General features: G+C 74.4%; 74 protein-coding genes, 1 tRNA gene and 1 pseudogene. 41 read left to right on the top strand and 35 right to left on the bottom strand.

Features of this window, described 5'->3' with window-relative positions:
• Window positions 1–57: 57 nt before the first annotated feature.
• Window positions 58–1920: a serine/threonine-protein kinase gene (locus tag ACI8AB_RS17995; RefSeq protein WP_456951237.1), complete on the bottom strand. Its 1863-nt coding sequence runs from the start codon at window positions 1918–1920 to the stop codon at window positions 58–60.
• 280 nt (window positions 1921–2200) lie between these two features.
• Here ACI8AB_RS17995 and ACI8AB_RS17990 point away from each other — a divergent pair, with 280 nt between their 5' ends.
• The 3 genes from ACI8AB_RS17990 to ACI8AB_RS17980 all read left to right on the top strand — a co-directional run bounded on the left by ACI8AB_RS17990 (window position 2201) and on the right by ACI8AB_RS17980 (window position 4525).
• Window positions 2201–3049, top strand: a complete 849-nt coding sequence (locus ACI8AB_RS17990; protein ID WP_456951236.1) for a hypothetical protein — start codon at window positions 2201–2203, stop codon at window positions 3047–3049.
• Window positions 3050–3133: 84 nt separating this feature from the next.
• Window positions 3134–3451 (top strand): antibiotic biosynthesis monooxygenase family protein, encoded by a 318-nt coding sequence (locus tag ACI8AB_RS17985; protein WP_387985245.1) that lies wholly within the window; start codon window positions 3134–3136, stop codon window positions 3449–3451.
• A 39-nt stretch (window positions 3452–3490) separates the two neighbouring features.
• Window positions 3491–4525 (top strand): hypothetical protein, encoded by a 1035-nt coding sequence (locus ACI8AB_RS17980; RefSeq protein WP_456951235.1) that lies wholly within the window; start codon window positions 3491–3493, stop codon window positions 4523–4525.
• A gap of 10 nt (window positions 4526–4535) precedes the next feature.
• Here ACI8AB_RS17980 and ACI8AB_RS17975 read toward each other — a convergent pair whose 3' ends face one another.
• Window positions 4536–5894 carry an Nramp family divalent metal transporter gene (locus ACI8AB_RS17975; RefSeq protein ID WP_456951234.1) on the bottom strand — a complete coding sequence of 453 codons (1359 nt, stop codon included), beginning with the start codon at window positions 5892–5894 and terminating at the stop codon, window positions 4536–4538.
• A gap of 320 nt (window positions 5895–6214) precedes the next feature.
• On the opposite strand from ACI8AB_RS17975, the gene ACI8AB_RS17970 reads away from it, so the two are divergent.
• Complete coding sequence (locus ACI8AB_RS17970; protein WP_456951233.1) at window positions 6215–7618, top strand: glycine--tRNA ligase; 1404 nt, start codon at window positions 6215–6217, stop codon at window positions 7616–7618.
• Here ACI8AB_RS17970 and ACI8AB_RS17965 read toward each other — a convergent pair.
• Complete coding sequence (locus ACI8AB_RS17965) at window positions 7588–8193, bottom strand: glycosyltransferase family 9 protein (RefSeq protein WP_456951232.1); 606 nt, start codon at window positions 8191–8193, stop codon at window positions 7588–7590. The two genes, ACI8AB_RS17970 and ACI8AB_RS17965, sit on opposite strands and share 31 nt — an antisense overlap.
• A 118-nt stretch (window positions 8194–8311) precedes the next feature.
• Here ACI8AB_RS17965 and dusB point away from each other — a divergent pair, with 118 nt between their 5' ends.
• From dusB to ACI8AB_RS17925, 8 genes are all read left to right on the top strand, one after another.
• Window positions 8312–9466: a tRNA dihydrouridine synthase DusB gene (gene dusB / locus ACI8AB_RS17960; RefSeq protein ID WP_387985233.1), complete on the top strand. Its 1155-nt coding sequence runs from the start codon at window positions 8312–8314 to the stop codon at window positions 9464–9466.
• Entirely contained in the window at window positions 9463–9903 is a 441-nt protein-coding gene (locus ACI8AB_RS17955) for a hypothetical protein (RefSeq protein WP_456951231.1), read from the top strand. The genes dusB and ACI8AB_RS17955 overlap by 4 nt, the downstream gene beginning before the upstream one ends.
• Before the next feature lie 104 nt (window positions 9904–10007).
• Window positions 10008–10367 (top strand): hypothetical protein, encoded by a 360-nt coding sequence (locus tag ACI8AB_RS17950; RefSeq protein ID WP_387985228.1) that lies wholly within the window; start codon window positions 10008–10010, stop codon window positions 10365–10367.
• Window positions 10368–10630: 263 nt separating this feature from the next.
• Window positions 10631–13342 (top strand): pyruvate, phosphate dikinase, encoded by a 2712-nt coding sequence (gene ppdK / locus ACI8AB_RS17945; RefSeq protein ID WP_456951230.1) that lies wholly within the window; start codon window positions 10631–10633, stop codon window positions 13340–13342.
• Window positions 13343–13406: 64 nt separating this feature from the next.
• Window positions 13407–14033, top strand: a complete 627-nt coding sequence (locus ACI8AB_RS17940; protein ID WP_387985222.1) for a YdcF family protein — start codon at window positions 13407–13409, stop codon at window positions 14031–14033.
• Between the two features lie 9 nt (window positions 14034–14042).
• Window positions 14043–14561, top strand: coding sequence for a hypothetical protein (locus ACI8AB_RS17935; RefSeq protein ID WP_456951229.1), 519 nt, complete (start codon window positions 14043–14045; stop codon window positions 14559–14561).
• 102 nt (window positions 14562–14663) lie between these two features.
• Window positions 14664–16544 (top strand): DNA primase, encoded by a 1881-nt coding sequence (dnaG, locus tag ACI8AB_RS17930; RefSeq protein ID WP_456951228.1) that lies wholly within the window; start codon window positions 14664–14666, stop codon window positions 16542–16544.
• On the top strand, window positions 16541–17122 hold the full coding sequence (locus ACI8AB_RS17925) for a hypothetical protein (RefSeq protein WP_456951227.1): 582 nt from the start codon (window positions 16541–16543) through the stop codon (window positions 17120–17122). The genes dnaG and ACI8AB_RS17925 overlap by 4 nt, the downstream gene beginning before the upstream one ends.
• 23 nt (window positions 17123–17145) lie before the next feature.
• Here the strand turns inward: ACI8AB_RS17925 and ACI8AB_RS17920 are convergent, their stop codons facing one another.
• Complete coding sequence (locus ACI8AB_RS17920) at window positions 17146–17460, bottom strand: hypothetical protein (protein WP_456951226.1); 315 nt, start codon at window positions 17458–17460, stop codon at window positions 17146–17148.
• Between the two features lie 140 nt (window positions 17461–17600).
• Here ACI8AB_RS17920 and ACI8AB_RS17915 point away from each other — a divergent pair.
• Window positions 17601–17673: transfer RNA gene (locus ACI8AB_RS17915), tRNA-Asn, on the top strand.
• 2970 nt (window positions 17674–20643) lie between these two features.
• Here ACI8AB_RS17915 and ACI8AB_RS17910 read toward each other — a convergent pair.
• Together ACI8AB_RS17910 and ACI8AB_RS17905 are read right to left on the bottom strand one after the other, a co-directional pair.
• On the bottom strand, window positions 20644–21573 hold the full coding sequence (locus ACI8AB_RS17910) for a cyanobactin maturation protease PatG family protein (RefSeq protein ID WP_456951225.1): 930 nt from the start codon (window positions 21571–21573) through the stop codon (window positions 20644–20646).
• A gap of 277 nt (window positions 21574–21850) precedes the next feature.
• Complete coding sequence (locus ACI8AB_RS17905) at window positions 21851–22672, bottom strand: S8 family peptidase (RefSeq protein ID WP_456951224.1); 822 nt, start codon at window positions 22670–22672, stop codon at window positions 21851–21853.
• Window positions 22673–25068: 2396 nt separating this feature from the next.
• Here ACI8AB_RS17905 and ACI8AB_RS17900 point away from each other — a divergent pair.
• A pseudogene (locus ACI8AB_RS17900) lies at window positions 25069–25273 on the top strand (transposase); the annotation flags it as partial.
• A gap of 1491 nt (window positions 25274–26764) precedes the next feature.
• Window positions 26765–27538 carry an enoyl-CoA hydratase/isomerase family protein gene (locus ACI8AB_RS17895; RefSeq protein ID WP_456951223.1) on the top strand — a complete coding sequence of 258 codons (774 nt, stop codon included), beginning with the start codon at window positions 26765–26767 and terminating at the stop codon, window positions 27536–27538.
• Window positions 27539–28792: 1254 nt separating this feature from the next.
• Here the strand turns inward: ACI8AB_RS17895 and ACI8AB_RS17890 are convergent.
• A complete protein-coding gene (locus ACI8AB_RS17890) occupies window positions 28793–29206 on the bottom strand; it encodes a hypothetical protein (RefSeq protein WP_456951222.1) in 414 nt (137 codons plus the stop codon).
• Between the two features lie 839 nt (window positions 29207–30045).
• Between ACI8AB_RS17890 and ACI8AB_RS17885 the strand changes: the two genes are divergently transcribed.
• Both ACI8AB_RS17885 and ACI8AB_RS17880 read left to right on the top strand, forming a co-directional pair.
• The gene (locus ACI8AB_RS17885; protein ID WP_456951221.1) at window positions 30046–31308 is read left to right on the top strand and encodes a DUF4032 domain-containing protein; all 1263 of its coding nucleotides are present in this window, start codon (window positions 30046–30048) and stop codon (window positions 31306–31308) included.
• A 345-nt stretch (window positions 31309–31653) separates the two neighbouring features.
• Window positions 31654–32091: an ATP-binding protein gene (locus ACI8AB_RS17880; protein WP_456951220.1), complete on the top strand. Its 438-nt coding sequence runs from the start codon at window positions 31654–31656 to the stop codon at window positions 32089–32091.
• Between the two features lie 140 nt (window positions 32092–32231).
• Here ACI8AB_RS17880 and ACI8AB_RS17875 read toward each other — a convergent pair whose 3' ends face one another.
• The 7 genes from ACI8AB_RS17875 to ACI8AB_RS17845 form a co-directional block, all read right to left on the bottom strand.
• The gene (locus tag ACI8AB_RS17875) at window positions 32232–33068 is read right to left on the bottom strand and encodes a substrate-binding periplasmic protein (protein ID WP_387985188.1); all 837 of its coding nucleotides are present in this window, start codon (window positions 33066–33068) and stop codon (window positions 32232–32234) included.
• A gap of 80 nt (window positions 33069–33148) precedes the next feature.
• Window positions 33149–33805 (bottom strand): amino acid ABC transporter permease, encoded by a 657-nt coding sequence (locus tag ACI8AB_RS17870; RefSeq protein ID WP_456951219.1) that lies wholly within the window; start codon window positions 33803–33805, stop codon window positions 33149–33151.
• On the bottom strand, window positions 33802–34440 hold the full coding sequence (locus ACI8AB_RS17865; RefSeq protein ID WP_456951218.1) for an amino acid ABC transporter permease: 639 nt from the start codon (window positions 34438–34440) through the stop codon (window positions 33802–33804). The genes ACI8AB_RS17870 and ACI8AB_RS17865 overlap by 4 nt, the downstream gene beginning before the upstream one ends.
• Complete coding sequence (locus ACI8AB_RS17860) at window positions 34440–35204, bottom strand: amino acid ABC transporter ATP-binding protein (protein WP_456951217.1); 765 nt, start codon at window positions 35202–35204, stop codon at window positions 34440–34442. Before ACI8AB_RS17860 ends, ACI8AB_RS17865 begins: the two co-directional genes overlap by 1 nt.
• Window positions 35201–36361, bottom strand: coding sequence for an aminotransferase class III-fold pyridoxal phosphate-dependent enzyme (locus tag ACI8AB_RS17855; RefSeq protein WP_456951216.1), 1161 nt, complete (start codon window positions 36359–36361; stop codon window positions 35201–35203). The genes ACI8AB_RS17860 and ACI8AB_RS17855 overlap by 4 nt, the downstream gene beginning before the upstream one ends.
• Before the next feature lie 31 nt (window positions 36362–36392).
• Window positions 36393–37928: an aldehyde dehydrogenase family protein gene (locus ACI8AB_RS17850; RefSeq protein ID WP_456951215.1), complete on the bottom strand. Its 1536-nt coding sequence runs from the start codon at window positions 37926–37928 to the stop codon at window positions 36393–36395.
• Between the two features lie 38 nt (window positions 37929–37966).
• On the bottom strand, window positions 37967–39145 hold the full coding sequence (locus ACI8AB_RS17845; RefSeq protein WP_456951214.1) for an NAD(P)/FAD-dependent oxidoreductase: 1179 nt from the start codon (window positions 39143–39145) through the stop codon (window positions 37967–37969).
• 285 nt (window positions 39146–39430) lie between these two features.
• Here ACI8AB_RS17845 and ACI8AB_RS17840 point away from each other — a divergent pair, with 285 nt between their 5' ends.
• From ACI8AB_RS17840 to ACI8AB_RS17830, 3 genes are all read left to right on the top strand, one after another.
• A complete protein-coding gene (locus ACI8AB_RS17840; protein WP_456951213.1) occupies window positions 39431–40291 on the top strand; it encodes an MBL fold metallo-hydrolase in 861 nt (286 codons plus the stop codon).
• Between the two features lie 90 nt (window positions 40292–40381).
• A complete protein-coding gene (locus ACI8AB_RS17835; protein WP_387985168.1) occupies window positions 40382–41131 on the top strand; it encodes a FadR/GntR family transcriptional regulator in 750 nt (249 codons plus the stop codon).
• On the top strand, window positions 41119–41847 hold the full coding sequence (locus ACI8AB_RS17830) for a cache domain-containing protein (RefSeq protein WP_456951212.1): 729 nt from the start codon (window positions 41119–41121) through the stop codon (window positions 41845–41847). The genes ACI8AB_RS17835 and ACI8AB_RS17830 overlap by 13 nt, the downstream gene beginning before the upstream one ends.
• Window positions 41848–41918: 71 nt before the next feature.
• Here ACI8AB_RS17830 and ACI8AB_RS17825 read toward each other — a convergent pair whose 3' ends face one another.
• The 3 genes from ACI8AB_RS17825 to ACI8AB_RS17815 all read right to left on the bottom strand — a co-directional run bounded on the left by ACI8AB_RS17825 (window position 41919) and on the right by ACI8AB_RS17815 (window position 43565).
• The gene (locus ACI8AB_RS17825; protein ID WP_456951211.1) at window positions 41919–42932 is read right to left on the bottom strand and encodes an SGNH/GDSL hydrolase family protein; all 1014 of its coding nucleotides are present in this window, start codon (window positions 42930–42932) and stop codon (window positions 41919–41921) included.
• 61 nt (window positions 42933–42993) lie between these two features.
• Entirely contained in the window at window positions 42994–43356 is a 363-nt protein-coding gene (locus tag ACI8AB_RS17820; protein ID WP_456951210.1) for a hypothetical protein, read from the bottom strand.
• Window positions 43353–43565 carry a hypothetical protein gene (locus ACI8AB_RS17815; RefSeq protein WP_456951209.1) on the bottom strand — a complete coding sequence of 71 codons (213 nt, stop codon included), beginning with the start codon at window positions 43563–43565 and terminating at the stop codon, window positions 43353–43355. Before ACI8AB_RS17815 ends, ACI8AB_RS17820 begins: the two co-directional genes overlap by 4 nt.
• 54 nt (window positions 43566–43619) lie before the next feature.
• On the opposite strand from ACI8AB_RS17815, the gene ACI8AB_RS17810 reads away from it, so the two are divergent.
• Window positions 43620–44813 (top strand): NAD(P)/FAD-dependent oxidoreductase, encoded by a 1194-nt coding sequence (locus tag ACI8AB_RS17810; RefSeq protein WP_456951208.1) that lies wholly within the window; start codon window positions 43620–43622, stop codon window positions 44811–44813.
• Here ACI8AB_RS17810 and ACI8AB_RS17805 read toward each other — a convergent pair.
• Complete coding sequence (locus tag ACI8AB_RS17805; RefSeq protein WP_456951207.1) at window positions 44792–45520, bottom strand: B3/B4 domain-containing protein; 729 nt, start codon at window positions 45518–45520, stop codon at window positions 44792–44794. The genes ACI8AB_RS17810 and ACI8AB_RS17805 overlap by 22 nt on opposite strands.
• Window positions 45517–46107 carry a helix-turn-helix domain-containing protein gene (locus ACI8AB_RS17800; protein ID WP_456951206.1) on the bottom strand — a complete coding sequence of 197 codons (591 nt, stop codon included), beginning with the start codon at window positions 46105–46107 and terminating at the stop codon, window positions 45517–45519. The genes ACI8AB_RS17805 and ACI8AB_RS17800 overlap by 4 nt, the downstream gene beginning before the upstream one ends.
• A gap of 65 nt (window positions 46108–46172) precedes the next feature.
• On the opposite strand from ACI8AB_RS17800, the gene ACI8AB_RS17795 reads away from it, so the two are divergent.
• The 3 genes from ACI8AB_RS17795 to ACI8AB_RS17785 all read left to right on the top strand — a co-directional run bounded on the left by ACI8AB_RS17795 (window position 46173) and on the right by ACI8AB_RS17785 (window position 49254).
• On the top strand, window positions 46173–47282 hold the full coding sequence (locus ACI8AB_RS17795) for a trans-sulfuration enzyme family protein (protein ID WP_456951205.1): 1110 nt from the start codon (window positions 46173–46175) through the stop codon (window positions 47280–47282).
• 116 nt (window positions 47283–47398) lie between these two features.
• Window positions 47399–48748, top strand: a complete 1350-nt coding sequence (gene gdhA, locus ACI8AB_RS17790) for an NADP-specific glutamate dehydrogenase (protein ID WP_387985139.1) — start codon at window positions 47399–47401, stop codon at window positions 48746–48748.
• Window positions 48749–48858: 110 nt separating this feature from the next.
• Window positions 48859–49254 (top strand): VOC family protein, encoded by a 396-nt coding sequence (locus ACI8AB_RS17785; protein ID WP_387985136.1) that lies wholly within the window; start codon window positions 48859–48861, stop codon window positions 49252–49254.
• Between the two features lie 6 nt (window positions 49255–49260).
• Here the strand turns inward: ACI8AB_RS17785 and ACI8AB_RS17780 are convergent, their stop codons facing one another.
• The 3 genes from ACI8AB_RS17780 to ACI8AB_RS17770 all read right to left on the bottom strand — a co-directional run bounded on the left by ACI8AB_RS17780 (window position 49261) and on the right by ACI8AB_RS17770 (window position 52976).
• Window positions 49261–50106 carry a PhzF family phenazine biosynthesis protein gene (locus ACI8AB_RS17780; protein WP_456951204.1) on the bottom strand — a complete coding sequence of 282 codons (846 nt, stop codon included), beginning with the start codon at window positions 50104–50106 and terminating at the stop codon, window positions 49261–49263.
• Window positions 50107–50186: 80 nt separating this feature from the next.
• Window positions 50187–52370, bottom strand: coding sequence for an MMPL family transporter (locus ACI8AB_RS17775; protein ID WP_456951203.1), 2184 nt, complete (start codon window positions 52368–52370; stop codon window positions 50187–50189).
• Window positions 52371–52376: 6 nt separating this feature from the next.
• Complete coding sequence (locus tag ACI8AB_RS17770; protein WP_456951202.1) at window positions 52377–52976, bottom strand: TetR/AcrR family transcriptional regulator; 600 nt, start codon at window positions 52974–52976, stop codon at window positions 52377–52379.
• Window positions 52977–53109: 133 nt separating this feature from the next.
• On the opposite strand from ACI8AB_RS17770, the gene ACI8AB_RS17765 reads away from it, so the two are divergent.
• From ACI8AB_RS17765 to amaB, 3 genes are all read left to right on the top strand, one after another.
• Window positions 53110–53946, top strand: a complete 837-nt coding sequence (locus ACI8AB_RS17765; RefSeq protein ID WP_387985127.1) for an HpcH/HpaI aldolase/citrate lyase family protein — start codon at window positions 53110–53112, stop codon at window positions 53944–53946.
• A gap of 85 nt (window positions 53947–54031) precedes the next feature.
• Window positions 54032–55189, top strand: a complete 1158-nt coding sequence (locus ACI8AB_RS17760) for an NAD(P)/FAD-dependent oxidoreductase (protein WP_456951201.1) — start codon at window positions 54032–54034, stop codon at window positions 55187–55189.
• Window positions 55190–55323: 134 nt separating this feature from the next.
• Window positions 55324–56853 carry an L-piperidine-6-carboxylate dehydrogenase gene (amaB, locus tag ACI8AB_RS17755; protein WP_456951200.1) on the top strand — a complete coding sequence of 510 codons (1530 nt, stop codon included), beginning with the start codon at window positions 55324–55326 and terminating at the stop codon, window positions 56851–56853.
• A gap of 33 nt (window positions 56854–56886) precedes the next feature.
• On the opposite strand, the gene ACI8AB_RS17750 is transcribed toward amaB, so the two are convergent.
• The 4 genes from ACI8AB_RS17750 to ACI8AB_RS17735 all read right to left on the bottom strand — a co-directional run bounded on the left by ACI8AB_RS17750 (window position 56887) and on the right by ACI8AB_RS17735 (window position 60391).
• Entirely contained in the window at window positions 56887–57579 is a 693-nt protein-coding gene (locus ACI8AB_RS17750) for a hypothetical protein (RefSeq protein WP_456951199.1), read from the bottom strand.
• Between the two features lie 66 nt (window positions 57580–57645).
• Complete coding sequence (locus tag ACI8AB_RS17745) at window positions 57646–58527, bottom strand: polysaccharide deacetylase family protein (protein ID WP_456951198.1); 882 nt, start codon at window positions 58525–58527, stop codon at window positions 57646–57648.
• A 68-nt stretch (window positions 58528–58595) separates the two neighbouring features.
• A complete protein-coding gene (locus ACI8AB_RS17740) occupies window positions 58596–59582 on the bottom strand; it encodes an asparaginase (protein WP_456951197.1) in 987 nt (328 codons plus the stop codon).
• Between the two features lie 101 nt (window positions 59583–59683).
• A complete protein-coding gene (locus ACI8AB_RS17735; protein WP_387985114.1) occupies window positions 59684–60391 on the bottom strand; it encodes a class I SAM-dependent methyltransferase in 708 nt (235 codons plus the stop codon).
• Window positions 60392–60553: 162 nt separating this feature from the next.
• Here ACI8AB_RS17735 and ACI8AB_RS17730 point away from each other — a divergent pair, with 162 nt between their 5' ends.
• Both ACI8AB_RS17730 and ACI8AB_RS17725 read left to right on the top strand, forming a co-directional pair.
• Complete coding sequence (locus ACI8AB_RS17730) at window positions 60554–62218, top strand: PHP domain-containing protein (RefSeq protein WP_456951196.1); 1665 nt, start codon at window positions 60554–60556, stop codon at window positions 62216–62218.
• Entirely contained in the window at window positions 62211–62810 is a 600-nt protein-coding gene (locus ACI8AB_RS17725; protein WP_456951195.1) for a hypothetical protein, read from the top strand. Before ACI8AB_RS17730 ends, ACI8AB_RS17725 begins: the two co-directional genes overlap by 8 nt.
• A gap of 7 nt (window positions 62811–62817) precedes the next feature.
• On the opposite strand, the gene ACI8AB_RS17720 is transcribed toward ACI8AB_RS17725, so the two are convergent.
• Both ACI8AB_RS17720 and ACI8AB_RS17715 read right to left on the bottom strand, forming a co-directional pair.
• The gene (locus ACI8AB_RS17720; protein ID WP_456951194.1) at window positions 62818–64320 is read right to left on the bottom strand and encodes a diguanylate cyclase domain-containing protein; all 1503 of its coding nucleotides are present in this window, start codon (window positions 64318–64320) and stop codon (window positions 62818–62820) included.
• An 86-nt stretch (window positions 64321–64406) separates the two neighbouring features.
• Window positions 64407–65345: an alpha/beta hydrolase gene (locus tag ACI8AB_RS17715; protein WP_456951193.1), complete on the bottom strand. Its 939-nt coding sequence runs from the start codon at window positions 65343–65345 to the stop codon at window positions 64407–64409.
• A gap of 65 nt (window positions 65346–65410) precedes the next feature.
• Between ACI8AB_RS17715 and ACI8AB_RS17710 the strand changes: the two genes are divergently transcribed.
• Window positions 65411–66208 carry an alpha/beta fold hydrolase gene (locus tag ACI8AB_RS17710; protein ID WP_456951192.1) on the top strand — a complete coding sequence of 266 codons (798 nt, stop codon included), beginning with the start codon at window positions 65411–65413 and terminating at the stop codon, window positions 66206–66208.
• 15 nt (window positions 66209–66223) lie between these two features.
• Here the strand turns inward: ACI8AB_RS17710 and ACI8AB_RS17705 are convergent, their stop codons facing one another.
• Window positions 66224–68227, bottom strand: a complete 2004-nt coding sequence (locus tag ACI8AB_RS17705) for an alpha-amylase family protein (protein WP_456951191.1) — start codon at window positions 68225–68227, stop codon at window positions 66224–66226.
• A gap of 177 nt (window positions 68228–68404) precedes the next feature.
• On the opposite strand from ACI8AB_RS17705, the gene ACI8AB_RS17700 reads away from it, so the two are divergent.
• Window positions 68405–69247, top strand: coding sequence for a patatin-like phospholipase family protein (locus tag ACI8AB_RS17700; protein ID WP_456951190.1), 843 nt, complete (start codon window positions 68405–68407; stop codon window positions 69245–69247).
• Window positions 69248–69331: 84 nt separating this feature from the next.
• Here the strand turns inward: ACI8AB_RS17700 and ACI8AB_RS17695 are convergent, their stop codons facing one another.
• Window positions 69332–70615, bottom strand: coding sequence for a PP2C family protein-serine/threonine phosphatase (locus ACI8AB_RS17695; protein ID WP_456951189.1), 1284 nt, complete (start codon window positions 70613–70615; stop codon window positions 69332–69334).
• A gap of 167 nt (window positions 70616–70782) precedes the next feature.
• Here ACI8AB_RS17695 and ACI8AB_RS17690 point away from each other — a divergent pair, with 167 nt between their 5' ends.
• A complete protein-coding gene (locus tag ACI8AB_RS17690; protein WP_456951188.1) occupies window positions 70783–71145 on the top strand; it encodes a thioredoxin family protein in 363 nt (120 codons plus the stop codon).
• 37 nt (window positions 71146–71182) lie between these two features.
• Here the strand turns inward: ACI8AB_RS17690 and ACI8AB_RS17685 are convergent, their stop codons facing one another.
• The 5 genes from ACI8AB_RS17685 to ACI8AB_RS17665 form a co-directional block, all read right to left on the bottom strand.
• Window positions 71183–73090 (bottom strand): TIM barrel protein, encoded by a 1908-nt coding sequence (locus ACI8AB_RS17685; RefSeq protein ID WP_456951187.1) that lies wholly within the window; start codon window positions 73088–73090, stop codon window positions 71183–71185.
• A 125-nt stretch (window positions 73091–73215) separates the two neighbouring features.
• Complete coding sequence (locus tag ACI8AB_RS17680) at window positions 73216–73836, bottom strand: LutC/YkgG family protein (RefSeq protein WP_456951186.1); 621 nt, start codon at window positions 73834–73836, stop codon at window positions 73216–73218.
• Complete coding sequence (locus ACI8AB_RS17675; protein WP_456951185.1) at window positions 73833–75341, bottom strand: LutB/LldF family L-lactate oxidation iron-sulfur protein; 1509 nt, start codon at window positions 75339–75341, stop codon at window positions 73833–73835. Before ACI8AB_RS17675 ends, ACI8AB_RS17680 begins: the two co-directional genes overlap by 4 nt.
• The gene (locus ACI8AB_RS17670) at window positions 75338–76111 is read right to left on the bottom strand and encodes a (Fe-S)-binding protein (protein WP_456951184.1); all 774 of its coding nucleotides are present in this window, start codon (window positions 76109–76111) and stop codon (window positions 75338–75340) included. Before ACI8AB_RS17670 ends, ACI8AB_RS17675 begins: the two co-directional genes overlap by 4 nt.
• On the bottom strand, window positions 76108–77133 hold the full coding sequence (locus ACI8AB_RS17665) for a LacI family DNA-binding transcriptional regulator (protein ID WP_456902009.1): 1026 nt from the start codon (window positions 77131–77133) through the stop codon (window positions 76108–76110). The genes ACI8AB_RS17670 and ACI8AB_RS17665 overlap by 4 nt, the downstream gene beginning before the upstream one ends.
• A 191-nt stretch (window positions 77134–77324) precedes the next feature.
• Here ACI8AB_RS17665 and ACI8AB_RS17660 point away from each other — a divergent pair, with 191 nt between their 5' ends.
• The 9 genes from ACI8AB_RS17660 to ACI8AB_RS17620 all read left to right on the top strand — a co-directional run bounded on the left by ACI8AB_RS17660 (window position 77325) and on the right by ACI8AB_RS17620 (window position 87599).
• On the top strand, window positions 77325–78890 hold the full coding sequence (locus ACI8AB_RS17660; protein ID WP_456951183.1) for a sugar ABC transporter ATP-binding protein: 1566 nt from the start codon (window positions 77325–77327) through the stop codon (window positions 78888–78890).
• Window positions 78887–79966 carry an ABC transporter permease gene (locus tag ACI8AB_RS17655; protein WP_456951182.1) on the top strand — a complete coding sequence of 360 codons (1080 nt, stop codon included), beginning with the start codon at window positions 78887–78889 and terminating at the stop codon, window positions 79964–79966. Before ACI8AB_RS17660 ends, ACI8AB_RS17655 begins: the two co-directional genes overlap by 4 nt.
• On the top strand, window positions 79956–80969 hold the full coding sequence (locus ACI8AB_RS17650; RefSeq protein ID WP_456951181.1) for an ABC transporter permease: 1014 nt from the start codon (window positions 79956–79958) through the stop codon (window positions 80967–80969). The genes ACI8AB_RS17655 and ACI8AB_RS17650 overlap by 11 nt, the downstream gene beginning before the upstream one ends.
• A 73-nt stretch (window positions 80970–81042) precedes the next feature.
• A complete protein-coding gene (rhaS, locus tag ACI8AB_RS17645; protein WP_456951180.1) occupies window positions 81043–82131 on the top strand; it encodes a rhamnose ABC transporter substrate-binding protein in 1089 nt (362 codons plus the stop codon).
• A 68-nt stretch (window positions 82132–82199) separates the two neighbouring features.
• Entirely contained in the window at window positions 82200–82574 is a 375-nt protein-coding gene (locus tag ACI8AB_RS17640; protein ID WP_387985065.1) for an L-rhamnose mutarotase, read from the top strand.
• Window positions 82571–83755 (top strand): L-rhamnose isomerase, encoded by a 1185-nt coding sequence (rhaI, locus tag ACI8AB_RS17635; protein ID WP_456951179.1) that lies wholly within the window; start codon window positions 82571–82573, stop codon window positions 83753–83755. The genes ACI8AB_RS17640 and rhaI overlap by 4 nt, the downstream gene beginning before the upstream one ends.
• Window positions 83756–83847: 92 nt before the next feature.
• Entirely contained in the window at window positions 83848–85884 is a 2037-nt protein-coding gene (locus tag ACI8AB_RS17630; protein WP_387985059.1) for a bifunctional aldolase/short-chain dehydrogenase, read from the top strand.
• Window positions 85881–87347 carry a rhamnulokinase gene (locus ACI8AB_RS17625; protein WP_456951178.1) on the top strand — a complete coding sequence of 489 codons (1467 nt, stop codon included), beginning with the start codon at window positions 85881–85883 and terminating at the stop codon, window positions 87345–87347. The genes ACI8AB_RS17630 and ACI8AB_RS17625 overlap by 4 nt, the downstream gene beginning before the upstream one ends.
• A gap of 81 nt (window positions 87348–87428) precedes the next feature.
• Complete coding sequence (locus ACI8AB_RS17620; RefSeq protein WP_387985054.1) at window positions 87429–87599, top strand: hypothetical protein; 171 nt, start codon at window positions 87429–87431, stop codon at window positions 87597–87599.
• Window positions 87600–87645 lie beyond the last annotated feature (46 nt).

Below are 87645 nucleotides of genomic sequence, written 5' to 3'. Positions count from 1 at the left end.
CCGTCCCCACCGGCCGGTGGGGACGGGGCCCTCGTCGTGTGCGGGGCCGAGAGACGGTCAGCGCTGCGTGAAGTCGCTGTGCGCGCTGTCGGTCCACCAGGCGTACAGGGTCCCCAGCCCGGCCTGGCCGCCGTTCTGGATGGCCACGATGCCCTCGGCGGCGAGGTCGTCCTGCGTCCAGTACAGGATCGCGTTGTTGTCCCCGTCGACGAAGCAGCCGAGGCGGCCGGCGTCCACCCCGCCGATCGTGTACTCGTCGTAGCCCTGCCCGGTGGCGCAGTCCGGCTGGCCGGTGAAGGGGCTGACGCCCTCGCGGGTCATGTCCGCCAGGAAGACGGCGTCGACGGTCGCGGCGTCCTCGTACAGGTAGAACGACGACGCCCCGGGACCGGGCTGGGTCGCGGCGGCGCCGCAGTTGACCGCGGCGACGTCGCCGTCGCCGGCCGGGTCCGCGGTCTCGCAGGCCGCCGGGTCGAAGTCGCCCGGGAGGATCGCCAGCAGCTGGTCCTGGGCGTCGGCGTCGGTGGAGGTCCCGCCGCCGGTGCCGCCGCCGGAGGTGTTCCCGTCCGACGTGTCGCCGTCGGAGGTGTCGCCGTCGGAGGTGTCGCCGTCGGAGGTGTCGCCGTCCGGGGTGCTCCCGGTCGAGGTGCCGGTGTCGTCGGCCCGGACGTCGTCGCCGCTGAAGCCGCCGGCCAGCGCGATGACCCCGACCACGACCGCGATCAGCGCCACCGCGGCCCCCACGATCAGCAGCGGCAGCCTGTTCGAGCCCTTCCCCCCGCCCGAGGCCGACGAGCCGCCCTGCGGCGGGAACCCGGGCCCGGCCGGCGGCGGGAAGCCGGTGGGCGGGCCCGGGTTCGACGGGGGCCCGTAGCCGGTGGGCGGGCCGGGGTTCGACGGGGGCCCGTAGCCGGTGGGCGGGCCGGGGTCCGACGGCGGGGTGTACAGCGCCGCGGGCGCGCCCGGGTGCGACGGCGCCCCGTAGGAGCCGGCGGGGCCGGGGTTGGAGAAGCCCACGGTCTGCGGGTGGGCGAGCAGCGGGGCGACCGACGTCGGCGGCGCGGTCTCGGGCCGCACGGTCACGCCGGCGGAGCTCAGCGCCGCCCGCGCGGCCGCGGCGAACTCGCCGCAGGTGCCGTACCGCTCGTCGGGCTCCTTGGCCAGGCCCTTGAGGACGACGTCGTCCAGCCCGCGGGGCAGGCCCGGCCGCAGCGCGGACGGCGGCTGCGGGGTCGTGTTCAGGTGCGCGTACATGAGCGTGGCCAGGCCGTCGCCGGTGAACGGCCGCCGGCCGGTGAGGCACTCGAACAGCACGCACGCGAGCGCGTAGACGTCGACCCGCTTGTCGATCGGCTTCTCGAGGAACCGCTCGGGCGCCATGTAGTCGAAGGAGCCGAGTGCGGCGCCGGTCTGGGTCAGGGCGGGGCCCTGCGCGTCCGACGTCGACCGGGCGATGCCGAAGTCGACGAGGTAGACGAACTCGTCGTCACCGGTGCCGGTCAGCAGCACGTTGGAGGGCTTGACGTCGCGGTGCACCAGGCCGTCGGCGTGCGCGGCGTCGAGGGCCCGGGCGGTCTGGCTGACGACGCCGACCGCCCGCTCGGGGCTCATCGGACCCTCCTCGGCCAGCACCGCGGCGACGTCGCGGCCGGGCACCAGGCGCATGTCGAGGAACAGCCGGCCCTCGATCTCGCCGTAGCGGTGGATCGGGACGATGTGCGGCTCGTTCAGCCGCGCCGCCAGGTGCGCCTCGCGGCGGAAGCGCTCGCGGTAGCCGCGGTCCGCGGCCAGGTGCTCGGAGAGCACCTTCAGCGCGACCGTGCGGTCGTGCTCGGTGTCGAACGCGCGGTACACCTCTCCCATGCCGCCGCGGCCGAGCAGCGCCTCGATGCGGTAGGGGCCGAACTGTTGCAACTCCACCGGTGATCCTCCGTGTGCCGCAGCTCCGGGCGCTCGTCGGAGCCGGCGCCGGGTGCGGGTCGACGGCGGAGTCTAGGGACGGGCCCCCGGCCCGACCAGCGTCTCGGCCGCGGCTCGGTGGGCGGCGGGACGGGGCGGCCACCGGGCGGCGGACCGTGACCGGGCCGTGACCCGGCGGCGGAACTGGCGCGCGCGAACCAGTGGTCGGGACGGCGGGGTCTCCCTATCTTCCTCTCGCTCTCGGGCCCCCAGCGCCCGTCCCCACGAACGGAAGAAGCAGATGAGTCAGCCCCCCGGCCAGTACGGCGCGCCGAGTCAGTACGCGCAGCCCGGTCAGTACGGCGCGCCCGGTCAGTACGGCGCCCCCGGCGGCTACGGCGCGCCCGGCGGCTTCGGCCCGGGCGGCGGCCCCGGCTTCGGCCCCGGCGGCTACGGGCAGCCGCCGCAGAGGAAGAGCGTCCTGCCCTGGGTGATCACCGGGCTGGTCGTGGTGCTTGCCGGCGTCGGCGTGCTCCTGTTCTTCCTCCTCCGCGGCGACGACACCCCGGCCCCGGCGGCGCAGGAGTCCTCGACCTCGGCCGACGCCTCCGACGACGGCGGCGAGGACGGCGGCGACGAGGGTCCCGACACCGGGTCCGACACCGGCTCCGACACCGGCACCGGCTCGGGCATGGGCATGGACATGGGCGGCCCGGTCGGCGTTCCGCCGGGCGCCGGCACCCCGGGCAACGGTGGGGGCGGCAGCACCGGCACCCCCATGGGGAACGACACCGGCGGCGCCGACGCCGGCCAGATCCCCGGCTCCTCCGACCTCGCGCTCGCGTGGGTGCAGGCGGTCTACGACTTCGACTTCGCGACCGCCTACGGGCTGTCCTGCGCCGAGCTGCAGGCCGCGGCCCAGCAGGGCTCGGCCGGCACCGAGTACGGCCCCGAGGAGTACCTGACGCTGTACTTCTACAGCCAGGTCCTGGGCGGCCAGACCATCGCCGAGGGCGGCCTGGTCAGCATCGAGTACGACCCGGCCAACGCCGTCGACGTCGCGACCTTCGAGCTGACCCTCGGCGACGGCACCACCCAGAGCGTGCAGGTCTGGGTCGGCCAGGACCTCACGGTCTGCAACTTCGGCTGACGCACCCCTCCGACGGCCGGTCCCCGCAGCGCGCGGGGGCCGGCCGTCGGCGTCTCCACCGCCGGACTGCGGCACGATGGGCCGGTGTTCGCGGTGACCCGGCTGCGCGTGCCCGAGACCGAGGCGGCCCGCCTCGCCGACGCCGTCGACGGGCTGCTCGCGGCGCTGACCGCCCGGCCCGGCTGCCACGGCGGGGAGGCCGGCCGCTGCGCCGACGACCCGACGCTGTGGGCACTGGTCACCCGCTGGGACGGCGTGGGCGCCTACCGCCGCGCGCTGTCGGCCGCGGAGGTCAAGGTCGCCGGCGCGCCGGTGTGGGTGCACGCCCTCGACGAGCCCGGCGCCTACCTCCCCGTCGACGAGCCCGGCGCGCGCCCGGTCGCGCAGGCCCCGGGTGCGTAGCCTGCCCGCGAGAGCACACACCGGCCCGGGAGAGGCGCGATGAGCCAGCCGCCGCAGGACGAGGGGACGCCGCCCGAGCGCACCCGCGAGGTGCGCCTCCCACCGCCGCCCCCGCGTCCGCTGCCCGACGAGCCCACCGACCGGCTGCCCGGCACTCCCGAGCAACGCGACCCCACCCTGCGGATGGGCGCCCCCGGGCAGCAGCCCGGACCCCAGCAGCCCGGACCCCAGCAGCCCGGACCCCAGCAGCCCCCGTACGCCCCGCCCGGGTACGGGCAGCCTGCCCGCGGGCAGGCACCGTACGGGCAGGCCCCGTTCGGTCAGGCCCAGCCCGGCCTCGGTCAGCAACCCCCGTACGGGCAGCCGCCCGCCGCCGCGCCGGGGTACGGCCCGCCGGGGTACGGCCAGCCGGGGTACGGCCAGCCGGGATACGGCCCCCCGGGGTACGGACCGCCGGGCTACGGGCCGCCGCCCGGGTACGGGGCCCCGCCGCAGCCGCCGCGCCGGAACCGCGGTCCGCTGGTCGCCCTGCTCGCCACGCTCGCCGTCCTCCTGGTCGGCGGCGGCGTGCTCGCCGCGGTCCTCCTCTCCCGGGACGACGACGGCGGCGGCCCGGCCGCGACGGCGACGTCGGCCGGCACGTCGGCGTCCACCTCGTCGTCGCCCTCGTCCTCCTCGCCGGAGTCGTCCGGTGGGGGCGGCTTCGGCGGCGGCGCCGGCACCCCGACCGGAGGCGGAGGCGGGGGAGCGGGCGGGGACCTCAACGTCCCCGGCAGTCCGGACTTCGCCGCCTCGTGGGTGCAGTCGGTCGTCGACCGCGACGCGGCCGCGGCCTACGACGGCCTGTGCGCCGACGGACGGGGCCAGTTCCCCGACGGGCAGGCGGTGCTCGCCGACTTCGACGCCTTCCTCGGCGGCCGGATCACCGAGGGCTCGGCCACCGGCGCGGCGGCGGCCGGCGACGTCGACGAGGTCACCTTCGAGGTGACCCTCGACAGCGGGCGGCCGGCCACCTTCGTCGTCACCGTGGTGGACGAGGGCGGCCCGGCCGTCTGCGGGTACACCGAGCGCTGACCCGGCGTCGTCAGCCGCCGAAGAGGGTCTCCAGCTGGGCGCGGAAGGTCAGCACCGACAGCGTGCCGAACAGCAGGATCGCCCACACCAGGGCGCCCAGCCGCACGCCCCGCACGCGGATCGGCGCGGGCAGGAGCTTCCGGTTGACCAGGATCAGCAGGCCCGCGTAGACGAACATCATGAACCCGCCGACGACGGCGGAGATGACCAGCAGCACCAGGGGCTGGTCGAGGCCGGCCAGCAGCACGACGATGCCGATGGCGATCAGGCCCCACACCAGGCCCGCGTAGACCTTGCTCTCGTTGGCGTTCCGGGCGTACGAGGTCTTGATGACGTCGGCGGCGAGCCGGCTGGTGTAGTCGACGATCCCGAGGGCGGCGGCGAACAGCGCGAAGGCGCCGATCGCCCAGAAGAAGTACTGGAACCAGGTCCCGACCCGCTCGCCGAGCACCTGCCCCTCGATCTCGATGAAGCCGATGTCGTTGGCGACGTCGTCGCGGCCGAACACCGTCGCGTACGCCAGCAGGGAGGTGAACAGGATGGTGACGAAGGTGATCGCGACGAACGTGGCGAGCTGCTCGACGTTCGCGAAGCGCCACCAGCCGCGCCACCGGCGCAGGTTGTCGGGGGTCGGCTCGAACACGTACCCGGTGCTCGGCACCGCCTCCGGCTCGCCGGTCACCGGGCTGACCAGCCGGGGCACGTAGGCACCCATGCCGAAGCCCTTGTCGCGGATCCAGTTGGACTGCACCAGGTTCTGCCCGCCGCCGCCGCCGGCGAAGGCCAGCGCGCCGAGCAGCAGGGCGAAGCCCAGCTCCTCGACCGGGATGCGCGGCCGGGTGACGACCTGCGGCACGTCGGACCACGCGGCCGCGCCCACCGCCACGACCGCGGCCACGGCGAAGAGGACCAGCACCGCGGCGACCTTGAGCATCTGCGCCCGCTCGAGGGCGACGTACACGACGGGGGCGAGCGTGAGGACGAGCCCGATGGCGACCAGCATGCCGATCGCGATCCAGCGCGGATCCCCTCCGCCGAACAGGTAGGTGACCAGGGTCGCCGAGCTGGTCGACCACCCGGGCCACAGGTTGGCGAAGTAGGTGAGCACCGCGAAGAACAGGCCCCAGTGCCGCCAGAACCGGCTGAAACCGGTGAGCGCGGTCTCGCCGGTGGCCAGCGTGTACCGCTCGATCTCCATGTTGAGGAAGTACTGGGTGAGCAGCCCGAGCAGTGCCGCCCAGACGAAGACGAGCCCCACCTGGGAGGCGATGTAGGGGTAGAGGATGAACTCCCCGGAGGCCAGCCCGACGCCGGCGGCGATGATGCCCGGACCGATCAGCCGCAGCTGCCGGCGCGGCTCCTCGGGCATGGCCCGGACCTCGGGGCGTGGGTGGTGACGCGTGGGGAACGCGGCGGCGACATCCTCCACCGGCGTGCCCCCGACGGCTCCGGCGCGGTCTGACCTGGCCATCGGACCTCCTCCCGGGCGCGGCCGGGAACCGGCGGCGCCGCCTCGTCGCTGTGTGGCAGGTCACTCTGCCCGGGGACGGGCGGCGACGCCACGGTCCGTCCGGTCCGGGACGTCGTCCTCCGGTGGACCGTGCCCGTCCCGCGGAGGGGCGACGCGCCGCGGCCGACTACCGTGGGCAGGTCAACCGCCGACCGCCAGCCGGATGGAGCACCGAGCTCGTGAGCGCCAGCAACACCACGCACGACCCCGCCCGCCTCGACAAGGTGGTCAACCTCTGCAAGCGCCGGGGGTTCGTCTTCCCGTCGGGTGAGATCTACGGCGGCACCCGCTCGGCCTGGGACTACGGGCCGCTGGGCGTCGAGCTCAAGGAGAACATCAAGCGGCAGTGGTGGCGCACCGTCGTCCAGAGCCGGGACGACATCGTCGGCCTGGACTCCTCGGTGATCCTGCCGCGGCAGACCTGGGTCGCCTCCGGCCACGTCGGCGTCTTCACCGACCCGCTGACCGAGTGCCAGAACTGCCACAAGCGCTTCCGCGCCGACCACCTCGAGGAGGCCTTCGAGGCGAGGAAGGGGCGGCTCCCGGAGAACGGCCTCACCGAGGTCACCTGCCCCAACTGCGGCGTGACCGGACAGTGGACCGAGCCGCGCGACTTCAACATGATGCTCAAGACCTATCTCGGCCCGGTCGAGGACGAGTCGGGGCTGCACTACCTGCGCCCGGAGACCGCGCAGGGCATCTTCGTCAACTTCGCCAACGTCATGGGCGCGGCGCGGAAGAAGCCGCCGTTCGGCATCGGCCAGATCGGCAAGTCCTTCCGCAACGAGATCACCCCGGGCAACTTCATCTTCCGCACCCGCGAGTTCGAGCAGATGGAGATGGAGTTCTTCGTCGAGCCGGGCAGCGACGAGGAGTGGCACCAGTACTGGATCGACGAGCGCACCCGCTGGTACACCGACCTGGGCATCTCCCCGGACAACCTGCGGCACTTCGAGCACCCGAAGGAGAAGCTCTCCCACTACTCGAAGCGCACCGTCGACATCGAGTACCGCTTCGGCTTCCAGGGCTCGGAGTGGGGCGAGCTCGAGGGCATCGCCAACCGCACCGACTTCGACCTGTCCACCCACACCGAGCACTCGGGCGTGGACCTGTCCTACTTCGACCAGGCCACCAACACCCGCTGGACGCCGTACGTCATCGAGCCGGCGGCCGGGCTCACCCGCTCGCTGATGGCCTTCCTGGTCGAGGCCTACACCGAGGACGAGGCGCCCAACGCCAAGGGCGGCGTCGACACCCGCACGGTGCTGCGGCTGGACCCGCGGCTGGCGCCGGTCAAGGCCGCCGTCCTGCCGCTGTCGCGCAACGCCGACCTCTCGCCCAAGGCGCGCGATCTCGCGGCCGCGCTGCGCCGGAACTGGAACGTCGACTTCGACGACGCCGGCGCGATCGGCCGCCGCTACCGCCGGCAGGACGAGATCGGGACCCCGTTCTGCCTCACCGTCGACTTCGACACCCTCACCGACGACGCGGTGACCGTGCGCGAGCGGGACTCGATGAGCCAGGAGCGCATCGGCCTGGACCAGGTGGAGTCCTACCTGGCCGCCCGCCTCCCCGGCTGCTGACCGGGCACCTCCGCGGACGTGCCCGGCGCACCTCCGCGGAGGTGCACGACGGGTGCGGCCGGGTGCACCACCGGGCCGCCGTCCTCGAGCAGGTCGAGGGCGGCGGCCCGCACCGTCTCCGGGGACACCTCCGCGATGAGGGAGCGGTCGTGGGCGCAGCGCGCCCGGCTCTGGTCCAGGCCGCAGGCCGGGCACGCGGTGCGGGTGGAGACGGCCACCCGGTGCCGCCGCCGGGTCAGCGGGCCGGCGTTGAGCAGGTCGTGCTCGAGGAAGACGCCGACCGTCGCCGTCCCGACCGCCTCGGCGAGGTGCCGCGGCCCCGAGTCGTTGCCGGCCAGCAGCCGGCAGCGGGCCAGCACCCCGGCCAGCGCGGACAGCGACAGCCGGCCGACCTGGTCGAGCAGCGGCGCCGCCGTCGCCGCGCGGATCGCGTCGGCGGCGCGCCGGTCGTCGCCGTCGGAGCCCACCGGCACCACGGTCGCCCCCTCGGCGGCCAGCGCGCCGGCGACCTCGGCGAAGCGCTCCGCGGGCCACCGCCGCCGCGCGGTCAGCGCGGCGGCAGACGGCCGGGGCACGCGCGTCCTCCTGGGCTCGGCGGGGGGCCTCCCTCTGCCCAGGCCGGCGCCGGTCCGTGCGGGGGCGCCTCCCGCGGGTGACCCCGGCCACCGGCCGCGGCCACCTACCCTGGACCGCGTGACGAGCACCCTGGCGCCGGCGGTCGCCCCGCTGCGGCTGGGGCCGCTCACCGTGGACCCCGCCGTGGTGCTCGCGCCGATGGCCGGCATCACCAACCCCGCGTTCCGCACGCTGTGCCGCGAGTTCGGGGCCGGCCTCTACGTCTGCGAGATGATCACCACGCGGGCGCTGGTGGAGCGCAACGAGAAGACGCTGCGGATGATCCGGGCCACCCCCGAGGAGGCCGCCGCGGGCTTCTCCGTGCAGCTCTACGGCGTGGACCCGGCCACCGTCGGGCGCGCGGTGGAGATGCTCGTCGACGAGGAGGTCGCCGGCACCCGCCCGGCGCACGTCGACCTGAACTTCGGCTGCCCGGTGCCGAAGGTGACCCGCAAGGGCGGCGGCTCGGCGCTGCCGTGGCGGCGGGTGCTCTTCCGCGACATCGTGCGGGCCGCCGTCCGCGCCGCCCGCGACGTGCCGGTGACGGTCAAGACCCGCATCGGCATCGACGCCGACCACGTCACCTACCTCGACGCCGGCCGGATCGCGCAGGACGAGGGCGCGGCCGCGATCACCCTGCACGGGCGCACCGCCGACCAGCTCTACAGCGGCACCGCCGACTGGGGCCCGATCGCCCGGCTGGTGGAGACCGTCGACATCCCGGTGCTCGGCAACGGCGACGTCTGGGAGGCCGACGACGCGCTGCGCCTGGTGCGCGAGACGGGGTGCGCCGGCGTCGTCATCGGCCGCGGCTGCCTGGGCCGGCCCTGGCTGTTCGGGGACCTCGCCGCCGCCTTCGCCGGGGAGTCCCGCCGGGCGCTGCCGACCCTGCGCGAGGTGGCCGCGGTGATGGTCCGGCACGCGCGGCTGCTGTCGGAGGGGCAGGGCGAGCTGCACGGCTGCACCGACTTCCGCAAGCACGTGGCCTGGTACCTCAAGGGGTTCTCGGTGGGCTCCGACGTCCGCCGCGCCCTGGCGATGGTCAGCTCGCTGGACGAGCTGGCCGGCCTGCTCGACCGCATCCCCGACCAGCCCTACCCCACGGCCGTCCTCGGCGGCCCGCGCGGGCGCACGAGCAGCCCCCGGCCGGTGGCGCTGCCCGAGGGCTGGCTCGACGACCGCGACGACCCGCGCCCGCCGGCCGGCGCGGAGCTGGAGACGAGCGGCGGATGAGCGGCCCGTACCTGTACGACGAGGGCCCCGAGGCGCTGCACACCGGCACCCCGCGGCGCCGCAACGGGCTGCTGCTGGGGATCTTCGGCGGCACGGTGGCGCTCGCCGTCGCCATGGTCGTGGCCCTGCCGCTGGTGAAGGGCTCGGCGGAGGAGCAGGCCCGCGAGGCGGTCGGCGTCTTCCTGGCCGCGCTCGAGGCCGGCGACACCGAGACCGCCGGCGACCTGCTGTGCCAGGCCGAGCGCGACCGCGGCGAGGTCGGTGACGTCCTCGCCGGGTACGAGCACCCCGGCGACGCCGAGGTGGTCGGCGTCGCGGAGGGCCGGCTCGGGGACCAGGACAGCCAGGAGGTCCGGGTCCGCTGGGACGACGGCGCGGAGGCCACGCTGGCCGTGGTCCTCGAGGACGGCCCGCGCGTCTGCGGCACCTCCGGCTGACCGCGCCGGCGCCGCGAGCGGATCCCTTCTCGGAGTGCCACCGGGCTGTCACCATGTGCGCCGCCCGGCTGGAGGTCCACCGGGCCAGCCCGAGAGGAACCGCGTTGACGCAGCCGCCCCACCCGCCCGTCGCCCCCGCCGCGCCGTACGCCCCGCCCGGGCCGTACGCGCACGCTGCGCCCTTCGCGCCCGCCGGTGTCGCGCCGGCCGCCGCACCCGTCCCGCAGCCGGCCGCGCCCACGCAGGTGGCCTTCCCCGGCCAGGTCCAGCTGCCACCGCAGCCGCAGTTCGCCCCCACCCCGCAGCAGGCCGCGCAGGTGCAGCGCGGCGCGCCGGCCAGCGGCTTCCCGCGCTACGTCCCGCCGCCGCCGTCGCCGGTCAACCGCACCGGCCTGTACGTCGGCATCCTCGTCGTGGTGCTGACGCTGCTGTTCGCGGTCCTCGGCTTCACGCTCGTCGCCTGATCCCCCCGGCCGGCCCGGCCCGCTGTCCCGCCGGGCCGGCCGTCCGCTGCGGAAGCGCGCCCACCTCCGTGTCCCCGGACGGCTGACGGGCTGGCGTGTCCACCGTCCGGTGGGTCACGATCGCTGCCTGGCTCCGGGTGGACGTATGAGACGTCTACCCCCGACCGGGGACCCGGAGCCGCGCTCGCCGGAGCGGCCGACGGGGACCCCGCGACGCCGCACCGGCGGACGGGCGGCCGGCGGGACGAGCGCGGAGGTGCACGGTGGGCAGCGTCACGAGCACGACCACCTGGGTCTACGACTTCAGCGAGGGCAACAAGGACCAGAAGGACCTCCTCGGCGGCAAGGGCGCGAACCTCGCCGAGATGACCAACCTCGGGCTGCCCGTGCCGCCCGGCTTCACGATCACCACCGACGCCTGCCGCCACTACCTCGAGCACGGCAGCACCCCGCCCGACCTCGCCGGCCAGGTGACCGAGCACCTGACGGCGCTGGAGAAGGCGATGGGCAAGACCCTCGGCGACCCCGCGGACCCGCTGCTGGTCTCGGTCCGGTCCGGGGCCGCGGCCTCGATGCCCGGGATGATGGAGACCGTCCTCAACGTCGGCCTCAACGACGAGTCGGTGCAGGGGCTGGCCGCGCAGTCCGGCAGCGAGCGCTTCGCCTGGGACTCCTACCGCCGGCTGATCCAGATGTTCGGCAAGACGGTGCTCGGCATCGACGGCGAGGCGTTCGAGCACGCCCTCGACGAGGCCAAGCGCGAGCAGGGCACCGACCTGGACCTCGACCTCGACGCCGAGCACCTGCGCGACGTCGTCGGCCGGTTCAAGGCCATCGTCCGCGAGCACACCGGCCGGGACTTCCCGCAGGACCCGCGCGAGCAGATGGACCTGGCGATCAACGCCGTCTTCGACTCGTGGAACAGCCCGCGCGCCATCCTCTACCGCCGCCGCGAGCGCATCCCCGGCGACGCGGGCACGGCGGTCAACGTCTGCTCGATGGTGTTCGGCAACCTCGGCGCCGACTCCGGCACCGGCGTCGCGTTCACCCGCGACCCGGGCAGCGGCGAGCAGGGCGTGTACGGCGACTACCTGCAGAACGCGCAGGGCGAGGACGTCGTCGCCGGCATCCGGAACACCGTGCCGCTCACCGAGCTCGAGCGGATCGACCGCGGCGCCTACGACGAGCTCCTGCGGATCATGAGCACCCTCGAGTCGCACTACCGCGACCTGTGCGACATCGAGTTCACCGTCGAGCGCGGCAAGCTGTGGATGCTGCAGACCCGCGTGGGCAAGCGGACGGCGGCCGCGGCCTTCCGCATCGCCACCCAGCTGGTCGACGAGGGCCTCATCGACACGGACGAGGCGGTCCGCCGGGTGACCGGCGACCAGCTCGCCCAGCTGATGTTCCCGCGGTTCGTCTCCGGCGGGGACGCCACCCGGCTGACCCAGGGCATGAACGCCTCGCCGGGTGCCGCGGTGGGGAAGGCGGTGTTCTCCTCCGAGACCGCCGTCCAGTGGGCCGACCGGGGTGAGAAGGTGGTCCTCGTCCGCCGCGAGACCAACCCCGACGACCTCGCCGGGATGATCGCCGCCGAGGGAGTGCTGACCAGCCGCGGCGGCAAGACCTCGCACGCCGCCGTCGTCGCCCGCGGGATGGGCAAGACCTGCGTGTGCGGCGCCGAGGAGCTGCAGGTCGACACGACGAACCGGCGGTTCACCGCGCCCGGCGGCGTCACCGTCGAGGAGGGCGACGTCATCTCCATCGACGGCTCCACCGGCCGGGTGTGGCTCGGGGAGGTGCCGGTCGAGGACTCCGCCGTCGTGCGGTACTTCGAGGGCGAGATCGGCCCGGACTCGCCCGAGGCCGACGACCTCGTGCGCAGCGTGCACCGGATCCTGACCCACGCCGACGAGGTGCGGCGGCTGGACGTCCGCACCAACGCCGACACCCCCGAGGACTCCGCCCGCGCCCGCCGCTTCGGCGCCCGCGGCATCGGCCTGTGCCGGACCGAGCACATGTTCCTCGGCGACCGCCGGCAGCTGGTGGAGAAGCTGATCCTCGCCGAGACCGACGAGGACAAGCAGGCGGCCCTGGACGCGCTGGCGCCGCTGCAGAAGCAGGACTTCGTCGAGATCTTCGAGGCGATGGACGGGCTGCCGGTGACCGTGCGGCTGCTCGACCCGCCGCTGCACGAGTTCCTGCCCGACCTCACCGACCTGTCGGTGCGCGTCGCCGTCGCCGAGGCGCAGGGGCACCCCGACGAGGCGAACCTGCGGCTGCTGGCCGCCGTCCGCCGGCTGCACGAGCAGAACCCGATGCTGGGGCTGCGCGGCGTCCGGCTGGGCCTGGTCGTGCCCGGGCTGTTCGCCATGCAGGTGCGGGCCATCGCCGAGGCCGCGTGCGAGCGCCGGTCGGCCGGCGGCGACCCGCGGCCGGAGATCATGATCCCGCTGGTCGGCGCGGTGCAGGAGCTCGAGGCGATCCGCGAGGAGTCCGAGCAGGTGCTCGCGGCGGTGTTCGAGGAGTGCGGCGTCGAACTCGACGTCCTCATCGGCACGATGATCGAGGTGCCCCGCGCGGCGCTGACCGCGGAGGAGATCGCCCGGTCGGCGGAGTTCTTCTCCTTCGGCACCAACGACCTCACCCAGATGACCTGGGGCTTCTCCCGCGACGACGTCGAGGCGGCGTTCTTCCACGCCTACCTGGACAAGGGCATCTTCGGCGTCTCCCCGTTCGAGTCGCTGGACCGGCCGGGTGTCGGCCGGCTGGTGGAGGTCGGCGTGCAGGGCGGCCGGGCGGCGCGGCCGGACCTCAAGCTCGGCGTCTGCGGCGAGCACGGCGGCGACCCCGACTCGGTGCACTTCTTCCACGAGGTGGGCCTGGACTACGTGTCCTGCTCGCCGTTCCGGGTGCCGGTCGCCCGGCTGGAGGCCGGCCGGGCGGCGCTCGGCGGGGAGCGCGCCGGGTCCTGACGGCCGCGCGGCACGCCCGTCACACCAACCACACCCGGCGCACGGCCCGTGTCATCCTCGACCGGTGACGCGGGCCGGGGCACTGGTGACACGGGTGTTCGGCGCCGTCGTGCTCGCCGCCCTGCTGCTGGTCGCCTCGACCGCGGCCGCCATCTGGTGGACCGCGCGGCACGACGCGCGGCCGGCCTCGGACGCGATCGTCGTGCTCGGCTCGGCGCAGTACAACGGCGTCCCGTCGTCGATCTTCGAGGCCCGGCTCGAGCACGCGCTGTCGCTGTGGGAGGACGGCGTCGCGCCGGTGGTCGTCACCGTCGGCGGCAAGGCGGCCGGCGACCAGTTCACCGAGGCCGAGGCCGGGCGCGACTACCTGATGAGCGCCGGCGTCCCCGGGGAGTCGCTGCTCGCGGTCCCCGAGGGCGTGGACACGCTGGAGAGCATGCGGGCGGTCGGGACCGCGTTCGGCGAGCGCGGGTGGACCAGCGCCGTCCTGGTCACCGACCCCTGGCACGCCATGCGCGCCGAGCGGATGGCCGAGGACGCCGGCATCAGCGCCGAGAGCTCGCCCACCCGGCAGGGCCCGGCCGTGCAGACCCGCAACACCCAGTTCCGGTACATCCTCCGGGAGACCGCCGCGTACCTGCTGTACCGCGTGACCGGGGAGAGCGTCGCCGGCGCGCCCGGCATCGGCTGAGGAGGGCGCGTGCTGGAGCTGGGGAGGGCGGGGGAGCACGGGGCGGCCAGGCGCGAGGTGCCTGTCCTGCGGGACGGGGAGCCGGTCGGCCGCCTGCGCTCCACCGACTCCTGGCGGGAGGCGTCGGTCGCCGTCGTCGGGGACCGCGAGTGGGTGCTCGGACGGCGGAAGGGCGGCGTGCTGGCGGGGCGGTGGGCGACCGAGCCCGAGGACGCCGCCCGGTTCACCGCGCGGCAGGTGTCGGCGTGGCGGGGCACCTGGCGGGTCGAGGTCGACGGCACCGCGGTCGACGTCGTCCCGGCGTCCTGGTGGAAGGGCACCTACCGGTTCACGGCGGGGGAGCGGGCGGTGGCCGAGAGCGGCTCCACCGGCGGCTGGTCACCCCGCCCGACGCTGACCGCGGACGACGACCTGCCGCTCGACGTCCAGGTCCTCCTGCTGTGGCTGGTCCTGGTGCTGCAGCGGCGCACCCACGGCACGGCGGTCGCCGTCGCCGCCGGCGGCGCCGCGGCCGCGGGCGGCAGCTGAGCCCACGGCGGACGAGGGCCGCCCCTGGCCGTCCTCGCGACGGGGGATGATCGGTGCGGGACGCGCACGGGCGTCCCGGCAGCAGCACGACGGAGGAGGCCCATGGCCGGCCGGGGACGCATCCGGGCAGCGGACATCGCGCTGGTGCGCGAGCGCAGCCGGATCGACGAGGTGGTCGGCGAGCACCTGCAGCTCAAGCGCGCCGGGGGCGGCAGCCTCAAGGGCCTGTGCCCGTTCCACGACGAGAAGTCGCCGTCGTTCCACGTCACGCCCTCGCGGAACCTCTACCACTGCTTCGGCTGCGGGGCCGGGGGTGACGTCATCAGCTTCGTCCAGCAGATCGACCACCTGAGCTTCACCGAGGCGGTCGAGCGGCTGGCCGCCCGCGCGAACATCGACCTGACCTACGAGGACGACGGCGGCCGGCCCACCGGGGCGCCGGACCGGGCGCAGGCCGGGCAGCGCGCGCGGCTGGTCGCCGCGAACACCGAGGCGGCGGCCTTCTACGCCGAGCAGCTGCGCAGCCCCGAGGCCGCGCCCGCGCGCCAGTTCCTCGCCGACCGCGCCTTCGACCGGCAGGTCGCCGTCGACTTCGGCTGCGGGTACGCCCCCGGCGGGTGGGACGCGCTGACCCGGCACCTGCGCGCGAGGGGCTACAGCCAGCAGGAGCTGGTGACCGCGGGCCTGGCCAAGGAGTCCTCGCGCGGCACGCTCATCGACCGGTTCCACCGCCGGCTGGTGTGGCCGATCCGCGACATCACCGGCGACGTCATCGGCTTCGGCGCCCGCAAGCTCATGGACGACGACCCGGGCCCCAAGTACCTCAACACCCCAGAGACGCCGCTGTACAAGAAGAGCAGCGTCCTCTACGGCATCGAGCGGGCCAAGCGGGACATCGCGAAGAAGCACCAGGCCGTCGTCGTCGAGGGCTACACCGACGTCATGGCCTGCCACCTGGCCGGGGTGACGACGGCGGTCGCGTCCTGCGGCACCGCGTTCGGCGCCGAGCACATCGGCGTGCTGCGCCGGCTGCTCATGGACCAGGACGAGTTCCGCGGGGAGGTCGTCTACACCTTCGACGGTGACGCCGCGGGCCAGGCGGCCGCGCTCAAGACGTTCAAGGAGGACCAGCGCTTCGTCGCGCAGACCTTCGTGGCCGTCGAGCCCGACGGGCGCGACCCCTGCGAGCTGCGCCAGGCGCACGGCGACGCCGCCGTCCGGGACCTCGTGGCGCGACGGACGCCGCTGATCGAGTTCGTCCTGCGGACCACGCTCGCCGAGTACGACCTGGACACCGTCGAGGGGCGGGTCGCCGCGCTGGACCGGACGGCGCCGCTGATCGCCCAGGTCAAGGACCACGCGCTGCGCCCGGCCTACGCCCGCCGGCTGGCCGGGCTGATCGGCGACACCGACGAGGGCGAGGTGCTCGAGCGGGTGCGCCGGATCACCGGCGGGGAGGTGGCGTCCTCGCGGTCGCGGCCGCGGGTCCCCAAGCGCACCCCGGACGACGCCGCGCTGGCGGTCGAGCGGGAGGCGGTCAAGGCCGCGCTGCAGGTGCCCGAGATCGCCGGGCCCTCCTTCGACGCCGTCCCGCCCGAGGCCTACACCGACCCGGACTACGCCGCCGTCGCCGCGGCCGTGGCACAGGCCGGGGGAGCGGCGGCCGCGCGGGTCACCGGGCCGGAGTGGCTGGACCTGGTGGCCGCGCACTGCGAGCGCGAGAGCGCCCGCGCCCAGCTCACCGCGCTGGCGGTGGAGCCGCTGCGGTCGGTGGGGGAGGGTGACGCCGGCTACGTCTCGGCGGTGCTGGCCCGGCTGCAGGAGATGGCCATCGTCCGGCAGGTCACCGCGCTCAAGGCCAGGCTGCAGCGTATGAACCCGGTCGAGGAGGGCGACGCGTACATGCGCGCCTTCTCGAAGCTCATGGCGCTGGAGCAGGAGGCCATCTCGCTGCGGCAGCGGGCGATCGGCGGGCTCACGTGAGGCTCGCGTCGGCCCTGCGCCGCCGGCTCACCCGCCCGCCGGAGCCGGTGCGCGCCGTCGTGCAGGCGTCGGCCGACCCCGAGGAGCGGGTGCTGGCCTGGGGCACGCTGGTCCGGGGGCAGGGCTGGTTGGTGGCCACCAGCCGCGGGCTGCGCGTCGTCCCCGCGGACCTCCCGCTGGACGCGGCCGGCGACGTGGGGGTGCTGCGCTGGCACGAGGTCGGCTCGGCGCGCTGGGCGGCCACCAACGACGGCGGCGGCAGCTTCACCGTCAGCGCGCTGAGCGAGGTGGAGCCCGGCGTCCAGGCGCGCGAGCCCGCGCAGCGGCACGCGCTCAGCGACGCCGGCGACCTGCCGGCCGTGGTGCGCCGCCGGGTGGACCAGACGGTGGTCGCCAGCCGCCGCTCGCCGCTGCCGAACGGCGGCGGGGTGGTGCTCGTGGCGCGCCGGGTGCCGGGTCAGGCGGCGCGGGAGTGGACCGTCGTGTTCGACGACGACGCCGACCGCAGCGACCCGGAGGCGCGCGAGGTGGCCCGCCGCAAGCTCGAGGAGGCGCTGGCCGCGGAGCAGCCGGGCTGAGGTCGGCTGCTCGTGGCCGGGGCTCAGCCGACCGGCGGCGGGTCGACCGGCAGCGCGGTCAGGTCGGGGGACTCGGTGGCCGTGGTGGGCGGCGTCGTCGTGGTGCCGGTGCTGCGCGGGGCCGCGCCGTTGGAGCCGGTGTCGCGGCCCATCTTGGCCTTCACGGAGCTGACGACGTCATCAGCGCGGGCCTGCGCCATCCCGGCCAGGCCCTGCAGCTGCGGGTTGTCCTTGGCGTCGGACCACAGCCCGCGGATCTGCTCGTAGCGCTCGCGGCCGGCCCGAGCGCCGAGCACGTATCCGGCGCCGAAGCCGAGGAGGAAGGAGAACTTGGCCACGGGGACCTCCGGGGTCGCGGGGCGGACTGGCTTCGTGATCACGCTACGGCGCGACGCGATCGTCCGCGATCCGGAGGGCCTGCGCAGGGCGCCGGAGGGCGTGGGGTACATTCGTGACGCGCGCGGGTCGCACCCGCCCGTCCCCCGTAGCTCAATTGGCAGAGCATGCGACTGTTAATCGCAGGGTTATTGGTTCGAGTCCAATCGGGGGAGCAACACCGCAGGTCAGCGGCTTGGTAGGCGACCCGAGCCCCGGCCGACGACCAACAAACGACCAACAAACGCACGGGCTGCCGCACGCGCGCCGGCCCCTCGCAGGTCTCCCTCCGGCCGTCGTCGGCCAGCAGCCGGCGCCAGCCGGCGCCCGTGAGCCGCTCCCTCCCGCTGCGCCCGCCCACCTCAGGGCGTCCCCGGGTCCGGGCATCGGCCGGCGCCCGAAACCGCCCCACCCCGCCGGTGATCCGATACGGTCCCGTTTCCACTCGGCGATCGGGGGATCAGCACGTGACCTGGCCGGCACCCACTCCGGGCCCCGATCCGGCTTCCCCGGCCGGCGGTCCGCCACCGTTCGCACCCCGCACCCCACCCGTCCGCGGCCCGCGCCGGTGGCTGCCCTGGGGCGTCGCGGTCGTCGCGCTGCTCGCCGGCGTCGGCATCGGTGCGGCCAGTCGCAGTGACGAAACCGCGACGGCATCCGCGGCGGCCGAGGTACGGGAGCTCCGGGACCGCCTGGATGCATCGGAGGAGCGCGTCGCGGCGGCCGAGGACCGCGCAGACGCGGCGGAGGCCGCCGCCAGCGAGGCGGCAGCCAGTGCCGCAGCCAGCGCGTCAGCGGCACCGGAGACCACGGCCGCGCCGACGCCCGAGCCCGCGCCGACGCCGCAGCCCACGCCGGCTCCGGAGCCGCCCTCGCCCGCACCGCAGCCCGCGCCGGCTCCCGCGCCCGCCGCACCCGGCACCCCCTCGAAGGGAGACGGCACCGCTACAAGGCCAGGGCCACGGGGTCGGAAGCGCCCACACTGCCCCGAAGGCCTCCCGTCGGCGCCGCCACGGCGCTTTTGCGTCACCCAAGGGGCCAGGACCGCGGGACCGCCGGATGCCACCGGACCTGGGATTTCACCGACCCGTCGACCCTTTCATCGGCCGTACCGTCTTCGACGAACGTAATCGAGGGCACGGCGCGGCATCCTCGCGGCGGGCACTTGGAGCGGCACGGAGGGCCGCGGTGGGCTTGACCGCCGACGTCCGGCTAAGAGATCGTTTCAACATGAGCTCGGCGGGCTTCCTTGAGCGCCAGCCAGTCCCGCCGACGGTGTAGTGGGTGCTCGAGGAGCTCGTCCCTGATGGGCTATGGGAGCGGTCGCGACGCTGCTCCGCTTCGAAGGCAGCGCCGACCTCCACCGAGGGCTCCTTCAGCCGGCCTGCACGCTGATCTACTTCTGCCGCCTTGAGACCATTCTGAAATGAACTCCAAGGAGGCCTCAACCTGGTCGAGGAAGCCGGCGCTGTGACGTGCCGAGTCTGATCGAGGCTCACCCTCAACCCGCCGTGCATGACGGACACCCGCAACAGCGAACTGTGGCTTTGCTCGTCCGGACGACTTGAACCACCACATTAGAGCGGGTGACGGAAATCGAACCCGCACAGTCAGCTTGGAAGGCTGTGCATCGTCGACGCGGATGCCGACCCTAAGAATGCCAAAGGTCGGTCATGTGACTCCTCAAGATTGAGCGTCGCTGTCAATGTGAGTACCGCCAAAGTCTGCTTGGCGCGGTCCACCGAGGGCGCCGGAGACGCCCTCGGTGGTGTGATTCTGTCCGGTGACAGTCTCGCAGGGGACCGAGGCGGATCGTTCAGCGTCGGCGACACCGCGAGCCGACGCTGCTGCAGGAAGCTGGCGTCCAGCTTGAGTACCCGTACCCACGGAATATCGCCTGGACCGGACATTGAATGAAGGCGAACGGCGCATCCATGGGTATGCATGGGCCGTCAATTCCAATCATGCAGCACCCTGCCGGTATAACGAAGTCCCTCTCGACGGTCGTCCTCTTGTCTACACGCCGTCGCGCTGTACCCGCAGGAGACTCTACCGCGACGACGAATCCGGGAAGGCGATGGCGTGCCACTTCAGTCTCCATTCCACGATCTGCTGCATGACCAGCAACTATAGGGCGCGCTAGCGCCGCATCGGATCGTTCGCGATGCCTGCCAGTGTTACTGGCACTTCTCCGTGGCGCACTGCTGATAGCGCCGGATCCACCATGCTTGGCAGGGAATCATCAACAACGGGCCCAACGCCGTACAGGCGAACCACTTGTGCAGGAAAAGTGCGGAGCACTCGATACAGTCCCAGTCCACTCCACTGTCGGGAGGCGCGGGATCCGGCTCCGGGTCCACGGGCGGGTGGTGTCCTTGGCACAGTCCCAGCTCCTGAAGATCAGGCGGGCAATAGTTGATGTTCGAAGGCTGCGAGCCGCCCACCCCAGTCCGGCCAGCCATTTCCAGTACCGCTGCACCTAATCCCGAAGCATCCGTTCCCGCACCCCGGACCGATTGACTACCGATACGTGGGCTCGGTAGGCCAGGCCAATCCGCTAGCGTCGCCGGAAGTATCTCGCCGGACGCCCGGTATCGGCTCCCGTAGTTGCGCACCCCAGAAGGACCAAGAGTAGCGGTGGCCGTGAATCCCGGAATCATGATTCTCACCTCATCAACAGTTGAACCTTCTTAGGTGTGAGAAGCCGGTCCTGGTGCCGCAGTGCCGCAAGAATTTGTCACCGCCGGCGCCCATGGCCGGTGGGGTGAGTCTAAAGGGATGGCGCAACTGGTAGTCCTGGCATCACCACGAGGAGCCAAAACAGATACCGCCCCGATGCCAGTTGCCAAATACGTCATCGCGCCAATCCTGACAGAACATGACTACCCGTAGGAACGGGTGTCCGTATGCCACGGTCCCGCGGCCCTGTGGGCAGCGACGAGTGCGTCCGGGGCGAGCGAGACCTCACCGTGTGACCTCTCCGCTGTGGGTCCGTGAGTCCCGTAGACCCGTCCGTTTCAGCGAGGCTGCTCCGGTGAAACCAGGTGATCGCTTGCTAGATTCGGCATGCTGGGCGTCCTCCAGTGACGGCGTGTCCTATCGCTCACGGCGGCTACCCGTACGCCGCACGGTGGCGCTCACGTTGGTCACCGTTCGTAGTACGGCTGCATCTTGCTGATCAGGAACGGGAACTCTCCGGAGACGTCGACCCGCACGAAGAACTTTTCGGATACGTCAGTTCGCCGGTGGGTGAAGGAGAAGATGACGTCGACGATCACTTGCGCGCCGCTGAGTCGTGAAGGTCGGACCTCCACCGCCGTCATGCCCTTTCCCTGACGGTTAGCTTCAGCGGCCTGGGCGTAGACGGCTGGATAGCGGACTGCGAGGTAGTTCAATGCCCGGTGTTCGTCCGTTGCTCCAGCATTGTCGGCCATCTGCATGATGCGGTCGAACAATTCCCTGGCGGAGTCCCGAAAACTCGCTTCATCCGCCTCGCTGTCACCTACATCTTGGGGAACGGGTATTGCTTGGATGAGATCATCGCGCTCGAATGAGTAAACCTGATCAAACGCGACCATCGGCACGATCAGACCGTTACAGGTCTCTGGTGATGCCAGCGGGCCGCGGACACCAATCACCACGTCGAGGTCCACGCCGCTGGTGTTGCGGTCGAGAGACTCCACAAGCAGGTCCAGGTCCGCCGGATCGCGCGGGATAAGCAGGTAAGTTGGCAGCCTCTCGACGCTGAACACCCAGCACAGCTGGCGCACTAGGTAGCGGTTGCTGCGCTCGGAGAGGACCGCATTCAAAGTTTGGCGGTCGCTCAGTCCGTGGGTGTCGCGGCGTCCGGCGACCTGGGCGAACTCTCGCTCCAGCGAGAGGCTCGGGAACCGCGGCTCAATTTCCCCGATGGCGTAGACAAACGAGAGTCCGGCTTCACCGGTCTGGCCGTCATTCCGGTCTTCAGTTGGGTTGGGGAGATTTGGTCCGCGACTCTCCGATGCACGCGTCGGCGCAGTTGTTACCTCCTGGACCGTTTCAGCATAATTACTCGATCCTTCGACGTTGCTTACCATCACATACCCCTCGCCAGTCTAGGGACAGCGATCGGATCGACACTATTGACCTCGGCTCGACAACCTCCCGTACAGGACTACTCGGCGATTGAGCGCGGTTGCGCGCCGCTGGCATCCCCCACACGGGCGAATACCGACGGCTGAGGTCAGATGTTTGACTGCGTCGCCCAGACCTATCTCCTCCTCTAAGAGAAAACCTGGCAGGCGGACACGGTGAGGCCGTCGCGGTTTCCCACTTGGCTCGTCGTATTCGTTCGGCATGATGAGCCTTCCCTCGCTACGTCAGCGACACGGCCTTCAGCTCCATGAGGGCTGTCTGTGCGTCCAGAGACGGTGGAACAACTGAGCGCAACGTTCGTCGTCTCCCTAGATCCGCCAAAGCCGCCTTGACGATTCCGGCAGGGGTATGTGGTGAGATGGAGCGAATCAACGCGGCGGCGCCAGCCACGAATGCAGTTGAGGCACTTGTGCCTCCGCCTTGGGTATACCCCATTCCTGGCGCGAGGCTGACAACCGCCTCCCCTAAGGCCGCCAGCCCCCTTGTTCCCAGGTTATGGCCGAGGTTGGCCTCAATCAGTGGCCGGCCGCGTCTATCGTGTGCGGACACTGGGATCACCCATGGATGGCGCGTTATGGCACTGCTGGCGAGCGTTCCCTGATTGCCTGCGGCAGCCACGACCATGCAGCCACGCACAGCGGCGTAGTCTATTGCGGCATCTATCCGGCGTACGGACCGCGTCGATGGATGTACAATGGTCACGCTAAGATTCAGTACATGTGCTCCAGCATCGACGCATTCCACGATGCCATCTGCGAGTTCGTCCACATGGGCAGACGGATTAGCGGGTAATCCGAGTGCAGGCTCGTGCAGGACAGGACGAACCAGCAGGGTGCAGCTTGGGCAGAGGGCCGGAGCGGGCGATCCTCTGCGCGCCGAGAGGATTCCGGCAACGAAGGTGCCGTGCACCGTCCAAGCGCGTTCGCTCGATCGGCTGGGTTGCGCCCGGTGTAGCTGGATGCTTGTGTCTTCAAAATCGGGATGCTCTGCGACCGGCCCATCCAGGAGCCCGACTACCACGGCGGGCTGGCCGGAGCTCATCCGCATGACGGCAGGTAATCCCATGTCGCCCAGTCCAGGAGACAAGAGCATGGCGCCCCGATTCGGTCTTCACTGGTGGCCTGAATCAGGCACTGGCGAAAGACGTGGACGGCGTCTGCGCTCGCGCCGCCATTAATACAATAGTCGCTGTCAGGCGCCCGCTGAGCCGCTTCGACCATTCGGACTCAGCTGGCAGGCTGCCGTCAACAATTGGAGACCGGTGCGCCGTGGCTGTCAAGTGCCTTCGCCCCGGTCGGTGGCCGGTGGTTGGCCTCGAGCCGAGACTGCGACCCGGTTTCTTCGGCGTCCGTCAAGCTGGCGAGGAGTTCAGAGGAGCGTGCGCCCTAGCCACGCCCTCAGGTGGTCAGTCGGCCAGCGAGCCGGCACTCCACTGTCAATCGCGGTCGATCATCCTCTCAAGCCGACGCCGGCTTGGTCGACAGGACCACATCAGCGGACACGCCGGCGACTGCCGGCGGGCCGGGTCGTCGGTTCCGAATCGCGGCAGGTACGACTGGTAGTGGTCAAGGGGCGCCCGCGCCGGGAGGTATTTCGCAGGTAGGTCCCAACCTCCCGTCCTTACGGCAGCGTCACCGCGACGCTTCTGCAAGGACGGGGTCAATGGCCATCCGCGAGATGATCTATGATGAAGCCCGCAGCTCGGACGTGACCGCGCCCGTGTCTCAACACCGCGCGGGTAGCAGACGCTGCATCACCACGCCGGGCCTCGCCGCCTCCACCTCGGGCGACCAGCTGCTCCTCGGTCCCTCCCGGGCCGGCAGAGCCAGCAACCCTCCGCCCAGTTTGGCCCCGCGACCTCGGGCGCACGACATATCGACCGACCCAGCCCACCGGGTCATCGACGTAGCCGCACAAGGCGGCGACTCCTTCTCTCTAGTGCAACGCGGCCACCGCGGCGGCGTTCGGAGTGAGTCCCCTTCGCGGCTGTGCGGTGGCCGACCTCGGCCCTGATCAGCCCATGCGCCGCGATGATCTGCAACCGCAGGATTAGCGGTCTAGCCGGTGTCGCGACTCCTTATTCTATGGATTGGTCCCCAAGTTCCAAGCGAGCATCAATGTACGTTGATTGGTTGGATTCTGCGGTCTGCAATCAGGTCAGCACTTGTATCCGTAGCAATAACCATCCTCGCAAAACCCACACTTGAAGTTGGCTGCGACCCAGTCGCACGCTTCCTCGGTCCAACAGAGGCAAGCCTTGTTATTGCCATTGTCGTCGCGATCGCAAGCAGTTTCCTCCGGGCGATCCTCAGTTCCTGTTCCTGGTGCCGATGTCAATGCCCAGCGCCTTGGGAGCAGCTGTGCGATTAGAGCCATGCGGGGAACTGCAACTGTGGCCTGCTGGTAAGGCCTTACAGGCTGATGAAGCGAAACTTCAGCGGTGAATCCTGGCATTTGCCTCATATCCACTCCTGTTATGTTTCTCAGGTCAGCGCTATTCACCGACCGCACAGCGGTGTTTGCACCAGTCTAGGCACAAGGGTCGCATCCGTAGGTAAAGCATGCACTATATTCACCATCAACATCATCACCAGCGCAGCAGGCCAAAATCATCGGACCCCACGGCGTGACGGGTGGCTCACCGGATGGAGTCTGCACCTGCTTGCCGATCTTGACCGAGAGCAAGGAGAAGGCCGCCCCACCTTCTGGTTGTATGCCCAGGTCAACGAAGACTCCCTCGATTGCCGCCTTGATCCGCGGTGCATTCTCGTGAAGTAGTCGAAGAATCCGCAGGTTTTCTGGGGAAAGTTCAGAGGAGGTCTTTTCCCGTCCTCCGTCACGACTTGCGGGTCTTCGGTCTCTATTAAGTGCCGCGAGTGTAGCCCTCATCTCTCCGATATCCTTGCCCAGTTGGTATCCCGCACTCATTCCGACCTCCCGTGATGGTGGCGCGTCTACCTATCGGCACTTTGTCGACCGTTGCGTGGCCTCAGCCGCCTCGCCGATTCGGACAGTGGCCTCCCTTGCTAGCCTCGTCGTGTCGAAGGACGCCAATCCGTCGCCGTCGCGGTTGCGCTCCGCATTCGGGCAGCGGGGTGGGCTCATGGGTCCGCGGCTCGGCCTCCACCACCCCCATTCGGGCGTAAGGTCGGATGTCGACGGGGCCTAAGAACGGAGCCTTGGCGACAGGTGACTCTCGGTAGTGTGAGGCCTCACAAGGATCCTGGACAAGACCACCCTGAACGTCCTGCGCACGACCTCGGCGATGCGCGATAGCGTCCAGCACTGACCCGCCTGGATGGCGGTTTCCAAGCCTCAGTGGTCGTCGGGGATCGACCATCGGTCGGGACTGCTCCGACTTCCGACTAAGGAGTCGTTTCAAGATGAGGTCGGGGCTCCTCCTCGAGTGCCAGCCAGTCCCGCCGACGCTGTGGTGGGTGATCGAGGAGCTCGTCCCTCCTGGGATGTGGGAGCGGGTCGCGCCGCTGCTGCCGCCGTCCAAGCCGCGTCGCCACCGCTTTCGGGGCCGATCGATGAGAGAGCGGCGTTGCCGGGATCGTGTTCGTACTCAAGACCGGCATCGCCTGGAATCAGCTGGCGAACTGCGCTGGACGCCGCGGTGATCGACTGGCCAGGGCGTGGGTCGTGGTGGCGGCGCACCGCACGGCCGGCCGCGGACATCTGCTAGCCGAGGACGCCGTGCGGCTGGAGATGGTGCTGGTCCTCGAGCAGATGTCGCATCCGGCCGGCTGGCCGCCGAGATGCTGAGGCCGGAGTTAGCTGACACGGGCGACCAGCTTGGAGGGGTGGGCATTCGCGTCGGCCAGGGACACCGTCGTCATGGTCAGGTGAGTGACCAGAGCTGCGGTGCCGGGCCGGCCTCCACCCCAGCGGGATGCAAGCCAGGCCAATCAGGTCCGCGGCGACGACGCGACCAACTTACGACCAACAAACCACCCTCGACGCCCGACGATGACCAACATCAGCCGATCATGTGAATGGCCGCTGACCTGCACGTTCGTCGTTGGCTGACCCCCGCCAACGACCTCAAGATCAACTCGCAGGGTTATTGGTTCGAGTCCAATCGGGCGAGCAACACCGCAGCTCAGTGGCCTGGTGGGCAACCTGAGCCTCGCCCGCCGACCAACAAACGACTGGGCAGCGTGCCCCACGTCTGCTCGCAGCCGGCAGTCTCACGTCGCCGTGCCCCAGGGGACCGGGACCTCGTCACGTCGGGTCGTACCTGTACCGCAGGACGCGGTCGAGGACCGAACGACCTGAGCAGGCCCTTTGGTCGAGTACCCGCCTGGCCGCGACGACCGCTCGAGTTGCAGCGCCGTATCGGATGGCGCGCCGTTGCCACATAGGCGCGCTCGGCTCTGCGCCAGACGTCCAGCGTGGTCCTGCTCCTCCGGTCGGACCTCCGACGCCGACGAGCCGCCACGAGATGGTCCCGCTCTCCGGGGTCACGCCCGTGCCCTCGGCCAGCGCGCCGTCGATCGTGGCCCGCAGCCGGACCTCGTCCCCGGCGCACTCAGCCCGGGTGTGGTGCGGAGCGAGCGGGCACGGCGGCTCGTGCTGCCGGCTGCCGCACAGGCCGATCGAGGTCGTCGCTTCCTGACCACGACGTCGAGCGCGGAGCAGGTCCGGTGCTCGTGGACGCACGGACCGTGCAGGACGGCATCCAACGGTGTCCTGGATGGCTGCTGGGCTCTGTCCGGTTGCCGAAGGGTGCCCGCGCTGCAATCACAGTGGTCACGAGAACCGAACGGCTGTCGGAGACGCCCTCTCGGCTGCCAGGGCTGGGCCGGTGCCTTCGGTGCTGCTCGGGTCGGCTGGGCTGACCTATGGCCGGGCAACGTAGCAGCGAGGCCACAGCGGGAGGTCCCGGTCGTGAGCAACGGACGACGGCCACACGGTGTGGCCACAGGACGGCTCGACCCCGTGCCGGTGAGAGACGTCCGCTCACCGCACCAACGGGCACCTCGGCCAACCGGTCTTGACGGCCGTAGGCCCTTGGGTGAGGCATCGGGGAGTTGTTGCTCGTTCTCCTTGCTTGAGGCCCCGCCCGGCCGCGACCCTGGATCGAGCCGGGCTTCTGGGGTCGTGCAACGGTGTGAAGGCGGGGGGCGGATGGCCGACTTCTTGCGGGTCACGGTGCATGACCGGGTGGGGTGGATCGAGTACGACCGCCCGCCGGTCAACGCCTTCCACTGGGAGATGCTCCGCGAGGTGCCGGAGGCCCTGGAGCGGCACCTTACGGACCCCACCGTCCGGGTGGTGGTGATCGGCAGCGCCCTCGACACCCACTTCAGCGTCGGCGCGGACCTGCGGGTCTTCGCCGACATGGACGACGGAGGCATGCGTCGTTGGGTGGACGCGTGCCACGACCTGGTCCGCAGGATGCGCGCGTCGCCGAAACCGCTGCTGGCGGCCGTGCACGGCACCGCGGTCGGGGGCGGACTGGAGATGGTGCTGCACTGCGACGTCCGCTTCGCCGCACGAACCGCCCGGTTCGGGCAGCCGGAGATCGGCATCGGGTTCATCCCGCCGGTCGGCGCGACGCAGGCGCTGGCCCGCCTGCTGGGCCGGCCTCAGGCGCTGCGGTTCCTCTACGACGGCACCCTGCTGAGCGCCGAGGAGGCCTCCGCCATCGGCCTCGTGGACGTCGTGGTGGCCGACGAGCGGCTCCGCGAGGAGGTGCAGGGCTACGCCGAGGGGTTGGCCCGGAAGCCGGCGCGGGCGCTGGCGGCGATCCGGCGCTGCATCACCGAGGGCGTCGACCTGCCCTTCGAGGCGGGCCTGGCCATCGAGCGGGAGGAGGCGGTGGCGCTCGGTGCGACGGCGGACTTCCGCGAGGGGCTGGCCGCCTTCCTCGGAAGGCGACCACCGGTCTGGTCGGACTGACCTGGGAGATGATCCGCGCCGGGGCGCTGGGCGCGCGACGGGGACCGTTCGCGTCTGCGACCACACCGCTGGTCGGACGAATCCGGCTCTGTCGCGGTGGGGCGACGAAGCTCCGCGACCGACTCATGACCAACAAGCCCCCTCGACGCCCGACGATGACCAGCGTCAAGCGACGGCATGACGGGTCTCTGACCTGCACATCCATCGCCGACCCACCGCTGCCGACGACCTCAAGATCGACTCGCAGGGTTCATTGGTAGGAGTCCGATCGGGGGAGCAACACCGCAGGTCAGCGGTCTGGTACGCGACCCGAGCCCCGGCCGACGACCAACGAACCACTGGGCGGCGTTCCCCACGTCTGCTCGCAGCCGGCAGTCTCACGTCGCCGTGCCCAAGGGGGACCCGGGACCTCGTCACGTCGGGTCGTATCGGTACCGCAGGATGCGGTCGAGGTCTGAACGACCTGAGCACCGCGAGCGCTGGTGAGCTTCATGCAGCCTGATGCCGGCGACTGGCCGTGGGGCGAGCTGCGCGACGCGCTGCTCGACCACGAACCGAAGCACGCCAGCGCCGCCGCCTGGTGACACGAGGAAGCGGACATCGACTTCCGGGCGGTACGCGAGGTTGCCCTGTCGGCCCAGCAGTGGCTGCACTACCGCGACCACGACCGCCGGAGCCTCACCGAGGAGACCGCGGCCCGCCGGCTGCGGAGCAACCGGACGCGGCTGACCGACTTCGAACAGGGTCGGAGGCACTTCGAGTGGGACCTGCCCTGGCGGATCACGGCCTCATCGACCCGGCCCCGGACCCGCCGGGGATCGGGCCCCGGGCACCCACCCGTCGCTGACCGCGACGCTGCCGCCCCGGCGGCGCCTGCGCCTCCGACCCCCTCGGTCGCCGCAGGCACGGGGGCTGTCAGCGAGGCGCTCGACGCCTCGCGGTCGGACATCGGCGACGGCTGGTCGGCGACCCCGGGGCCGCGGATCGTCCCTCCTGCGGGGACGACGCCGTCGGCGGTCCAGGCGGCAGCCGACCCGCCGGAGTCGACGACCGAGGCGCCCTGGACCGAGGCGACGACCGGGACAGCCGTGGCCGCTCGCGCCCGGTCCGCGAGTCTGCTGACGACAGTAACGAGGTGCAGCAGCCGCTCCCGCCGAAGCGGCCGTGTCCCCGTCCCCGGCCGCGGGTCCCACGAACGACGAGAGCCGGGGCGGCCGCGCGCGGCGACCACCCCGGCTCTGCGGAGGAACGCGCTTAGAGCGAGCCGGCCACCGACGCCGCGGCGCTGATGATCACGATGGCCGGGATCAGGGCGATGATGCCGAGCACCAGGCCGGCGATGGCCAGGCCGGTCGGGGCGCCCTTCTTCTTGCCGGTAGCGATGCCGACACCGCCCATGATCACGCCGAGCAGCGCCAGGATGATGCCGAGCGCCGGCACCCAACAGAAGATGAGGCCGAGCAGGCCGGTCACGAAGCCGGCCACCCCGAGACCGTTGCCCGGCTGCGCCGGGGCCTGGACGATCACCGGCTGCGGGGCGTACCCGGGCTGGGGCGCGTAGCCCGGCTGGGCGTAGCCCTGCTCGGGGTAGGCCTGCTGCGCGTGGGCGGGCTGGACGGGGACGGGGGCCTGCTCCGGCTGGGCAGGGCTGAACGGTTCAGAGGTCACGGGGCTCTCCAGGATCGGGGTCGGCAGGTCCGACCTTCGGCGTCGGGGCTCCGGCTTGTCGTGTTCCGGAACCGACTTGCCAGGTACTTCGACAGCTGCCGCACAGCTCTTGAGCCGAAGGTCACCTCCGCAGGAGGGCTGGTCTCCGTCACGCGTCGTCAGGCGTCGCAGCGGTCGCCCGGCGTTCCCCGCTTCGCCGCTCGGTTGCAGCGCCACCGCAACAGAGCACCCCCCCGACGGCGACCATGCGCCGCCGACCTGGGTTGCGTTCACGGCGTCCGGAACGGCGACGACGCGGTGCCGGTGACGAGCTGCCCCGGAGCTGCCCGAGTCCACGCCGGCCAACCTGGGTGGGGCACAGTAGCTCCGGGCCGCTCGACGCCTCAGCGCACACCCGAACGCCCAGCGGTGAGGTGCAGCATCGGCGCACCCCGCGGCAGGAGGCGTGGCTGCGGGTAGGTCCAACTCCAGGCGAGCCGCTGCTCCGACGCCTGTGGCCGCTCGCCCCGGTCCGCGAGAAGTGTCCTTCGGCGGATGTGAGGGCCTCACCGGGGACGGATCTGCCGCCGACGGCTCGGAGGCCCGGTGTGCCGCCGAGCTCCTCCCCGACCACCTCGCTGTGGCCGCCGACCGGTGGGTGTGGACCCTGGCCGGGCTGACGACCCGGACGGACACCCGGGACACGCGGTGCCGCGGCCGACCGTGGGCGGTCGGCACGCTCCGTTCGCCCTCACGGCGCCGGCCCCGGCTGCGCGCCGGCCCGCGGCCGATCGTGCGGCATCCGAGGAGGTGCGCGCTAACCTCGCGGGAGAACCGGGTCCGGGGACCGGAGGTCCGGGATGCGCTTCGTGTTCAGTCCTCCCGCCGAGGCGGCGGCCGATCTGCTGACCCTGCCCTGGGACGTCCCGCTCGCGCAGTGGACCGACGACCGGCTCGTCGAGATTCCGCAGCACGGGCGCTCCCGTCACGTCGTCCGGTTCGTGGCGGAGGCCGGACGCGTGTTCGCGCTCAAGGAGCTGCCCGAGCGACCCGCTCGCCGCGAGTACGAGGTGCTGCGCCGACTGCACGAGCTCGGCATCCCGGCGGTCGAGGTCGTCGGCGCCGTCGTCGACCGGCCCGGCGACCAGCAGGCGGTGCTCGTCACCCGCTTCCTGGACTACTCGTCGTCGTTCCTCGCGCTGTTCGCCAACCCGCGGGGCGCGCACCTGATCGACCGGGTGATGAACGCGCAGGTGGAGCTGCTGGTCCGCCTGCACCTGGCCGGGATCGTGTGGGGCGACTGCTCCCTGGCCAACACCCTGTTCCGGTTCGACGCCGGGACGCTGGCCGCCTACCTCGTGGACGCCGAGACGGGGGAGGTGCACGAGCGGCTCACCCAGAGCCAGCGGGACCACGACACGGACGTCGCCTACGCCCGGGTCGTCAGCGAACTGACGGCCCTGCGGGAGAGCGGCTCCCTGGCCGAGGACGTCGACCCGGCACTGGCGGCGGCCGACCTGGTGGCGCGGTACGAGCAGCTGTGGGCCCAGCTGACAAGCGAGGAGGTGGTGTCGCGCGAGGAGCAGCAGCTCCGCGTCGCCGGGCGCATCCGCAGGCTCCAGGACCTGGGGTTCGACGTCGGCGAGGTGGAGCTCGTCGAGGACCCGGCCGGCGGGAGCCGGCTGCGCCTCACCACCCGCGTCGCCGAGCCCGGCGACTGCCGGCGGGCGCTGTTCAGCCGCACGGGGCTGGACGTCCAGGAGAAGCAGGCCCGCCGCCTCCTCGCCGACATCGTGAGCTACCGGGCCGCGCTCGAACAGGTGACGGGAGGCCCGGTCTCCGAGACCGCGGCCGCCATCCGCTGGCTGACCGAGAGCTACCAGCCGACGATCGCCGCCGTCCCCGCGCACCTGCGCAGCCGGCTGGACGCCGCCGAGATCTTCCACGAGGTCCTCGAGCACCGGTGGTTCCTGTCCGAGGCGGCCGGCCGGGACGTCGGCATGCAGGCCGCGGTGCGGGACTACGTCGACCGGGTGCTCCCGGCGGTGTCCGGCGACCTGGTGACGCCGCCACCCCCCGAGCGCCGACCAGGACCTCGCGCCCCGCTGAGCGACTCCTCGTAGGGCCGGTTCCACCGTCCTCCAGGCCCGCGGTCGACGGCGCGGACCGAGCGGCCGGAGGCCGGTGCCAGCCGTCGGTGGGATCCCCGCTCCCCGTCCCGCGCCGTCCGGGGCTCCCGTCGCCCCGCGGATGCCGTCTTCTGGTACACCCCGTGACCGCCGGTCACGCCTCGCCGGGGGATCGCGGGACCGGCAGGCGACCACGACCACCGCAGACCTACGCTCGCATTCCAGAACGGCAACGGACGCAAGGCGTACGGCCCCTGCGCCCCGCACGACGCCGAGGCCTCGAGTGGACGCGTTCCACCTGGTGCGGGGCTCGGCTCCTCCCCGAGCAGAGGGTGACCGATGGACCAGGTGCCTTGGACCCAGCGACCGCTCCCCCCGGTGCCCGACGTCGCCCTCGCGGTCTGGCGGCGGGAGCTGTGCACGCCCATGGACCTCACGGTGAGCCGGAACGATCTCCAGGCGACGGTGCGCACGGCGGGGCTGCGAGACCGCGCGCCGGTGGACGCCGACGAGCTGCTCCTGGTCTTCGAGGAGCTGACCTCCAACGGCCTGCGCCACGGGCGGCCGCCGGTGACCGTCTGCGTCGTGGCCGCCAGCGGCGGTTGGCTCGTCGACGTCACCGATGCCGCGGTCGAGAGTCCTCCGGTGCCGACCGTCGACCGTGACCCGGTCGACGGGGGGCTCGGCCTGCACCTCGTGGCCCGGCTGTGCCGCACGCACGGCTGGATGGTCGACGACGGCCGCAAGCACGTGTGGGCGTGCGTCGCCGCGGCGTGAGCCCGAGCGGGGTCGGTGCCCGGCCGGCGAGGTGGGCGGGTCGCCCGAGCGGCCCCGGGCGACCCGACCACCCGGAGATGCGAGAGGCCCGTGGCCACGGCACGAGCGTGACCACGGGCCCCGGACCCGCAGGCGGACCGTCAGATCAGCCGGGGGTCGCCCACCTCGGCGGCCGACGCCGGCAGCCCGTTGGCCTCGAGGATCTCGACCAGCGAGCCGTCCGCGCGCATCTGCGTGACGTGCTCGTCGATCGCCGTGGCCAGGGCGTCGTTGCTCGGGTCGAGCAGCAGGCTCGTCTGCGAGGGCTCCTCGGTCGCGGGGACCCGCGGGTCGGTCTCGAGGACCTCGATCCGGAAGTCGGTGCCCTCGGTGGACTGCGCCGCGGCGCCGTAGCCGTCCAGGCCGATGTCCAGGCGCCCGGCGGTCAGGTCCTGGGCGAGGCTGAGCGAGTCGGGGTAGGTCCGCAGGCTGTCGCCGAGCAGCTCGCGCAGCGCGTCGACCCAGAGGTAGCCCTCCACGGTGCCCACCTGCTTGCCGATCAGGTCGTCGACGGTCGAGACGCCGTCGGCCGACATCACGGTGAGCTCGTCGAGGTACACGGGGGCGCTCAGGGTGACCACGTCGCCGCGCGCGGCGGTCCGGTAGAAGCCGCCGACCGCGACGTCGACCCGGCCGGTCTCCACGGCCGGGACCGCGGTGGCGTAGGTGTAGGCCTCGTACTCGATCGTCAGGCACTCGTCGGCGGCGATCTCCTTGAGGATGTCGCTGTCGATGCCCTCGGCCTGGCCGCCCTCCTCGAAGGAGTAGGGCGGGGTGTTGGTCAGGGCGACGGTGAGCACGCCCTCCTCGACCGTCTCGAACTGGTGGGCGGGCTCGCAGTCGGCCGCCACCTCGCCGGCCGGGTCCGATCCGCAGCCCACGAGGGCCACGGCGGAACCGAGGGCGAGGACGGCGGCGCTCAGGCGGTGCGTCTTCACGGTGATCTCCTCAGGACGAACGGGCCCGACGGCGGGATCGCCGTCGCGCTGCGGTGCGGTGGGTGGAGCGGGTGGTGCCGTCAGAGGTGGCGGGACAGCCGCCGTTCGGTGCCGTTGGTCAGCCAGCCGGCGGGGATCGTCACGGCCAGGTAGAGCAGCCCGGCCAGCACGAGGACGTCGAGGTAGCGGAAGGTCGCCGCGCCGATGGAGTAGGCCTGGCTGAGCAGCTCGACGACCGAGATCGTGAAGGTCAGCGACGTGGCCTGGAAGATCAGGATCGCGAAGCCCATGAGCGACGGCAGGGCGATCCGGACCCCCTGCGGGACGATGACGTAGCGGAGCGTGTCCCGGCGCGACATGCCCAGGGCACCGGCCGCCTCGGTCTCCCCGGCCGGCACGGCCTGCAGGCCGCCGCGGAGGATCTCGCTGGTGTAGCCGGCCGTGGTGAGCGACAGCGCCGCGATGGCGGAGACGAAGGCGGTCAGGGACAGCCCGGCCGAGGGCAGCCCGTAGTAGACGAACTGCAGCATGACCAGCGCCGGCGTGCCGCGGCCGATCTCCACCAGGCCGATGGCCGCCCACCGCACCGCCCGGTTGCGCGCCGAGCTGAGCAGGGCGAGCGCCAGGCCGAGCGGCACCCCGATCAGCAGGCTCACCACGGTGAGCTGCAGGCTGGTGAGCAGGCCCTCCAGCAGCCGGGGCAGCCAGTCGCCCCACGAGGTCAGCAGGCCGGTCATCGCGCCACCCGCGCCCGGAGTCGTGCGTCGAGGCCGCGGGACAGCCAGGCCAGCGGCGCGCTGAGCAGGATGTAGACCGCCGCGGCGACGAAGAACGGGGTGAGTCCCGCCCCCATCGACCGGGCGCTCTGCGTGGCCCGGAACAGGATCTCGGTGACGCCGATCGCCGAGACGATCGTGGAGTCCTTGAGCAGGCTGATCGCGTAGGTGGTCGCGGCGGGCAGCGAGACCCGGAACGCCTGCGGCGCCACGATGCGTACCAGCGTGTCGCTGCCGCCCATCCCCAGCGCCGAGGCGGCCTCCCACTGCCCGCGGTGCACGGCGGACAGCCCACCGCGGTAGATCTCGGCCAGGTAGCCGGCGGAGATGACCCCGAGCCCGATCACCCCGGCCTCGATCGGCTCGAGCCGGATCAGGTCCCTGCCCAGGCCGAAGAAGATGAGGAACAGCCAGACCACCGGCGGGATCCCGCGGACGACGTCGATGACGACGCGGCCCAGCCAGCGGACCGGCGCCACCCGCGACCGCCGGGCCGCCGCCAGGGGCACCGCCAGGACGGCGCCCAGCGCGAACGCCAGGACCGTGACCAGCAGGGTGACCGGCACCCCGAGCAGCACAGCCTCGAGGACGTCCATCAGCGGTCGACCACCGCGCTGAGGAAGCGCCGGGCACGGTCGGTGGCCGGCGTGCGCAGCACCTGCTCGGGGTTGCCCTCCTCGAGGATCGCGCCGTCGGCCATGACCACGACGCGGTCGGCGACGTCGGCCGCGAAGTGGATCTCGTGGGTGACGACGACCATGGTCATGCCGTCGGCGGCCAGCTCGCGCATGACGGCGAGGACCTCCAGGCCCAGCTCCGGGTCCAGCGCGGACGTCGGCTCGTCGAAGAGCATGACCTCCGGGTCGAGGGCCAGGGCGCGGGCGATCGCGACCCGCTGCTGCTGACCGCCGGAGCAGCGGGAGGGGTAGGTGTCGGCCTTGGCGCCGAGGCCCACCCGCTCGAGCAGCTGCCGGGAGCGCTCGTCGGCCTCGGCGCGGCTGCGGCCGAGCACCCGCTCCTGCGGGAGGGAGACGTTGCGCAGCACGGTCATGTGCGGGAACAGGTTGAACGACTGGAAGACCATGCCGACGTTGCGGCGCAGGGCGGCGAGGTCGCGGTGGGAGACGCCGGCGCCGGGCTCGACCGCCCGGCCGACCACCTCGACGCGGCCGGAGTCGGCCCGCTCGAGCAGGTTGATGCAGCGCAGCAGCGTGCTCTTGCCCGACCCGCTGGGGCCGATGATCGCCACGACCTCGCCGCGGGCGACCGACAGCGAGACGTCCTTGACGACCACGAGGTCACCGAACTGCTTGTGGATCCGGTCGAGGACGACGACGGGTTTCTGCGCCACGGCGCTCACGCGGCCACCTCCACAGCGGCGAGGACGGCGTCGCGGACGGTGTCCACGTCGTCGTCGGTCATCGGGGTCGAGAGGGCGAGCAGGCCGTTGGTGCCGGCCAGCACCCCCCGCTCGTAGAGGCGCCACCAGGTGGCGCCCGGGTCGGGCAGCAGGAGCCGGACCAGCGAGCCCGAGCCGCTGACCGCGACACCGCGGGCGGCGAGCTCCTCCCGCAGCCGGTCGCCGCGGGCGTTGAGGGCGGCCACCTCGTCGGCGCCGAAGAGCCGCAGGGCCGCCGTGCCGGTGCGCATGGTCACCGGGTTGGCGCTGAAGGTGCCGCCCCAGCTGACCGCGCCGTCGGCGAGCGGGCTGAAGGCGTCGAGGACCTCGCGGCGCCCGCCGACGCCGCCCACCGGGAACCCGCCGCCGACGACCTTGCCGACGGTGACGAGGTCGGGTTCGACGCCGTAGCGGCTGTGCAGGCCACCGACCTCCAGCCGCAGGGTGATGACCTCGTCGACGACCAGCAGCGCGCCGGCCCCGCGGGTCAGCGCGGCCACCAGCTCGACGAACGACGGGTCCGCCGGTCGCAGCCCGGCCCGGTTGGGCATGAGGTCGACGAGGACGGCGGCCACCTCGCCGCCCCGGGCCCGCATCAGGTCGGCGAAGGCCCCCGCGTCGCCCTGCGGGAGGGTCACCACGGCCTCGGCCACGCTGCCGGGGACGCCCGGGGCGGTGGGGTCGACGACGGCGTCGTAGGTGCCGTGGTAGCTGCCGGCGAAGCGGACCACCAGGTCGCGGCCGGTGGCCGCGCGGGCGCCGCGCAGCGCCATCATCACGGCCTCGGTGCCGGAGTTGCAGAACCGCCAGCTCGGCAGGCCCACCCGCTCCCGCAGCAGCTCGGCGCAGACCACCTCGGACTCCGTCGGCAACCCGAAGGCGGACCCGGCGGCCACTGCCGCGGTGGCCACCGCGACCAGCTCGGGGTGGGCGTGGCCGTGGATCAGCGCCGTGTAGTTGTTGTTGCAGTCGACGACCTGGTGCCCGGTGGCGTCGGTGACGACGCAGCCGCTGCCGGACACCGCGTACGGCGGGTGCGGCGGCACGAAGAGCGTGCTGCGGGTGTTGCCGCCCGGCATGACGCGGCGGGCGCGGTCCCGGAGCTCGGCGACCGTCACGGTGCCTCCTCGGTCGGTGGGGTCGGGTCGGTCAGCCGGCGACGGTGCGCGACTGCTCGCGCATGAAGCCGGGCAGGTACCAGGGGCCCAGGCCGCCCTTGCCGGACGAGCCGCTGGCCTTCCAGCCGCAGAAGGACTGGATGCCGGGCCAGGCGCCGGTGGTCGCGCCCGCACGCCGGTTGACGTAGACGACGCCGGCCTCGATCTCGTCGAGGAAGCGGTCGACCTCGTCCTGGTCGCCGGTGAAGACGCCGGCCGACAGGCCGTAGTCGACGGCGTTGGCCTCCGCGATCGCCTCGTCGAACCCGTCCACCGCGGTGACGGTGACGAACGGCGCGAACAGCTCCTCGCGGGTCAGCGGGTGGCCCAGCGGCAGGTCGGCGACGACGACCGGGCGGTAGAAGTTGCCGCTGCGCTCCTCGGCGCGGCCGCCGGTGACCACCCGGCCGTCGCGCGCCGCCGCGGCGAGGGCGTCGTCGATGCGGCGGCTGACGGCGTCGTCGGCGACCGGGCCCATGCCGGTGCGCGGGTCGGCCGGGTCGCCGACGACGATCGCCTCGGCCGCCGCGGCGAGCTTGGCGACGAGCTCGTCGGCGACGCGGCGGTCGACGACCACGCGGCGGCAGGCGCTGCACTTCTGGCCCGACAGGCCGAACGCCGAGCGGGCGATGCCGTGCGCGGCGTCGTCGAGGTCGGCGGTGGCGGTGACGATCGCGGGGTTGCTGCCGCCCATCTCGGCGAGCACCGGCCGGGCGTACGCGCCCTGACCCAGCTCGCGGACCAGCTGCCAGCCGACGGCGGCCGAGCCGGTGAAGGCGATCCCGTCGACGGCGGCGCCGGCCAGCTCGCGGCCGGTGTCCGCGCCGCCGTGCACGACGTTCAGCACGCCGGCGGGCAGCGCCGCGCCCAGGATCTCCCAGGCCAGCGCCGTGGAGCGCGGCGTCTTGTCCGACGGCTTGGCGACGACGGTGTTGCCGGTGACCAGCGCGGCCGCGGCCATGTTGACGGCCAGGGCGACGGGGAAGTTGAAGGGCGCGATGACGGCGAAGACGCCGAAGGGGCGCAGGACGTCGGTGTTGCGCTCGCCCGGTGCCGACCGCAGGGGGGTGACGAAGCCGTCGTTGCGCTCCATCTCGGCGCAGTAGTGCTCGACGAGGTCGGCGGCCTCCTGGGCCTCGGCCAGCGCCTCGAGCCGGGTCTTGCCGGTCTCGGCCGAGACGACGCCGGCGATCTCGGCGGCGCGGTCGGCGAAGCCGGTCTTCGCCTGCCGCAGGGCCGCGATGCGGTCCGCGGCGGGCGTCGTCCGCCAGTCCCGGGTCGCGGCGCGGGCGGCGGCCACGGCGTCGGCGACCACGGCGCCGTCGGCGGTGTGCGCGGTGGCGACCACGGTCCCGGGCGCGCAGGGGTCCTCGCGGGTGAACGTCGCGCCGCGCTCGTCGGGCCGCCCGGCGATGACGTGGGCGAGCACCTCGCTGCCCTTGCGGGCCTCGGCGAGGGCGGCCTCGAAGCGGGCGTCGAGGTCGGCGTCGCCGAGGTCGGTCGATCCGTAGTCGAGCTTGGTGGTCACCGGGACTCTCCTTGCGTGCGGGGGATCGGGCGGGGCGGTCAGGGGGCCTGGGTGGCGGCCGGCGCCGCCGGCGCCAGGCGGGCCGGGTCCCAGCCCGGGTCGGTGGCGGCGAAGGTCGGCTCGGGGACGCCGACGAGCGCCTCGGCGGCGACCCGGCCGATGGCGGGGGCGAGCTGGATGCCGTTGCCGCCGCCGCCGACGGCGCAGACGACGTCGGCGCGGGAGGGGTGGCGCCCGACGATCGGCCGGTGGTCGGGCGTCATCGGGTAGAGACCGGTCCAGCTGCGCCCGATCGCCGCGCCGTCGGTGTCGGCGAGTCGCTCGGTCAGCCGCTCGACGAGCTCCTCCAGGAAGGCGTCGTCGACCCGGCCGAGGGGCACGTCGGGCGAGACGGCGTCGGCGACCGCCTCCTCCACGTGCAGCCCCGCGATGAGCTGGTCGGCGCGCTCGGAGCGGAAGTAGACGCCGGCCCGTCCGGACCCGGGCACGTAGTCCATGACGAAGGGCAGCAGCGGGGTGAGCGGCTCGGCCAGCTCGATGGTCACCGCGCCGTGCAGCTGCGGGACCAGCGGCACCGGCGCCCCGAGCAGGTCGCCGACCGCGCCGGCCCACGGGCCCGCGGCGTTGACCACGACGTCGGCCTCGACCGTCCGGCGGGGGGTCCGCAGCGTCCACCCGCCCGACGATGCCTCGGCGCCGAGCAGCCGCTCGTTCGTCAGGACCCGCCCGCCCCGCTCCCGGACGAGCCGGGCGGCCAGCGTGCAGTACTCGTAGCCGTCGATGTGCCCGTCCGAGGGGCCGAAGAGCCCGCCGAGGAGGTCGTCGACCACCAGGTGCGGCCACCGCCGGGCGATCTCGGCCGGGGTCAGGACCTCGGCGTCGGGCACGCCGGCGGCGCGCTGCCGCTCGATGCTGCGCCCGTAGGCGTCGAGGTCCGCCGCGCTGCGGGCGGTGCGCAGGTAGCCGCCGCGGACGAAGGTCAGCCCGTGGTCGCGTTCCAGGCGGTCGTAGTGGCGACGGCCGTGCGCCCGGACCGCGATGTCGGCGGCCTCGACGTACTGGGTCTCGACCATGCCGACGGACAGCCCGGACGACCCGTCGCCGGGGTGGCCGGCGTCGAGGACGACGACGTCCCCGACGCCGAGGTCCTGCAGCTCCGTGGCGGTGGACAGCCCGCAGACCCCGGCGCCGATCACGGCGACACGGACATCACTCACGTCGAACTCCTCGGAGTCAGCAGGGCCTCAGCGGGGGAAACTCGTCCAGCGGCCGCGTGGGTGTCCGGCCTGCTGTCGCTGCGGGTGGACGTCGGACCGGGTCGTCGGCCGGAGGTCCACCTCGGCGTGCGGGTAAACATATAGCCCTGTCGGTTTGAGTCAACGGTCGTCGGCCGGGCGGTTACCGGATCGTGTTCTGCGGGGGTCCGACCGGTGCCCGACGCCGCGAGGGGGTGCACTGCACGCATGGGTCCAGGTGCTGAACACGACGTCCGGTACGGGGGCGTGACCGTCCTCGCCTCCCCGGAGGGCGGCCGCTATCCCTGCGGCAACTCGCTGCTGGTCTCCGGGTCCGAGGCCACCGTCCTCGTCGACCCGTCCCTCGAGGTCTCGCGCCGCGGGCGGGCCACGGGGGCGGTCGACCTGGTGGCGGTGAGCCACGGCCACGAGGACCACGTCTCCGGGCTGCACGTCTTCCCCGAGGTGCCCGCCCTGGTGCACCCGGCCGACGCCCCGGCGGTCCGGGACCCGGAGGTCCTCCTCTCGGGCTTCGGGATGGCCGGCCCGGAGGCGGCGGAGTTCCGCGCGACCCTGCGCGACACCTTCTCCCTCGTCGGCCACGCGGACGTCCGGCCCGTCGCGGACGGTGAGGTGATCGACCTCGGCGGCCGGTCGCTGACCGTCGTCCACCTCCCCGGGCACACCGCGGGCCACTGCGGCTTCCTCGTCGAGCCGGACGGCTTCCTCTTCACCGGCGACATCGACCTGACGTCCTTCGGCCCGTACTACGGCGACCTCGGCAGCGACCTGGACGCCTTCGAGGCCTCCCTGGCGCGGCTCCGGGACGTCGAGGCCCGCTGGTACGGCACCGCGCACCAGCGCGGGGTCGTCGAGGGCCGGACGGAGTTCCTCGCCCGGCTCGACGAGTTCGCCGCGGTGATCGGCCGCCGCGACGAGGCGCTCCTCGCGATGCTGGCCGAGCCGCTGACGGTGGCCGACGTCGTCGCCCGGCGGCTGGTGTACCGCCCCCACGTCCAGCTGCCCTTCGTGGCCGCCGTCGAGCGCCGGACGGCCGAGCTGCACCTCGAACGCCTGCGGCGGGCGGGACGGGTGCGTGAGGACGACGGTGTCTTCCGGGCCGTCTAGTCCCGCGTCCGACGACCGGTCCGGCCCGGCCGGGCCGACTAGGGTGGCCGCCGGGATCGGCGTCCGCGACGCCACGGGACCGGAGGTGACGTGCGCACCGATCTGCTGTCGACGCTGACGCGGCGGGTGCTGTTCGCGCCGCTGGCCGACCAGGGCCGGGCGGACGTCGTGGCGGTCCGGCTGCGCACCGCCATCACCCTCGGGGTGCTCGCCGAGGGCGAGCAGCTGCCGGCCGAGGCCGACCTCGCGGCACAGTTCAACATCTCCCCGGTGACCCTCCGGGAGGCCCTCACCCAGCTGCGGGACCAGGGGCTGGTCACCACCAAGCGCGGTCGCGGGGGCGGCACCGTCGTCACCGCCGGGCGGCCGGACCAGCTCCGTGCGGCGGCGGAGCAGGCCCGACCGCTGTCCGGTCTGGACCTGCGCGACCTGGCCGACTGGCGGCGCGCCGTCGCGGCGGAGTCCGCGGCGCTCGCCGCCCGCCGGGCCTCCGCCGAGAACGTCGCCCTGCTCGAGCGGGGCAGCGATCGGCTGTCCACCGCCGGCGACGAGGTGGAGGCACGCCGGGCCGACAGCCGCTTCCTCATCGAGCTGGCGGCGGCGGCGCAGTCGGTGCGGCTGAGCACGAGCATGATCGGTCTGCAGGTGGAGTACGCGCCGTTGCTGACCCTCGCGTACGTGGACACAGGTGTGAGGTCGACCGTGTCGCAGTTGTTCGAGGCCACCGTCCGCGCGGTCCGCGACGCGGAGCCCGACGTGGCCCGCGGGTGCGTCGTCCGGGCGGTCGACCACGTGGCCGGGCGGGTCGCGGAGCTGCGGACCCGCGGGTGGGCCGTCTGATGGCCGGCACGGCGCCGGCGTCCGCCGGCGGTGCGCTGCGGGACGCCGTTGCCGGTGTCGTCGAGCTGACCGCCCCGGTCTTCCGCGACCTGACCGGGCTCGGGGAGGCGGCCGCCCGGCGGCTCGACCTCGCCCGGCACCCGGTCTTCGGCGAACCGCGGGCCTGGGACGCCCTCGAGCCCGACGTGGGCGCGATGCTCCGGAACCGGGCGCTGGTCACCGGGGCCGGCCTGGCGGTCCGCCCGCCGACCGAGTCGGGGGCCGGGGTGCCCTCGATGGCCTGGTGGGTCATCCGGGACGGCGAGGTCCGCGTCAAGCAACACGTCCTCAACCCCAGGTCCGACTCCTTCTACGACGTCCCCCGGGCCCGCTGGTTCCGCGTGCCCTACGCCAGCGGGGCGCCCACGCTGCTCTCCCCGTACGTCGACAGCTGGGGCACCGACGACGTCACGATGACCGCGGCCGTGCCGCTCACCGTGGGCGGCGAGACGCTGGGCGTGGTGGCCGCCGACCTCGACGTCCGCGCCTTCCTCGACGCCGTCGAGCGACTGCTCGTGGCGGCGGGCGCCACCGCCCTGCTCGACGAGGAGGACCGGGTCATCACCGCGATCCACCCGCAGCTGGAGACCGGTACGCGGCTGGCCGCCACGGAGGTGGGCCCGGTCGCCGCGCGTGCCGCTGTCGCGGAGTTCGGCTGGTCCGTCGTCCGTCTCTGACCCCGCCGCGGGCGCTCGGGCCCGGGAGGCCCCCGCTGCCGGACCGCGGCGGAGGCCTCCCGGACGACCGGTCAGACGTGCCAGGCAGCGGCCGCCTCGTCGTGCACGAAGCCGGCGATGAGCTCCCGGGTGGCGGCCGTGAAGTGGCCGTAGCCGGCGAAGGCGTACGTCCGGTCCGCGTCCGCGGTGACCCAGGCGTCCGGCCCGCAGGAGAACCCGGCGTTCGTGCACGCGTCGCCGTCCACGACCTCGAACCCGTACTCGCCGGGGGAGGCCTCGACGTCGGCGAACAGGCCGGCCACGTCCACCAGCCGGACCCGGCGGTCCTCGGGGAGCGCGTCGGCCAGCGCCAGGTTGAAGGTGGTGGTGAGCGCCCCGGCCAGTGCGTTGCCCCCCGCCTGGATGCCGGGCCCCTCGGCGGTGATCCCGAGGTCGATCATGTTGAGCACCGCCACGCGCTTGGCCCCGGCGGCCAGCACGTCCGCGACCAGGTCCGCCTCGCGCCGGGCCACCGCCACGACCTCGTCGGTCGCCTGCTCGATCTCCTCGCCGGTGAGGTCGCCGACGACGAAGCGTGCGGCCTGCTCCTCGTCGCCGGCCAGGTGGGTGAGGATGTCGTTGCCGCCCGCCCAGACGGTGACGAGCTGGTGGCTGTCGAAGGAGCCGTGCTCGTCCAGGAACGCCTCCAGCTGGGCGGTCATGGGGCGGGGCGTGCCGTCCGGGTCGTCGGTGATCGGCGCGACGAAGGCCCCGCCCTCGGCGTAGTTCAGGCCGCCGACGGTCTCCTCGGAGAGGACCGCGCCGTCCTCGCCCTGCGTCACGAGGCGGTTGACCTCCTGGTCGGCCCCGTACCCGGCGGCGAGCAGCTGCGGCCAGGCCTCACCCGGCGTCGTCCCGAAGACGTAGCCGAAGGTGCCGGCGTCCGACCAGCTGTCCCCGAACGACACCACCTCCCGGACAGGGCCGGTCGGCTGGTCCCCCGGCCTGTTCCCCGGTGCCGCCGCCGCGGCGGAGGAGGCGCAGACGGTCGGGACCAGGACGGCGGCGAGCACGGCCGCGCGGGCGGAACGACGGGCGGTGGGCATGGGTGACCTCCGGACGAGCGCTGGGTGGGGCAGTGAACCTATAGCGCTGTCGTTTTTATGGTCAACGCGTCGCCGGGACGTCGCCGACGGGTGTCCGGACGGGGCGGCGGTGCCCGTCGCCGGTCGGGTCCCGGCCGTGCCTCGGGGTCGTCCGACCGGGTCGGCAGGACGGCCACACCCCGCCGACGCGCCGCGTGTCGTCCCGTCGCCCGGCCGCCCGGTGGTCGCCGGACCGGGTGACCGCGACGGCGACGACGAACGGCAGCGCGGCGACCACCGAGCCGGTCGGGACGTCCCGCAGCGTGTGGGCGGCGAGGATGCCCAGGACGCCCAGCGGCACGTGCCGGCGCAGGGCGGCGACGACGGCGCTGTCGCGCACGGGCGCCAGCACCGCGAACGGTGCGGCGTGCAGCGTCCAGGTCACCGCGGCGGACGGGCGACGACGGCGGCGACGTAGCCGGGCTCAGCCACGCAGGGCCCCGCTCCGGGGTCGGCGGCCGGTGGTGCGGCGCGCCGGCGGCCGGCGCCGTGGCGCAGGAGCAGCAGTGCGGTGGAGCCGGCGTAGGCGGCCGGCAGCGCCTGCCCGGGGAGCAGGACCACCGCGCCCAGCGCGCAGGCCGGGGCGTGGCACACCCCGCACCCGGTCCGGCAGAGTCGCGGCACCGTCACCCCCGGAGGAGGACACCCGTGACCAGCGCCCCGGTGCCGCTGTGGCAGGACGAGCCGTACCGCCCGCGGTCCCCGCTGGAGGGGGAGGCGCGGGCGGACGTGTGCGTGGTCGGCGCGGGCGTCGGCGGGCTGGCGACCGCCCGGCGGCTGCTCGACGCCGGCCTCTCGGTGGTCGTGCTCGACCGGCACGAGGTGGCGTCGGGCGCCAGCGGCCGCAACGGCGGCTTCTTCATCGCCGGTGCCGCGCCGATGTACCACGAGACCCGTGAGCTCTGGGGGCGCGAGCGGGCGGTCGCCGTCCACGCGGCGACGCTGGCCGCCCAGCGGGAGGTGCTCGAGGTGGCCGAGGCCGTCGGCGCCCGCGCGCACTTCCGCGTCGACGGGCTGCTCCGGCTCGCCGTCGACGCGGCCGAGGCCGACGACGTCCGGGCCAACGCGGCCGCGCTCGCCGAGGACGGCTTCCCCGGGCAGGTCGTGGCGGGCGACGACCTCCCCGGCCCGCTCGCCCGGCCGGAGCGCGCCGGGCTGCTCTCCCCGCACGACGGGTCGGTGCACCCGGTCCGCTGGCTGCGGGCGCTGGCCGCCGCCCTGGAGGCGCGCGGGGTGCGGGTCTTCGAGCGCTCGGCGGTGGTCGCGCCGCCGGCCGCCGACGGGGACGGCGTCGTCGTGCGGACGGCGGCCGGGACGGTGCGCTGCGACCGGGCGGTCGTGGCCGTCGACGGCGACCTCGCGGCGCTGGTGCCCACGGCGGCGGCCGTGCGCCCGCGGCGGCTCAACATGCTCGCCACGGCACCGCTCGGGGAGACGGTCCTCCCGTTCCCCGTGTACGCCCGCTACGGCCACGAGTACGTGCACCAGACCGCGGACGGCCGGATCGCCCTCGGCGGCTTCTCCGACCTCGACGGGGACGCCAGCTGGACCGACCGCGCCGAGGTCTCCGGGCCGGTGCAGGCGCGGCTGGACCGGTGGCTGCGCGAGGAGCTCCGGGTCGGCGCGCCGGTGACGCACCGGTGGGCCGGCGTCGTGGGCTTCGCCGCGGATCCCCTGCCCCGGTGCGGGCCGGTGCCCGGCACCGGCGGGCGGGTGCTCGCGCTGGGCGGCTACAACGGCACCGGCCACGTGCAGGCGTGGGTCGCCTCCCGCGTGGTGGCGGACCTGGTCGTCAGCGGCACGAGCGCCTCGGCCGGGCTCTACGCCCCCGTCGACGCCTGAGCGCCGAGCAGCCGCCGGTGGACGACGGCGCCGGGGCCGAGCGCGAGCAGGGCGTCGGTGAGCGCGTCGGCCGCGGCGTGCGCGTCGTCGTCGGTCATCGGGTCCAGGACGTCCAGGACGAACAGCGCGCTGGTGGTGCCGGTCGTGATCCGGGTGCGCACGCCCTGCCGCCAGTTCCAGCGGCGGCAGGTGACCCCGGCGTCGTCGCGCCACACGACCTCGCCCGGCTCCGGGTGCTCGACCACCGTCTCCCCGCCCGCGGTGGTGTCGAACGGCTCGCTGCCGTCGGCGCGCACCAGCCGCGGCGGGCCGGCGTAGGCGGTGCGGTCCTCCCCGCCGAGCGGCAGCAGGTGGGCGACGGAGACGGCGTTGTAGACGTCGGTGATCCGGTCGACGCGGGGCAGACCGTCGGGGTCGAGGCGGCGCAGCAGCGCCTCGACGCTGGGCCGGGTGCGCTGCGGCTTGGCGCCGAAGGCCCGGTACGCCTCGCGCCAGGCGGCCGGGTGCGGCAGCTCCTCGGGCCTGCGCCCGTCCAGCCGCTCCCGCGCGGTGGCCTCGGCGGCGGCGAGGACGCGCTCGCTCACGTCGTCGCTGGGGCCGCCCTGCAGCCCGTCGGCGGTCAGCAGCAGCGCCCGGTAGTCCGGGCGCAGGGCGAGCACGGCGTCGTCGACGGCGGCCGCGGCCAGCCACTCCTGCGGGTGGGTCATCTGCGTCCTCCGGTGACGTCGGGCTGGAACACGGTCAGGGTGAAGCGGGCGGGGCCGGCCGCGTCGGCGGGGGCGGCGTAGCCGTGGGGGACGTCGCCGGCGAAGGCCGCGGAGTCCCCGCTCCCCAGCCGCTCGGTGCGGTCCCCGACGCGGAGGTCGACCCCGCCCTCGAGCACCAGCAGCAGCTCCCGGGTGCCGGCGCTGTGCGGCTCGCTGGTGTGCTCCTCGCCCGGGTGCAGGGTCCAGTCCCACAGCTCGACGACGTCGGGTGGCTCGGTGCCGGCGACCAGCAGCGCCCGCCCGCCGCGCGCGCCGCGCCACAGCACCGGTGCCGCCCCGGCCGCGGTGACGGTCAGCGCGCGGGGGCGCTCGACGTCGACCAGCACGGGCAGGCCGACGCCGAGGGCGTCGCTGATCCGCAGCAGGGTGGCGATGCTCGGGTTGCCCTCGCCGTGCTCGATGGTGATCACCATCCGGCGGCTGACGCCGGAGCGGTCGGCCAGCTCGTCGAGGGTCCAGCCGCGGGCGGTGCGGTGCTGCCGGACGCGCTGCCCGATCAGCTCGTTGACCCCGGGCGCTTGCGTCATACCCGCTCACTCCTCGTACGCTGCTCTCGATAGTGCAACATACTGCATCAGAGGAGGCGGTGTCCGTGGAGCTGCGGGCGGAGACCCAGCTGGCGGTCCTGGGCCGGGGGAGCGGGGCGCCGGGGCAGCCGCTCAACGTCCCGATCGTGCCGGCGTCGAACTTCCGCGCCGCCCCGGCCGGGACGGCGGGGCGGGAGTACTCCCGCGACGACGGCACGCCCGGCTGGGAGGCGTTCGAGGAGCTGATCGGTGACCTCGAGGGCGGCTCCGCGGTGGCCTTCTCCTCCGGGATGGCGGCGATCGCCGCGGTCCTCGAGCTGCTGCCGGTGGGGGCGCGGGTGGTGGTGCCGCGGGACAGCTACACCGGCCTGCGCGCGCTGCTCGCGGACGGCGCGGCGGCCGGCGGGCGCTGGGCGGTGCGCACGGTCGACGCGGCCGACGCCGGCGCGCTCGCCGCCGCGGCCGGCGACGCGGACCTCGTCTGGGTGGAGACGCCGAGCAACCCGCTGCTCCAGGTCGTCGACGTCGCCGCGGTCGCCGCCGCGAGCGGGGCGCTCGTCGCCGTGGACAACACCTTCGCCACCCCGCTGCTGCAGAACCCGCTGCGGCTCGGCGCCGACTTCGCCGTCCACAGCGCGACCAAGGCGATCGGCGGGCACTCCGACCTGCTGCTCGGCGCGGTGGTGTGCCGCCGCCCGGAGGACCGGGCGCGGCTGGCCCGCCGGCGCGAGGTCGCCGGGGCCACGCCGGGCGCGCTGGAGTCATTCCTCGCGCTGCGCGGTGCCCGCACCCTCGCCGTCCGGCTGCGCCAGGCGCAGGAGTCCGCGGGCGAGCTCGCCCGCCGGCTGGCCGCCCACCCCGCGGTGGAGGGGGTGCGCTACCCCGGCCTGCCCGGCGACCCGCACGCCGCCCTCGCCGCCCGGCAGATGCGCGGGCCGGGCCCGGTGCTCGCCTTCGAGGTCGCCGACGCCGCCACCGCGGACGCCGTGTGCGCGCACGTGCGGGTCGTCGCGTCCGCCACCAGCCTCGGCGGGGTGGAGTCCACCGTCGAGCGGCGGGCGAAGCTGCCCGGGCAGGAGCACGTGCCGGCCGGGCTGGTGCGCCTCAGCGTCGGGATCGAGCACGTCGAGGACCTGTGGGCCGACCTCGCCGCCGCGCTGGAGGCCGCCGGGTAGGTCCCGGGTACCGCCCGGCGAGGTGGGTACGGGCGAGGCGGACCCGGACCGCGACCGGGCACCATGACCGCACCGCGGATCCGGAACGGATCCGGCCGAGGAGTGGAGGGATCCCCGTGGCCGACAGCCTCCCGCCGGTGGTCGAGCGCATCCACGAGGAGGTGCTGCGCCGCAACCCCGCGGAGCCGGAGTTCCACCAGGCGGTCCGCGAGGTGCTCGAGTCGCTCGCCGTGGTGCTCAGCCGGCACGGCGAGTACACCGAGATGAAGACCGTCGAGCGCATCTGCGAGCCCGAGCGGCAGGTCATCTTCCGGGTGCCCTGGCAGGACGACTCGGGCGAGGTGCAGATCAACCGGGGGTTCCGCGTCGAGTTCAACTCGGCCCTGGGTCCCTACAAGGGCGGGCTGCGCTTCCACCCGTCGGTCAACCTCGGGATCGTCAAGTTCCTGGGCTTCGAGCAGGTGTTCAAGAACGCGCTCACCGGCATGCCCATCGGCGGCGGCAAGGGCGGCTCGGACTTCGACCCCAAGGGCCGGTCGGACGCCGAGGTCATGCGCTTCTGCCAGTCGTTCATGACGGAGCTCTACCGGCACCTCGGCGAGTACACCGACGTGCCCGCCGGGGACATCGGCGTGGGCTCCCGGGAGATCGGCTACCTGTTCGGCCAGTACAAGCGGATCACCAACCGCTACGAGTCCGGGGTCATCACCGGCAAGGGCCTGGGCTGGGGCGGCGCGCTGGTCCGCACCGAGGCCACCGGCTACGGGGCGGCCTTCTTCGCCGAGGCGATGATGGAGACGGCCGGGGAGTCGTTCGACGGCCGGCGCGTCACCGTCAGCGGGTCGGGCAACGTCGCCGTCTACGCGATCGAGAAGGTGCACCAGCTCGGGGGCACCGTCGTCGCCTGCTCGGACTCCAGCGGCTACGTCGTCGACGAGAAGGGCATCGACCTCGAGGTCCTCAAGCAGGTCAAGGAGGTCGAGCGGGCCCGGATCGGCGAGTACGCCGAGCGGGTCGGCTCGGCGTCGTTCGTGGCCGGCGGCAGCGTCTGGGACGTGCCCTGCGACGTCGCGATCCCCAGCGCGACGCAGAACGAGCTCGACGGCGACGCCGCCGCCGTCCTCGCCCGCAGCGGCTGCCGCTACGTCGTCGAGGGGGCCAACATGCCGGCCACGCCCGACGCGGTCCGGGTGTTCCGCGAGGCCGGGGTCGCGTTCGCGCCCGGCAAGGCCGCCAACGCCGGGGGAGTGGCCACCTCCGCGCTGGAGATGCAGCAGAACGCCTCGCGCGACCGCTGGACCTTCGAGCACACCGAGGCCCGGCTGGAGGAGATCATGCGCGGCATCCACGAGCGGTGCCACGCCACCGCCGAGGAGTACGGCTCCCCGGGCGACCTGGTCCTCGGCGCGAACGTGGCCGGCTTCCTGCAGGTGGCCGAGGCCGTCCACGCGCACGGCCTGGTCTGAGGCGGCGCGGGAGGGTGACGGCCCGGTCTCCGTTGCCCCCCGGTACCGGCCGGGTCTAGCGTCCGCGGACGTCAGCACGGGGGACCCGTCCCACCCCTCGGGAGCCGGCCATGCTGGACGACAGCCGCGTCGCGGCGAACATCCCGGCGAGCGACATCGACCGGGCGCGCGCCTTCTACGCCGACAAGCTGGGCCTCACCCCGGTGCGCGAGCTCATGGGTGAGGTCCTGGAGTACGAGACCGCCGGGGGGACCCGCTTCGGCGTCTACCGGACCGACTACGCCGGGCAGGCCGGGCACACCATCGCCCAGTTCCACGTCGACGACGTCGAGGCCCAGGTGAAGGAGCTCAAGTCCCGCGGGGTCGCCTTCGAGACGTACGAGGACATGCCCGGCGTCGAGTGGAGCGGGGAGATCGCCTCGATCCCCGGCATGGGCCGCGCCGCCTGGTTCAAGGACAGCGAGGGCAACGTCCTGTGCATCGACCAGGAGGACGGCCGCGCCTGACGCGGGTCACCCCGGGATCGGGACGGCGGTGCCGCTCACCTCGATGCCGCCGCTCCCGGCCGGCACGTGCACCGACAGCGTGCTCGGCCGCCCCATGTCCGCGCCCTGCAGCACGGTGAGCCGGGCGGGCACCGCCACGTGCCCGCCCTCCCGCAGGTACCCGCCGAGCGCCGCCGCGGCCGCGCCGGTGGCCGGGTCCTCGACGACGCCGCCGGGCGGGAACGGGTTGCGCGCGGAGAAGGTGGTCGCGTCCTGGCGCCACACCAGCGCGACCGTCGTCCAGCCGCGGTCGGCCATCAGCCGGCCGAGCCCGGGCACGTCGTAGTCGAGGACGGCCAGCCGCTCGCGGGAGGCGAGGGCCAGCACCGGGTGCCACGCGCCGGCGTAGGCCACCCGCGGCGGCAGGGCGGGGTCGAGGTCGCCCGGGGGCAGCCGCAGCAGCGCCAGCAGGTCGCGCAGGTCGCCGTCGGTCAGCGGCGCGGTCCGCGGCGGGACGCTGGTGAGCGTCGCCGTCCAGGCGCCGTCGGCGCCGCGCCCGGTCCGCACCGGCACCTCGCCGGCCGCGGTGCGCAGGTGCAGCGTCCCCGCGCCGGCGCGCTCGGCGTGCGCGACGGCGGTGGCGATCGTGGCGTGGCCGCAGAAGCTCACCTCGGCGAGCGGGCTGAAGTACCGGGCGTCCAGGCCGTCGGCGCGGGGGAGCAGGAACGCCGTCTCGGAGAACCCGACGTCGGCGGCGATCGCCAGCATCTCGTCGTCGGTCAGGCCGGTCGCGTCCAGCACGACCCCGGCGGGGTTGCCGCCGGACGGGTCGTCGCTGAACGCGACGTACCGCAGGACCTCGGGACGGTTCACCGGGCTCGTGTCCACCACCCCGCCATGACACCGCACGGCCCGCCTCCCCGGGAGGGGAGACGGGCCGTGGACGTCGTGGATCAGCGCGGGTCGCCGGCCAGCGCCGGCTCGCGCGCGGGCCCGGGGTGCCGCTCCAGCGCGGCGCCCTCGACGTCGAGCACCGGCAGCCAGCGCAGCCAGCGGGGCAGCCACCAGGCGGCCTTCCCGAGCAGCGCCAGCGCGGCGGGCACCAGCACCATCCGGACGACGAACGCGTCGACCAGGATCCCGATGGCCAGCGCGAAGGCGATCGACTTGATCGTCGCCTCGCCGGCCGGGACGAACCCGGCGAACACGCTGAACATGATCAGCGCCGCGGCGACGACGACCGGCGCGGCCTGCCGGAACCCGGTGCGGATCGCCTCCAGCGGCGGGGTGCCGTGGCTGTGCGCCTCGTGCATCCGCGACACCAGGAACACCTGGTAGTCCATCGCCAGGCCGAACAGGATGCCGATGACCAGGATCGGCGTGAGGCTCAGCAGCGGGCCGGTGGTGTCCAGGTTGACCACGTCGGCCAGCCAGCCCCACTGGAACACCGCCACGGTCGCGCCGAGCGAGGCGCCGATGGTCAGCAGGAAGCCCAGGACGCCGACCAGCGGCACCAGCAGCGACCGGAAGACCAGCACGAGCAGCACCAGCGCCAGCCCGACGACGAGCAGCAGGTACTTCGGCAGCGCCTCGTCCAGGCTCTGCGCGACGTCGACGCTGACCGCCGTCGCGCCGGTGACGTGGGCGTCGACGCCGTCGAGGTCGGCCAGCTGCGCGCGCAGGTCGGCGACGAGCTGCTCGGTGGCCGGCGTGATCGGGCCCGACCCGGGGACCACGGTGAGCAGCGCGGCGGTGTCGTCGGCGTTGGGCACCGGCGGCGCGACCAGCGCGACGTCGTCGAGGCCGCTGACCGCGCCCGCGGCCTGCCCCGCGGCCTCCGCGGCCCGCTCGCCCTCGAACAGGACGGTGATCGGGCCGTTGAAGCCCTCGCCGAAGCCCTCGGCCAGCAGCGCGTCGGCGCGGGCGGCGGAGGTCCCCTCGGCCGGCGTCTGGATGAGCGTGGTCTGCATGGACGCGACCGGGATCGCGATCACGCCGAGGCCCACGATCGCGAGCAGCAGGGAGGCCGTGCGGAACCGGGTGACGGTGCCGACCCAGCCGCCGAGGAAGCCCCGCCCGCGGGCCGGCACGGTGGTCCCGGCGGTCGCCGCGGCGCGGCTCCTGCGCGGCAGCACCCGGTGCCCGAGCAGGGCGAGCACCGCCGGCACCAGCGTGAGCGCCACCAGCACGGCGACGACGATCGTCGCGGCCGCGGCCAGACCCATCTGGGTCAGGAACGGGATGCCGGCGACGAACAGCCCGGCCAGCGCGATGACGACGGTGAGCCCGGCGGTGACCACCGCGGAGCCGGCGGTGCCGACGGCCAGCCCGATGGACCGGTGGACGTCGGCGCCCCGCAGCAGCTCCTGCCGGTGCCGGGTGACGATGAACAGCGTGTAGTCGATGCCGACGGCCAGGCCGAGCATCGCGGCGAGGATCGGCGTGGTCGAGGACAGGTCGACGAAGCCGGTGGCGATGGTGATGCCCAGGACGCCGACGCCCACGCCGACGAGCGCCGTCAGCAGGTTCATGCCGGCCACGGCGAGCGCGCCGTAGGTGACGGCCAGGACGACCAGCGCGACGACGACGCCGAGGACCTCGGCCGGGCCGCCGACGGCCGGCACCTCCTCCAGCGCCTGGCCGGTGACCTCGACGGTCAGCCCGGTGTCGCGGGCGTCGGCGACGGCGTCGCGCAGCGCGTCCTGCTCCTCGGGGGTGACCCCGCCGGCCTCGGCGTCGTAGGTGACGGTGCTGTAGCCGACCGTCTGCTGCGGGTTGACCGCCGGCGCGGCCGGGTCCAGCGGATCGGTCGCGGACACGACGCCGGGCAGCTGCCCCAGCGTGCCTGCCAGCCCGGTGACCGCGGCGGCGTTCTCCGGCGTGGTCAGCGTGGCGCCCTCGGGCGCGGCGACGACGACCCGCGCGGACACGCCGCCGGCCCCCGCGCCGAACTCCTCGCCGATCCGCTCCAGCGCGGTCGTGGACTCCTGGCCGGGGATCGAGAAGCTGGTCGACGTCGGCCCGGAGAGGGTGACCGCGCCGACGCCGCCGGCCACGAGGACCAGCAGCCACACGGCGAGGACGGCGAACCGGTGCCGCGCGGAGGAGGTCCCGAGACGGGACAACAGGACTGCCATGGACGATCAGGCCTCCGCCTGGGTGGGGTGGGAAGGGGTCGCGCGCGGACGGCGGTGGCCGAGCGCGTCGAAGCAGGTCGCGACGACGTACGGCCGCCACGCCGGGGTCAGGTCCGCCTGGCGGGCGGCCAGGGTGAGGACGGCGAGCGCGCCGAGGGCACCGACGACCCGGACGCACCGCTCGGGCTCGGCGGTCTCCGGGTCGACGCCGAAGGCGGCCAGCGCCATCGCGCCGGCCCCCTCGGTGAGGGCCCCCTCGGTGCCGGGCTCGCCCTGCGTGGCCGGCGCCAGGAGCAGCGCGACGACGCCGGGGTGGGCCAGGGCGACGTCGACGAGCACCTCGACGGCGCGGCGGTCCCGCGCCGGGCCCAGCGGCAGGTGTGCCACCTGGTCGAGCACCCGCTCGCCGAGCGTCTCCGCCTGCGCGAGCACGGCCTCGTGCAACGCGTCCTTGCTGGGGTAGTGGTGCAGCAGTCCGGCCTTGGACAGGCCCACGGCGTCGGCGACGTCCTGGACCGACGTCTTGGCGTAGCCGCGCCGGGCGAAGAGGGCGGCGGCGCGGTCGAGGATCCCCTCGTCGATCTGCTGCCGGAACGGGCGGGCCACGGTCCCAGGCTACGGCCGACCGACCGATCCGGTCGGCTGACCGCCCGATCCGGTCGGCGTGGGGTCGCTCACAGCGTCCCGCTGGGCGGGAGTCGCTCCCGGGTCTCCGCGCGCCCCGGGCGAGGATGACGTCATGACGACACGCAGGAGGGTCGGCCCGGCGGACGCGCGCTCGTGGCTCCTCGTCAACGGCGCCCGCCCGGAACTGTTCGCGGAGCGGTACGCCTCGCGCGCGGACCAGGTGGTGCTCGACATCGAGGACGCCGTCGACCCGGCCCGCAAGGACGAGGCCCGCGCCGGCGTCGTGGACTGGCTGCGGGACGGCGACCGGTCGACCTGGGTGCGGATCAACGACCACTCGACGCCGTTCTGGGAGGACGACGTCGCCGCCCTGGCCGGCCTGCCCGGGCTCGCCGGCGTGATGCTGGCCAAGACCGAGGCCGGCGAGCACGTCACCGAGACCTTCGACCGGCTGGGCGGCTCGACGCCGGTGCTCGCGCTGGTGGAGTCGGCGCTGGGCATCGAGGAGGCGGTGACCATCGCCCGCGCCCGCGGCGCCTTCCGGCTCGCCTTCGGCAGCGGCGACTACCGCCGCGACACCGGCACCAGCGCCGACGAGCTGGCGATGGCCTACCCGCGTTCCCGGCTGGTCGTGGCCAGCCGGATCGGGGGCCTGCCCGGCCCGATCGACGGCCCCACGGTGAGCACCAGCCACCCGGTGCTGCGCGAGCAGTCGGCGGTCACCGTGACCCTCGGCCTCACCGGCAAGCTGTGCCTGGACCCCGAGCAGGCGCCGGTGATCAACGAGGTGATCAGCCCCGCGCCGTCCGACGTCGCCTGGGCGCTGGACTTCCTCGCCGACTTCGAGGCCCGCGGCCAGGTCATCCGCGACGGCAGCGACCTGCCCCGACTCGGCCGGGCGCGCAAGATCCAGCGGCTGGCCGAGACGTTCGGGGTCCGGCCCGCCTGATCGGGCTCCGCGGCGGCCGGGTCGTGGTGCGGGGGGCCGCCAGGGCCCAGGATGGGGCTCCGTCCCGTTCTGAGCAGGAGGTCCCATGACCCGGCAGCTGCCCCGCTCGGCCTCGGTCGTCGTCGTCGGCGGCGGGGTCGTCGGGCTGGCCACGGCGTACGAGCTCGCCCTGGCCGGGGTCCAGGACGTCGTCCTGCTCGAGCGGGACGCCCTCGGGTCGGGCTCGACGTGCCGGGCCGCCGGGGGAGTCCGGGCGATGTTCTCCGACCCGGTGAACGTCGCCCTCGGCGCCCGCAGCCTGGAGACCTTCCGCGACTTCCCGGCCCGCTTCGGGCAGGAGATCGACTTCGCCCCGGTCGGCTACCTGTTCCTGCTCGACGACGCCGCGGCCGTCGCGGACTTCGAGGCGGCGGTGGCGCTGCAGAACGACCTCGGCGTGCCCAGCCGGATGGTCGACGTCGCCGAGGCGGTGCGGCTGTCCCCGATGGTCGACCCGGACGGGCTGCTGGCCGCCGCGTGGTCGCCCACCGACGGGCACTGCACGCCCGAGTCGGTCGTGCTCGGCTACGCCTCCGCCGCGCGGCGGGCCGGGGTCACCGTGCTGCCGCACTGCCCGGCGACCGGCATCGACGTCCGCGACGGGCGCGTCGCCGCCGTCGAGACCGCGGCGGGCACGATCGGGACCGGGGCCGTGGTCTGCGCGGCCGGCCCGTGGTCGGCGCAGGTCGGCGCGTGGGCCGGCGTCGACCTGCCGGTGAGCCCGCTGCGCCGGCAGATCCTGGTCACCGAGCCGGTGCCCGGCCTGGACCCGCACACGCCGTTCACCATCGACTTCGGCACCTCGTTCTACTTCCACCGGGAGGGCGAGGGCCTGCTCCTGGGCATGTCCGACCCCGACGAGACCCCCGGCTTCCGGCTCACCCGCTCCGACGCCTGGCTGCCCCGGCTCGGCGCGGCGATCGAGCGGCGGGCGCCCGCGCTGGCCGGCGTCGGCGTCGCCGGCGGGTGGGCGGGCCTGTACGAGATGACGCCGGACCACAACGCCCTCATCGGCCGCGCCGCCGACGTCGAGGGGTTCCTGTACGCCACCGGCTTCTCCGGCCACGGGTTCCTCATGGGACCGGCGGTCGGGGAGGTGGTGCGTGACCTGTACGTCGGCACGCAGCCGTTCGTCGACGTCTCCGGGCTGGACGTCCGCCGGTTCGCCGGCGCCGGCGTCCGCCCCGAACTGAACATCGTGTGAGGACCCCTCTGCCCCCACCGCTCGATGAAGGACCCCGTCCCCCTCACCGCTCGCAAGCTCGCGGCGAGCCTCTGGACGGGGCCGCCGGCGGGAGACTGCACGATGGCAACCACACCCACCCTGAGGAGTGCCCTGTGACCACCCTGCCCACCGCCGAGGACCTCGCGCGCCTGGCGGCCGACGCCGCCGGCCGCTGCGGCGTCGACCTCGACGCGATTGCGGGCGACTTCCCGGTGACCTCCCCGGTGAACGGGCAGCGGGTCGCCTCGCTGCGCCGGGACACCGCCGCCGACGTCGCGACCGCCGTCGGGCGCGCGGACGAGGCGTTCCGCACCTGGCGGACGGTCCCGGCGCCGGTGCGCGGCGCGCTGGTCCGCCGGTTCGGCGAGCTGCTGCGCGAGCACAAGGCCGACCTCGCCACGCTGGTCAGCGTCGAGGTCGGGAAGATCACCTCCGAGGCGGCCGGTGAGGTCCAGGAGATGATCGACATCTGCGAGTTCGCCGTCGGCCTCTCGCGGCAGCTCCACGGCCGCACGATCAGCTCCGAGCGCCCCGGCCACCGGCTCATGGAGACCTGGCACCCGCTCGGCGTCGTCGGCGTCATCAGCGCGTTCAACTTCCCCGTCGCCGTCTGGTCGTGGAACACCGCGCTCGCACTGGTCTGCGGCGACCCCGTCGTCTGGAAGCCCTCGGAGCTCGCGCCGCTGTCCGCGCTCGCCTCCGCCGCCCTGCTGGACCGGGCGATCGCGGAGACCGGCGCGCCGGAGGGGCTGAGCCAGGTCGTGCTCGGCGGCGCCGACGTCGGCGAGGCGCTGGTCGAGTCGCCCGGGGTGGCGCTGCTGTCGGCGACCGGGTCGACGCGGATGGGCCGGCTCGTGGGGCCGCGGGTGGCCGACCGCTTCGGCCGGTCGCTGCTCGAGCTCGGCGGCAACAACGCCGCGATCGTCACGCCGTCGGCCGACCTCGACCTCGCCACCCGCGGCATCGTCTTCTCCGCCGCCGGCACCGCCGGGCAGCGCTGCACCACGATGCGCCGGCTCATCGCGCACGTCGACGTCGTCGACGCCCTCACCGAGCGGGTCGCGGCCGCCTACCGCCGGCTGCCGATCGGCTCGCCGCTGGAGCCGGGCACGCTGGTCGGGCCGCTGATCCACGACGCCGCGTTCAAGGCCATGCAGGACGCGCTCGAGGCCGCCCGCCAGCAGGGCGGGGAGGTGCTGGCCGGCGGGGGACGGCGCCTGGCCGACGAGGCGCCGGACGCCTACTACGCCGAGCCCGCGCTGGTCCGGATGCCCGGACAGACCGACATCGTCCGGCAGGAGACGTTCGCGCCGATCCTCTACGTGCTGCCCTACCGCACGCTGGAGGAGGCGGTGGCGCTCAACAACGACGTCCCGCAGGGGCTGTCGTCGAGCATCTTCACCTCCGACCAGGCCGAGGCCGAGCGCTTCCTCGCCGCCGACGGCTCCGACTGCGGCATCGCCAACGTCAACATCGGCACCTCGGGGGCGGAGATCGGCGGCGCGTTCGGCGGGGAGAAGCACACCGGGGGCGGCCGCGAGTCCGGCTCGGACGCGTGGAAGGGCTACATGCGCCGGGCCACCAACACGATCAACTTCTCCGGTGAGCTGCCGCTCGCGCAGGGGGTGGAGTTCCCCATCTGACGGCGGCGGGGGAGCCCGGGCCGGTCGCCCGGGTCACCCCTCGCCCGCGTGCAGGGCCAGCACCCGCCGGCCGAGGGCGTCGAGCGTCAGGGGCGTCCCGTCGACCGCCACCCGGGTGCGGGTCCGCTCGTGCGGTCCGCGACCGGCCAGCCGCACGGCGAGCAGGGCGGCGAGCGCGGGCACCCGGTCGCGGGGGACCGCGGCGGGGACCCCGGGGAGCCGCGCGGCCGGGCCTCGCCACCCCGCGCGCGTGGCGCTCACGAGGCCGGCGACCCGGACGGAGCGGCGGAGGGGGTCGGCCAGGAGCAGGTCCAGCACCTCCTCCGGCCGCTCCCGGGCGGTCAGCACCACGGGTGCGCCGGCCCCGGTCACCCGGTGCGGCCAGGCCACGTCGCGGGTGTCCACCGCGCCGGGGACCGCGGCACCGTGCACCAGCGTCACCGGACGGCGCCCGCCCACCGGCACGTGGGCGCCGGCCGCGGGCGGCAGGTCGACCTCGGCGCCCGGATCGGCCGCGGCGGCCTCCACCAGCCGGGTGAGCGTGCCGGCCACGGTGGTCCCGCCGGTGGGACGGGCGACCGTCCACCCGCCGGGCACCGCCCGCACGCGGACGCCGCGGGGAGCGGCGGCCCCGACCACCGCGGCCGCCGCCGACCGCGCCGCGGGGGAGCCGAGGACGGGGGAGGCCCAGTCCTCGGCCGGGCCGGGGCCGCACGCACCGCACACCCGGGGACCTCCGTTCGGCCGGCGGGCGCTCGGCGCCCGCCGGCGGCAGCTGGGGGGAGCCGGCCGTCAGTCCCGGCGGGGACGGCGCGCCGCGAAGTCGTCGGCGATCTGGTCGAAGGTCGTCCAGCGGACGCCCTCGTGGGCGTTGACGCGCTCGATGAGCCGCTCGAGCATGAGGAGCACCTGCGGCCGGCCGGACACGTCGGGGTGCACGGTGAAGGTGACCACCGCGTAGTCCATCTCCCGGTGGACCCAGTCGAACTGGTCCTGCCACATCTCGCCGAGGTGGCGGGGGCTGACGAAGCCGTGGCTGTTGGGGCTGGCCTTGATGAACATCATCGGCGGCAGGTCGTCGAGGTACCAGTTCGCCGGGATCTCGATCAGGTCGGTCTCCCGGCCCCGGACCAGCGGCTTCATCCAGGTGTCGGCCGGCCGGGAGTAGTCGATCTTCGTCCAGCTGTCGCCGACCCGGACGTAGTAGGGCTCGAAGTCCCGGTGCATGAGCGAGTGGTCGTACTTGATGCCGCGCTCGAGCAGCAGCTCGTTGGTGACGGGGGAGAACTCCCACCACGGGGCGACGTAGCCGGTGGGACGGCGGCCGGCGCGCTCCTCGATCAGCTCGATGCAGCGGTCGAGCACCGCGGACTCCTGCTCGCGGCTCATGGCGATGGGGTTCTCGTGGCTGTAGCCGTGGACGCCGATCTCGTGCCCGGCCGCCACGCAGGCGTCGAACTGCTCCGGGAACGTCTCGATGGAGTGGCCCGGCCAGAACCACGTGCTCGGCATCCCGTTGCGGCGGAAGAGCTCGAGCATGCGAGGGACGCCGACCTCGCCGGCGAAGACGCCGCGCGAGATGTCGTCCGGCGAGTCCTCTCCGCCGTAGGACCCCAGCCAGCCGCCCACCGCGTCGACGTCGACGCCGAAGGCGCAGAGGATCTCCTTGGGCATGCACCTCTCCTCTCGGGTTCCCCGGACCGCGACCTGCGGCCGGGGTCGTTCCTGCCGGCCGGTGCCGGTCAGCCGGCGGTCCGGGCCCGCCACCCGGCGCGGACGGCGTCCGGGTCCCGGTCCAGCCCCAGCAGGACGGCCAGCAGCACCCGCGCCTGGGAGGGCCGCAGCAGGCCGGCGGGGAGGGCGCCGGCGGCGAGCAGGTCGGTGCCTCCGCCGTTCCCGTAGAGGGCGGCGACCGGGCCGGCCGCCACCCGCGTCGAGGTGACGACGACGACGCCGGCGTCGGTGAGCTCGCGGACGGCCCGGCAGACGACGGGGTTGGCGTTGCCGGCGCCCGTCGCCTCCAGGACGATCCCGCGGGCGCCGGCCGCCGCGAACGCGTGCAGCGCGGTGGCGTCGGCGTCGGGGTGGCAGGCGACGACGTCGACGCGGACACCGGACAGGTCGACGCGGGCGAGGTCGAGGGGAGCGGAGCGGCGGGCCGAGCGCTCGAGGAGGAGGGCGCCGTCCCGGACCCAGCCCAGCGGACCCGCGTCCGGCGCGGTGAAGGTGTCGGCCGCCAGCGTGTGGCCCTTGCGCGTGCCCCGTGCCGGGAACACGTGCCCGCCGAAGGCGATCAGGACGCCCTGGCCCCGGGCGGCCGGGCTCGCGGCGACGGTGGCCGCGTCGGCGAGGTTGCGCGGCCCGTCGCTGTCGGGGGCGTCCGCCGGCCGCTGGGCGCCGGTGAGCACGACCGGCCGGGGATCGCCGTGGACGAGGTCGAGGAGGAAGGCGGTCTCCTCGGTGGTGTCCGTGCCGTGCGTGACGACGACCCCGTCGACCTCCGGGTCGGCCAGCTCGCCGGCCACCGCGGACGCGACGGCGTGCATGCGCTCGAGCGTCATCAGGTAGCTGCCGACCCGCAGCACGTCCCGGACCCTCAGGCGGACGCCGAGGTCCCCGGCCAGCCGGGCGACGAGGTCGGCCCCGCCGTCCTGCGCCGTCGACACCCCGCTCGCGTCGGCGCGGGTCGCGATCGTGCCGCCGGTCGCGAGCACCGTCACCAGGGACATGGGGAGACCTCCCGGACGCAGGTGTCGGGGACCGGGACGGGGTGCGCCGACGCCGCGTTCCGTGCGCCGGGACGCGGCGTCGGCGCACACGCTCCCGGCCGCTAGACCGCCGTGGCGGTGACGAAGGTGCAGACGCCGTCGCCGGAGGTGGCCCGCTGCCGGATGCCGAGCAGCCGCAGCACCGCCATCTCCACGCGGTAGGCCAGCCGCATGGGCCCGGTGTAGAGGGTGTCGCCGGCGGTGGTGACCTCGATCCGGTCGAACCCGGCCAGCCGCACGTGCTCGGTGAGCATCCAGTCCGGCAGCAGCGTGATGTGGCCGGGGGAGTGGTAGTGGCTCGGGCCGAAGATGTAGGGCGCCCCGCGCAGCAGGGTCAGCAGCCGCGAGTGGGGGTGCGTGACGTTGGGGGTGCTCACCAGCAGCCGGCCGCCGGGGCGCAGCAGGGCCCGGATCGAGCGCAGCACCTGCCGCGGGTTCTCCACGTGCTCCAGCGTCTCCACGCACACCACCAGGTCGAACGGGCCGCGGGTCTCGTCGGTCCAGTCCGGGTCGTCGAGGTCGAGCCGGGCGATCCACTCGTGCGGCGGGTCGAGGTCGGTGGGGACGACGTCGACCCCGGCGTCGCGCAGCCGCAGCGCCAGCGCGCCGCAGCCGGAGCCGACCTCGAGCACCCGCCCGCCGTCGGGGAGCAGCGTCCGGACCAGGCTCGCGGCGTACTCGTGCACGCCGGGGGCCGCGTGGATGCCGTGCCCCTGGTAGGTGCGGACGGCGGCCGTGCGGCGGCCGTCGCGGTGCTGGACGTCGGTCACCCGTCCACCCTGGCATCCCCACGCCCGTCGCGCAGACGTCACGCCGGGCACCACGGTGTGTCATCGACGAGCCACCCGTCGGTCACCTCGGTCCTGAGGATGGGTCGGGGCCGGACCGCTCCCCGCGGCCGGCCCTCCTGTCGCCGCTCCCCGAGGAGAGACGTGTCCGGTCCGCACCACCACCACGACCACCACCACGGTCACGACCACGGGCACGAGCCCGCCGCCTGGACGCCCTACGGCGACGTCTCGGTCCCCGACCGGGACCTCTCGCCCGGCGACCTCTCGCGCCGGCGGTTCCTGCAGGCGGCCGGGGTCCTCGGTCTGGCGGTCGGCGCGACGGTGGCCGGCGCGCCCCGGACCGCCCAGGCCGCCCCGCGCGGGGGCAGCGGCGGCGCCGCCTCCTACACCTGGCTCAACGGGGACCACCACGTCCACACGCAGTACAGCTCCGACGGCCTCTACACCGTCCGCCAGCAGGTGGAGCAGGCCCGGCGCAACGGCGTCGACTGGATGGTCGTCACCGACCACGGCCCGGCCACGCACGCGCGCCTGGGCGTCGACCTGGTCAACCCCGACATCCGCGCCGCCCGGACGGCCCACCGGGACGTGCTGGTGTTCCAGGGGCTGGAGTGGAACATCCCGGCCGCCGAGCACGGCACCGTCTTCGTCGTCCCCAGCAGCGAGGAGGTCGCCGTCCTGCGGGAGTTCGAGCAGCAGTTCGACGGCTCCCTCGGCAACACGACCGAGGACCGCGCGGTGGCCGGCATCCGGTGGCTCGGTCAGCAGATGACGAACCGCCGCACCCCCAACGCGCTCTTCCTCGCCAACCACCCCGCCCGCAACGGCATCGACTCGCCGCACGAGCTCCGCGCGTGGCGCGACGCCGACCCGCGGATCGCGATCGGCATGGAGGGCGCGCCCGGGCACCAGGCCGCCGGCATCCCGGCGCCGGCGGGCCCCGGCGAGGCGCGCGGCTACTACGGCAACAGCCCCCGGCCCGACAGCTTCCCCGGCTACCCCCTCGAGTCCTACCGGACCTTCGGCGGCTTCGACTGGATGACCGCCAAGGTCGGCGGCGTGTGGGACTCGCTGCTGGCGGAGGGCCGGCCCTGGTGGATCACCGCCAACTCCGACTCGCACTCCGTGTACCTCGACCGGCTGGTGCGACCCGCCGGCCAGGACACCAGCGAGTGGTTCACCGCCAACGGCCGCTACGGCGACCCGGTGGACGGCGGTGTCCCGCAGGTCGGCCGCGGTGACGTCTTCCCCGGCCACTACTCGCGGACGTGGGTGGGGGCGGCCAGCCGCGACCACGGCGCCGTCATGGACGGCCTGCGGGCCGGGCGCGCGTTCGTCGTCCACGGCGACCTCGTCGACGCCCTGGAGGTCAGCGTCCGGGGCGACGGCGGTGGCGACGCACCGGCCACCCTGGGCGAGCAGCTGCGCGTCGGCCGCGGCGAGAACGTGCACGTGCAGGTCCGGACCACCCCGCGCCGCCGGCCCAACGCCCACGGCGACGTGCCGGTCCTGCGCCGGGTCGACCTGATCAGCGGCCCGGTCACCGGCCCGGTGGCGGACCGGGACACCCAGACGGCGCCGGAGACCGCCGTCGTCGAGTCCTTCGAGGTCCGCGGCAACGGGCAGGTCGTGGTCAACCACGTGTTCCGGCGGGTCGACCGCCCGTTCTACCTGCGGCTGCGCGGGACCGACGGCAACTTCTCGGCGCCCGGCAGCATCGAGCCGCGGCAGGACCCCGAGGGCGACAGCGACCCCTGGACCGACCTGTGGTTCTACTCGAACCCGGTGTTCGTCACCGTTGGCTGAGTCCCGCTCCGGCGACTGCTGGCTCGCCGTCTGCGGCGACACGGGCACCTCGCCGGCCGCGCTGGCCGAGGTCGAGCACCGGCTGCTCGACCTCGGCCGGCGGGTCGGCGCCACCGAGGTGGCGACGCACGTCGTGCGGTCGGCCGGCGGCAACCACCACGCCGGCCCGCTGCGGGCTCCCCGCTCGGCGGAGCTCGCAGACGCCGTCGCGGCGTGGGCCCGCCCCGGGGACGCGGTGGTGGTCTCGGGGGACGGGGACGCCCCGCCGGCCGGGGACCCCGGGCACGTCGAGCACGCGGTCGCAGTCGGCCGCGCGCACCGGGAGCGGGCCTCCGGCCGGCTGGTCCGCTTCCCCGGTCAGGAGGACCTCCCCGACCGGTTGCCGCTGGCCGAGCTGACCGCGCGGTGCGTGATCGAGGCGGTCGACCTGCTCGGCGTGGCGGCCGCCCCGGGCCTGGTGCTGCGCACCCGCGGGCACGTGCGCCCGGAGTACCGCGACGGCGTCCTCGTGCTGCCGGTGGCCGCGTCGGGCGACGGCGAGGTCGTCCCGTTCGAGTCCCCGAGACAGCGGGACTGCTGCAGCGACCACTGAGGGGAGCTCAGGCCGGGGCGCCGTGGTGGACGACGCGGCCCTTGCCCGCGCGCTTGGCGGTGTACATCGCCGCGTCGGCGCGGGCCATGAGCTGGTCGGCGCCCACCGCGGCGTCGCCGGCGGCCAGCGCCACCACGCCGGTGCTGGCGCCGACGGCGCGGGTGCGGCCGGCGACGGCGAACGGCACGGCCATCGCCGCCGTGATGCGGGCGGCGGCCTCCAGCGGGTCGCCGCCGTCCTCGAGCAGCGCGGCGAACTCGTCGCCGCCGAGCCGGGCGACCGTGTCGCCGCCCCGCAGCGCGCCGGTGAGCCGCTCGGCGACCCGCAGCAGCAGCTCGTCGCCGGCGGCGTGACCGAGGGTGTCGTTGACTGCCTTGAAGTCGTCGAGGTCGAGGAAGACGACGGCGACCGGCCGCATGTCCCGGGCGTGCAGGGCCAGGGCGTGCTCGAGCCGGTCGAGGAACAGCGACCGGTTGGCCAGGCCGGTCAGCGGGTCGGAGAAGGCCAGGTGCCGCAGCTGGGCCTCGCGGGCGGCGAGGTCGGCCGCGAGCCGGACGTTCTCCCGCACGGTCACGTACTGCCGGACCATGAGCGCGGCGATCACCCCCGTGGCGGCCAGCATCTCGCCCGGGGACAGCGGCGTGCCGGTGAGGCTGCGCACCAGGGCGGTGGCCAGCGCGACGGCGACCGGGACGTAGGGCAGCAGCGAGGCCGCGGTGCCGGTGCTGCGGACGCCGCCGGTGCGGCCGTCGGGCCCGGCGCCCGCGAGGGTGGTGTGGCACAGCCCGGCCATGGCGAGCAGGGCGAACGCGGCCGTCCAGCCGACGTCGGCGGTCCCGCCGTCGTAGGCGCCGGTGGCGGACAGGTAGGTGAAGGCGCTGTCGGCGACGGCCAGGGCGGTGACGCCGGCCGCGACCAGGTTCAGCGGGCGGCGGTCGCCGGGGGTGCGGGTGACCAGCAGGACGGCCAGCACGACCAGGACGACGTCGGTGACCGGGTAGGCGGCCAGCAGCAGCCGGATGCCGACGTGGTGGCCGGTGTCGTCGCGCAGCACCGCGCCCAGCGCCGTCTGCCAGCTGACCAGGCCGACCGCGCCGGTGGTCATCACCGCGTCGAGGAGCCGCTGCAGGCGGCCGGTCCGCCCGCCGCCGGCCGGGTGCAGGACCAGCGCCGGCACGGCGAACAGGCAGAAGCCGAGGAACCCGACGTCGGCGAGCGACGGGAACGGCGCCTCGCCACGGGTGGCGAGGACGGTCCAGTACGCCTGGCCGGCGCCCCACGACGTGCAGGCCAGGGCCAGCAGTGCCCAGGCCAGCCGCAGCCGCAGGCCGGTGCTGCCGACGGCGAACCGCGCGGTCGCGGCGCCGGCGGCGAGGGCGGCCAGCGTCTGGGTCAGGTCCGAGGCGAGCGCGGCGCCGGACGGCCCGAGGACCGTGGTGGCCAGCGTCCCGGCGGTGGCGAGGACGACGACCAGCGCCGCCAGGCGCGGGTGCGCCGTAGACCGGACCATCGCTGCCGCCCTCGTGCTCGGGAAGGGGTACTCCTCCTCTGCATCGACCGGTCCGGCCCGCGGGCCCATCACCCGGCGGGGGGAGGTCAGCGGCTGAACACCGCCGCCTGCTCCGCGCACAGCTCCGCCAGGGCCTGCGGCGCCGACCGGCACAGCCGCGGGAAGGCGAGGAACCCGTGCGGCATGCCGACGTACTCCGTCAGCCGGACGGGCACGCCCGCGTCCCGCAGCACCGCGGCGTAGCGCACGCCGTCGTCGCGGATGGGGTCGTGCTCGGCCACCTGGACCAGCGCCGGCGGGAGGCCCGCGTGGTCGGTGGCGAACAGCGGCGAGGCGTGCGGGTGGTGCGGGTCGCCGTCGCCGAGGTAGTGGTCGCGGAAGGCGCGGCAGTCGGCGCGGGTGAGGATCGGCGCGTGGGCGTTCTCGTCGATCGACGGGCTGCTCATCGTCAGGTCGACCGACGGGTAGACCAGCCCCTGGTGGGCGATCCGCGGGCCGGAGCGCTCCCGGGCCGTCAGGCAGACGACGGCGGCCAGGTTGCCGCCCGCGCTGTCGCCCATCACCGCGACCCGCTCGGGGTCGGCGCCGAACTCGGCGGCCCGCTCCACGACGTCGGTCAGCGCGGCGTGGCAGTCCTCGGCCGCGGCCGGCCAGCGGTGCCCGGGCGCGAGCCGGTACTCGACCGAGACGACGACGGCGCCGACGGTGGCGGACACGCTGCTGCACAGCCAGTCCGCCGAGTCGAGGTTGCCCAGCGTCCAGCCGCCGCCGTGGAAGTTCACGACCAGCGGCAGGGGGCCGGTGGCCCACTCCGGCCGGTACGTGCGCACGGGCACCTTGCCGACCTCGCCCCGTGCGGTCCCGTCGGTGAGCCGCACGCCCGGTGCCACGCCGCCGAGCAGCAGGTCGGTCACCGGGTTGTGCGGGACGCGCCGCTGCTGCGCCCTGCGCAGCCGCTCGTCGTCCATCCGCGTGATCGACGTCCGCGCGAGCAGCCGGCCCAGCAGCCGGACCCTCAGGTCCATCCGTGCCACGTGTCCTCCTCCGTGTGGTGCCGATGAGTGGTGCGCCGTCCGCCGGTCTCCCCGGCATGACGTACGAGACGGTCGCCTCGGCGGACGGCACCCGCATCGCCTACGAGGTCTGCGGGTCCGGGCCGCCGCTGGTCACCGTGTGCGGCGCGACCTGCGACCGCGCGCTGATGCGCCCCACGGCCCGGGCGCTCGGCGAGCGGTTCACGACGGTCGACTACGACCGGCGGGGCCGCGGCGACAGCGGCGACACCCTGCCCTACGCCGTCGAGCGGGAGGTCGAGGACCTCGCCGCGCTGGTCGACGCGGTCGGCGGGCACGCGTCCCTCTACGGGCACTCCTCCGGCGCCGCCCTGGTGCTGCGTGCCGTCGGGGCGGGGCTGCCGGTGGACCGGTTCGTCCTCCACGACCCGCCCTTCGCCCCCGACGACCCCGCGTTCCGGGACGAGAGTCGCACCTTCGCGGCCGGGATCCTGGACCTGCTGGCCGCCGGGGAGCGGGACGAGGCGGTGGACCGGTGGTGCCGCGGCACCGGGATGCCCGGCGAGGTGGTCGACGCGATGCGGGCGACGCCGCGGTGGGCGGAGCTGCTCGCCCTCGCCCCGACCCTCGCGTACGACCTGGCGGTACTCGACTCGGTGCGGACCGGCGGCGCGGTGCCCGAGGACGTCGCCCGCCGCACGGCGCGGCCCGGGCTCGTGCTGGTCGGCGGCGACAGCCCTCCGTTCATACGGGAGGTGGCCCGGCGGCTGGCGGACCTCCTCCCGGCAGCCGCGCTCCGGGTGCTCCCCGCCTCCGGCCACGTCGTCGCTCCGGAGGTCCTGGCGCCGCTGGTCGCGGACTTCCTCCGCGGGTGAGGTGGTCCGCACCGGTCAGGACTCGGCGAACCAGGCGGAGCCGAGGCCGGGGACCAGCAGCAGGCCGTCGCGGACGGGCAGGGGGCCGTCGCTGCCGTGCACCTGCGCGAACGTGCCGAACCCGGTGACGGTGTCGGCGTCGACCCGCTGCGGGTGCGGCGAGAAGTTGGCCACCCCGACGAACGTGCCGCCGCGCGGGTGCTGCCGCCGCCAGACCAGCACCGCGTCGTTGCCGACGTCGACCACCGTCGACTCCACCCCGCCGCGCAGCGCCAGCAGCGACCGGCGCACCTCCCCGAGCCGGCGGATCCCGGCCCACACCCGGCCCTCCAGCGTGGTCGGGTCGCCGCGGCGGGCCGCGGCCGCCCAGTCCATCGGCGGGCGGTGCATCCAGCGGTTGTCCGGCGCCCGCTCGGGCTCGGCGAGGTAGGAGCTGTCATTGCGCAGCGCCAGCTCGTCGCCCATGTAGAGCAGCGGGACCCCGCCGAAGGCGTAGGCGACCGAGTACAGGAGCAGCAGCCGGCGCACCCCGGCGTCGAGGGCGACCGGGTCGTCGCGGTCGAGGGCGTCCTCGATGCCGCACAGCGACGCCGCCGACCCGGAGATCCGCGCGTCGCCGGTGACCGGGTTCTCCTGGAACAGCGCGCCGCGGGCGAAGGAGCCGGGGAAGCGGCCGGCGTAGAAGTCGTTGAGGAACCGGCGGTGGGCGAACCCGTCGAGGCCCACGGCGGCGGCGTCCTCGTCGGTGACCGCCCAGCCGATGTCGTCGTGGCCGCGCACGTAGGTGCACCAGGTGGTGGTGGGCGGGATCGGCCGCATCCGGCGCAGCGCCTGCCGGGCCAGCCGGACGTCCTGGGTGGCCAGGCTGCTCCACAGCAGCACCATGAGCGAGTTGTGGTAGGCCAGCTCGCACTCGGGCCGGTAGCGGTCGTGGCCGCCGAGGTAGGCCACCAGGTCGTCGGGGGAGACGATCGCCTCCGCCTTGAACACCACGCCGGGAGCTGCCAGCCGGGTCAGCGCGTGCAGCAGCTGCAGGAGGGTGTGCCCCTCGGGCTGGTTCTGGCAGCTGGTGCCCAGCCGCTTCCACATGAACGGGACGGCGTCCATCCGGAAGACGTCGACGCCGCGGTTGGCCAGCCAGGCGATCTCACCGGCCATCGCCAGCGTCACCTCGGGATTGGTGTAGTCGAGGTCCCACTGGTACGGCCAGAACGTCGTCCACACCCAGCCGCCGGCGCCGCCGAGCGCCTCGGGCACCCAGCTGAACGAGCCGGGGGCCCGGTCGGGGAAGACCTCCGGGATCGTCGCGTCGTAGGCGTCGGGCATCTCCCGGTCGGGGAAGGCGGTGTAGAAGCCGGCGTACACGGGGTCGCCGGCCAGCCAGCCCTGCGCCCAGGGGTGCTCGCGGGCGGTGTGGTTGAGCACGAGGTCGATGCACAGCGCCATCTCCCGCTCGTGCAGCGCGGTCGCGACCGCCTCGAGGTCGGCCATGGTGCCCAGCCGCGGGTCGACGGCGCGGTAGTCGGCCACCGCGTAGCCCCCGTCGTTCTCGCCCTCGCGCGGGCGCAGCAGTGGCATCAGGTGCAGGTAGGTGGTGCCCAGCTCGGCGAGGTGGCCGAGCCGGCCGGGCAGCTCGGCGAGGGTGCCGCAGAACCGGTCGACGTAGCAGACGTAGCCCTGCACCCGGGCCCGCTGGAACCACGCCGGGTCGATCTCCCGCCGCCGGTCGGTCCGCCGCAGCGGCTCCGGGCGCTCGGCCGCCGCGGCCAGCGCGGCGCGCAGCCCGCGGGCGAACAGGTCGTCGGCGGCGTCCCCGTACAGGACGGCCAGCGGCTCGTGGACGTCGTGCAGCGCCAGGTCAGCCCGGGCCAGGAAGGCGTCCGCCTCCGCCTCGCCCAGGACGGCGACCGCCTCGTCGGCGAGCCGCGGCCGCAGCGCCGCCCACGCCCGCCGGGCCCCGGCCCGCAGCTGTTCGGCTCCCGGCTGTTCGGCTCCCGGCTGCCCGGCCCCCGCGCTCATGGACCCTGCGTAGCGTGTCCGGGCCGCACGTGCACCCGGGCGACCGGGGTGGAGGGCGGGGGCGGGTCGACCGTGCGCCGCCGGCGACGCCAGACTGGCGCCCGTGATCTCCTCCCTCCCCCCGCTCCGTGACTGCACGACAGACGGCCGTCGGCGCCGGCGTCCCGGGGTCCGGAGGTGAGCCGCGCACTGGTCCTCGGTGGCGGTGGCATCGCCGGGATCGCCTGGGAGATCGGGCTGCTGTCCGGGCTGGCCGAGGCCGGGGTCGACGTCCGGGACGCCGACCTGGTGGTGGGCACCTCGGCCGGCTCGATCGTCGGCACGCTGCTGCGCACCGGTCACGACCTCGAGCAGCTCCACGCCGCGCAGCTCGGCCCGGTGCCGGCGACCGAGCGGGCGGTGCAGTTCGACGGGGCGGCCTTCTTCGCCTCGTTCGCCGCCGCGCTGGCCGGTGCGACCGGCGAGCAGGACGCGCGCGCCCGGATCGGCGCGCTCGCGCTGCGCGCGCAGACCATGCCCGAGGCCGAGCGGCGCGCGGTCATCGGCGCGCGGATCGGCGCACCGGAGTGGCCCGCGCAGCGGCTCGTGGTGACCGCCGTCGACACCGCGGACGGGGAGTTCCTCGCCGTCGACCGCGACACCGGGTTCCCGCTGCTCGACACCGTCGCCGCGTCCTGCGCGGTTCCGGGCGTCTACCCGCCGATCACGATCGGGGAGCGGCGGTTCATGGACGGCGGGATGCGCTCGGCGACCAACGCCGACCTCGCGGCCGGCTGCGACACGGTGCTCGTGGTCGCGCCGATGGCGGGGATCGCGGGCAGCCCGCTGGGCCCGTCGCTGGACGACGAGCTGGCGACGCTGCGGCGGGAGGGGAAGGCGCACCTGGTGCTCGCCGACGAGGCCGCGGTGCGCGCCTTCGGCACCAACCCGCTCGACCCCGCCACCCGCGAGCCCTGCGCCCGCGCCGGCCGCGCCCAGGCCGCGCGCGTCGCCGACGAGGTCCGCGCCTTCTGGGGCTGACGCCCGGCGTCGGGTGGTCGCAGGGCGGGGTCACCGCAGGCCGGTGACCCCGGCAGGTGACCACCCGGTGGGCGGTGAGCGGCCTCAGCCGGGCAGGACGCGGACGGCGAGCACGGCGACGTCGTCGTCGGTGCGGCCGGGCAGGGCGCGGGTGAGCAGCCGGTCGCAGAGGGCGTCCGCGGCCAGCCCGGACAGCCCGGACAGCGCCTCGGCGGCGGCCGCGAGACCCTCGTCGATGCCCTGCCGGCCGACCTCGACCAGCCCGTCGGTGACCAGCACCAGCGTCTCGCCGGGTGCGATCGCCGCCTCGTGGTCGCGGCGCAGGCCGGGCTCGTCGGTGCCGAGCAGCCGCTCGGGCGGGGTGTCGAGCAGCCGCACCGTGTCGTCGGCACCGAGCACCAGCGGCGGCAGGTGACCGGCCGACGACCAGCGCAGCAGCCGGCCGGAACCACCGGGCGCGGGGGCCAGGTGGGCGACCAGCGCGGTGGCCAGCGTGCCGACGTGCAGGCCGGCCAGCACCCGGTCGACGCGGTCGAGGGTCCGCGCCGGCCCGTCGGGGGAGTCGTAGGCGAGCGTGCGCACCGCGCTGCGCAGCTGCGCCATCGCCGCGGCGGCCTCGACGCCGTGCCCGGCGACGTCGCCGATGACCAGCACCGTGGTCCCGTCGGGACGGGGGAACGCGTCGTACCAGTCACCGCCGACCAGGTGCTGCGACACCGCGGGCCGGTAGCGGACGGCGACCTCGAGGCCGGGCGGCTGCGGCGGCGGGGTGAGCAGGCTGTGCTGCAGCGTCTCGGCCGCCCGCAGCTGGCGGCCGTAGAGCCGGGCGTTGTCCAGCGCCAGCGCCCCGCGGCGGGCGACCTCGACGGCGAGCGCGACGTCGGCGGGCCCGGCCGGCGGCCGGTCGCCGCACCGGACGAGGGACAGGACGCCGAAGCCCGAGCCACGCGCCTGCAGCGGGACGAACAGGCTCGACCGGGGGTCCAGCCGCTCCCAGGCCGCGCGCACCGGACCCTGGGGCAGGGACTCCGGGCCGAGGTCCGCCTCGATGCGCTCCAGCTGCACGGGCTCGCCGGACGCGAGCGCCGAGGCGAGCGCGGCCTGGTCGCGCGGGGCGGTGACCCGGCCGGCGAGGTAGGTGTCGACGTCGTCGAGGCGCCGGGGGTCCCGGTGCGCGCGGGCGGAGCTGCCGGGGGCGCCGTCCCCGGCGAGCAGGGTGACGGTGGCCCAGTCGGCGAGGACCGGCACGACGAGGCGGGCGAGCTGGTCGGCCGTGGTACCGGTGTCCAGGCTCTGCGTCAGGGACTCGGTGACCTCGGCGAGGTAGCGGTAGCGCTCGACGTCCCCGGTCCCGTCGTCGCTGCTCACCCCGGCTCCGTCCCGGCTCCCCCGTCCGCAGGCGCCGGGTACGGAGCGTACGGCAGCGGTCACCAGCCGAGCCCGCGCCGGCACCGCACCCGAGACACCGGCGACGGGGGCAGCGGCTGTGCGGCGGGGGGCCGGGGGCCACACTGGGGGAGGAGACGGGAGGGGACATGACGACGGCGACCATCGGCGCGGCCGACTTCCCGGCGACGGTGTCCGCGCCGGGCATCGTGCTGGTCGACTTCCGGACGTCGCGGTCGGGCAGCAGCCGCGCGTTCACCGCGGTGTTCGACCAGGCCGCGGCGCGGCACCCGGACCTGCGCTTCACCGCCGTCGACACCGAGGCCGAGGCCGCGCTGGCGGCCGAGCTGGGCGTGCGGTCCGCGCCGACGCTGCGGGTCTACCGCGACGGCGTGCTGGTCTTCGCCGAGCCGGGGTGGATCCCCGCGGACTCCCTCGACCTGCTGGTCGAGACGATCCGCGCGCTCGACATGCCCGCCGTCCGGGCGCTGTACCCGGAGCCGATCGACTGAGCGCGACGCCGCCGCCCGCGAGCGGTGGCGGCGGAGGTCAGGCCCGGCGACCGACGGGGCAGGGCGTGCCCGCCGCCGGGGCGGCGGCGACGGGGGACCGCCCCGCCGCCCTGCGCCGGTGCCCTGCCATGCGTGCGGGAGCGTCCGCGGCGCCGTAGCCGTCGTAGCGACCCAGTCGCTGGACCACCAGGAAGAAGACCCGGTCGCCGACCAGCTCGGTGGCCACGTGCAGGTAGCCGCCGTCCCCGTCCTCGTCGTACATCAGGCCGTGCTCGCGGACGACCGCCAGCAGGTCCGGGTCCGGGTCGAGCCGGGTCTCCAGGTCGTCGGCGTAGTTGACCGGTGGGGACAGCAGCGGGGCACCGGCCGCCCGCAGCGCCCGGACCGTGGCGACGACGTCGTCGGTGGCGAACGCGACGTACTGCGGTTCCGGGACCTCGGACGCCCACTCACCGCGGCGCAGGACCGGCACGGTGAGCGCCAGCCGCACGGCCCGGTCCGGGCCGGCGATCCCGCGGGTGCGCAGGAGGCCCGACGGGCCGGGGACGTCGGCCTCGCCGTGCGCCTCCAGCCCCAGGACCGCGCGGTGGAACAGGGTGGTCCTCTCGACGTCGTCGGGCGTCACGGTGAGGCCGACGTGGTCGATGCGGGTCAACCCGCTGCCGGCCCCCGGCCGTTCCCCCGTCGGGACGAAGCCCTCCGGCGCGGGAGGCGTGCACCGGATCTCCGTGCCGTCGGGTGCGGCCACCGCCCAGGACCCGGTCCCGGCAGCGCCGGAGCCGCGCTCCGCCACCGGGGCGCCCATCGCCCGCGCCCGCTGGGCCGACCGGACGGGATCGGTGCTCGCGACCCCGAGGGACGTGAGGACGACGGCGCCCCGCCGGGACGGCTGGCTCCTCCGGGAGTCGACGAGCAACCGGGCCCCGCCCTGCTCCCACACGGCGACGGGCTCGGTCCGGGAACGGGCGGTGCGGGTGAAACCGAGCGAGGTGAGGACCTCCGAGAGCCGGGACGCGGAGGTCCCGTCGGCGGTCAGCCCGGCGAACGACCAGCCGGTCAGGTCCGGTGCCGGAGGGGGCAGGAGCGCGCCACTGCCCGGGTGGTCGCGCGCCACCACCTCCTCCAGCCACCGCAGCGAGCGCATGGCGTCGGCCGCCGTGCAGGTGGGTGCGGACGAGCGGTGGACGTCGTTGAAGGTCTCGAGCGAGAGCGGCCCGGTGTAGCCGGCGGCGAGGACGGCCCCGAGGAACCCCGGCAGGTCGAAGGCCCCCTGCCCGGGGAAGAGCCGGTGGTGGCGGCTCCACCGCAGCACGTCCATCCGCAGGTCGGGCGCGTCGGCCAGCTGCACGGAGAAGATCTTGTCGCCGGGGACCGCGGTGATGCCGGCGAGGTCCCCGTCCCGCGCGAAGACGTGGAAGCTGTCCAGGCACAGTCCCAGCGCCGGGTGACCGGCCCGGCGGACCACCTCCCAGCTGCGCTCCCACGTGGAGACGTGGGTGCCCCAGGCCAGGGCCTCGTAGGCGACCCGGAGCCCACGCCGCTGCGCCCGGTCGGCCGTCTCGGCCAGCTGGGCGGCCAGCCGGTCGAGGTCCTGCACCGCGTCGGCCGCGACGGACGAGACCACCAGGAGCGTCTCGGTGCCGAGGGCGGCCACCACGTCGAGGGTGCGCTCGACGCGGCGCAGGTTGCGCGCGAAGCGGTCCGGATCGGTGGAGTCCAGGTCGCGGAACGGCTGGAGGAGGTCGATCGACAGGCCGAGGTCGGCACAGCGGCCGGCCACCTCCGCCGGTGTCCACGCCGCGGACACCAGGTCCGGCTCGCACAGCTCCACGCCGTCGAAGCCCGCCGACGCGGCCGCGTCGAGCTTGTCCTCGAGCAGTCCGGACAGACAGACCGTCGCGATCGACCGGCGGCGCCGGGTGATCGACTGCACTGGAGCGGTCACTCAGGACCGCGGGCCGGGGAGGTGGTCGAGGGACGGCGCACCGTCGGAGGATGACCGCTGGTCCTCCGCGCAGCAAGGCGGTGCCGCACCGGACCGCCCGCTCGGGGGACGTGCGAGGCGCCCGGTCAGCCGGCGAGGACGACCACGAGGGTGCGCGGGCCGTGCACGCCCTCGACCCGCTGCAGCTCGATGTCGCTGGTCGCCGACGGGCCGCTGACCATCGTCAGCGGGGCGACCGGGTCCAGCCGGGCCAGGGCGTCGGGCACGTCGGGCACCACCTGCGCGGCCTCGACCACGCAGACCAGGACGTCGGGCAGCAGGGACAGCGCCCGCCGGCCCGACAGCGGCGACCCGTCGAGCACCAGCGTCCCGGTCTCGGCGACCGCCGTCGCCACGCCGGTGAGCGTCGCGGCGAACGCGGCGAGCTCCACCGCGGGCCGGCCGTCGTCCTGGGCCGAGCCGGAGGGCCGCCAGGCGGCCGGCACCCCGGGGGCGACGGCGACACCGGCCGGGTCCCAGCCGGTGCCCAGTGCCGTGTCGAGGGCGCGGACGACGGTCGCCGGGACGTCGGCCGGCGCGCACCGGAGCACCGTGGCGCGGTAGTCCTCCACCCGCTCGGCGAGCAGGTCCAGCAGCTCGGCCGCCGGCAGCTCGCGCGGCGCCGGCACCGGCGGGACGGCGACCGACGGCCGGTCGGTCCCGAGCGCCGTCCGGATCCGGCCGAGCACCTCCTCGCGCGCGCTCACCGGCCGTGCTCCTCGTTCCACTGCTGCACGAACGTCCTCCCCGGCGGGGTGGGCAGGTCGCGGGTGCGGGTCCAGGCGCTCGCCGGCGGCGGCAGCGCGGCCGGCAGCGTCGGCCTCCCCCGGGCGAGCAGCCGTCCGAGCCCGGCCGCGCGCTGCGCGAGGTGCCACAGCCGCGGGTTGCTCATCACCCGCGACAGCCCGCGGAAGGCGACCGCCTCGGCGGTGGGCCGCTCCCTGTCCCTGGCGACCGCCTCGACGTGCTCGGCGCGCAGGTGCACGAGGATCGACGGGATGTCGATCGCCACCGGGCACACGTCGTAGCAGGCGCCGCACAGCGACGACGCGTACGGCAGCGAGGCGTTGTCCTCGACGCCGGTCAGCTGCGGGGACAGCACCGCGCCGATCGGGCCGGGGTACACCGAGCCGTAGGCGTGCCCGCCGGTGCGCTCGTACACCGGGCACACGTTCAGGCAGGCCGAGCAGCGGATGCAGTGCAGCGCCTCGCGGCCCACCTCGTCGGCGAGCACCGCCGTCCGGCCGTTGTCGAGCAGGACGAGGTGGAACTCCTGCGGCCCGTCGCCGGGAGTGACGCCGGCCCACAGCGAGGTGTAGGGGTTCATCCGCTCGCCGGTGGAGGAGCGGGGGAGCAGCTGCAGGAAGACCCCGAGGTCCTCCCACCGCGGCACGACCTTCTCGATGCCCATGACGGTGATCAGCGTCTGCGGGAGGGTCAGGCACATCCGGCCGTTGCCCTCGCTCTCGACGACGGCGAGCGTGCCGGTCTCGGCGACGGCGAAGTTGGCCCCGCTGACGGCGACCCGGGCGCGCAGGAACCGCTCGCGCAGGTGGGCGCGGGCGGCCATCGCCAGCTGCCGCGGCTCGTCGGTCAGGCCGGGGTCGACGCCGGGGATGGTGCGGCTGAAGATCTCCCGGATCTCCGAGCGGTTCTTGTGGATCGCCGGCACGAGGATGTGCGACGGCGCGTCCTCGCCCAGCTGGACGATCAGCTCGGCCAGGTCGGTCTCGACCGCGCTGATCCCCGCGGTCTCCAGCGCCTCGTTGAGGCCGATCTCCTGGGTGGCCATCGACTTGACCTTGACCACCTCGTCGCTGCCGGTGGCCCGCACCAGGTCGGTGACGATGCGGTTGGCCTCGGCGGCGTCGCGCGCCCAGTGCACCGTGCCGCCGCGCGCGGTCACCTGCCGCTCGAGCTCCTCGAGGTGCTCGTCGAGCCGGGCCATGGTGGCGGCCTTGAGCGCCCTGCCGGCCTGGCGCAGCTGCTCCCAGTGCGGCACCTCCGAGACGACGGCGGCGCGCTTGCCGCGGATCGTCGTCGTGGCCCGGCCGAGGTTGGCGCGCAGCTGCCCGTCGCGCAGGGCCGTGCGGGCGGCGTCGGGGAACGGCTGCGTGCCGCGCAGGTGGCCGACGCCGCGAGGGGCGGTCGGCAGGCCGAGGAACGTCGTCCCGGAGCGGGGGGCGCCCGGGGCGAGTGGCGTCGCGCTCACGCCGGCACCGCGGGGGCGGTGGTCTGGTCGGGGCTCACGTTCTCCTCCGTCGAGGCGAGGATCTCGGCCAGGTGAACCGTCCGCGTGCCCGAGCGCAGCCGGGACAGCCCGCCGCCGATGTGCATCAGGCAGGAGGCGTCGCCGGCGGTGCACACCTCGGCGTGCGTGGACAGCACGTTCGCCATCTTGTCGGTGAGCATCGCCGTCGAGGTGTCGGCGTTCTTCACCGCGAAGGTGCCGCCGAACCCGCAGCAGGACTCCGCGCCGGGCAGCTCCACCAGCTCCAGCCCGCGGACGGCGCGCAGCAGCCGCAGCGGCCGGTCGCCCAATCGCAGCAGGCGCAGCGAGTGGCAGGTCGGGTGGTAGGTGACGCGGTGCGGGTAGTAGGCGCCGACGTCGGTCACGCCGAGCACGTCGACGAGGAACTGCGACAGCTCGTGGGTGCGCGCGGCCAGGGCCTCCGCCTCGGCGGCCAGCCCCTCCTCGCCCGCGCGGCGGGCGACGGCGGCCTGCTGGTGGTGGATCGAGGCCACGCACGACCCCGACGGCGCCACGACCGCCTCCGCCCCGGCGAACGCCCGCACGTGGTTGGCCACGATCGGGACCGCCTCGCGCCGGTAACCGGTGTTGACGTGCATCTGCCCGCAGCAGGCCTGCGTCGGCGGCACGACCACCTCGTGGCCCAGCCGCTCCAGCAGCCGCGCGGTGGCCAGGGCGACCTGCGGCACCACCGTGTCCACCAGGCAGGTGGCGAACAGCGCGACCCTCACGGGGTCCCCTCTCTGTCGCGGAAGACCATGCTCGACTCGCGGACCACGAGCGTCGGCTCGAAGACCTCCTGCACGTGCACGTGCCCCTCGCCGCGCGCTTCGTCCAGCAGCAGCTCGGCGGCCCGCGACCCCAGCGCCGCCCGCGGCTTGCGCACCGAGGTCAGCGGGACCGCGGCGGCCGCGGCGAAGTCGATGTCGTCGTAGCCGACGATCGCGAAGTCGTCGGGCACCCGCACGCCCTGGCGGACCATCTCCTGCAGCACGCCGAGGGCCAGCAGGTCGTTGGCGCACACGGCGGCGGTGGGCCGGCGGGCGGCGGGCAGCCCGACGATGCGGGCGGCGGCCTCGCGGCCGCCGTCGACGGTGAGGTGCTCGGGGGAGAGGACCAGCAGCGCGTCGTCGTCCCCGGTGGCCTCCCGGACGGCGGCCACGACGCCGGCGTGCCGCTCCTGCACCTGCGGCAGCCCGGAGGCACCGCCGATGAAGGCGATCCGCCGGTGCCCGCGCTCGAGCAGGTGCTCGGCGGCCAGCCGGCCCCCGAGGACGTCGTCGACGGCGACCGCGCACTGGTCGGGGCCGGGCGCGCGCCGGTCGACCAGCACCACCGGCACCCCGCGGCGGCGCAGCGAGTCCAGGTGCGGCGACAGCTCCGCGGTCGGGGTGATGAGGACGCCCTGCACCCGCTGCTCGGCGAGCACGTCGAGGTGGGCGGCCTCCTTCTCCGGGCGGTCGTCGGAGTTGCACAGGATCACCGCGAGGCCGGCCGGGTCGACGACGTCGTCCACGCCGCGCGCGACGTCGGTGAAGAACGGGTTGGCGATGTCGAGGACGACCAGGCCGATGGTCCGGCTGTGCCCGGCGCGCAGGTGGCGGGCCGACTCGTTGCGGACGAAGCCGAGCGCGGCGATCGCGTCGAGCACCCGCTCGCGGGTCGGCCCGCTCACCACCTCGGGGCGGTTGAGCACGTTGCTCACCGTCCCGACCGAGACGCCGGCCTGCTCGGCGACGTCGCGGATGCTCACCGGCACGGCGTCTCCTCAGGGGTCGGGGTGGGTGACGGGGGACACCGTCCGGCAGCGATCGTCGCCCGTGTACTGAAACGTGTCAAACACCGGTCGCGAGCCGGACGCGCGGTGTTGACACGTCTCGAAACGCCTCCCTATGGTCTGCGCCACAGCACGCCTGAATCGTTTCACAAACGGAGGTGGTCGTCGTGGACCACGCCTCGGCGCCACCCGCGCCGCCGGCGGCCGGTCGGGCACAGGACGGCACCGTGGTCCTGGCCCTCGAGGACGTGGGCAAGAGCTTCGGCGCGGTCGCCGCGCTGCGCGGCGCGCGGCTGGAGCTGCGCGCAGGGGAGGCCCACGCGCTCGTCGGCGAGAACGGCGCCGGCAAGTCGACGCTGGTCAAGATCCTCGCCGGCGTGCACGGCCCGGACACCGGCCGCGTGCTGCTCGACGGGCGGCCGGTGACCCTGGCCGACCCCGCCGCCGCGCGGGCCGCCGGCATCGCGGTCATCTACCAGGAGCCCACGCTGTTCCCCGACCTGTCGGTCGCGGAGAACATCTTCATGGGCCGCCAGCCGCTGCTGTCGGGCCGGCGCATCGACCGCCGCGAGCTCGGCCGCCGCTGCCGGGCGCTGTTCGACCGCCTCGGCGTCGCGCTCGACCCCGACCGCCCGGCGCGCGGCCTGTCCATCGCCGACCAGCAGATGGTCGAGATCGCCAAGGCGCTGTCGTTCGACGCGCGGGTGCTCGTCATGGACGAGCCCACCGCCGCGCTGTCCGGCGTCGAGGTCGAGCGGCTGTTCGCCGTCGCCCGGTCGCTGCGCGACTCCGGCGCCGCGGTGCTGTTCATCTCGCACCGGTTCGACGAGGTGTTCGACCTCTGCGACCGGATCACCGTCATGCGCGACGGGCAGTGGGTCTCCACCGACCTCACCCGCGACCTCACCGTCGACCAGGTGGTCCGCCGGATGGTCGGCCGCGAGGTCTCCTCGCTGTTCCCGAAGGTCGACGTCGAGCCCGGCGACGTCGTGCTCGAGGTGCGCGGCCTGACCACCCGCGGCGTGTTCTCCGACGTCTCCTTCGACGTGCGGGCGGGCGAGATCGTCGCGCTGGCCGGCCTGGTCGGCGCCGGCCGCAGCGAGATCGTGCGCGCGGTCTTCGGCGTCGACACCTACGACGCCGGCTCGGTCCGGGTCTCCGGCAAGGCGCTGAGGAAGGGCGACCCGGCCGCGGCCATGGCCGCCGGCATCGCGCTCGTCCCCGAGGACCGCCGCCAGCAGGGCCTGGTCATGGAGCTGTCGGTGGAGAGGAACGCCACCCTCACCCGGCGCTGGAAGCTGGCGAGGGCGGGCCTGCTCAGCTCCCGCGCCGAGCGCGCCCAGGCCGCCGAGTGGTCCGAGCGCCTGCAGGTCAAGGCCGGGAAGCTGTCCGACCCGGTGTCCACGCTGTCGGGCGGCAACCAGCAGAAGGTCGTCCTCGCCAAGTGGCTGTCGACCGAGCCGCGCGTGCTGATCGTCGACGAGCCCACCCGCGGCATCGACGTCGGCACCAAGTCCGAGGTGCACCGGCTGCTGTCGGAGCTGGCCGCCGAGGGGCTGGCCGTCGTCATGGTGTCCAGCGAACTGCCGGAGGTGCTCGGCATGGCCGACCGCGTCCTCGTCGTCTCCGAGGGCCGCCTCGTCGACGACATCCCCCGCGCCCGCGCCGACGAGGACAGCGTCATGCTGGCCGCGACCGGCCAGGGCTCCTCGACCGCGGGGGCCGCCCGGTGAGCGCGCCCCTGACGAGGACCCCCGCGGCGCTGCCGGAGGAGCTGGCCGCGCCCGAGCGCACCGGCCGCCGCGGGTCGGCGCTGGTCCACCGGCTGTTCGTGGTGCGCGAGCTCGGCATCCTCGCCGCGCTCGTGCTGCTCGTCGTCGTGACGGTGATCGCCAACCCGCGGTTCCTGTCGGGGCAGAACGTCCGCGACCTGCTGCTGTCCGCGGCGATCCTCACCGTCCTGGCCGCCGGCCAGACGATGGTGGTCATCACGCGCAACGTCGACCTGTCGGTCGGCTCGGTGCTCGGCCTGTCGGCCTACGCCACCGGCACGCTGCTGGTGGTCGCCCCCGGCACGCCGGTGGTGGTCGCGATCCTGGCCGGCACGGCCGTCGGCGCGGTCTGCGGCCTGCTCAACGGCCTGATCGTCGCGGCCGCCGGGGTGCCCTCCCTGGTGGTCACCCTCGGCACGCTCTACGCCTTCCGCGGGCTGGACTCGCTGTGGGCCTCCAGCGCCGACCGGTTGCAGATCAACGCCGCCGACCTGCCCGCCGGCTTCAAGTCCCTGGGCGGCGCCCGGCTGCTGGGCGTCCCGGTGCTGTTCCTCATCGCCGTCGCCGTCGTCCTGCTCGTCGGCTACTACCTGCGGACCTTCCGCAGCGGCCGCGAGCTGTACGGCATCGGCTCGGCGCCCGAGGCCGCGCGGCTGTCGGGCATCCCGGTCGGCCGGCGGGTGCTCACCGCCTTCGTCGTCAACGGGGCCCTCGCCGGGCTCGCCGGCGTCCTCTACGCCGCGCGGTTCCAGACGCTGGACACCACCGCCGGCACCGGCCAGGAGCTGTTCGTCGTCGCCGCCGCGGTCGTCGGCGGGGTCGCCATCTTCGGCGGCAGCGGCTCGGTCTACGGCGCCGCGCTCGGCGCGCTGCTGCTCACCACGATCGGCACCGCGCTCCCGCAGCTGGGCCTGGACCCGTTCTGGCGGGACGCCGCCGTCGGCGCGCTGATCCTCGCCGCCATCGCACTGGACCGGGCGCTGCAGCTGCGCCTGGCCGCCCGCCTCCGGGGGAGGAACGCCCGCCGTGACCGTTGAGACCGCCCCCGCCCCGGCCGCGCCGACCGCCGCGTCGGCCCGCCGCGGGCCGACCCTGCCCAGCGGCAGCGTCATCACCACGTTCCTCGTGCTGTTCCTCGTGATCGCCGCGTTCTCGGTCGAGGGCTTCGCCAGCACCCGCAACGCCGGCTTCCTGCTGCTCGACGTCGTCGTCATCGCGCTCATCGCGCTGCCGCTGACGCTGGTCGTGGTCACCGGCGAGATCGACCTGTCGGTGGCCAGCACCGTCGGCCTGTCCAGCGCGGTCATGGGCCAGCTGTGGGTGGCCGGGCTGCCGCTGGAGGCGATCATCCCGCTGGTCCTCGTGCTGGGCGCGGTGCTCGGCGCGGTCAACGGGTTCCTCGTGACCAGGCTGGGGCTGCCCTCGCTGGCGGTCACCATCGGCACGCTGGCGCTCTACCGCGGGCTCGCGTTCGTCGTCCTGGGCGACCAGGCCGTGGCCGACTTCCCGCGTGCCTGGACGACGTGGGCGATCAGCTCGATCGGCTCGACCGGCATCCCCACCGTCGTGCTCCCGCTGCTGGTGCTGGTCGCGGTCACCGCGGTCCTCCTGCACGCCACCCCGGTCGGCCGCTCGCTGTACGCCATGGGCAACAGCGAGGACGCCGCCCGCTTCAGCGGCATCGACGTCGCCCGCACCAAGCTGTGGCTGTTCGTCGCCACCGGCGTGGTCAGCGCGCTCGGCGGCGTCTACTGGACCCTCCGCTACGGCAGCGCCCGCGCCGACAACGCCACGGGCCTGGAGCTGCAGGTCATCGCGGCGATCCTGCTCGGCGGCGTCTCCATCTTCGGCGGCAGCGGCGGCCTGCTCGGCGTCATGGCCGGCGCCCTGCTGCTCGCCTCGGTCCGCAACGCGCTGCAGCTGGTCAACGTGCCCTCGGACGTCCTGAACATCGTCACCGGCGTCCTGCTGATCACCGCCGTCGTCGCGCCGCAGGTCGCCGCCCGGGTCAAGGGCCGGCGACGCCGGGCCCCCGCCTGACCCGCCCCCGCTCCCCACCCACAGCCGCACCACCGCACCACCAGACCCCACCCACCCGAAGAGAGGGACCCCGATGTCGCTGTTCCTGACCAGCCGCCGCCTGCGCGGTGGCCTGACCGGCGTGGCGGTGGCCGCCGTCGTGCTCACCACCGCCGCCTGCGGCGGGACCACCCGCGGCGAGGACGAGGGGAGCAGCGGCGGCAACGACGCCGCCGGCGCCTCCGCGAACCCCGACGCCGAGATCCCCGCGGACCTCGCGATCGCCTTCCTGCCCAAGCAGCTGAACAACCCCTACTTCGACGTCGCCGCCACCGGCGCCGAGCGCGCCGTCGGGGAGGTCGAGGGCGAGTTCAGCCAGGTCGGCCCGTCGGAGGCCAGCGCCTCCTCGCAGGTCAGCTACATCAACACGCTGACCCAGCAGGGCGCCGACGTCATCCTCACCTCGGCCAACGACCCGAACGCCATCTGCAGCGCCCTGGACCAGGCCCGCAGCGGCGGCGCCAGCGTCGTCACGTTCGACTCGGACACGAACCCCGAGTGCCGCGACCTGTTCATCAACCAGGCCACGGCCGAGGGCATCGCGCAGACGCAGATCGACCTCATGGCCGAGCAGATCGGCGGCGCCGGCCAGGTGGCGATCCTGTCGGCGACGGCGAACGCCACGAACCAGAACACCTGGATCGAGCTCATGACCGAGTACGCCGCCCAGGAGTACCCGGACATGGAGATCGTGACGACGGTCTACGGCGACGACGAGGACGAGAAGTCCTTCCAGGAGACCCAGGGTCTGCTGCAGACCTACCCGGACCTCAAGGGCATCATCTCGCCGACCACCGTGGGCATCTCCGCCGCGGCGCGCTACCTGTCCGGCTCGGAGTACAAGGGCCGGGTCGCGCTGACGGGCCTGGGCACCCCGAACCAGATGCGCGAGTTCGTGCAGGACGGCACGGTGACCGCCTTCGCCCTGTGGAACCCCGAGGACCTGGGCTACCTGGCCGCCCACGCCGGCGCCGCGCTGGCCGCCGGCCGGATCACCGGCGAGGAGGGCGAGACCTTCGAGGCCGGTGACCTGGGCGAGTACGAGGTCGGCGCCGACGGCGTCGTCGTGCTCGGCGAGCCCACCGTGTTCAACGCCGACAACATCGACGACTTCGACTTCTGAGTCGTCGCGCCCGGTCCCGCCGCCGGCTCCCCGGCGGCGGGACCGGGACCCCCCGCAAGGAGACCCCCGTGCCCCGCGCCTGCTTCACCCTCCAGGTCCGCCCGGACCGGCTCGCCGAGTACCGCGAGCGGCACGCCGCCGTCTGGCCGGAGATGCTGCGCGCCCTGCGCGACGCCGGCTGGCGCGACTACCGGCTCTACCTGCGCGAGGACGGCCTGCTCGTCGGGATCGTGGAGACCGACGACGGTGTCGGCGGCTTGGCCGCCGCGCAGGCCGCCGTGGACGCCACCGAGGTGAGCGCCCGGTGGGAGGCCTCGATGGCTCCCTTCTTCGTGACCGGCGACGGCTCCGGCAAGGCCGAGCTGCCGCTCGTCTTCGACCTCGACGCCCAGCTGACGGCGCTCGGGGAGACCACCACCGCACCGACGGGAGACCCCTCGTGACCGACCTCGGCACCTCTGACCGCAGGGCCGCCGCGCTCGCCGCGCTGGCCGAGCAGACCATCGAGCTGCCCTCGTGGGCGTTCGGCAACTCCGGCACCCGCTTCAAGGTCTTTGGCCAGCCGGGCGTCGCCCGCGACCCGTTCGAGAAGATCGAGGACGCAGCGGTGGTGCACCGCCACACCGGCGCCGCGCCGCGGGTGTCGCTGCACATCCCGTGGGACCTCGTCGACGACTTCTCCAAGCTCGCCGCGCACGCCGCCGACCTCGGCGTCTCGATCGGCGCGATCAACTCCAACCTGTTCCAGGACGACGACTACCGGCTCGGGTCGCTGACCCACCCGGACAAGGCGGTCCGGGACAAGGCGATCGCCCACCACGCGCAGTGCGTCGACGTCATGCGCGCCACCGGGTCGACCGACCTCAAGCTGTGGCTGCCCGACGGCACGAACTACGCCGGCCAGGACGACCTGCGCGGCCGCCAGGACCGGCTGGCCGACTCGCTCCAGCAGATCTACGCGCTGCTCGACCCGGGCCACCGGCTGCTGCTCGAGTACAAGTTCTACGAGCCCTACTTCTACGCGATGGACATCCCCGACTGGGGCACCTCGCTGCTGCACTGCCTGGCCCTGGGCGACCGGGCCACCGTCGTGCTCGACACCGGCCACCACGCGCCGGGCACCAACATCGAGTTCATCGTCATGCAGCTGCTGCGGGTCGGCCGGCTCGGCGCGTTCGACTTCAACTCCCGGTACTACGGCGACGACGACCTGATCGTCGGCTCGGCCGACCCGTTCCAGCTGTTCCGGATCATGAACGAGATCGTGGCCGCGGACGCGCTGCGCCCGGGGTCGCAGGTCAACTTCATGCTCGACCAGTGCCACAACATCGAGCCGAAGATCCCCGGCCAGATCCGCTCGGTGATGAACGTGCAGGAGGCCACGGCCAAGGCGCTGCTGGTCGACCGCGAGGCGCTGGCCGCCGCGCAGTCCTCCGGTGACGTGCTGGCCGCGCACGGCGCGCTGACCGACGCCTTCTCCACCGACGTCCGCCCGCTGCTGGCGGAGCTGCGCGAGTCGAGGGGCCTCGCCGCCGACCCGTACGCCGCCTACGCCCGCTCCGGCCACCAGGAGCGCATCGCCCGCGAGCGCATCGGCGGCACCCAGGCCTCCTGGGGCGCCTGAGCTCTTCGCCTTTCGCGCGCGAAAGGCACTCCCTCCCATCGCCTTTCGCGCGCGAAAGGCGGTCCCCGGACTCCCGGAAGGAAGCACCCCTCGTGACCAACCCCGTCGTCCGTGAGCTGCTCGAGCGCAGCAACCGGCTGGGCTCCGACCCGCGCAACACCAACTACGCCGGCGGCAACACCTCCGCCAAGGGCACCGAGACCGACCCGGTGACCGGTCAGCCGGTCGAGCTGCTGTGGGTCAAGGGCTCTGGCGGCGACCTCGGCACCCTGCAGGAGTCCGGCCTGGCCGTGCTGCGGCTGGACCGGCTGCGCTCGCTGGTCGACGTCTACCCCGGCGTCGACCGCGAGGACGAGATGGTCGCCGCGTTCGACTTCTGCCTGCACGGCCGCGGCGGCGCCGCCCCCTCGATCGACACCGCGATGCACGGGCTCGTCGACGCCGCGCACGTGGACCACCTGCACCCCGACTCCGGCATCGCCCTGGCGACGGCGGCCGACGGCGAGGCGCTGACCCGCGAGTGCTTCGGCGACCGCGTCGTCTGGGTGCCGTGGCGCCGTCCCGGCTTCCAGCTCGGCCTGGACATCGCCGCGATCAAGGAGAAGAACCCGCAGGCGATCGGCTGCGTCCTCGGCGGCCACGGCATCACCGCGTGGGGCGCCACCGCCGCGGAGGCCGAGGCCAACTCCCTCGACGTCATCCGGACCGCCGAGCGCTTCCTCGCCGAGCGCGGGGAGGCCGAGCCGTTCGGCGCCGTCGTCCCCGGCTTCGAGGCGCTGCCCGAGGACGAGCGCCGGGCGAGGGCGGCCGCGCTGGCGCCGGTCATCCGCGGGCTCGCGAGCACCGACCGGCCCCAGGTCGGCCACTTCACCGACTCCGACGTCGTCCTGGACTTCCTGTCGCGGGAGAAGCTGCAGCCCCTCGCCGCGCTGGGCACCTCCTGCCCGGACCACTTCCTGCGCACCAAGGTGCGGCCGATGGTCGTCGACCTGCCGGCCACCGCGACCACCGACGAGGTGGTGCGGCGGCTGAAGGAGCTCCACGAGGAGTACCGCACCGAGTACGCGGCCTACTACGAGCGGCACGCGACGCCCGACTCGCCGGCGATGCGCGGCGCCGACCCGGCGATCGTGCTGGTGCCCGGCGTGGGCATGTTCAGCTTCGGCGCCAACAAGCAGACCGCGCGGGTGGCCGGCGAGTTCTACGTCAACGCCATCAACGTCATGCGCGGCGCCGAGGCGGTCTCCACCTACGCGCCGATCGACGAGAGCGAGAAGTTCCGCATCGAGTACTGGGCGCTGGAGGAGGCCAAGCTCCAGCGGATGCCGAAGCCCAAGCCGCTGGCCACCCGGGTCGCGCTGGTCACCGGCGCGGCGAGCGGCATCGGCAAGGCCATCGCCGAGCGGCTCGCCGCCGAGGGCGCCTGCGTCGTCGTCGCCGACCTGGACCTGCAGAAGGCCACCGACGCCGCGGCCGGGATCGGCGGCCCCGACGTCGCGATCGGCGTGGCCGCCGACGTGTCCGACGCCGAGGCCGTGGCCGCCGCGTTCCGCGAGGCGGTGCTCGCCTTCGGCGGCGTGGACCTCGTGGTCAACAACGCCGGCCTGTCGATCTCCAAGCCGCTGCTGGAGACCACCGAGCGGGACTGGGACCTGCAGCACGACGTCATGGCCAAGGGCAGCTTCCTCGTCTCCCGCGAGGCGGCCCGGATCATGATCGAGCAGGGGATGGGCGGCGACGTCGTCTACATCTCCTCGAAGAACTCCGTGTTCGCCGGCCCGAGCAACATCGCCTACTCCTCGACCAAGGCCGACCAGGCCCACCAGGTCCGGCTGCTGGCCGCCGAGCTCGGCGAGCACCAGATCCGGGTCAACGGCATCAACCCCGACGGCGTCGTCCGCGGGTCGGGCATCTTCGCCGGCGGCTGGGGCGCCAAGCGCGCCGCGGTCTACGGGGTGCCGGAGGAGGAGCTCGGGCAGTTCTACGCCCAGCGCACGCTGCTCAAGCGCGAGGTGCTGCCCGAGCACGTCGCCGACGCCGTCTTCGCCCTCACCGGCGGGGAGCTCACCCGGACCACCGGCCTGCACGTCCCGGTCGACTCCGGGGTCGCCGCGGCCTTCCTCCGGTGACCCGCGAGCTGTCCCTCGCGGCCGTCGACCTGGGCGCCTCCAGCGGCCGGGTCATGGCCGCGAGGGTCGGCCCGGGGCGGCTGGACCTCACCGAGCTGCACCGGTTCCCCAACCGGCCGGTGCGCACGGCGGGCACGCTGCACTGGGACGTCCTGGGCCTCTACGCCGGCGTGCTCGACGGGCTGCGCGCGGCCGGCCGCGAGGCCGACGGGCTCGACGGCATCGGCATCGACAGCTGGGCGGTCGACGTCGGCCTGCTCGACGCCGACGGCGCGCTGCTGGGCAACCCGGTGCACTACCGCGACGCCCGGCACGAGACCGCGGTGCCGGCGGTGCACGCCGTCGTCCCGCCCGACGAGCTGTACCGGGTCAACGGGCTGCAGCACCTGCCGTTCAACACGGTGTTCCAGCTCGCCGCGATGCGCGGGACGGCGCGGTTCGCCGCCGCCCGGCAGGCGCTGCTCGTCCCGGACCTGCTCGCGTACTGGCTGACCGGCGCGCGGGTCACGGAGGTCACCAACGCCTCCACGACCGGCCTGCTCGACGCGACGACGCGGCAGTGGGCGACCGGCCTGCTCGACCGGCTCGAGCTGCCGCGCGACCTGCTCGCGGACCTCGTGCAGCCCGGCGACGAGATCGGCCGGCTCACCGCGGAGGTCCGCGCCGAGACCGGGCTGGGCGAGGTGCCGGTGGTCGCGGTCGGGTCGCACGACACCGCGTCGGCGGTGGCCGGGGTCCCGGGGCGCGGCGACCGGTTCGCCTACGTCTCCTGCGGCACGTGGTCGCTGGTCGGGGTGGAGCTGGAGAAGCCGGTGCTCACCGAGGCCGGCCGGACGGCGGGCTTCACCAACGAGCTCGGCGTCGACGGCACCGTGCGGTACCTGCACAACGTCATGGGGCTGTGGCTGCTGCAGGAGTCGCTGCGCACCTGGGCGGCGGCCGGGTTGCCGGCCGACCTGCCCGAGCTGCTCGCCGCGGCCGCGCGGGTGCCGGCCTTCACGGCGGTGGTCGACGTCGACGACCCGCGGTTCCTGCCGCCCGGCGACGTGCCCGCGCGCATCGCGCAGGTGTGCACCGAGACGGGGCAGACGCCGCCGCAGAGCCAGGCCGAGACGGTGCGCTGCGTCGTCGACAGCCTGGCCCTGGCCTACCGGCGCACGGTCCGGGCGGCGGTCGAGCTGTCCGGCCGCGACGTCGACGTCGTCCACCTGGTCGGCGGGGGAGCGCGCAACGCGCTGCTGTGCCAGCTCACCGCCGACGCCTGCCAGCGGCCGGTGCTCGCCGGCCCGGTGGAGGCCGCGGCGCTGGGCAACGCGCTGGTGCAGGCCCGGGCGCTCGGGGCCCTCGAGGGCGGGCTGGGGGAGATGCGCCGGCTGCTGCGCACCACGCAGGCGCTGGTGGAGTACCGGCCCTCGGGGTCCGACGCCGGCTGGGCGGCCGCCGAGGCGCGCGTCGCCCGTTGACCGCGGCGGCGGCCCTTGCCCGCGTCCCGGCCGGGCGCGGACCATCGGCCGCACGTGCACGACGGGCGTCGAGGAGGGGCCGTGACCCAGCCGGCTGAGCGTTCCGACGGCGACTACGGCTACGACATGGCCCACGGGGCCGCTGCCGGGGCGGCGCGCGCGCCGGTGCCCCCGGTGGGCGCGGAGCCGGCCGACCGGACCGGGCACGACCCCGGCGGCGACTACGGCTACGACGAGGTGCACCGCTCCTGAGGTCCGGCCGCGCTCGTGCTCTGCCCCCACCGGCGGGGCAGAGCAC

The sequence above is a fragment of the Geodermatophilus sp. SYSU D00698 genome, assembly GCF_054050335.1.
The sequence above is the reverse complement of the archived record's forward strand: the minus strand, read 5'-3'. Positions and strand labels throughout refer to the sequence as shown.

Excerpts from the sequence above, each read along its gene's own strand:
- ACI8AB_RS17710 (WP_456951192.1), top strand. The coding sequence starts at position 65,411 with ATGACGTACGAGACGGTCGCCTCGGCGGACGGCACCCGCATCGCCTAC.
- ACI8AB_RS17910 (WP_456951225.1), bottom strand. The coding sequence starts at position 21,573 with ATGGTAAGCAACGTCGAAGGATCGAGTAATTATGCTGAAACGGTCCAG.
- ACI8AB_RS17805 (WP_456951207.1), bottom strand. The coding sequence starts at position 45,520 with ATGACCCACCCGCAGGAGTGGCTGGCCGCGGCCGCCGTCGACGACGCC.
- ACI8AB_RS17825 (WP_456951211.1), bottom strand. The coding sequence starts at position 42,932 with ATGCCCACCGCCCGTCGTTCCGCCCGCGCGGCCGTGCTCGCCGCCGTC.
- ACI8AB_RS17905 (WP_456951224.1), bottom strand. The coding sequence starts at position 22,672 with ATGAGCTCCGGCCAGCCCGCCGTGGTAGTCGGGCTCCTGGATGGGCCG.
- ACI8AB_RS17800 (WP_456951206.1), bottom strand. The coding sequence starts at position 46,107 with ATGACGCAAGCGCCCGGGGTCAACGAGCTGATCGGGCAGCGCGTCCGG.
- ACI8AB_RS17760 (WP_456951201.1), top strand. The coding sequence starts at position 54,032 with ATGACCCGGCAGCTGCCCCGCTCGGCCTCGGTCGTCGTCGTCGGCGGC.
- ACI8AB_RS17870 (WP_456951219.1), bottom strand. The coding sequence starts at position 33,805 with ATGACCGGCCTGCTGACCTCGTGGGGCGACTGGCTGCCCCGGCTGCTG.
- ACI8AB_RS17765 (WP_387985127.1), top strand. The coding sequence starts at position 53,110 with ATGACGACACGCAGGAGGGTCGGCCCGGCGGACGCGCGCTCGTGGCTC.
- ACI8AB_RS17740 (WP_456951197.1), bottom strand. The coding sequence starts at position 59,582 with ATGTCCCTGGTGACGGTGCTCGCGACCGGCGGCACGATCGCGACCCGC.
- ACI8AB_RS17895 (WP_456951223.1), top strand. The coding sequence starts at position 26,765 with ATGGCCGACTTCTTGCGGGTCACGGTGCATGACCGGGTGGGGTGGATC.
- ACI8AB_RS17865 (WP_456951218.1), bottom strand. The coding sequence starts at position 34,440 with ATGGACGTCCTCGAGGCTGTGCTGCTCGGGGTGCCGGTCACCCTGCTG.
- ACI8AB_RS17980 (WP_456951235.1), top strand. The coding sequence starts at position 3,491 with ATGAGCCAGCCGCCGCAGGACGAGGGGACGCCGCCCGAGCGCACCCGC.
- ACI8AB_RS17880 (WP_456951220.1), top strand. The coding sequence starts at position 31,654 with ATGGACCAGGTGCCTTGGACCCAGCGACCGCTCCCCCCGGTGCCCGAC.
- ACI8AB_RS17990 (WP_456951236.1), top strand. The coding sequence starts at position 2,201 with ATGAGTCAGCCCCCCGGCCAGTACGGCGCGCCGAGTCAGTACGCGCAG.
- ACI8AB_RS17885 (WP_456951221.1), top strand. The coding sequence starts at position 30,046 with ATGCGCTTCGTGTTCAGTCCTCCCGCCGAGGCGGCGGCCGATCTGCTG.
- ACI8AB_RS17775 (WP_456951203.1), bottom strand. The coding sequence starts at position 52,370 with ATGGCAGTCCTGTTGTCCCGTCTCGGGACCTCCTCCGCGCGGCACCGG.
- ACI8AB_RS17745 (WP_456951198.1), bottom strand. The coding sequence starts at position 58,527 with ATGCCCAAGGAGATCCTCTGCGCCTTCGGCGTCGACGTCGACGCGGTG.
- ACI8AB_RS17955 (WP_456951231.1), top strand. The coding sequence starts at position 9,463 with ATGAGCGGCCCGTACCTGTACGACGAGGGCCCCGAGGCGCTGCACACC.
- ACI8AB_RS17705 (WP_456951191.1), bottom strand. The coding sequence starts at position 68,227 with ATGAGCGCGGGGGCCGGGCAGCCGGGAGCCGAACAGCCGGGAGCCGAA.
- ACI8AB_RS17690 (WP_456951188.1), top strand. The coding sequence starts at position 70,783 with ATGACGACGGCGACCATCGGCGCGGCCGACTTCCCGGCGACGGTGTCC.
- ACI8AB_RS17720 (WP_456951194.1), bottom strand. The coding sequence starts at position 64,320 with ATGGTCCGGTCTACGGCGCACCCGCGCCTGGCGGCGCTGGTCGTCGTC.
- dnaG (WP_456951228.1), top strand. The coding sequence starts at position 14,664 with ATGGCCGGCCGGGGACGCATCCGGGCAGCGGACATCGCGCTGGTGCGC.
- ACI8AB_RS17975 (WP_456951234.1), bottom strand. The coding sequence starts at position 5,894 with ATGCCCGAGGAGCCGCGCCGGCAGCTGCGGCTGATCGGTCCGGGCATC.
- rhaS (WP_456951180.1), top strand. The coding sequence starts at position 81,043 with ATGTCGCTGTTCCTGACCAGCCGCCGCCTGCGCGGTGGCCTGACCGGC.
- ACI8AB_RS17715 (WP_456951193.1), bottom strand. The coding sequence starts at position 65,345 with ATGGACCTGAGGGTCCGGCTGCTGGGCCGGCTGCTCGCGCGGACGTCG.
- ACI8AB_RS17785 (WP_387985136.1), top strand. The coding sequence starts at position 48,859 with ATGCTGGACGACAGCCGCGTCGCGGCGAACATCCCGGCGAGCGACATC.